At 69.0% G+C, this 113174-nt stretch carries 109 protein-coding genes; 78 read left to right on the top strand and 31 right to left on the bottom strand.

The features are described from left to right. Positions 1-436: 436 nt before the first annotated feature. Positions 437-619, top strand: a complete 183-nt coding sequence (locus HUA74_RS40855) for a hypothetical protein (RefSeq protein WP_141649025.1) — start codon at positions 437-439, stop codon at positions 617-619. Further along, positions 616-1437, top strand: a complete 822-nt coding sequence (locus HUA74_RS40850) for a hypothetical protein (protein ID WP_174458906.1) — start codon at positions 616-618, stop codon at positions 1435-1437. Before HUA74_RS40855 ends, HUA74_RS40850 begins: the two co-directional genes overlap by 4 nt. 180 nt (positions 1438-1617) lie before the next feature. Here the strand turns inward: HUA74_RS40850 and HUA74_RS40845 are convergent, their stop codons facing one another. Both HUA74_RS40845 and HUA74_RS40840 read right to left on the bottom strand, forming a co-directional pair. Then, the gene (locus HUA74_RS40845; protein WP_174458905.1) at positions 1618-1941 is read right to left on the bottom strand and encodes a hypothetical protein; all 324 of its coding nucleotides are present in this window, start codon (positions 1939-1941) and stop codon (positions 1618-1620) included. Between the two features lie 42 nt (positions 1942-1983). Continuing rightward, positions 1984-2304, bottom strand: a complete 321-nt coding sequence (locus HUA74_RS40840; RefSeq protein ID WP_174458904.1) for a hypothetical protein — start codon at positions 2302-2304, stop codon at positions 1984-1986. A gap of 878 nt (positions 2305-3182) precedes the next feature. Here HUA74_RS40840 and HUA74_RS40835 point away from each other — a divergent pair. From HUA74_RS40835 to HUA74_RS40820, 4 genes are all read left to right on the top strand, one after another. Beyond that, positions 3183-3350, top strand: a complete 168-nt coding sequence (locus HUA74_RS40835) for a hypothetical protein (protein WP_174458903.1) — start codon at positions 3183-3185, stop codon at positions 3348-3350. A gap of 127 nt (positions 3351-3477) precedes the next feature. After that, complete coding sequence (locus HUA74_RS40830) at positions 3478-4116, top strand: hypothetical protein (RefSeq protein ID WP_174458902.1); 639 nt, start codon at positions 3478-3480, stop codon at positions 4114-4116. A 475-nt stretch (positions 4117-4591) separates the two neighbouring features. Beyond that, entirely contained in the window at positions 4592-4903 is a 312-nt protein-coding gene (locus HUA74_RS40825; RefSeq protein ID WP_174458901.1) for a hypothetical protein, read from the top strand. A gap of 367 nt (positions 4904-5270) precedes the next feature. Further along, positions 5271-6158 carry a hypothetical protein gene (locus HUA74_RS40820; protein ID WP_174458900.1) on the top strand — a complete coding sequence of 296 codons (888 nt, stop codon included), beginning with the start codon at positions 5271-5273 and terminating at the stop codon, positions 6156-6158. A 72-nt stretch (positions 6159-6230) separates the two neighbouring features. Here the strand turns inward: HUA74_RS40820 and HUA74_RS40815 are convergent, their stop codons facing one another. Continuing rightward, positions 6231-7382, bottom strand: coding sequence for a CARDB domain-containing protein (locus HUA74_RS40815; RefSeq protein ID WP_174458899.1), 1152 nt, complete (start codon positions 7380-7382; stop codon positions 6231-6233). 297 nt (positions 7383-7679) lie between these two features. Beyond that, positions 7680-8102 carry a hypothetical protein gene (locus HUA74_RS40810; protein ID WP_174458898.1) on the bottom strand — a complete coding sequence of 141 codons (423 nt, stop codon included), beginning with the start codon at positions 8100-8102 and terminating at the stop codon, positions 7680-7682. Positions 8103-8149: 47 nt separating this feature from the next. On the opposite strand from HUA74_RS40810, the gene HUA74_RS40805 reads away from it, so the two are divergent. Beyond that, the gene (locus tag HUA74_RS40805; protein ID WP_174458897.1) at positions 8150-8806 is read left to right on the top strand and encodes a MerR family transcriptional regulator; all 657 of its coding nucleotides are present in this window, start codon (positions 8150-8152) and stop codon (positions 8804-8806) included. Between the two features lie 147 nt (positions 8807-8953). Next, positions 8954-10303 carry a hypothetical protein gene (locus HUA74_RS40800; RefSeq protein ID WP_174458896.1) on the top strand — a complete coding sequence of 450 codons (1350 nt, stop codon included), beginning with the start codon at positions 8954-8956 and terminating at the stop codon, positions 10301-10303. Positions 10304-10318: 15 nt separating this feature from the next. Here HUA74_RS40800 and HUA74_RS40795 read toward each other — a convergent pair whose 3' ends face one another. From HUA74_RS40795 to HUA74_RS40745, 11 genes are all read right to left on the bottom strand, one after another. Beyond that, on the bottom strand, positions 10319-11599 hold the full coding sequence (locus HUA74_RS40795) for a hemolysin family protein (RefSeq protein WP_141647371.1): 1281 nt from the start codon (positions 11597-11599) through the stop codon (positions 10319-10321). Between the two features lie 78 nt (positions 11600-11677). Beyond that, a complete protein-coding gene (locus HUA74_RS40790) occupies positions 11678-12061 on the bottom strand; it encodes a response regulator (RefSeq protein ID WP_141647363.1) in 384 nt (127 codons plus the stop codon). A 95-nt stretch (positions 12062-12156) separates the two neighbouring features. Further along, the gene (locus tag HUA74_RS40785) at positions 12157-13008 is read right to left on the bottom strand and encodes a metallophosphoesterase (RefSeq protein WP_174458895.1); all 852 of its coding nucleotides are present in this window, start codon (positions 13006-13008) and stop codon (positions 12157-12159) included. Between the two features lie 63 nt (positions 13009-13071). Next, positions 13072-14280: a ceramide glucosyltransferase gene (locus HUA74_RS40780; RefSeq protein WP_174458894.1), complete on the bottom strand. Its 1209-nt coding sequence runs from the start codon at positions 14278-14280 to the stop codon at positions 13072-13074. A 135-nt stretch (positions 14281-14415) separates the two neighbouring features. Then, on the bottom strand, positions 14416-15102 hold the full coding sequence (gene phoU, locus HUA74_RS40775; RefSeq protein WP_141647373.1) for a phosphate signaling complex protein PhoU: 687 nt from the start codon (positions 15100-15102) through the stop codon (positions 14416-14418). 23 nt (positions 15103-15125) lie between these two features. Next, entirely contained in the window at positions 15126-15869 is a 744-nt protein-coding gene (pstB, locus tag HUA74_RS40770; RefSeq protein WP_217440826.1) for a phosphate ABC transporter ATP-binding protein PstB, read from the bottom strand. 53 nt (positions 15870-15922) lie between these two features. Further along, on the bottom strand, positions 15923-16834 hold the full coding sequence (gene pstA / locus HUA74_RS40765) for a phosphate ABC transporter permease PstA (RefSeq protein WP_174458893.1): 912 nt from the start codon (positions 16832-16834) through the stop codon (positions 15923-15925). Next, a complete protein-coding gene (pstC, locus tag HUA74_RS40760; RefSeq protein WP_246137655.1) occupies positions 16831-17820 on the bottom strand; it encodes a phosphate ABC transporter permease subunit PstC in 990 nt (329 codons plus the stop codon). Before pstC ends, pstA begins: the two co-directional genes overlap by 4 nt. Positions 17821-17878: 58 nt before the next feature. Continuing rightward, positions 17879-18700, bottom strand: a complete 822-nt coding sequence (locus tag HUA74_RS40755) for a phosphate ABC transporter substrate-binding protein (RefSeq protein WP_141647368.1) — start codon at positions 18698-18700, stop codon at positions 17879-17881. 48 nt (positions 18701-18748) lie between these two features. Continuing rightward, positions 18749-20011, bottom strand: coding sequence for a porin (locus HUA74_RS40750; RefSeq protein WP_217443696.1), 1263 nt, complete (start codon positions 20009-20011; stop codon positions 18749-18751). Positions 20012-20101: 90 nt separating this feature from the next. Then, positions 20102-20791 carry a response regulator gene (locus tag HUA74_RS40745; RefSeq protein ID WP_174458909.1) on the bottom strand — a complete coding sequence of 230 codons (690 nt, stop codon included), beginning with the start codon at positions 20789-20791 and terminating at the stop codon, positions 20102-20104. A gap of 229 nt (positions 20792-21020) precedes the next feature. Between HUA74_RS40745 and HUA74_RS40740 the strand changes: the two genes are divergently transcribed. The 8 genes from HUA74_RS40740 to HUA74_RS40705 all read left to right on the top strand — a co-directional run bounded on the left by HUA74_RS40740 (position 21021) and on the right by HUA74_RS40705 (position 30436). After that, positions 21021-21557, top strand: a complete 537-nt coding sequence (locus tag HUA74_RS40740) for a hypothetical protein (protein WP_174458891.1) — start codon at positions 21021-21023, stop codon at positions 21555-21557. Positions 21558-21927: 370 nt separating this feature from the next. Further along, a complete protein-coding gene (locus HUA74_RS40735; protein WP_174458890.1) occupies positions 21928-23322 on the top strand; it encodes a hydroxymethylglutaryl-CoA reductase, degradative in 1395 nt (464 codons plus the stop codon). A 159-nt stretch (positions 23323-23481) separates the two neighbouring features. Then, a complete protein-coding gene (locus HUA74_RS40730; protein WP_174458889.1) occupies positions 23482-25158 on the top strand; it encodes a PAS domain-containing sensor histidine kinase in 1677 nt (558 codons plus the stop codon). After that, complete coding sequence (locus tag HUA74_RS40725; protein WP_174458888.1) at positions 25155-26492, top strand: sigma-54 dependent transcriptional regulator; 1338 nt, start codon at positions 25155-25157, stop codon at positions 26490-26492. Before HUA74_RS40730 ends, HUA74_RS40725 begins: the two co-directional genes overlap by 4 nt. Positions 26493-26731: 239 nt before the next feature. Beyond that, complete coding sequence (locus tag HUA74_RS40720; protein ID WP_174458887.1) at positions 26732-28270, top strand: SulP family inorganic anion transporter; 1539 nt, start codon at positions 26732-26734, stop codon at positions 28268-28270. Then, positions 28267-29028 carry a carbonic anhydrase gene (locus tag HUA74_RS40715; RefSeq protein ID WP_141648863.1) on the top strand — a complete coding sequence of 254 codons (762 nt, stop codon included), beginning with the start codon at positions 28267-28269 and terminating at the stop codon, positions 29026-29028. Before HUA74_RS40720 ends, HUA74_RS40715 begins: the two co-directional genes overlap by 4 nt. Before the next feature lie 107 nt (positions 29029-29135). After that, a complete protein-coding gene (locus HUA74_RS40710; RefSeq protein ID WP_174458886.1) occupies positions 29136-29978 on the top strand; it encodes a sulfite exporter TauE/SafE family protein in 843 nt (280 codons plus the stop codon). Beyond that, positions 29975-30436, top strand: a complete 462-nt coding sequence (locus HUA74_RS40705; protein ID WP_174458885.1) for a DUF1634 domain-containing protein — start codon at positions 29975-29977, stop codon at positions 30434-30436. Before HUA74_RS40710 ends, HUA74_RS40705 begins: the two co-directional genes overlap by 4 nt. Before the next feature lie 5 nt (positions 30437-30441). On the opposite strand, the gene HUA74_RS40700 is transcribed toward HUA74_RS40705, so the two are convergent. From HUA74_RS40700 to HUA74_RS40675, 6 genes are all read right to left on the bottom strand, one after another. Beyond that, positions 30442-30945, bottom strand: a complete 504-nt coding sequence (locus HUA74_RS40700; protein ID WP_174458884.1) for a histidine phosphatase family protein — start codon at positions 30943-30945, stop codon at positions 30442-30444. A 59-nt stretch (positions 30946-31004) separates the two neighbouring features. Beyond that, positions 31005-31949 carry a metallophosphoesterase gene (locus HUA74_RS40695; RefSeq protein ID WP_141644370.1) on the bottom strand — a complete coding sequence of 315 codons (945 nt, stop codon included), beginning with the start codon at positions 31947-31949 and terminating at the stop codon, positions 31005-31007. A 12-nt stretch (positions 31950-31961) separates the two neighbouring features. Continuing rightward, positions 31962-33317 carry a cell wall metabolism sensor histidine kinase WalK gene (locus HUA74_RS40690; RefSeq protein ID WP_174458883.1) on the bottom strand — a complete coding sequence of 452 codons (1356 nt, stop codon included), beginning with the start codon at positions 33315-33317 and terminating at the stop codon, positions 31962-31964. A gap of 12 nt (positions 33318-33329) precedes the next feature. Further along, positions 33330-34010 carry a response regulator gene (locus HUA74_RS40685; protein WP_141644368.1) on the bottom strand — a complete coding sequence of 227 codons (681 nt, stop codon included), beginning with the start codon at positions 34008-34010 and terminating at the stop codon, positions 33330-33332. A gap of 87 nt (positions 34011-34097) precedes the next feature. Further along, the gene (locus tag HUA74_RS40680) at positions 34098-34607 is read right to left on the bottom strand and encodes a hypothetical protein (RefSeq protein WP_174458882.1); all 510 of its coding nucleotides are present in this window, start codon (positions 34605-34607) and stop codon (positions 34098-34100) included. Then, positions 34604-35524 (bottom strand): lipopolysaccharide assembly protein LapB, encoded by a 921-nt coding sequence (locus tag HUA74_RS40675; RefSeq protein WP_141644366.1) that lies wholly within the window; start codon positions 35522-35524, stop codon positions 34604-34606. Before HUA74_RS40675 ends, HUA74_RS40680 begins: the two co-directional genes overlap by 4 nt. Before the next feature lie 163 nt (positions 35525-35687). Between HUA74_RS40675 and HUA74_RS40670 the strand changes: the two genes are divergently transcribed. After that, positions 35688-36290, top strand: coding sequence for a DUF177 domain-containing protein (locus HUA74_RS40670; protein WP_141644365.1), 603 nt, complete (start codon positions 35688-35690; stop codon positions 36288-36290). Positions 36291-36420: 130 nt separating this feature from the next. Here HUA74_RS40670 and rpmF read toward each other — a convergent pair whose 3' ends face one another. After that, positions 36421-36609 carry a 50S ribosomal protein L32 gene (rpmF, locus tag HUA74_RS40665; RefSeq protein ID WP_141644364.1) on the bottom strand — a complete coding sequence of 63 codons (189 nt, stop codon included), beginning with the start codon at positions 36607-36609 and terminating at the stop codon, positions 36421-36423. Positions 36610-37052: 443 nt separating this feature from the next. On the opposite strand from rpmF, the gene plsX reads away from it, so the two are divergent. From plsX to HUA74_RS40535, 26 genes are all read left to right on the top strand, one after another. Beyond that, positions 37053-38114: a phosphate acyltransferase PlsX gene (gene plsX, locus HUA74_RS40660; protein WP_141644363.1), complete on the top strand. Its 1062-nt coding sequence runs from the start codon at positions 37053-37055 to the stop codon at positions 38112-38114. 53 nt (positions 38115-38167) lie between these two features. Beyond that, a complete protein-coding gene (locus HUA74_RS40655) occupies positions 38168-39151 on the top strand; it encodes a beta-ketoacyl-ACP synthase III (protein WP_371817388.1) in 984 nt (327 codons plus the stop codon). A gap of 42 nt (positions 39152-39193) precedes the next feature. Beyond that, positions 39194-40126 carry an ACP S-malonyltransferase gene (gene fabD, locus HUA74_RS40650; protein ID WP_174458880.1) on the top strand — a complete coding sequence of 311 codons (933 nt, stop codon included), beginning with the start codon at positions 39194-39196 and terminating at the stop codon, positions 40124-40126. A gap of 4 nt (positions 40127-40130) precedes the next feature. After that, positions 40131-40877, top strand: coding sequence for a 3-oxoacyl-[acyl-carrier-protein] reductase (gene fabG, locus HUA74_RS40645; protein ID WP_141644360.1), 747 nt, complete (start codon positions 40131-40133; stop codon positions 40875-40877). Between the two features lie 105 nt (positions 40878-40982). Continuing rightward, positions 40983-41225: an acyl carrier protein gene (gene acpP / locus HUA74_RS40640; protein ID WP_141644375.1), complete on the top strand. Its 243-nt coding sequence runs from the start codon at positions 40983-40985 to the stop codon at positions 41223-41225. A gap of 84 nt (positions 41226-41309) precedes the next feature. Further along, entirely contained in the window at positions 41310-42563 is a 1254-nt protein-coding gene (gene fabF / locus HUA74_RS40635; RefSeq protein WP_141644359.1) for a beta-ketoacyl-ACP synthase II, read from the top strand. A 19-nt stretch (positions 42564-42582) separates the two neighbouring features. Next, on the top strand, positions 42583-43026 hold the full coding sequence (gene rpiB, locus HUA74_RS40630) for a ribose 5-phosphate isomerase B (RefSeq protein ID WP_141644358.1): 444 nt from the start codon (positions 42583-42585) through the stop codon (positions 43024-43026). A 38-nt stretch (positions 43027-43064) separates the two neighbouring features. After that, on the top strand, positions 43065-44321 hold the full coding sequence (gene glyA / locus HUA74_RS40625; protein WP_174458879.1) for a serine hydroxymethyltransferase: 1257 nt from the start codon (positions 43065-43067) through the stop codon (positions 44319-44321). A gap of 31 nt (positions 44322-44352) precedes the next feature. Then, on the top strand, positions 44353-44856 hold the full coding sequence (nrdR, locus tag HUA74_RS40620; protein WP_141644356.1) for a transcriptional regulator NrdR: 504 nt from the start codon (positions 44353-44355) through the stop codon (positions 44854-44856). An 11-nt stretch (positions 44857-44867) separates the two neighbouring features. Beyond that, on the top strand, positions 44868-46031 hold the full coding sequence (gene ribD / locus HUA74_RS40615) for a bifunctional diaminohydroxyphosphoribosylaminopyrimidine deaminase/5-amino-6-(5-phosphoribosylamino)uracil reductase RibD (RefSeq protein ID WP_141644355.1): 1164 nt from the start codon (positions 44868-44870) through the stop codon (positions 46029-46031). 128 nt (positions 46032-46159) lie between these two features. Then, a complete protein-coding gene (locus HUA74_RS40610) occupies positions 46160-46822 on the top strand; it encodes a riboflavin synthase (protein ID WP_141644354.1) in 663 nt (220 codons plus the stop codon). 39 nt (positions 46823-46861) lie between these two features. Next, positions 46862-47368 carry a 6,7-dimethyl-8-ribityllumazine synthase gene (gene ribH / locus HUA74_RS40605; RefSeq protein ID WP_141644353.1) on the top strand — a complete coding sequence of 169 codons (507 nt, stop codon included), beginning with the start codon at positions 46862-46864 and terminating at the stop codon, positions 47366-47368. A 2-nt stretch (positions 47369-47370) separates the two neighbouring features. After that, on the top strand, positions 47371-47793 hold the full coding sequence (nusB, locus tag HUA74_RS40600) for a transcription antitermination factor NusB (protein ID WP_141644352.1): 423 nt from the start codon (positions 47371-47373) through the stop codon (positions 47791-47793). A 35-nt stretch (positions 47794-47828) separates the two neighbouring features. Continuing rightward, positions 47829-48320 carry a M17 family peptidase N-terminal domain-containing protein gene (locus HUA74_RS40595; RefSeq protein WP_174458878.1) on the top strand — a complete coding sequence of 164 codons (492 nt, stop codon included), beginning with the start codon at positions 47829-47831 and terminating at the stop codon, positions 48318-48320. A 58-nt stretch (positions 48321-48378) separates the two neighbouring features. Continuing rightward, positions 48379-48753 carry a response regulator gene (locus HUA74_RS40590; RefSeq protein WP_141644350.1) on the top strand — a complete coding sequence of 125 codons (375 nt, stop codon included), beginning with the start codon at positions 48379-48381 and terminating at the stop codon, positions 48751-48753. Beyond that, the gene (locus HUA74_RS40585) at positions 48750-51071 is read left to right on the top strand and encodes a chemotaxis protein CheA (protein ID WP_174458877.1); all 2322 of its coding nucleotides are present in this window, start codon (positions 48750-48752) and stop codon (positions 51069-51071) included. The genes HUA74_RS40590 and HUA74_RS40585 overlap by 4 nt, the downstream gene beginning before the upstream one ends. 34 nt (positions 51072-51105) lie before the next feature. Then, a complete protein-coding gene (locus tag HUA74_RS40580) occupies positions 51106-51672 on the top strand; it encodes a chemotaxis protein CheW (RefSeq protein WP_174458876.1) in 567 nt (188 codons plus the stop codon). Further along, the gene (locus HUA74_RS40575) at positions 51669-52193 is read left to right on the top strand and encodes a chemotaxis protein CheW (RefSeq protein ID WP_141644347.1); all 525 of its coding nucleotides are present in this window, start codon (positions 51669-51671) and stop codon (positions 52191-52193) included. Before HUA74_RS40580 ends, HUA74_RS40575 begins: the two co-directional genes overlap by 4 nt. Before the next feature lie 11 nt (positions 52194-52204). Further along, positions 52205-52594: a hypothetical protein gene (locus HUA74_RS40570; protein WP_141644346.1), complete on the top strand. Its 390-nt coding sequence runs from the start codon at positions 52205-52207 to the stop codon at positions 52592-52594. Beyond that, positions 52591-54567, top strand: coding sequence for a HEAT repeat domain-containing protein (locus tag HUA74_RS40565; protein WP_174458875.1), 1977 nt, complete (start codon positions 52591-52593; stop codon positions 54565-54567). Before HUA74_RS40570 ends, HUA74_RS40565 begins: the two co-directional genes overlap by 4 nt. A 14-nt stretch (positions 54568-54581) precedes the next feature. Then, positions 54582-55463, top strand: a complete 882-nt coding sequence (locus HUA74_RS40560; RefSeq protein WP_246137324.1) for a protein-glutamate O-methyltransferase CheR — start codon at positions 54582-54584, stop codon at positions 55461-55463. Further along, positions 55460-56497 (top strand): chemotaxis-specific protein-glutamate methyltransferase CheB, encoded by a 1038-nt coding sequence (gene cheB, locus HUA74_RS40555; RefSeq protein ID WP_141644344.1) that lies wholly within the window; start codon positions 55460-55462, stop codon positions 56495-56497. The genes HUA74_RS40560 and cheB overlap by 4 nt, the downstream gene beginning before the upstream one ends. A 55-nt stretch (positions 56498-56552) precedes the next feature. Then, positions 56553-56933, top strand: a complete 381-nt coding sequence (locus tag HUA74_RS40550; protein ID WP_141644343.1) for a response regulator — start codon at positions 56553-56555, stop codon at positions 56931-56933. 14 nt (positions 56934-56947) lie between these two features. Further along, complete coding sequence (locus tag HUA74_RS40545; protein ID WP_141644342.1) at positions 56948-57706, top strand: ABC transporter ATP-binding protein; 759 nt, start codon at positions 56948-56950, stop codon at positions 57704-57706. Further along, positions 57703-59433 carry a putative ABC exporter domain-containing protein gene (locus tag HUA74_RS40540; RefSeq protein WP_174458874.1) on the top strand — a complete coding sequence of 577 codons (1731 nt, stop codon included), beginning with the start codon at positions 57703-57705 and terminating at the stop codon, positions 59431-59433. The genes HUA74_RS40545 and HUA74_RS40540 overlap by 4 nt, the downstream gene beginning before the upstream one ends. A gap of 97 nt (positions 59434-59530) precedes the next feature. Beyond that, positions 59531-60421: an NAD(P)-dependent oxidoreductase gene (locus HUA74_RS40535; RefSeq protein ID WP_174458873.1), complete on the top strand. Its 891-nt coding sequence runs from the start codon at positions 59531-59533 to the stop codon at positions 60419-60421. Between the two features lie 104 nt (positions 60422-60525). Here the strand turns inward: HUA74_RS40535 and HUA74_RS40530 are convergent, their stop codons facing one another. Further along, positions 60526-61905, bottom strand: coding sequence for a RagB/SusD family nutrient uptake outer membrane protein (locus HUA74_RS40530; protein ID WP_174458872.1), 1380 nt, complete (start codon positions 61903-61905; stop codon positions 60526-60528). 4 nt (positions 61906-61909) lie between these two features. Continuing rightward, positions 61910-64762: a SusC/RagA family TonB-linked outer membrane protein gene (locus HUA74_RS40525; protein WP_371817387.1), complete on the bottom strand. Its 2853-nt coding sequence runs from the start codon at positions 64760-64762 to the stop codon at positions 61910-61912. Between the two features lie 763 nt (positions 64763-65525). Between HUA74_RS40525 and leuS the strand changes: the two genes are divergently transcribed. The 3 genes from leuS to HUA74_RS40510 all read left to right on the top strand — a co-directional run bounded on the left by leuS (position 65526) and on the right by HUA74_RS40510 (position 69184). Then, complete coding sequence (gene leuS / locus HUA74_RS40520) at positions 65526-68027, top strand: leucine--tRNA ligase (protein ID WP_174458870.1); 2502 nt, start codon at positions 65526-65528, stop codon at positions 68025-68027. A gap of 115 nt (positions 68028-68142) precedes the next feature. After that, a complete protein-coding gene (locus HUA74_RS40515; protein ID WP_371817386.1) occupies positions 68143-68637 on the top strand; it encodes a hypothetical protein in 495 nt (164 codons plus the stop codon). 31 nt (positions 68638-68668) lie between these two features. Next, a complete protein-coding gene (locus tag HUA74_RS40510) occupies positions 68669-69184 on the top strand; it encodes an LptE family protein (protein WP_174458869.1) in 516 nt (171 codons plus the stop codon). 74 nt (positions 69185-69258) lie between these two features. On the opposite strand, the gene rpsT is transcribed toward HUA74_RS40510, so the two are convergent. Both rpsT and mazG read right to left on the bottom strand, forming a co-directional pair. Next, entirely contained in the window at positions 69259-69531 is a 273-nt protein-coding gene (gene rpsT, locus HUA74_RS40505) for a 30S ribosomal protein S20 (RefSeq protein WP_141647340.1), read from the bottom strand. Positions 69532-69667: 136 nt separating this feature from the next. Next, positions 69668-70804, bottom strand: a complete 1137-nt coding sequence (gene mazG / locus HUA74_RS40500; RefSeq protein ID WP_254624218.1) for a nucleoside triphosphate pyrophosphohydrolase — start codon at positions 70802-70804, stop codon at positions 69668-69670. Positions 70805-70990: 186 nt separating this feature from the next. On the opposite strand from mazG, the gene HUA74_RS40495 reads away from it, so the two are divergent. The 20 genes from HUA74_RS40495 (at position 70991) to HUA74_RS40400 (ending at position 95546) form a co-directional block, all read left to right on the top strand. Further along, on the top strand, positions 70991-73171 hold the full coding sequence (locus HUA74_RS40495; RefSeq protein ID WP_174458867.1) for a tetratricopeptide repeat protein: 2181 nt from the start codon (positions 70991-70993) through the stop codon (positions 73169-73171). Between the two features lie 4 nt (positions 73172-73175). Then, a complete protein-coding gene (locus HUA74_RS40490; RefSeq protein WP_174458866.1) occupies positions 73176-74297 on the top strand; it encodes a DUF4388 domain-containing protein in 1122 nt (373 codons plus the stop codon). A gap of 81 nt (positions 74298-74378) precedes the next feature. Next, positions 74379-75473, top strand: coding sequence for a PhoH family protein (locus HUA74_RS40485; RefSeq protein WP_174458865.1), 1095 nt, complete (start codon positions 74379-74381; stop codon positions 75471-75473). A gap of 135 nt (positions 75474-75608) precedes the next feature. Further along, the gene (locus tag HUA74_RS40480; RefSeq protein WP_174458864.1) at positions 75609-78101 is read left to right on the top strand and encodes an HD family phosphohydrolase; all 2493 of its coding nucleotides are present in this window, start codon (positions 75609-75611) and stop codon (positions 78099-78101) included. Between the two features lie 22 nt (positions 78102-78123). Beyond that, the gene (gene ybeY / locus HUA74_RS40475) at positions 78124-78981 is read left to right on the top strand and encodes an rRNA maturation RNase YbeY (protein WP_141647334.1); all 858 of its coding nucleotides are present in this window, start codon (positions 78124-78126) and stop codon (positions 78979-78981) included. A gap of 100 nt (positions 78982-79081) precedes the next feature. Then, complete coding sequence (locus HUA74_RS40470; protein WP_174458863.1) at positions 79082-80410, top strand: DUF4105 domain-containing protein; 1329 nt, start codon at positions 79082-79084, stop codon at positions 80408-80410. 69 nt (positions 80411-80479) lie between these two features. After that, a protein-coding gene (gene prfB / locus HUA74_RS40465; protein WP_246137653.1) for a peptide chain release factor 2 occupies positions 80480-81602 on the top strand; the annotation gives its coding sequence in 2 pieces (ribosomal slippage) (positions 80480-80548 and positions 80550-81602; 1122 coding nt in all). Between the two features lie 125 nt (positions 81603-81727). Next, positions 81728-82354: an RNA polymerase sigma factor gene (locus HUA74_RS40460; protein ID WP_141647331.1), complete on the top strand. Its 627-nt coding sequence runs from the start codon at positions 81728-81730 to the stop codon at positions 82352-82354. Further along, the gene (locus HUA74_RS40455) at positions 82351-82734 is read left to right on the top strand and encodes an anti-sigma factor (protein WP_141647330.1); all 384 of its coding nucleotides are present in this window, start codon (positions 82351-82353) and stop codon (positions 82732-82734) included. The genes HUA74_RS40460 and HUA74_RS40455 overlap by 4 nt, the downstream gene beginning before the upstream one ends. Before the next feature lie 73 nt (positions 82735-82807). Continuing rightward, a complete protein-coding gene (gene lysS / locus HUA74_RS40450) occupies positions 82808-84340 on the top strand; it encodes a lysine--tRNA ligase (RefSeq protein ID WP_174458862.1) in 1533 nt (510 codons plus the stop codon). A 12-nt stretch (positions 84341-84352) separates the two neighbouring features. After that, a complete protein-coding gene (locus HUA74_RS40445; protein ID WP_174458861.1) occupies positions 84353-86746 on the top strand; it encodes an ABC transporter permease in 2394 nt (797 codons plus the stop codon). Between the two features lie 2 nt (positions 86747-86748). Beyond that, positions 86749-87423 (top strand): ABC transporter ATP-binding protein, encoded by a 675-nt coding sequence (locus HUA74_RS40440; protein WP_141647327.1) that lies wholly within the window; start codon positions 86749-86751, stop codon positions 87421-87423. A 298-nt stretch (positions 87424-87721) separates the two neighbouring features. Then, positions 87722-89968: an outer membrane protein assembly factor BamA gene (gene bamA / locus HUA74_RS40435; protein WP_371817389.1), complete on the top strand. Its 2247-nt coding sequence runs from the start codon at positions 87722-87724 to the stop codon at positions 89966-89968. Between the two features lie 103 nt (positions 89969-90071). Continuing rightward, complete coding sequence (locus tag HUA74_RS40430) at positions 90072-90632, top strand: OmpH family outer membrane protein (RefSeq protein ID WP_141648300.1); 561 nt, start codon at positions 90072-90074, stop codon at positions 90630-90632. Positions 90633-90642: 10 nt separating this feature from the next. Next, positions 90643-91707: a UDP-3-O-(3-hydroxymyristoyl)glucosamine N-acyltransferase gene (gene lpxD, locus HUA74_RS40425; RefSeq protein ID WP_141648301.1), complete on the top strand. Its 1065-nt coding sequence runs from the start codon at positions 90643-90645 to the stop codon at positions 91705-91707. Beyond that, positions 91707-92174, top strand: coding sequence for a 3-hydroxyacyl-ACP dehydratase FabZ (gene fabZ / locus HUA74_RS40420; protein WP_141648302.1), 468 nt, complete (start codon positions 91707-91709; stop codon positions 92172-92174). Before lpxD ends, fabZ begins: the two co-directional genes overlap by 1 nt. Positions 92175-92203: 29 nt before the next feature. Beyond that, positions 92204-92980 (top strand): acyl-ACP--UDP-N-acetylglucosamine O-acyltransferase, encoded by a 777-nt coding sequence (gene lpxA / locus HUA74_RS40415; RefSeq protein WP_141648303.1) that lies wholly within the window; start codon positions 92204-92206, stop codon positions 92978-92980. 9 nt (positions 92981-92989) lie between these two features. Next, the gene (locus HUA74_RS40410; protein ID WP_174458859.1) at positions 92990-93817 is read left to right on the top strand and encodes an LpxI family protein; all 828 of its coding nucleotides are present in this window, start codon (positions 92990-92992) and stop codon (positions 93815-93817) included. Positions 93818-94029: 212 nt separating this feature from the next. After that, complete coding sequence (locus HUA74_RS40405) at positions 94030-95055, top strand: OmpA family protein (RefSeq protein ID WP_174458858.1); 1026 nt, start codon at positions 94030-94032, stop codon at positions 95053-95055. Positions 95056-95087: 32 nt separating this feature from the next. Next, complete coding sequence (locus tag HUA74_RS40400) at positions 95088-95546, top strand: hypothetical protein (protein ID WP_174458857.1); 459 nt, start codon at positions 95088-95090, stop codon at positions 95544-95546. Between the two features lies 1 nt (position 95547). Here HUA74_RS40400 and HUA74_RS40395 read toward each other — a convergent pair whose 3' ends face one another. From HUA74_RS40395 to lpxB, 3 genes are read right to left on the bottom strand one after another with little or no spacing between them, the layout of a single operon-like run. After that, a complete protein-coding gene (locus tag HUA74_RS40395; protein WP_141648311.1) occupies positions 95548-96174 on the bottom strand; it encodes a MarC family protein in 627 nt (208 codons plus the stop codon). A 19-nt stretch (positions 96175-96193) separates the two neighbouring features. Continuing rightward, entirely contained in the window at positions 96194-96898 is a 705-nt protein-coding gene (locus HUA74_RS40390; RefSeq protein WP_141648307.1) for a polyprenol monophosphomannose synthase, read from the bottom strand. Between the two features lie 17 nt (positions 96899-96915). Continuing rightward, a complete protein-coding gene (gene lpxB / locus HUA74_RS40385) occupies positions 96916-98067 on the bottom strand; it encodes a lipid-A-disaccharide synthase (protein WP_174458856.1) in 1152 nt (383 codons plus the stop codon). A gap of 60 nt (positions 98068-98127) precedes the next feature. Here lpxB and HUA74_RS40380 point away from each other — a divergent pair, with 60 nt between their 5' ends. The 10 genes from HUA74_RS40380 (at position 98128) to HUA74_RS40335 (ending at position 109536) form a co-directional block, all read left to right on the top strand. Beyond that, positions 98128-100011: a DUF4388 domain-containing protein gene (locus HUA74_RS40380; RefSeq protein ID WP_141648309.1), complete on the top strand. Its 1884-nt coding sequence runs from the start codon at positions 98128-98130 to the stop codon at positions 100009-100011. A 3-nt stretch (positions 100012-100014) separates the two neighbouring features. Next, entirely contained in the window at positions 100015-101799 is a 1785-nt protein-coding gene (locus HUA74_RS40375; protein ID WP_174458855.1) for an ABC transporter ATP-binding protein, read from the top strand. Positions 101800-102012: 213 nt separating this feature from the next. Next, on the top strand, positions 102013-103182 hold the full coding sequence (locus tag HUA74_RS40370; RefSeq protein ID WP_174458854.1) for a PHP domain-containing protein: 1170 nt from the start codon (positions 102013-102015) through the stop codon (positions 103180-103182). Between the two features lie 21 nt (positions 103183-103203). Then, positions 103204-104487 (top strand): 3-deoxy-D-manno-octulosonic acid transferase, encoded by a 1284-nt coding sequence (locus tag HUA74_RS40365; protein ID WP_174458853.1) that lies wholly within the window; start codon positions 103204-103206, stop codon positions 104485-104487. Then, on the top strand, positions 104484-105491 hold the full coding sequence (locus HUA74_RS40360) for a glycosyltransferase family 4 protein (protein WP_174458852.1): 1008 nt from the start codon (positions 104484-104486) through the stop codon (positions 105489-105491). The genes HUA74_RS40365 and HUA74_RS40360 overlap by 4 nt, the downstream gene beginning before the upstream one ends. 4 nt (positions 105492-105495) lie before the next feature. Further along, positions 105496-106530 (top strand): glycosyltransferase, encoded by a 1035-nt coding sequence (locus tag HUA74_RS40355; protein ID WP_141648430.1) that lies wholly within the window; start codon positions 105496-105498, stop codon positions 106528-106530. 123 nt (positions 106531-106653) lie between these two features. Further along, a complete protein-coding gene (lpxK, locus tag HUA74_RS40350) occupies positions 106654-107811 on the top strand; it encodes a tetraacyldisaccharide 4'-kinase (RefSeq protein WP_217443695.1) in 1158 nt (385 codons plus the stop codon). A 31-nt stretch (positions 107812-107842) separates the two neighbouring features. Next, positions 107843-108856: a bifunctional heptose 7-phosphate kinase/heptose 1-phosphate adenyltransferase gene (locus HUA74_RS40345; protein WP_141648432.1), complete on the top strand. Its 1014-nt coding sequence runs from the start codon at positions 107843-107845 to the stop codon at positions 108854-108856. Further along, a complete protein-coding gene (locus HUA74_RS40340; protein WP_141648433.1) occupies positions 108853-109341 on the top strand; it encodes an adenylyltransferase/cytidyltransferase family protein in 489 nt (162 codons plus the stop codon). The genes HUA74_RS40345 and HUA74_RS40340 overlap by 4 nt, the downstream gene beginning before the upstream one ends. Positions 109342-109344: 3 nt before the next feature. Continuing rightward, entirely contained in the window at positions 109345-109536 is a 192-nt protein-coding gene (locus HUA74_RS40335; protein WP_174458849.1) for a Trm112 family protein, read from the top strand. Here the strand turns inward: HUA74_RS40335 and HUA74_RS40330 are convergent. Continuing rightward, positions 109511-110620, bottom strand: a complete 1110-nt coding sequence (locus tag HUA74_RS40330; RefSeq protein ID WP_174458851.1) for a glycosyltransferase family 9 protein — start codon at positions 110618-110620, stop codon at positions 109511-109513. The genes HUA74_RS40335 and HUA74_RS40330 overlap by 26 nt on opposite strands. An 83-nt stretch (positions 110621-110703) precedes the next feature. On the opposite strand from HUA74_RS40330, the gene HUA74_RS40325 reads away from it, so the two are divergent. Next, entirely contained in the window at positions 110704-111582 is an 879-nt protein-coding gene (locus HUA74_RS40325; protein ID WP_174458850.1) for a YicC/YloC family endoribonuclease, read from the top strand. Continuing rightward, entirely contained in the window at positions 111579-112208 is a 630-nt protein-coding gene (gmk, locus tag HUA74_RS40320; RefSeq protein WP_141648437.1) for a guanylate kinase, read from the top strand. The genes HUA74_RS40325 and gmk overlap by 4 nt, the downstream gene beginning before the upstream one ends. A 534-nt stretch (positions 112209-112742) precedes the next feature. On the opposite strand, the gene HUA74_RS45255 is transcribed toward gmk, so the two are convergent. Beyond that, positions 112743-113174 (bottom strand): hypothetical protein (locus HUA74_RS45255; protein ID WP_217443694.1); only part of this gene is annotated, 432 nt, incomplete at its 5' end.

The raw sequence follows: 113174 nt of genomic DNA, 5'->3' as shown, positions 1-113174 counted from the left end.
GGCCACACTCGAGCCTCGGCTACCTCACGCCTCTGGAATTTCGACGGCAGTGCGAAGCAGTGGTACCCAACCCATCCCGGCCGGCACCTCTCTCGTAATCAGTGGTCCGAAGGATCCAGGCAGGTCAGAGTTGGGAGGTCCAGCCTCTTGACGCGGATAGCCAGAATGGAAATCGAAGTGCTTCGGCGCAAGTTGCTGACCAGCAAAGGGAAAATGTGTGTCGTCGATGTTTCCGAGTCCCCTTTGTTCCCTGGCTATGTCCGGACGATTGAGATTCGTGCTGAGTCGGTCGTTGGTGTTGCCTCCGAGCAATGGGGATATGCCGAGGGGGGGCGTGGGGCAGGCGTGCCCCCCTGTCTGGAGTGACTGGGAGTATGTCGACGATGGAACCACCCGGACGCGGCTTTCCCTCCCCGGCAGCGGCGGAGTCCACGAGGTGCTGCTCCGACGAGGGCACGACGTCCCCGCCAGACTCAAGCTGCGGTATGACAACCTGGGCGACCTGGTGGAACAGTTGAACTCCACCACCACGCCCGCGATGCGGTCGACGTCATCCGCGCGCACGCGGGGATGTCTCAACCCCCGTGACTACCAGGAAGGAGTGGTGGACAGCCTGTGAGCCGAGACGACGAGAAGACCGCGCCGGCCGAGCCCCGGCGACAAGGGCCTCAGCGGTTGGCGGACCTGATGCGCAAGGCCATGTCCCAGGCCCGTGAGCAGCCTTCGGCGGGGCTGGTCCAGCTCGAGGCTGACTGGAAGCGGCGGGAGGTGGAGTTGCGGCAGGCCGAGGCGGCGGAAAGGGTTCGGCTCGAGGTCGCCCATGCCGATGCGTGGCCGCTGCACCTGAAGCTGTGTGCCGCCCCGTCGGAGGCAGTGGAAGTCCTCACCGGGGATAAGGTGTTGGAGACGGCCGCCCTCCGCGCGGCGAGGCTCGTGCTACAGGAAGGGCTGCGCACGCTGCTGCTGTCTGGCGGCACCGGAGTGGGGAAGACAGCTGGAGCGTGCCACCTCTTCCGCTCCGCGGTGCGCCACGAGCCACGCAGTGGCCAGCATCTGCCAGTGTGGGACGCGTCCGCCGGGTTCTTCGTGCGCTGGTCGCAGCTGAAGCGCGTCAGCGACGATGAGGCGGAGGACGACCAGCTTCTCCAGCGAGCCACCCGGGTGCGCGTCCTGGTGCTGGACGACGTCGATGGGTTGCCGGGCGAGGAGTTGGGCCGGCGCGACCGGGAACTCCTCGAGGAGTTGGTGGACAGGCGGGACAGGGCCGGCATGGTGACGGCGTACACCACCCACCTCTCGGTGCAGCGGAGGGACGGCGGGCCCTCGGACTTCGCCACATACGTCGGCGCCCGCGTCGTCTCCCGCATGAGCCGCCCGGGGACGTTCCACCTGGCCGACTGCGGAAACCGGGACCTGCGCCGGGGAGCAAAGCCGTAACGCAGTCCCTGTGCGCGCTGGGCAGGGACGATAGCGGCCTTGTCCTCCTGGGTCGCGGCGGCTCTGACCTGTCGCTGGCGCACCAGCGGGGGTTGCGCGAGTACTCGCGGCGTCACGCGAGAGCGTCCAGGAAGTGGGCTGTGCGCGCGGTGCTGGAGGTTCCCTCTGAAGAGACCTTGCTCAATCCCTGTCTGGGAGGAGCGAGCCAGTACGCACGTATTCCCCCTTGTCGGTGTGAATGGCGACGAGCCCGCAGGTCGCACACGTCATTTCGACCTGGGGAGGTGGCTGTGGCATGCCCCGCTTGACCCGACTGGATTCGGGCCCCCAGATGGAGTCAGGGTCGCTCTCGCCGCCGCAGGCAATGCAGCGGAGAGAATCGAGCAGGGCCTTCCTCTCCTTTTCGTAGCCGCGATTCTCGATACCGATGAGGGCGAACAGCAGGAGGATGCCGATGCCGGTGAGCGCGAGCCACAGCGTGAAGGCATACAGGATGTCGTACATGGACACTTCCTGGCTGGCCGGTTCTCTGTGCGGCTTCGCGACTCAGGCTGCGGGAGACGCACGGTACGTGCGCTTCGGCTCCCCCGTCTCAGTGAAGACGGCGGTGAGTCCGCACGCGGCGCACGTCGCCTGGACCAGGGCTGGAGGCTCTGGGATGGACGCGCCGTGTGAAGGAGTCATTCGCGGCGGAGCGGACCGGGCAACCGACGGGGGGGCGAACTCCCCACCGCACTCCGGACATCGAAGCGGTTGGACCCAGCGTTGGAGTCGCAGTTGTTCGCGCCGCTCCGAGAAGATGATGCCCACGAGGACGATGACGGTACCGCTCAAGGTGATGCCCAACCACAGCGGGAATGCATCCATGCCGACCCCCTGACGAACTCACCGTATCAGGGCTTCTACCTGGTCTGCCTGCGGAGGTCGGAATGATGCGCTCCCGCGTCGACACGTGCAGGCGAAGCGCGTTGATGGCAAGGGCCAGGCGATGCAGCATCTCGGCCAGGCGGCATCCGGCACCACGGCATTCGGAGTCAGTGGTGACCAGGTGGAGGTGGAATGACCAGCCCGGAGGTGCCATCCGCGACTTCACGGGTCGGCGGTGTCCGGGCGGGTCGTGCGGTGGATGTGGTGTTCTACGGCGTCCAGCGAACTCGCTTCGGGCCGCCCTGGTCTACGCACCTCCGGTGTGCAAATGTGAGGCAATTGCCACATAGTTGTTGAGAGTCCCACAGGGTGTCGTTGCAGCAGCGGACACCGCAGGTGTACCAGCCCGGAACGCAGGCCTCCACGACCTCAAGTGGGCACGCGAGTTCGGCTCCAGGTACGGCGCTCTCGATGGACATCTCCTCGTGGGCGATGGCATCGGATGACTCTGACGCCTCAGGGAAAGGGCCTCCGCACGCCATCACCCACACGAATCCAACCCACAACGCACAACGACGCAGTCCCACGGTAGCCATGGTTGCCTCCGCTTTGGTTTGCGTCCGCCTATCGACCAGGAGGTCGGACGCAATTCAAGAGCATCACGGCAAGTCCGAGAACTCCATGTGGCGGAATGTGAGTAGTTGCTCCAGTCAACTATTTGTCGCCTGCCGTTGTGCTTCGCCACGTTCGTGTCGGGTGGTCGGCCGCTGCTCCCGTCAGCACGGTGGCACCAGGTGCTGCCTCCGTGGATTGACGGTCGGCGTGGAATCCATGGTGGCGCGGCATGCGCCGCCTGCCGCTGAGAGAATCCAGGCCACGTGCTGCGCCTGCTGTTCCCGGAAGGCAGCATCCCGAAGAAGCTGGACGACGCACGGGTGGTGCCGCGGGCTTTCGATTCAAGCGAAATCCTCTCCTGTGCGCAGGAGGCCGCACATGGAGATAGCGAACCGTGGGCCGTCCGAAAGGCAACATTGTCTTGGGAATGAGGATGAAGACTGTCGTCCCGATCCGGGAGAAAGGAGGCGTTGCGGACGTGTGCGGTTGGGCGTGTTGTGGCCCTGGTTCGGCAGTGTCCCTGTTTGGCTGAGCAGTCATTGCGCAAAGGACCCATCCATGAATCCCCAAGTCATCCGCCTCCCGAGCCTTGTTGTGGCGCTCTTCCTTGTGTCCAGCTCCGCTTGGGCGGGAGAGAGTCGCCTTGCGACGTACTTGCGGCCTGTCACCGTCAAACCCTTTCCGGCGATGGCCTGCACCGACCTTGCGGCGGAGCTGGCGAGCGCCGCGGATGAGCGTGGCATCTCCATCAACAAGGAGCAGATTGTCACCACCACCGCGGAGAATGTCACCTTCGCGGGGACCAGCATCGCGGGCTTCGAGGAGGTTCCCGCGACGGAGTTCCCGAATGGGGTCGATGTCGGCTTTGTCTATGTTGATGCGCCGGAGCTCGATCTCCCCGCGGGCTTCTATGCGTTGAACGCCCATGCGAACGAGGAGGACATCCGCGAGGGCTCCTACGAAGGCACGGTGGGGCTTGTCGACCAGGATGGGCAGGAGGTCGCTCGGGTCGCCGCGACGTTCCAGACCTTCTCGGTCACCGTTCCGAAGCCGCTCCCTTTCGAGCGAACCCAGGTCGAGGCCCGGACGGAGATCGAGGATGTCCAGGGCATGCTCATGCGCCGAAGAATCGTCATCGTCTTCAGGTGCCCGAACGGAACCACCATCATCATCGTCATCAGCTTGGGCCGCAGATGATGCGCGGCCTCAGCGCGGGGCGGACGGTGTTCTTGTCATAGGTCAGCCTCGGGCGCATGCGCTCCCGTGCCGTCGCAATCCCTGTCAAAGGCCCCCGCCGTCACTATCGGCGGGGTGCCTCGGGCGCTTCCTCGCGTCGGCTTCGTTCGCCACCGCGCGCTGCACGCCCTGACGTGCGTGTACCTCCGCCCCATGGGCCCACAGGCCCATGGGGCGGAACGGCCAGCCATGCTGCAGTGCACCCTCTGGCGCTCCCTGTGAGGATGGACGTCTGAACGTCGCCCTCCGCCTGGCGTCCTCCGTGCTCGGAGTGGGAGGGACCGGCGAGTACAATCGCTGACGAAGCGGTGGCAGAGGCTACTGCGTAAGGGCCATGTCGCAGCGCCACTTCCCGATGCAACGGCAGTAGAACTCGTAGCCGTCTGTGCAGCAGGGGACGATACCGCCCTGAGTAGACGAGCAGGCCTGGCGCTCCATGTACGAGCATTGTGGAGCGCTGCACGTCGGCTCAGGGGGATTGGGGGGCGTTGTCGGGCAGGCGATGGCGACGCCGTCACAGGTCACGCCCACGTTGTTCGTCGCGCTACAGGTCGTCGCCGTCGAGGGGCAACTGACGGATCCGTTTGCGCAGGACGCTGTGCAGGTCGACAGCGTCTCCGAGGACACGCTCATCTCCCGCTGCTCATCGGACACCTCGGCCGGCGCCGCTCCACACCCGATGGCGAACACCGCGGCGCAGCTCAACAGCAACAGCTTCAAGCTCTTCATGGTGAGTCCCCTGTCATGAAGGTGTGCGAGCGGAGGACGACCAGGCTGTCGCCATCTTCTGTAGTTTAAGAAGCAATTGCAATTTAAGTGCAGTTTGCGCTGCCCAGCCACGGGGACCTGCGTCACCACTCAACTGCTGTCGCAGGTGGATGACTGACTGGAGCCGGGCCTCTTCTTGCGGACCACAAGAACATGGATGCGGACTCCTTCCGACCTCGTGAGTCTTCCAGGGCGGTAGCCTCGCGTCGGCGCACTGTGCCGGGGCCTGGTTTGAGCGGGACGTGAGTTTGAAGTATCCTGTCGGACGGCGCTGATTGCTCGGGGGACATATGAGCGAAACTGGAGAGACGCCTTCAGAGGAGCAGCTTCGCCTGGAGCGTGAGCGCTTGGAATTGGAGCGCAGGCGGGTGCTGCTCGAGGAAAAGCGGTTCGAGCATGAGCGGACCACGTCGACCTCTCGCCAGGGGCTCCTCAATCGAAATCTGGGGGCCGTGATTTCGGTGGCGACGATCTTGATTTCAGGCGTCCAGGTCTGGGTGGCGGTGGCGTCGAAGGAGAAGGAACTCGCGCTCGCGAAGGAACAGAAGGAACGGGAGCTACAGCTTGCTCAGCTTCAAGCGGAACGTGAGCTGGACAATGGGTGGCGCAAGGACTTCTTCGAGTATCTGAAGCTCAATGACGAGGCCATCTTCGGAGCGGATGCGAAGAAGCGCATCTTGAAGCGCAACGTCCTGGTTGCCGCCTTTCCAGAAAGTCTGGTCGGGCAGATTCGGGTGGCGCTCGCCGAGAGCGCGGGCTCCGCCGGTGAGCTGAGCCTGGTGTCGGCACAGACTGAAATGGTCGAAAGGCCGCCACCGCGTGTGTATCTGGCGGAGGCCATCAAGTCAGGGCCACCGGCCTCGGATGTGCCGGCTGGCGCGCGCAGGCTGGTTGCCGCGGCCCAGGCGGAGCGAACACGGGTGTTCGTCCACTACGCGGACCCGAACGACAGATCGATAGCCACAGCACTTTCCCTGGCGCTGGACGGTGAAGGCTACGGGGTTCCGAGTCCCGAAATCCTCACGGAAGGAGCGTCATCGACAGGTGACGTTCGCTACTTCCACGCCGATGACAAGCAGCTCGCCGACAAGGTGGGAGCGCTTGTTCAGCAGGTGCTCGGTGAGAAGGGCGTGGCGCTCAGGGGAAACGTCCGCGTGATCGGGCTGCAGGGAAAGTACGGGAACATGCCGCGCAGGGTTCTCGAGGTGTGGCTCCCCGCGCTGGGCAAGCACTGAGTGTGTTGGGATTCGTCACCGTCGCACGGGCCCGCCCGGAATCCTCCCAGGCGGGCCCTCACGACGACCTGATTACAGCAGGGAGCAGAGCAGTCCGCGTCCCGTCGTTCCCGAGGGACAACCCACGCCCTGGCAGTACGTCACCCCGGAGTCGACCGCGGGATTGCCCAGCAGCGCGGGGACGCGGACCTGACACGTGCCCGTGGTCTCATTGCCCGTCGCGTCCTTCACACCGTAGGTGAACGTGTAGACGCGTCCGTTGCCCAGCAGCGCCGACTCCGCGCGGACCAGCGCGGACTTGCCATCAGCCGTCAGCTTGATGTCGTCACACGCAAGCAGCCGCAGCAGCGACAGCGCATCGTTCGGCTCGTCGGAGCTGACGCGCAACAGCGTGCCCGCCTGCGCCAGCGGCAGCTCCCCACCACAGTTGTCCACCGCCGGCAGCGCGCAGTCCGCCAGTGACACCAGCACGTAGTCCGAGCCCACCGACGGCGTCAGGACGCGCCCCCGGCTGGCCCCCAGCACCGGCGCCGTGGTGTCGACCACCGTCACCGTCGCCGAGCAGGTGTTCGCACTCGCCCCGTCCGTCACGTCCAGTTGCACAGGCGTCGTCCCCAGCGCGAACGGGCCCGAGGGAAGCTGCGTCACGCTGAAGGGACCCGGAAAGCCGTCCGGGTCATGCGAGCCGTGGTCCACCGAGGCCACGCCCTCGCAGGCCGCGTCCGCCGCCACCGTCACGTTTCGACAGAGCGCCACCGGACCCTGATTCGTCGCACAGGGAATGGAGAAGTCGACCGCGGCGACGTTGTTGGCCTCGTTGTCCTCGTTGAAGACCCCGTCGTCGTCCGCGACGACCACCACCCGCTGGGTGCCCTCCGGCACCGTGAAGGAGAGCTGGAAGGGGAAGCGCTCACCACCCACCAGGAAGGGCACGCTGAGGGTTCCCAGTCGCGTACCGCCCGCGCCGGTGCCGCCCGCGTACACGGCCGCCGTGGAACCGGCGATGCCCGTGGCCCCGTGGTTCTGGATGGCCCCCGAGAGCGTCAACGCCGTGGCCTGGCACGACGCCACCAGGTCCTCGACACTCAAGTCCAGCTCACCCACCGCCCCCTCATGGACGCCCAGTTCACCCACGGGCGCCGTGGCATCTTCGGGGCCTACGCCTTCACAACCGCCCAACAGCAACAACGCCGCGAGCGCGGGAACTCCCAATGCACGTGTCATGTCTGGCTCCGGGGATGGGCCTCGAATCGAGGCATCCAAAGAATACGCGACGAGCCGGTGCCTCGCTCATGGGTCATCCTCGGAATTATGCAATGACTCACGGCGGGTGGGTTCTCACCCAACCTTTGACGTCGGAGCCCTGGGGAGAAGGCCTTTCGAGCAGGGGAGTTTCAGGGTTGATATTCATTTGCTGGGGTGGCTGGCATTGTTTCCAATGCCATTCATTCACCGGCGGCCTCCGTCGAACGGGTCGCGTCAGCCTCGCTCGCGGCATGACCTCATCGTGGCAGCCCCTGCTCACGAGGCTTTGACGCCCGCGACGATGAGTCCCACGCCGGCCGTAAGCAGGCCGAGCGTGAGGCTCCCCGCGCCAATCCACAGCAGGGCCAGCAGTCGGTTGGGCCGCTGGGGGTCCTTGCCGAGCACGGAGAGGAAGAAGCCCGCGGGCATGAGCAGCGCGGCCACCGGGACTCCAAAGCGCGCGACGACGTCGTAGCCGGCCGGCAGATGGGCCGCGTCGAGCACCACCAGGATGACCAGGCTGAGCATCAGCAGCACGGCCGCATGCGCATGACCCGCGCGGAAGAAGTTCTTCTGCAGCGCGTTCGCGGGGATACTGCCCCGCCCGACACGGGTGAGGAACCAGCCGCCTGATTCCACGGTGATGAGCGAGAGAAGCAGGACGCCGAAGAGGATGAGGGTGTGGGGTTGGATAGCCATGGTATCCAATATTAGATACCGAAGGTATCCAATGCAAGGGGCCGTGCATGCGCATCTCTGAACTGGTGGAGCGGACGGGCGTTCCGCTCGCGACGCTCAAGTTCTATCTGCGGGAGGGGCTGTTGCCGGCCGGAGCGGCCACGTCGGCGACGCGGGCCGAGTACGGCGAGGCCCATGTGCGGCGCATCGCCGTGATTCGCGCGCTGACGGAGACGGTGGGCCTGAGTGTGCAGAAGGCGCGGGAGGTGCTCCAACTCATGGACCGCCCAGAGAACGACCTCTTCGAGACGCTGGGCAAGGCGATTGCCGCGCTGCCGCCCAGCGTGACGCCGGAGGCGGCGGAGGATTATCCCCGGGCCCGCGCGGTGCTCGAGAAGCTGGGCCAGGTCTATGACCCCCGGTTCGCCGCGGTCGCCCAGTTGGAGCTCGCGCTGGCGGCGGCGGAGTCGGCGGGCATTCCCTTGGATGACAGGCGGCTCGCCGTCTATGGGCCGCACATCCGCGCCATCGCCGAGTTCGACGTCGGCAGTATTCCCCGGGAGGCCACGGCCGCCGTTGAGTACGCCGTGCTCGGAACGGCGGTCCACGAGCCCGTGCTCATCGCGCTGCGGCGGCTGGCGCATCAAGACGTCGCGGCGCGGCGACTGGGGCAGGGGAGCGCGAAAGCAGGTGCTCCGACGCGGCCCCGGTCCAAGGGGCGCTGAGGGCTGGCTGGGCGTTTCACGCCACGGAGCTTCCGTGCGCAATCGACGCGGGTGAACGACGTACCCGTTGCGGCCGTGGGCGTATCATTCGCCTGCATGCTTCTGGCCTCGAGCGAGGAGCGGTGGGGCCTCTTCAAGGAGCGCTTCATGAGTCAGCGTGGAATCGTGACGAGGTGCGGTATCGCGACGGCGTGTCTCTGGGGCGTCGCTTCGAGCGGCAATGCCCTGGCCGCCCCTGAGTCCGCTGCCGTCGTGCCCGAGGTCATGGCCGTGGGCGAAATCACAGCCGCCTTCGCGGACTTTCGCCGGACCTGTGAAGCCGATGGGCGGCGACTGTGGGGGCACTCGCTGTGCGCTCCGTTGCTCGTCGTACATCCTGAAACGCGGGCCTTCGTGGCAAGCGAGTGGCCCGGGAAGTCCGGAGCGGGCCCCTGGGTGGGCGTCCTGCCCACCGACGTCACCATCGCCAACACGGCGCTCACCTGGGCCGGAGTCTCATGGGTGCAGCTGAGGGCGCCGCTGCCCGAGGCCCCCGCGCGTCGTCGCGCCCTGCTGGCCCATGAGGCCTTCCATCGGCTCGCGAACTCGTTGGGACATCGCGGCCAGGAGGGGGCCAATGCCCACCTCGATGACTTCGAGGGCCGCACGCTATTGCAGCTCGAGTGGCGTGCCCTCGCGTCCGCGCTGCGCTCAAGCACCGCGTCCGCGCGCCGCACCGCCGTCGAGGACGCGCTGGCGTTCCGGAGCGAGCGTCGAGCGCGCTTCGCCTCGGCGACCTCCGAGGAGGGCTCGCTGGAGCGCCATGAAGGGCTCGCGGAGTACACCGGCGTGAGCGCGGCGGCCGGCCAGGCTCGAGAGCGCAGGGCGCTGGCGCTGGAGAACCTGGACGACGGCGCTCGGCGAAACTCCTTCGTGCGGGCCTTCGCCTACGCGTCAGGCCCCGCCTACGGCTTGCTGTTGGATGAAGCGGGCGCCTCCGCCACGGGCTGGCGAAAGCGGGCGCTGGAAGGCGCGGACCTGGGGGACCTGCTCGGGGAGGCCCTCCGGCTGCCCGCGCCAGGGCCCGAGCGGAACGTGGCGCGGCGCGAGACGCGTTATGAGGGCTCCGCCCTGCGCGAGGCCGAGACCACGCGTGCGCGGCTCGCCCGTGAGCGCGCGGAGGCCCTGCGCAAGCGCCTGGTGGAGGGGCCCGTGTTGCGCCTGCCCCTGCTGCGCATGCGCATCCAGTTCAACCCGGGGGAACTCGTCCCGCTGCTCGAGCATGGCACCGTGTATCCGGGAGCCCGCATCGTGGATGAATGGGGCTCGCTCAGCGTGACGTCCGAAGTGCTCGTGGCCCAGGACTGGAAGTCCGCCACCGTCGTCGCGCCACCCGAGCGTGCGCAGGGCTCCCGGTGGCAGGGCGATGGCTGGGTTCTGGAACTTGCTCCAGGCTGGAGCGTGCGCGCCGGAGCACGCCCCGGAGAGCTGGCCCTCCAGGCTCCAGAGTCCCGCTAGCCTGGAGGTGCGTGCTCAGCCCTCCTCGGGCTTGGCCTCCGGAAGGTGGATGCGCACCGAGCGCACGCGCCGGGGCGTCGCCTCCAGGACCTCCAGCTCCAACCCGTCCTTCGTCCGGAGCTTCGTGCCGGGCTCGGGAATCGCGCCGCCCGCCAGCGCGATGGTCAGCCCCGCCACCGTGGAGTAGTCGTCGTCCTCGGTCAGGTCCAGGCCCAGCTCCCGGTTGATGTCCCGGATGGCCGCGCTGCCCTGGACCACCGCCGCCAGGGGGCTTTCGCGCAGCACCAGCTCCTCGGGCGTCTCCGACTCGCTGAGGATGTCGCCCACCAGCTCCTCGACCAGGTCCTCCACCGTCACCAGGCCCACGACGCCGCCGCGCTCGTCCACGATGATGGCCAGCTGCATGCGCCGCCGCTGCAGCTCCTTCAGCGCGTCCATGGCCCGCATCGTCTCCACGAGGAAGAAGGCGGGCCTCACCACGTCCTCCAGGACGATGAGGTGCCCCTCCCAGGCCACCCCGAGCAGGTCCTTGGCGATGACGTAGCCGACGATGTTGTCCATCGTGCCCTCGAACACCGGCATGCGCGAGTGCCCGTGCTCCAGCAGCGTCTGGCGAATCTCCTCCGCGTTCGCGTGGCGGCGCAGCGCGACGATCTGCTCGCGCGTCACCATCAGCTCGCCCACCGTCAGGTCGCCCATCTCGAACGCACGCGCGGCGATCTCCCCGGCGCGCGGGTCCAGGGAGCCCTGCTTCGTGGCCTCCTCCACCAGCGTTTGCAGCTCCTCCGCCGACAGGCGGCTCTCGCTGAAGGTCGTCCGGTCGCCGAACAACCGCAGCACCACGTTGGAGCTGGCGGTGAGGAACCACACCACCGGCCGCATCAGCCACGACAGCCCGTTGAGAGGACGGCCGATGAGCAGCGCGTAGCGCTCCCCGGCCCGCAGCGCGAGCGACTTGGGCACCAGCTCGCCCAGCACCAGCGACAGGTACGACACGACGATGACGACTCCCGCGAGAGCGACTTCGTCCGCGGTCTCCGTCGGAAGCCCGAAGCCCGCGAGCACGGGGGCCAGCCGGTTCGCGATGCTCGCGCCGCCGAAGGCCGCAGCCGTGGCGCCGATCACCGTGATTCCAATCTGCACCGTCGCGAGGAAGCGCTCCGGGTCCTTGCGCAGGGCCTCCACCGCCTTCGCGGAGCCGCTGCCTTGCTCCACCAGTTCCTTCAGCCGCGTGCGGCGCAGGGAGATGACCGCGAGCTCCGCCCCGGCGAACACGCCATTGGCCAGGACGAGCAACAAGATGATGAGCAGCTCCGAAACGATGATGGCCCTCCTCTCAGGAGCCCTCTACCGTAACCCCGGATGCCCGGCCGCTCACTCACCAAGTGACTGCAAGAGGAGAGACAGTTGATCCTGGCTGGCGCCCTTGGGCAGGTAGTAGTGGGGGCCGGACAGCAGGGCGTCGCCCACGTCCTGGGCCGCCGCTGACGTGAGGAACACCACGCGGGGCAGGGGACCGCGCGGAAGCCGCGCCACGACCTCCAGGCCGCTCATCCCCGGCATGTTGAGGTCCAGGAGCATGACCTCGTAGCGCTCACCGCGCCGAAGACTGGCCAGGGCCTCGTGGCCATCGGCCGCTTCGGTGGCTTCATACCCCAGATCCTCCAGGCTGAGCCGAAGGAACTCCCTCCAGTCCGCGTCGTCATCGACGACGAGCACCCGTCTCGCGCTTTCTTCATCCGTGTCCAGTCGCGCCAAGCATCCTCCCCGACACGGGAAGAACCTCCCTGCGCACCCTCGACATTCGCTTCCTCGGGAGAAATGGCCCCTGCCTGGAGAGCAGGGGGGCGGGCTCAGAACAGGGCCATGCCCAGCTGCGTCACCAGGTACTGAAGGGCAGGTCGCACATTATGCCCCGCGGTCCGGGGACGCTCGGGCTGCGTCGAGTGACACCACTGGGGCTCACCGAGCAGGCGGCCGTCCGAGTGTTGGAACAGCCGGAAGCGCCCCAGGTCCGTGGAGCTGCCCGCGTTGAAGACGCGCAGCGGCCGTCCGTGCGCCGTGTCCAGCACCGTCTCGCAGGGCTGGTGACGGTGGCCATGCAGCACCAGGTCGCACCGGCCCTGCACGCGCGTCACCAGCTCCGCGCCCAGCGTCAGCTCGGAGGCGTGGGGCCAGCCCATGCGCGTGGCCAGGCGCTCCGGGAAGCTCTCCTCGGGCAGCGGCAGCACGTGGTGATGCACCAGCACCGCCACCAGCGCGTCGTGCGGCGCGGCGTCGAGCGCGGCCTCCACCCGCTCCACCGTGTCGAGCGACAGCTCTCCATGGCTCGCGAAGTAGTTGCGGTTGTGCTCACCCGTGGAGTCCACGCACACGAAGTACACGCCGGGGCGCTCCACCGTGCGGACCTTGAGTCCGTCCATCCACGCGCCACCCACGTCCTCACCAGGACGGTCATGGTTGCCGGGGATGAAGGTGAGCCGTCCGGTGTCCAACAGCGGCGCGAAGATGTCGACGAACCGACGGTACTCCTCGCGCGAGCCCTGGTGCGTCAGGTCTCCGGTCAGCACCACGTGGTCCGCGCGGCTGGCCTGGACGGCCGAGAGCAGCGCTTGCGCGGAGGCATCACTGTCGGGGCTCAGGTCCAGGTGGAGGTCCGAGAGATGAGCCAACGTCCGAAGGGGCATGCGAAGCAAGGTAGGCATTGCTCGCGGCGCCTTCACGTCCGTGCGGTGAAACCGCCGCAAGCGGGATGAAACAGATGTGCATCACCCGGCGACCCACTCGTCCCCCGGGGGGAGGGTGGTGTTCACCGTGGACACCACCGCGCGCGGCGGCAACAGCCGGGTGCCGGGGCCCACGCGAAGGCGCGTGCCACGCCAGTCCACCGTGCGGAAGAACGCGCCGTGCCACCACGCGACGAAGAGCAGCAGGTCCTTGGTGAGCACCGCTGGCGCGGCGCGCCACGACACCGACTGCGGTCGCAACGCGCGAAACACCGCGAGATCCACCAGCACCTTGCCGAGGACGACCGCCGTCGCCACCTTCACCGCCTCCGGGGTGGGGCTGGCGAGCACGCCCAGCAGGGCCAGCGGAATCGGGTTGAGCAGGGCCTGCGCCAGATAGGTGGGCGGCGCGACGGCCGTCCGGTGGATGACGCTCCAGCGCAGGTAGCGCTGGAAGAAGGCGCGCACGCTCTTGCCCAGCGACACGTTGTAGACCGGGGCGCACGCGACGACGACGCGCCGGCCCAGCTTCCGCGTCACCCACTGGCCGATGACGTAGTCCTCCGCGAGCACGTCGCGCACCGAGTAGAAGCCGCCCAGGGCCTGGACGTCCTCGCGACGCAGCGCCATGGACTTGCCCACGACGATGTCCTGGTCCGCGCAGCGCTTGGCTCCAATCATCCCCGCCGCCGCGCTGGACGTCAGGTAGAGGTTGTCCAGCAGCGAACCGAAGCTCCGCTCGCCGATGCCCGCCACCGGGTGCGTCACGCAGCCCACCGTGGGGTCCGCGAAGCTGGCGGCAATCTCCTCCAGGTAGCCGGGCCCCACGCGCGTGTTGCTGTCGCTGATGACGAACAAATCAAACCGGGCCCGGTCCGCCAGGGTGATGAGCTGATTCACTTTCGGATTCAGCCCCGGCGCGCCTTCCTGAAGCTCCAGCCGCATGACGCCGGGCCAGCGGCGCACCGCCTCGCACGCGACTCCGTAGGCCGAGTCGCGGGTGTCCTTCACCCCCAGCACCACCTCGTACTCGCCGGGGTAGTCCAGGTGGGCGAAGTGCTTCAGGTTGGTCTCCAGGTCGTCATCCGTGCCGCACAGCGGCTTGAGGATGGAGATGCCCGGCCACGCCGCGCCCGGAGGCAGGGCCCGGGGCCGCTCCCGGCGATGGCGGAGCACGAGCACGTACTGGATGACGAGCGCGGTGAGGCCGAAGCCGGCGGCGAAGAGCAGGAGGGCGGAAGCAAGCGACATGCGCGGGCAGTCCCCGAGGAGGCGCGCGGTCATCGCGCGACCTGGGTTCCACGCTAGGGGGCCCGCGCGTCAGGCCCGCGGAGCGCTCGCGGCGCCGGGGCCAATTCGACGTGACAGCGAAGTGAAGCGGGCGGGCTAGTCGCCCAGGTTGCGGCTGCGCGGGTGGCGGATGTCCTTGCCCCGCACCATGTAGACGACCATCTCCGCCACGTTCATCGCGTGGTCGCCGATGCGCTCCAGGTGCTTGGCGATGAACATCAGCGCGGTGGCCCGGCGGATGTTCTTCGAGTCCTCCATCATGTACGCGAGCAGCTCGTTGAAGATCTTGAGGAAGAGCGCATCCAGCAGGTCATCCCCCTGGAGCACCACCTCTGCCTTCGCCACGTCGCCGGAGACGAAGGCATCCAGCGAGCGCTTCACCTGCTGCTGCGCCAGCTCCGCCAGCTTCGGCGTGTCCACGTAGGGCGCCAGCGGGGGGACCTGGTTCAAGTCCATGGAGCGCTCGGCGATGTTCACCGCCAGGTCGCCGATGCGCTCCAGGTCGGTGACGATTTTCAGCGCCGTGGTGATGAGGCGCAAGTCACTGGCGGCCGGCTGGCGCAGCGCGAGGATGCGGCGGCACAGCTCGTCGATCTCCACCTCCAGCCGGTTGACGTCCTTGTCCGCGGCGACGACCTTCTCCGCCAGGGCGCTGTCGCGGTCCGTGAGGGCGCGCATGCTCTGGACGATGAGGCCCTCCACCTTGGCGCCCATCGCGAGGAGCTTCTCGCGCAAGTCCCTCAGGTCCTGCTCGAACGCCTTGTCCGTGTGAGTCAACGCCATCGCCGCCAATCCCTTCTCTTCGCTCACCCGAACTTCCCGGTGACGTAGTCCTCGGTGCGCTTCTCGCGCGGGTTGGTGAAAATCTGTTCGGTGGCGCCGCATTCCACCAGTTCACCCATGTAGAAGAAAGCCGTCCTGTCACTCACCCGCGCGGCCTGCTGCATGTTGTGGGTGACGATGGCGATGGTGTACGTCGCCTTCAGCTCGTGGATGAGCTCCTCGATCTTCGCAGTGGCGATGGGGTCCAGGGCGCTGGCGGGCTCGTCCATCAGCAGGACCTGGGGCTCCACGGCCATTGCCCGGGCGATGCACAGCCGCTGCTGCTGGCCGCCGGACAGGCCCAGGGCGCTCTCGTGCAGCCGGTCCTTCACTTCATCCCAGAGGGCCGCGCCGCGCAGGGACTTCTCCACGCGCTGCTCCAGCGCGGCCTTGTCCTTCATGCCGCCCACGCGCAGGCCGTAGGCCACGTTCTCGAAGATGCTCTTGGGGAACGGGTTGGACTTCTGGAAGACCATGCCCACGCGGCGACGCAGGTCCACCACGTCCACGCTGCGGTCATGGATGTCCATGTCGTCCAGGAGGATGGTGCCCGTGTGGTTGGCGCCCGGAATCAAGTCGTTCATCCGGTTGAGCGCGCGCAGGAAGGTGGACTTGCCGCAGCCGGACGGGCCGATGAGGGCGGTGACGCGCCGGTCCAGGATGGCCAGGGAGACCTTCTGGATGGCCGCCTTCGTGCCGTAGCGCAGGGTCAGCTCGCGCGCCTCCATCTTCGGGCGCGGGGCGTTGGGATTGAGGGACATGGAGGGCGTGTACCGTTGAGTCAGTGGGCGCCCGCGGCCTTGCGGCGCGTGCGGGTCCGGATGATGACCGCGACGAGGTTGAGGGCGAACGTCAACAACAGCAGCACCAGCACCGTCGAGTAGAGCAGCGGGCGCGTGGCCTCCACGTCCGGTGACTGCGTGGCCATCACATACGTGTGGTAACCCAGGTGCATGAACTGGGAGTTGAGGTGGCTGGGCAGGTCCGGGAGGAAGTAGGCCGCGCCCGTGAAGAGGATGGGCGCGACTTCGCCGGCGCCTCGGGAGATGGCCAGCACGGCCCCGGTGAGGATGCCCGGCAGCGCGCCCGGGAGCACCACCCGCCCCAGCGTCTGGGACTGGGTGGCCCCCAAGGCGAGGCTCGCGGTGCGGTGGTCCATGGGGACGGCGCGCAGCGCCTCCTCGGTGGAGACGATGACGACGGGCAGCGTGAGCACCGCCAGCGTCAGCGAGGCCCAGAGGATGCCCGGCTGCGCCCAGTACATCTCTTCGTGGCCGAGCGCGCGGTCCATGCCCTGGCCCACGAAGAGGATGAAGAAGCCCAGGCCGAACAGGCCGAAGACGATGGAGGGCACGCCGGCCAGGTTCACCACCGCCACGCGGACGATGCGGGCGAAGAGCGAGTGGGGCGGGGCGTACTCGTGGAGGTACACGGCCGTCAGCACGCCCACCGGCATCACCGCCACGGTCATCAGCAGGGTGAGCGCGGCGGTGCCGAAGATGGCGGGGAAGATGCCTCCGCCCATCATGCCGTCGGAGGGCGGTTGGGAGAGGAAGGTCCAGGTGACGCCGCTGGCGCCGTTCTCCACGACGTTGAAGAGGATGATGGCCAGCATCGCGATGATGATGAAGGCCGCGAGGCCGGTGAGTGACGTGAGCGCGAAGCCCACGGCGCGGCGGGTCCCCGGCGTCACGCGGCACCTCCCGTCAGCTTGCGGATGACCCTCTTGGTCCACGTGGAGGCCATGAGGTTGAGCACGAAGGTGAAGATGAAGAGCTGCACGCCGATGAAGAACAGGAGCGAGTAGTGGGGGCTGCCCACCACCACCTCGCCCATCTCCGCGGCGATGGTCGCCGACAGCGAGCGCGCCGAATCCCCCAGGCTCCAGGAGATGACGTCCGCGTTGCCGGAGGCCATGAGGACAATCATCGTCTCGCCAATGGCGCGCCCGAAGCCGAGCACACACGCGGCGAGGATGCCGGGCGCGGCCGCCGGGAGGACGACCTTCCACGCGGTCTCCCAGGGGGTCGCCCCCAGGGCCAGGGAGGCCTCGCGGTAGCTGCGCGGCACGGCGGTGAGCGCGTCTTCCGACACGGTGAAGATGACGGGGACGATGGCGAGCGCCAGTCCCAGGCCGGCCACCATCGCGTTGAGCGGCCGGTCAAAGCCGAGGGCCTCCTTCACCACGGTGGACATCACCATGAGGGCGAAGAAGCCCAGGACGACGGAGGGGATGCCCGCGAGTAGCTCGATGACGGGCTTGAGCAATTCGCGCAGGCGGCGGGGCGCGAACTCCGCGGCGAACAGCGCGCCGAACACGCCCAGCGGGACGGCCACCAGCATGGAGACCGCCGTCGTCTTCAGCGTGCCGACGAACAGCGGAATCATGCTGACCTTGGGAATCTTCGACACCGGCTGCCAGCGGAAGGGCGGCTTGCCCGGGGCCACGTCCTGGGCCAGGAACATCTTGGAGAGGCTGGCCTCGTGGCGGGCCTCCGGCTCCGTGAAGAGCGCGAGGGCCTCCTTGGCCACGAAGATGATGATGAGGATGAGCGCCGCGATGCCGGTGAAGGCCATCAGGGTGATGAACCCCGCGATGACCTTCTCCCGGAGCTGACGCCGCCGCGCCGCGGGTGACAGCGCGGGCGCGATGAGAGGCTGCGTGAGACCCTGCTCCATGATGGCATGTCTATCCATAGTGGCTCGGGCCCCTGGTGACATTCGTGTGACGGAAGGCTCACTTCACCGGGAAGTAGCCGACCTTGGTGACAACGGCCTGTCCTTCGGGTGACAGCGCGAAGTCGATGAACGTCTTGGCATCCCCGGAGGGCTTGTTGCGCAGGTAGAAATACAGGTCGCGCGACAGCGGGTACTTGCCCGTCTTGATGTTCTCCGCCGTGGGGGCGATGTCCTCGTTGCCCTTCTTGATCTTCAGCTCCTTGATGCCCTTGGCGTACGCGGCGCCGCCGTAGCCGATGCTGTTCTTCTCCTTGGAGACGGCGTTCACCACCGCGGCGGTGCCGGGCAGCGTCTGGGCGGAGGCCGCGTAGTCCTCGCCGTCCAGGACGTGGTCCTTGACGAAGACGTAGGTGCCCGAGGAGTTCTCGCGGGAGTAGATGATGATGGGCGCGTCGGGGCCGCCCAGCTGCTTCCAGTTGGTGACATCCCCCACGTAGATGCTGCGCAGCTGCTCCACGGTGAGCGCCGTCACGGGGTTGCCCTCGTTGACGTAGAAGGTGACGCCGTCCTTGGCCACGGGGATTTCCACGCCCGTGGAGTTGTAGCGGGCGCGCAGCTTCTGCTTCTCCGCGTCCTTTATTTCACGGCTGGACATGGCGATCTCCGTGGTGCCGTTCTGGAGCGCCGCCAGCCCCACGCCGGAGCCGCCGCCGGTGACTTGCACCTTGGTGGCGGGTGTCTTCTTCATGAACTCCTCGGCCCATCGCTGCCCGAGGATGACCATGGTGTCGGAGCCCTTCACGGTGACGTTGCCCGCATGGGCGGAGAGCGGGAGGGCGAGCATCAGCCCGATGACCAGTGAACCGAAAATTGCCTTCATGGCGGATTCAGCTCCAGCGAAGTGGTGGTGTTGGGAGGAAGGTAGGGCCTAGTAGCGGGCCTGCATCTGGAGGGTGAACAGGTTGTCATGCGGGTCCTTGGCGTCGTCCGGATGGGCCGTCATGGGCATCTCGTACGCCGCGGTGACCTTGAGGTTCTCCCCGAAGTAGTGGAGGACGGCGACGGCCAGGGTGCCCACCGAGTTGGTGCTCGCGGGACGTCCCTCTGACGCGCTGTTCTTGCGGCCATTCTCCGGGTCGAAGAAGTCGTAGCGGATGGCCACCGCGTCCGACACGCCCACGTTCTGGACAATCAGGCCGTACCAGCCGCTGGCGGGAACGCCGGGCTGCTCCACCTTCACGTCACCGGAGCTCTTCCAGTACGACCTGCCGGTGATGTACTCGCCCTTGATGGCCGTGGCGCCCAGGGGGAGGAGGTCCAGGTAGAGCTGCGCGTCCAGCGCCACGCGGTCCCTCGTGTGCGCCTTGCGGAAGGTGTCCGAGGGGCCCTTGGTGATGGTGTGGCCGTACCAACCGGAGACGCCTCCGGACAGCCAGCCCAGGTCGAAGCCCGCGCGGCCGATGACGTCCTTCTCCTTGTCGTTGTCCACGCCGACGGAGCCCTGGTTGAAGATGCCGTCGCCGTCGAAGAGGCCCGCTGCGACGTTGACCTTCCCCTCGAGGAAGGTGCCGGCGAACTTGACGCCGCGGTCCCGCTCGTCGGGCAGGAAGGCGCGCACGACGCGGGTGCGCTCGGGAATCTCGCGGTCGGCGGAGGACTGCACGGCCTCGTAGCCGAAGGGCCACTTCATCTGGCCCAGGGTGAGGCCGGCCTGTTGGTGGGTGCCAGGGATGAAGAGGGTGGCCTCGGCGTCGCGCACGGTGACGAACGGGGCGGTGGGCACCGCGTCGATCTGCAGCATCATCTGCGCCCAGTCCGTGGTGTAGGTCGTCTTGATGCGGCCCCGGCGCACGGCGAAGCGGCTGAAACCGCCCGTGCCGGTGTCGTCCAGGCTCTGCTGGTACTGGTAGCGGCCCTGGACGTAGCCGGAAATCTTCAGCTTCTTGAGGGAGAGCAGGTCGTTCTTCGTCTCGGTGTTCTGCTCCTCCAGGGCGGCGACCTTGCCCTCGGCGGTCGTCATCCGCTCGTCCAGGTCCGCGTCGGCGGGCGCGGCGTCCGCGGGGGGCGCCTCCGGGCTGTCGGACGCGGGGGCCTGGGCGGCGGGCTCTTCGGCGGGCACGGCGGGCGTCTGGGCCACGGCCATGGCCGGGCTCAGGGCGAGGGTGAGGACCGCGGTGGCGAGTTGACGCATCGGGAAGGGTTTCGAGAGGGTCACGAAACTGGCTTCTAGGTAACGCGCGTGGCCGTTTCAGGTCCGTTGTGTGACATCGGTGTCACGAAGTCAGTGGGTCGGGTCGACGATGCGGTAGCCGACCCCGCGCACCGTCTCCAGCAGGGTGCGCGCCGGGCCCAGTTTGTCGCGCAGGCGCATGACGTGGGTGTCGATGGTGCGCGTCTCCAGCGAGGAGGACAGACCCCAGACCTCCTCCAGGAGCTGCTCGCGCGTCTGGACCCGGCCCGTGCGTGTCATGAGGTGCCCCAGCAGGCGGAACTCCAGCGCGGTGAGGGGGACCTCCTTTTCCTCGACGTAGAAGCGGTGCGCGGACAGGTCCAGCTTGAGGGCGCCCAGGGCGAGGGGCGCGGCCTGGGGCTCCTGGGGCGTGCCTCCGCGACGCAGGATGGCCTTGAGGCGCAGCACCAGCTCCCGCACGCTGAAGGGCTTGACGACGTAGTCATCCGCGCCGACCTCGAAGCCGCGGATGCGGTCGGTCTCCTCGCCCTTGGCGGTGAGCATGACGATGAGGATTTCGCGGGACTGGGCTCCGGCGCGCAGCTGCCGGCAGACGTCGATGCCAGACATGTCGGGGAGCATCAGGTCCAGCAGGACGAGCTCGGGCGGACGCTCGCGAGCGGCGATGAGCGCCGTCTCGCCCGTCGCGGCGAGCTGGGTGGAGAAGCCGGCATCGCGCAGGTTGAAGTCGATGAGGTGGGCGAGATCGGGTTCGTCGTCGACGATGAGGACGTGGGCCATGGCGGGCCGGAGTCTGCGCGTCTCGATTTTCATGCACGTGACGCATTTGCAACGATTGTGTGATGACGACCGGTGGGAGGACAGGCGGGCGGCTCACTCGCGCCTCCGGGCATGTCTGGGTGGAAACTGACAGCGGCCCCCCACCGAGGGGCCCCTCGCACGCTCGCGGCGGAGCGTTACCTGTTCATGTCCTTCGGCCTTTTGTCGGAGGTCTTGTCCAGGAGCCCGCATGTCCCTCGACTCACGTCGGTTCATGTCTCGCCTGTGTTTGCTGCTGCTGTCCGTCTGGAGCACCGCCGCGCTGGCGACCGAGGAGTACCTGCAACTGGCCACCTGCCTGGGTCCCCAACAGCAGACCTATTCGCCGGCCCTGAAGCTGTTGCCCCGGCAGACCTATTTCAGCGCGGAGGCCACGCTGAATGTGTGCGTGACGCTGGACCCCGCGCTCAGCTCGGCCCGCTTCCAGGTCGCCGGCGGAGGGGTCGCGAGCTGTACGCTCGCGTCGCTCCAGAGCCGAATCGTGCTCGAGTGGAACACGGGGGAGACGAGCATCATCGACATGTCGTCTCCGCTGGACCTCAAGCCCCTGGGCCAGACGGTGGTGCCCTCCTACGGCACGGTGATATCCGGCAGGTTCGAGGGCGCCCTCGTCGTCTCCGTGCTGGAGCTGACCCCCAATGACCTGGCCCTGCTCAAATGCCTGACGACGGGAGTCACCGAGTCCTCGGGGCTGATCAGCATGACCTTCCTCCAGCTGTTGCCCTGAGGCGTCAGCCCGGCCTCGTGCGAGCCCAGGGGCTTCGTCGTCCCTGCGGGCGAGCCGTGCGTGAGACATCCATGAAAGTCAGACATGGCTTGCGTGCTGCGGGCGCGAGGTGCGGGCTGTTTTCGGGGCGGGGCGGAGGTTCGAGGTGTTTCGATGTCTGGAATGTGAGGCGTCCCCTCGTGAGACTCGCCAGGTCCTCCGGGGCAAAGCCCGTTGTGCCTTGGTGCTAGCTGTCTGTGGGTTGGCCGACCTCGTTTCCCGTGAAGTGTCCACGGGGCAACACAAGCCCCAGGGGGATGAGGATGTGTCATATTGCTCATGGGTTGCTCATGACTCATTTGAGAGGGATTGTGTCGATGTGAGGTGATTGATGGCTGAGAAGCTGGTGGATACCCAAGGCGCCCGTGGGAATGAGTCAAATCAGTCGGTGTTTTCCGGCTTTCAACACCTGTCGTTGGAGGAGCGGCGCGAGCGTCTCGGTGTGGGGCTGGGACTGGACGCGGAGCTCCTGGATGGACTCACCGGAGAGCAGGGGCTGCGGATGGAGGCCGCCCTGGCGATGGTGGAGAACGCGGTGGGGCTCTTCAGTCTGCCCTTGGGGTTGGGGCTCCACCTGAAGGTCAACGGGCGGGACTACACGGTGCCCATGGTGGTGGAGGAGCCGTCGGTCATCGCGGCCGCGTCCTTCGCCGCGAAGCTGGTGGGCGCCGCGGGAGGGTTCGTCGCGGAGGCGGACTCGTCCCTGATGATTGGTCAAATCCAGCTCGCGCGCTTCGGGCCGCCGAGCTTCGCCATGGCGCGCATCCTGGAGGCGCGCACGGAGCTGCTGGCGCTGGCCAACAGCCTGCATCCGCAGTTGGAGCGCCGAGGTGGCGGGGCCCGGGACGTGGAGGTGCGGCTCCTGCCCCCTCCCGAGGGGCCCGGCATGGAGCCGCTGCTGGTGGTGCACGTGCTCGTCGACACGCAGGAGGCGATGGGCGCCAACCTGGTCAACACGATGATGGAGGGCCTGGCCCCGCGCATCGAGCAGCTCACGGGTGGCAAGGTCTACCTGCGCATCCTCTCCAACCTGTCGGACCGGCGGCTGGCCCGGGCGCGCTGCTCCATTCCCGAGCGGGCCCTGGCGGACTTCGGGCTGAGCGGCGGGGAGGTCGCCGAGGGCGTCGTCCAGGCGAGCCGCTTCGCGCTGGCGGACCCGTACCGCGCGGCGACGCACAACAAGGGCATCATGAATGGCATCGACGCGCTGGCGCTCGCCACCGGGCAGGACTGGCGCGCCATCGAGGCGGGGGCACATGCCTTCGCGGCCCGCGGGGGACGGTATGGCCCGCTGTCGGTGTGGCGCAGGGAAGGGGGCCACCTGCTGGGAGAAATCCAGCTGCCGCTGGCGCTGGGCACGGTGGGGGGCTCGATGCTGGCGCATCCCGGAGTCCAGGCCTCGTTCAAGATGCTGGGACAGCCCTCCGCGCGGGAGCTGGCCTGCATCTTCGCCTCGCTGGGGCTCGCGCAGAACCTGGCGGCGATTCGCGCGCTGGGCTCGGTGGGCATCCAACGCGGCCATATGGCGCTGCACGCGCGCACCGTGGCGTCGAGTGTCGGCGCGCCACCGGAGTGGGTGGAGGCCATCGCCGCGCTGCTCGTCCAGGAGGGTGAGGTGAAGGTGGACCGGGCCCGGCAGGTGCTGGACCGGATGCGTGGCGGCGGCGAGTCCGTGACGCTCACGCCCTCCGCGCTGCGCACGGGGCTCCAGGACGAAATCGAATAGGCCCCAGGCTTCACGTCCTCCGCGTCGACGAGCAAGGGGAAGGGCGCGCCGAGTGCGCGGTGTCCTTCCCCTTCTCCCCGCGTGGAGGAACCGGGGCCTGTCGCGTGTTCTGATTCCCACCCGCCCGAGGGCTGTGCAACAACGGCGGGGTGAGCCCCCATGACTCCGCCTGACTCGCACTCCTCGCCGCCCAACACTCCGCCCCTGCGCACCCTGCCGGTGCCCACGCTGACTCCCACGCCGGGCGAGCTGGCGCATGCGCAGAAGCGGGGCGGCCGCTCGGCGCTGCTCGGGTTGGGGCTGGTGGGCGTCGTGGCGCTGACGAGTCCCGTGCTCGGCTACCTGGAGGACGTGGGCAACGCGCGCGAGGAGCTGCTGGGGCACCTGTCGAACCAGGCCCGTGTCCAGGCGGACGCGCTGGGGGTCCACCTGCTGTTGCTGGAGGCGGAGCTCGCGCGCGTCGCCGGGCACCCCACGCTCTTTCCGGAGGATGGGGCGTCCCCCGCGGAGCAGGCCCTGCTCGACAGCGCCTTCTACCACTCGTCGCTGTTCTCGGAGGGCGTGGCCCTGCTCGGTCCCCGAGGCGAGCGTGTGTGGAGCGACCCTCCCGGCATGTCGCTGGGCGCGTCGCCCATCACCGCGCGCCCCTGGTTCCAGCGGATGGTGGAGCGCAAGGCGCCGGCCATCGACCTGTTGGAGGGCGAGGGGGGGCCGCTCGTCGTCGCCGTGCCGATGATCAAGGAGGGCCAGCTCAAGGGCGTGCTGCTCGGTGAGGTGCGCACGGAGGCGCTGCCCACGCGCTCCACGGAGGAGACGGCGCTGTTCCTGATGGATGCGCGCGGACGGCTCCTGCTGCCGTCGTCGCCCTTCTCGCACCAGGAGGACTTCTCTGGAGCGCTGCGCTCGCTGGCGAAGGCGCCAGGGCCGCTGATGTTGGAGGGGAACCGGTTGATGGGCGCGGCGGCGTGGGTGGGACGCAGCGAGCTGTTGCTCGTGGTGCTCGAGGACGAGGAGTCAGCCACGGCCGGACTGCGCTCGCGTTTCCTGCGACAGCTCGCCTTCCATATCGCGCTGCTCACCTGCACCCTCGGCCTGTTCCTCGTCCTGCTGCGGCATTCCTACCGCTCGTTGCTCGCGGCGGAGGAGCGGCTGCGCCGTCAGGAGACGATGGCCGCGCTGGGCACCGCCGCCGCGCTCATCGCCCACGAGGTGAAGAACGCGCTCAACGGCATCCAGGCCGCGCTGTCCGTGCTGCGCACGACGCCCGCGGGCAGCGAATTGCCGGTGCGGGGCCTGCGCTCCCAGGTGGAGCGGCTGGGGCATCTGGCGCGCTCGCTGCTGTCGTTCGGCGCGCCCCGTGCCGCGATGCGGCGAAGCTGCGAGGTGCACCTGTTGGTGGAGGAGGCGCTCCAGGCGGTGCGCATGCTGCCCGAGTCGGAGGAGGTGGAGCTGCGCACGTCGCTGGAGGAGAACCTGACCGTCCAGGGTGACGCGGCGCTCCTGGTGTCGGCCATCGACAACCTGGTGCGCAACGCGGTGGAGGCGGGCGCTGTGGCGAAGGACACGGGCCTGCGCCCCGCGCCCTGGGTGGCGGTGAACCTGTCGCGGGATGGCGATGCGGCGCTGCTGGTGGTGGAGGACAACGCGGGCGGCGTGGACCCCCGGCTCGAGCCCCGGCTTTGGGAGCCGTTCGCCACCGGCCGCGCGAAAGGCGTGGGCCTGGGGTTGCCCATGGCGCGGACGTCCGTGGAGGCGCATGGTGGAAGCCTGACCTATACCCGCCGTCCACAGGGCAGCCTCTTCACGCTGCGGTTGCCGCTGGAGCGCACTTCATGAGCATCCATCTGCTGTTGGTGGACGACGACCGGACCTTCGCCTCGCTGGCGGCCACCGTGCTGCGTCACGAGGGCTTCCGGGTGACGCTGGCGCACTCGCTCCACGACGCGCGCGCCGCGCTCGCCCGGCAGGCGCCCGAGGTCGTCGTGTTGGACCGCCGCCTGCCGGATGGAGACGGCATCCACCTCTTGCCGGAGCTGCGCGCGCAGTTCCCGGACACGGCGGTGATGATGGTGACGGCGCACGGCGACATCGCCAGCGCGGTGGACGCCATCAAGCAGGGCGCGCGCGACTACCTGTCCAAGCCGGTGGAACTCGACGACCTCGTCCTGCGCGCGCGCCGTGCCGCCGCGGACCTCCAGCTCCACGAGCGGCTGCGTCAGGCCGAGAGCGAGCTGGGGGGCCGGCGTCGGCTCTTGCGTCCGCGCGCCCCGGCGATGGTGGCCGCGCTCCAGATGATTGAGCGCATCGCCACCGCGCCCCGAAGTCCGGTGCTCATCACCGGCGAGACGGGCGCGGGCAAGGAGGTGCTCGCGCGGCACCTGCACAACGTGCAGGGCAACCAGGGCCCCTTCGTCCACGTCAACTGCGCCGCGCTGCCCTCCGCGCTGGTGGAGAGCGAGCTGTTCGGCCACGAGCGGGGCGCCTTCACCGACGCGCGCGCTGCCCGGCGCGGGCTGGTGGAGGTGGCCGACGGCGGCATCCTCTTCCTCGACGAGATTGGCGAGCTGCCGCTCAGCCTCCAGGCCAAGTTGCTCACCTTCCTGGACCAGGGCGCCTTCCGGCGGCTGGGTGGGACGACGGAGCTGACGAGCAACGCCCGCGTGGTGACGGCCACCAACCGCGACCTCACGCGCGAGGTGGCGGAGAGCCGCTTCCGAGAGGACCTGTACTTCCGCCTGAGCGTCTTCCGCGTGGAGATTCCCCCGCTGCGCCAGCGCCGCGAGGACGTGCTGCCGCTGGCGGAGTCACTGCTGGTGGAGCTGTGCGCGGAGCTGGGGCGCAGGCCCGTGGACTTCACCAGCGCCGCGAGGGCTCGCCTGGAGCGCTACCCGTTTCCGGGCAACGTGCGCGAGCTGCGCAACGTGCTGGAGCGCGCGCTGGTGCTCGAGCCGGGACCCGCGCTGGAGCTCCAGGCGCTGGAGCCGCGAGGCCCGCTGGGGCCCGCGGCCACGGACCCGGACGCCTTCGTGGTGTCGGGCACGCGCTCGCTCGACGAGGTGGAGCGCCTGTACGTGAAGCATGTCCTCGGCCGCCTGGACGGCCGGCGGATGGAAGCCGCGAAGGCGCTCGGGCTGTCCTACCCCACGTTCCTCCGCAAGCTCGAGGAGTGAGCCCCAGGGCGTCGGGACGGTCCCTCCGACGTGCCAGGCCGGCGCTTCAAGTTCCTTGCTCAAGTTTCTTGAAGTCCGGCGCGGGCACTTGAAGTTCCTTTCATCGCCCGCCTGCTCCCGGGCGCCGCATTCCCTTGTGAAATCGCCCGTTTAGGTCCTGGCACGGGCGTTGCCATGACGCACCGCGAGACTCAGCGTGCGCCACCGTGGGGTGGCGTCTTCTCGTGGAGGTGTGTGGCATGACGACGAGTGATGGGAACGCTGGCTCGGCCTGGAAGAATCTGGCCGCTGACCTGCCCGCTTCCCTGGTGGTTTTCCTGGTGGCGCTGCCCCTGTGCATGGGCATCGCGTTGGCTTCAGGTGCGCCCATCGTCTCGGGCCTCATCGCCGGCGTGGTGGGTGGCGTGGTGGTGGGCCTGTTGGGAGGTGCGCCGCTTCAAGTCAGCGGCCCCGCCGCGGGCCTGGCGGTGATGGTGTTCGGGTTCATCCAGACCATGGGTCTGGCGATGACGTGCGCCGCGGTGGCCGTGGCGGGCGTGGTGCAGATGATTTTCGGTGGGCTCAAGGTGGCGCGCGCGGCGCTGGCCATCTCGCCCGCGGTGATTCACGGGATGCTGGCCGGTATCGGCATCCTCATCGTGCTGGGGCAGGTCCACATCGTCCTGGGTGGCAGCCCCCAGTCGAGCGCCTGGCAGAACATCAAGGAGCTGCCGGAGCAGATCCTCGGCCTGCATGGCCCGGCCGCGGTGCTGGGCCTGGCCACCATCGGGTTGATGGTGGTGTGGCCTCTGTTGGCCAAGGGCAAGCTGAAGCTCGTGCCGGCGCCGCTGGTGGCGGTGGTGGGAGCGACGGCGGCGTCGGTGCTCTGGGGCGCGGACGTGTCGCGCGTGGAGCTGCCGGCCAACGTGTTCAGCAGCATGCAGCTTCCGGCGATTCCCACCGGCAACTGGGGTCAATTCGTAACGGCCGTGCTGTCGCTGGCGCTGGTGGCGAGCGCGGAGTCGCTGTTGTCGGCGGTGGCCACGGACAAGATGCACACGGGGCCCCGGGCCAACCTGGACAAGGAGCTGTTCGCGCAGGGCGTGGCGAACACGGTGTCCGGGCTCGTGGGTGGCCTGCCCATCACCGGCGTCATCGTGCGCAGCGCGGCGAACATCGCGGCGGGCGCGAAGTCACGTTGGTCCGCGGTCATCCACGGCGGGTTGCTGCTGCTCTTCGTCACCACGCTCGGCTCGGTGGCGGGCCTGGTGCCGCTGACGGTGCTGGCGGGTCTGCTCGTCGTCGTCGGCACCAAGCTGGTGAACCTGCACCACATCCGCGAGCTGCAGAAGCGCGGCGAGGTGCTCGTCTACGCGGTGACGGTGGCGGGCGTCGTCGGCATCAACCTGCTGGCGGGCATTGGTCTGGGATTGCTGGTGGCCATGCTGCGGTTGCTGTGGCGGTTGGGCAGCGTGAAGGTGGACGTCAAGCAGGCTCACGGGGAGTTCCTCGTGCAGGTGTCGGGCTCGCTCACCTTCGTGGGTGTGCCCCGCCTCTCCACGGCGCTGGCGCAGGTGCCCGCGGGGTCCAAGGTTCGCGTGGACCTGACCGTGGACACGTTGGACCACTCGGGTTTCGAGGCCATCGAAAGCTGGAGTGACACGCATCGCAAGACGGGCGGCTCGGTGGTCATGGAGTCGCTCGAAGAGGTCTGGGTCCGCAGCGGTACGAGCCGGTCCAGTCCTGTCCTGGGTTCGCAGGTTTCCACCAACACTCTCGCGTCTGAAGGTGCCCCATGAAGAAGCTCATCCGTGGTCTGCTGGACTTCCAGCTCAAGGGTCGGCCCGCCTATCGCGAAGTGTTCGCCCGTCTGGCGCAGGGCCAGTCCCCGGACTGCATCTTCATCTCCTGCTCGGACAGCCGGCTGGTGCCGAACCTGCTTGTGACGACGGACCCGGGCGACCTGTTCGTGGTTCGCAACGTGGGCAACCTGGTGCCGCCGTCGGACGCCCACGGCGTCTCCACGGGAGACCAGTCCGAGCCCGCGGCGCTCGAGTTCGGTCTGAGCAACCTGGAGGTGGAGGACGTGGTCGTCTGCGGCCACTCCAGCTGCGGCGCGATGAAGGCGCTGCTCGCCGGAGGCCAGGTGCCGGGCGCGCCCAACCTCCAGCGCTGGCTGGAGCATGGCCAGCAGGCGCTGCGCACCCTCAAGGAGGGCACCACGGTGGGCGAGGGCCTGCCTGAGTACGACCGGCTCTCGCAGCTCAACGTGCTCCAGCAGCTCCAGCACGTGTCGTCGTACCCGGTGGTGAAGGAGCGCATCGCCGCCGGCAAGCTGCGGCTGCACGGGTGGTGGTTCGACATCGCCAACGCGCAGGTTCACGTCTGGCGCCCGACGCACGGCCGCTTCATCCCCATGACGGAGCTGGTGGGGGAGGCGCTCTTGCGCGAGCTCGGCGGCGATCCGCTCTTCCCGGGCGAGGGTCGGGCGGCGAACCAGGAGGGGCCCGGCGGCGAGGGTGTCGCCCGGATTCTCTCCGTGGCCGCCGGCCACTGAGCCTGGGGCCTCTCGTAGCAGGCAGGCAAGGGGGCATGGCCCACATGGGGCCGTGACTCCTGATTGGAAATCGGACGCTGGAGAGGAAGGATGCGGCCTGGCTCCGCATGACCCCCTTCCTCTTCACGTTCGTCGTCCTGGGCTTCTCGGTGGGCGCGGGACTGCTGGGCTCGTTGCTGGGCATCGGCGGCGGGCTCATCCTCATCCCCGTCCTCACCCTGCTGTTGAAGGTGGACATCCACTACGCGGTGGGTGCGTCCATCGTCTCCGTCATCGCCACGTCGAGCGGCGCGGCGGCCGCGTATGTGCGCGAGCGCATGGCCAACATGCGCGTGGCCATGTTCCTGGAGCTGGCCACCACGGCGGGCGCGCTCACCGGGGCCTTCCTGTCGGGTCGGGTGGGAGGGCGCGGGGTGTACCTCGTCTTCGGCGCCGTCATGGCGTACTCGGCGCTGGTGATGCTGCGGAGGATGCACGCGAGCGAGGAAGCGCCGGTGCCCGAGGACGCGCTGGCGGACCGGCTGGCGCTGCACGGCAGCTACTGGGATGAGTCCACTGGCCGCGAGGTGAGCTACCGCGTCACCCGTCCCCTGGCGGGGCTGGGGTTGATGTATGTGGCGGGCACGGTGAGCGGCATGCTGGGCATCGGCTCGGGCGCGCTGAAGGTGCCCGCCATGGACCTGACCATGCGGCTGCCGCTGAAGGTGTCCACGGCCACCAGCAACTTCATGATTGGCGTGACAGCGGCGGCCAGCGCGGGCGTCTACTTCGCGCGAGGCCACATCGACCCGTTCATCGCGGGCCCCGTCTGCGTGGGCGTCACGCTGGGCGCGTGGCTGGGCTCACGTCACCTGATGGCGAGGGTGAATGCGTCGTGGCTGCGCGCGCTCTTCGTGGGCGTGCTGCTGTGGGTGGCCTTCGAGATGCTGCGCAAGGGGTGGTCGTCATGAACGAAGCGCCGTCATCCGAGCCCGAGCCCCGCCCCTTGCCGCCGTCCAGCGTGGCGCTGCCCGTGGGGCCAGAGGCCGTTCCGCTGGTGCCCGAGCTGCTCATCAGCGACCTGCTGCGCTACGGCGTCCTCGTCAGCATGTCGCTGGTGACGCTGGGCACGCTGGTGACGTTCTTCCGCCACCCCGACTACCTCGTGTCTTCCGAGGCCCTGGAGCGCCTCACCGCGCCGCACCCCGTGCCGCACGGGCTGGCGGACGTGGTGGCGGGCGCCATGGCCGCGCGAGGGCAGTCCTTTGTCATGGCGGGGCTCCTGGTGATGATGGCCGTGCCGGTGATGCGCGTGGCGCTGTCGCTGCTCATCTTCCGGCAGCAGAAGGACCGGCTCTACGTGGCCATCACCACCGTGGTGCTGACGCTGCTGCTGGTGTCCTTTCTCGTGGGCGCCGCGGAGGGCTGAGCGCCTCACCCCCCCGTGTCGTAGCGCTTGAGCGCGCGGCCCGGCGCGGCCCACCAGACGAGCTGGAAGCCCGCGTCGTCCCCGGTGGACTGGAGCGCCACGGCGGTGCCCTTGCGCAGCTTCTCCGGCGCCTGGGTGTCGTCGCCCAGCGCGAGCGCCAGCGCCTGCTCCAGCGAGGGGTTGTGGCCCACCAGCGCGAAGCCCGGCCCCAGCTCCCGCGCCAGCTTCAGGATGCGCCGGGGCGCGCTGTTGCGGGGCACCAGCGCGGGGTGGACCTCCACGCGCGACAGGCCCAGGGCCTCGGCGAGCAGCTCCGCCGTCTGGACGGCGCGCACCAGGGGACTGGTGACGATGCCTTGCAGCGGGGTGAGGCGGGCCAGCTTGCGCGCGTGTTGACGGAAGAGGGCGCGGCCCTCCGGGGTGAGGGCACGGGCCTCATCCCCCAGGATGTGCGTGTCTTCGGCTTCGGCGTGGCGGACGAGCAGCAGCGGCAGTTCGCGAGCGGACATGGTGGCCTGCCTCAACCACCCGCCACCGCTCCGGGCAAGCAACGTCCCGGCGACAAAGCTCAGCCGTCCAGGTCGTTCAACACATCCAGCGGCAGCGGTGTCGCGTCCGTCACGGTGCCATCCAGGTCCGTGGGCAGCGAGGTGGGGTCCACGTCCGGAGGAGCACGTCCCTCCAGGGGCACCGCCGCGTTTCGAATGGGGGCGCCCGGCGGAGGCCGCAGCACGGGGCCCGCGGGTGGCAGGCCGGAGTGGCGGCGCGCGGCCTCCATCAAGGCGTTGTGGTGGCGGTAGCGCGCCTCCACCAGCTTGTGGATGAGCAGCGGACCGCCGGGGACGCGGCGCGCGGTGAGGGCCTGGGTGGCCTTGCGCACCGGGTAGCGCACCCGGCGAATCTGCACGCGCCAGCCCTTGGGCGTGTACGTGAAGACGCCGTAGGCGGGGCGCAGGTCTCCGTCGCGCGGAATCCCCGCACTGGCCACGTCGGCGATGAGCATGCGGCCCACCCGCCGGCGGTAGGGGAAGTGCAGGTGGCCGAAGGCGCACGCCGCCGCGTCCAGGTGCGCGAAGTAGCGGCGCACCGCGACGTCATCCAGCGTGGGGTCCAGCGACTCCTCGAGGTTGCGCGGGTTGGCGTGGCAGACGAAGAGGTCCTGTCCCTTGCGCGGCGTGTAACGCACGGAGAAGGGCAGGGCGCCCAACTGGCGCAGGTGCGCCTCGCCGAGCTGGTCTCTTGTCCAGCGCAAGAGCTCCGTCTTCCAGTGGTCCCTCTCGCGGTACGCACCGCCCAGGTAGTTCCCGGCGAGGTAGCAGTCGGTGTTTCCCATCAGCACCGAGTCGCAGCGGTCGAAGAGCAGGTCCACCGTCTCGCGAGGGTGCGCTCCGCGCAGTGCGAGGTCGCCGGCGGCGACGATGTAGTCGGGCGCAACGGAGCGCGCGATGTCCTCGAGGACGGCCTCGCAGGCGGGGAGGTTGCCGTGAATGTCCGCGAGGATGGCGACCCGCATGGTCGTGCCATCCTACCCCGTCGCAGACCGAGCGGGAGCCGCCTGGGGCAGAAAAATGGTGAAGGTGCTGCCCTCGTTCGGTTGGCTCTCGACCTTGACCTCGCCGTCCATGGCCTGGAGCAGGTGCTTGACGATGGAAAGACCCAACCCGGTGCCTCCCATGTCCCGGCTCCGGCCCTTGTCCACCCGGTAGAAGCGCTCGAAGATGCGCGACAGGTGGCGCGGTTCGATGCCCACCCCGGTGTCCCGGACGCGCACCACGCACCGCCCGTCCTCGCACGCTCCGTCCACGTCCACCCGCCCACCCGCCGGGGTGTACTTCACCGCGTTGTCCAGGAGGTTGAGCAGCACCTGCTCCACCGCGCGCGGGTCTCCCACCGCCACCAGTCCCGCAGGGACATGGAGTGAAACCACCTGGCCCTTGCCCTCGGCCTTGGGGCGCACCGTGTCGGCGGCCCGGGCGGCGGCCTCGGCCAGAAGGACGTCGGTGAGTCTCAGGCTCACCTGTTGCGACTCCAGGCGAGACAGCTCCAGCAGGTCCTCCACCAGCTCGGACAGGCGCTCGGACTGGCGGTGGATGATTTCCACCATGCGTGGAGCCACCTGGGCGTCCCCGAGCGCTCCTCCCTGGAGCGTCTCCGCGTAGCCTCGGATGGCCGTAATCGGCGTGCGCAGCTCGTGGGAGACGTTGGCGACGAAGTCCTTGCGCACCTTCTCCAGCCGGCGCAGCTCGGTGACGTCGTGGAAGACGGCGGCGCTGCCCGGCAAATCCCTTCCCAGCGGCGTCACGCGCACGGACAGGGTGCGGGGAAACAGCCCCTCGAGCGAGAGCTCCAGGTGACTGGAGTTCCCCTCGCGGCAGCCGCGCATGACGGCGTCGTGCAGCTGGTCATCGCGGATGACGGCCAGGGGGCGCTGGCCGACGATGGGCGCGCCCGTCTGGAGGATGTTCCGGAGCGCGTCGTTGTGGCGCACCACGGTGCCCTCCGCGTCCGTCACCCAGATGCCCTCGGCCATGCTGTCCAGGACGGCGGTGAGGGTGCGCGACTCCTGGGTGAGCTCCGTGTTTCGCGCGGACAGGCGGGTGTGCAGCGAGTCGATGGCGCCCTCGAGGCTGGCCACTTCCTCCAGCCGGTCCGGGTCCGGCGTCGGTCCGCCACCCCCCTCGGCGCGGCCCCGCGTGCTGCGCGCCAGCCTGTCCAGCTGTCGTTGCAGCGCGCCACGGCTCAGGCCCAGCGCCATGAGGGAGCCGGCCAGGGTGATGAGCGCCACGGGCACCGCGGCGCCGGGAGTGCCCAGCGCGGCCACGAGCAGGCCCACCAGGGTGGCCGGCATCAACAGGGGCAGGAGCGTGTAGCGCAGGGGCATGGAGCGGACGGCCTAGGGAGGGCTGAGCTTGTAGCCGACGCCGCGCACCGTCTCGATGATGTCGCCCGCGGGGCCCAGCTTCTCCCTGAGGCGCTTGATGTGCGTGTCCACGGTGCGCGTGTGGATCTCCGCCTGGATGCCCCAGACATCGGAGAGGAGGGTTTCGCGCGTCTGCACCCGGTCGCTTCGCTCCAGCAGCGTGCGCAGCAGGCGGAACTCCAGCGCGGTGAGGACGACCTCCACGTCCTTCACGCGCACCTGGTGGCGCGAGGTGTCCAGGAGGATGTCCCCGGCGGCGAGCACCTGCGCGGGCCCTTCGTCGGCGTCGCCCCGGCGCAGCACGGCCTTGACGCGCAGGAGCAGCTCGCGGACGGAGAAGGGCTTCACCACGTAGTCGTCCGCGCCCAGCTCCAGGCCCTGCACGCGGTCCGACTCCTGGCCCTTGGCGCTGACGATGATGACGGACGTCTTTCGCAGCTCCGGGTCCTGCTTGAGCATGCGCAGCACCTCGCCGCCCGCGATGTCCGGCAGCATCAGGTCCAGGAGCAGCAGGTCGGGTGGATGGGCCCGGGCCCGGGCAAGGCCTCCGGCGCCGGTGTTCGCCGACTCCGTCTCGAAGCCCGCGGCCCGGAGGTTGTATTCGACGAGCCCGGCGAGGTCCTGCTCGTCCTCGATGATCAGGATGCGCGTCATGGGGTCCTCTCGGAAGTCCTGTGGAAGCTCGACGGAAAAGGTGTAGCCGCGGGGGGCAGCGAGCGCGGGCGAGGAGCGCCGCCTTGCTCAGGGGCCGATGGAGGGGTCGCAGGACTGCTCGGTCAACACGAGCGGCGCGGCGACCACCGGGGCGTTGTCCCCGGAGTTGACGACCTTGAGGTAGTTGCAGGAGCTGCCGAGGAAGCGCGACGGAGCGCCCACGGCGATGGCCTCGATGACGAGCGCGTAGTCGCGGCCCACCGGTACGTCGATCTCGAGCGCCTGGCTGCCGCCGTTCTGCATGGCCGCCAGGTCCACGGTGAAGCGCAGCGCGCGGCCCTCGTTGCCGCGCGAGTCCTCCAGCACCACCAGCTCCTCGCGCTTCACCTGGGTGTTGAGGCAGGTGCGCTGCAGCTCGGTGCAACTGCGGCGCGAGCCGTCCTCGAGGACGCTGACCTGGAGCGCGTGGACCTCGGCGGCCACGGCGCGCGACATCGTCACGTCCAGGCCGAAGCGGCCGGCGGTGCCGGAGTCCGTGGGACCGCAGGCGCACAGCGCGAAGGCGAGCGGCAGGGACTTCAAGAGTCGGAGGCTCATGGCTGGGAAGGGTCCACGCGGATGGTGATGGGGACTCGGCCGCGGTCCTCGGAGGAGGAGAGGGCCACCACGCCCGCGGTACCGCCGATGGCCACCGCGCCCACGGCCACCCAGAGCCAGGGGCTCTTGTACCAGGGGCGTCCTTCGGAGACCTCGGCGGCGGCTGTCGAGCGCTGTGGTGCCACCTGGAAGAGCATGGGCTGGAAGGAGTCACCGCGTCCGGCGAGCCGGCGCTGCGCGGCGTCCACCACCTCGAAGTAGTACTCCACCTCGTAGGGCTCCGGCTCCACGGGCACGTCGTAGGCGGGGACGACGGCGCGGAAGCGCTCCTTCTCGCCCCGGTCCTTCACGAAGTCCACGGAGTTGTAGGCCTGGTCTCCGGCGCGCCGGTAGAACAGCCGCGCGCGGGCGCCCAGCGCCAGCTCCTGGATGGTGGCCTCCACGACGATGGGCTCGCCGCCCGGTGGATCCGGAATCGGATCCACGTCGAGCGTCACGGGGCGCACGCGCCTGCTGCGGATGTCCTCCTTGATGCGCGCGTAGAGCGAACGCAGCTTGGGCGGCGCCGTGCGGGGCAGCTCGTAGTCGGGACGGGCCTGGAGCAGCTTCTCGTAGGCCTCGCGCGCCTGGTTCTCGTCGCCCAGGTACAGGGCGGTGAGGCCGAGCAGGCGGTAGAGCTCCACGAGCTGGTCGTCGGTGACGTCCGGGGCGTCCAGGCCCGCCTGGAGCGTGCGCCGGGCCTCCTCGAACTCGCCATCGTCAATTTGCTCGCGGGCGCGGGTGATTTCTGGGCTTGCTGGCCCGAGCTGCGAGAGGGCAGGCGCGGGGAAGAGGGGACGGGCAAGCCCCGGTGGAGCCAGGAGGCCCACGACGAGGAAGAGTGCCCCCACGCGCAACGGCAAATCGTGCCTGTGCATCAAACCGACCCTATCAAAGCGTTGTCTGGAGAATCCACGAAGGCCACCCCACCGGTGGTGACGGCGCAGTGACATCTTCGCGGTGCTGTTGAACCCGGGCGTGTTGACGCTAGAGGGGCCGCCCTCTATGTTGCCCGCCCAATTTTACCTGGATGTCGCGTAAATGCTCGTAAAGGTTGAACAAATTCATGAGTCGGGGCTGAAGCTGGACGAGCCCATCTCGCCGGAGCTGCTGGGCGCCGCGCTGGAAGGGACGGCGTCCGGGTTGGACACCGGCTTCCGGGCCACGCAGGCATCCCAGCTCAAGGCCACGTTGCGGCGGGTGAGCGGCGGGGTGCTGCTGAACGGCAATTTCACCGTACACGTCACCAGTCCCTGCAAGCGCTGCCTGAAGGACGTGGAGCTGGCGCTGCCCGTGGTCTTCTCGCTGAACCTGGTGCCCGAGTCGATGGCCCGGGGCGACGACTTCAAGGACGACGACGAGAAGTCCATGGAGAAGAAGGAGCGTCAGCAGGGGGAGACGGGCGGCTCGTTCGAAATCGATGGCGTGGACCAGGAGGTCTTCAATGGGAAGACCATCGACCTGGACCCCATCGTCCGCGAGCAGGTGCTGCTCGCCCTGCCGATGAACCTGGTCTGCAAGGACGACTGCAAGGGCCTGTGCTCGCAGTGCGGCACGAACTTCAACGAGGCCCAGTGCCAGTGTGACACGAAGCAGGTGGACCCCCGCCTGGCGTCGCTGAAGAACATCAAGCTCGGCAACTGAAGTCCGCCGAGGGCGCCGGCCCCGCTGGGATTCGGGGCCGGAAAAGAGCAAGGGCCGCGACCTCCGATTGGGGAGGCGCGGCCCTTCGTGCTGCTCGACGCCCCTCTTCAGGAGCGTCACTGGCAAGGCCTCAGGCCTCGGCTTGGGGCAGCAGCTCGCGCCCCTTGTACTGGCCACACGACGTGCAGGCGCGGTGAGGCATCACCGGCTCCTTGCAGTTGGGGCACTTGGTCACCTGCACGGCGGTGCGCAGGTTGTTGTTGCCAGCGCGACGAGTGTCACGACGCATCTTCGAAGTACGCTTCTTGGGGACGCCCACGGCTCACCTCTGTCTCACGCGCTGTGCCGGGGTCCCCGGCTGCCTGCGCAACATGTCGGTCAACACCGGCCTTGGAGCAGTCGCGACGAGCTCGCGTACTCCTGGTCCGGCTTGAAAGGCGGCGGACCCTAGCGGCTCATCCGGCCCGAGTCAATGCGCGTGTACTGCCCAGTCACACCGCGAAGTGCCTCGGGGCCGCCCGCCCGCCAGATACCTCACGCGCCCCGCCGGGACAACGCTCGTGATGGGCTCATTTCCGCCCGCCCCGCGGATCATCCGGACCCGGCGCCCCCGCTCGACGCGGCGCTGCCCACCTGGACCCACCCCATGCCATGGGGCAAGCGAGTCGTTGCCCCCCTGGGAGGTTCCTGGTGTGCTGCGCGCCGCCCGGCGGGCCGGGTGGGTTTCGAGCTGACACGCACGCAGACACGGAGAGGGCGGGGATGAGGCTGGTCCTGGACGCGATGGGGGGAGATCACGCGCCGGGGGCGCCGGTGGAGGGCGGAGTGCTCTTCGCCCGGGCCCACCCCGAGCACGAGGTCGTCCTCGTGGGAGACACGGCCCGGGTGACGCCCCACCTGGGACGCGGGCTGCCTCCGCCCAACCTCCGCGTGCACCACGCGTCCGAGGTCGTGGAGATGGATGACCACGCCTCCACCGCCTTCCGGCGCAAGCGGGACTCGTCGCTCCGGGTGGGCTTCGAACTGGTGCGCGACGGGCACGGGGATGCGCTCGTGTCCGCGGGCAACTCCGGCGCGGTCATGGCGGGCGGCTTGATGACGCTGGGCCGGCTGCCCGGCGTGGAGCGCCCCGCCATCGCCGCGCTCTTTCCCGCGCTCAAGGGCGGCGGGCGCTGCCTGCTCTTGGACGCGGGCGCCAACGTGGATTGCCGGCCGTCGCATCTGGCGCAGTTCGCCGTGCTGGGCGAGGCCTATGTCCGCCTGCTGCTGGGCGTGGCCCGTCCCCGCGTCGCGGTGCTGTCCAACGGAGAGGAGGCGTCCAAGGGGACGCTCCTGACGCGCGAGGCGAGCGACCTGTTGCGCCAGTCCGACCTGGACTTCGGCGGCTACGTGGAGGGCAAGGACCTCTTCTCCGGCGACGTGCAGGTGGTCGTGACGGACGGATTCACCGGGAATGTCGTCCTCAAGACATCCGAGGGCGTGGGCATGGGCGTCATCGGCATGCTGCGTCAGGCCATCGAGAAGCGGGGTGGGCTGTCGGAGAAGCTGGGGGCGCTGCTGCTCCAGCCCGCGCTGAAGGGCCTGCGGAAGATGGTGGACTACGCCGAGTACGGAGGCGCTCCGCTGCTGGGCCTGCGAGGCGTGGGAATCGTGGCCCACGGGCGCTCCTCTCCTCGAGCCATCCACAACGCCCTGGGCGCCGCGCTGGCCACCGCGCAGGGGGGACTCCAGGAGGAACTGACGCGATGCATCGCCAGGGCCGCCGCCTGGCTCCCTACCCACCCGAGGGGAAAAAGAGGGACAGAAGAAGCCGTTTCCGATTAGAGACCGGCGCCTGGGCGTTGGGTTCGATGAAGCTCCTTTTCGGGAGAACCCTCGTGGCATGCACGCAGATCATCGGCACCGGCTCCTACGCTCCCTCCCGGGTCATCACCAACCAGGAGCTGGAGGCGTGCGTGGACACGTCCGATGCCTGGATTCGTGAGCGCACCGGCATCCACGCGCGAAGGCGCGCCGCGGACGACGAAGCCACCAGCGACCTGGCCGTCGCCGCCTCGCTGAAGGCCCTGGAGATGGCGTGCGTGGCGCCGGAGGAATTGGACCTCATCGTGGTGGGGACCATCACCGCGGACATGCCCATGCCCTCGTGCGCGGCCTTCGTGCAGGCGCGGCTGGGCGCGCGCCGGGCCTTCGCCTTCGACGTGGCCGCCGCGTGCGCGGGCTCGCTGTACGCGATGAGCATCGCGGATCAATTCATGCGCTCCGGACAGGTGAAGCGGGCGCTGGTGGTGGGCGCGGAGCTCCTGACGCGGGTGGTGGACTGGACGGACCGGAACACCTGCGTGCTCTTCGGGGACGGGGCGGGGGCCATGGTGCTGGCGCCCTCGGAGAAGGAGGGGCGGGGCATCCTCTCCACCCATCTGTTCACCGACGGGACGCTCGCGGACGCGCTCACCATTCCAGGCGGCGGCTCGCGCACGCCGATGACGGAGGAGGGGCTGCGGGCCCACCTCCACAAGCTGAAGATGAAGGGCCGGGAGGTGTTCCGCTTCGCGGTGCGCGCGCTCGTGGATTCCACGCGGGGTGCGCTGGCCTCTCACGGGTTGACGGCGCGGGGGGTGGACCACGTCATCGCGCACCAGGCCAATGTCCGCATCCTGGACGCGGCGCTGGAGCGGCTGGAGATTCCCCGCGACAAGTGCTGGCTGAACCTGCACAAGTACGGCAACACGTCGTCCGCGTCCCTGCCCATGACGTTGGACGAGGCCCACCGCGCCGGAAGACTCCGGCCCGGAGACGTCATCGCGATGATGGCGATTGGCGCGGGCATGACGTGGGGCAGCGCGGTGGTGCGCTGGTAGTCGGGCAACGGGACTGGACGTTTCAGGAGGCAGAGACCGCACATGGCGAAGGTCGCATTCGTGTTCCCCGGGCAGGGCAGTCAGGCCGTGGGGATGGGCAAGGACCTCTTCGAGAAGTTCCCCGAGGCCCGCGCCGTCTTCGAGGCCGCGGACGACGCGCTCGGAGAGAAGCTCTCCAAGCTCTGCTTCGAGGGGCCAGAAGATGCGCTGAAGCTCACGGCCAACACGCAGCCGGCCATCCTCACGGTGTCGGTGGCGGCGCACGCCGTCTTCTCGACGCGGGGCCCGGTGGCTTCGTTCGTCGCGGGCCACTCGCTGGGCGAGTACTCCGCGCTGGTGGCCGCGGGCGCCATGTCGCTGGGTGACGCGGCGAGGGCGGTGCGCGCGCGCGGCGGCTTCATGCAGGAGGCGGTGCCCGCGGGCGTGGGCGCCATGGCCGCGATTCTGGGCCTGGAGCCGGCGAAGGTGAAGGCGGCCTGTGAGGCGGCGGCGGAGGGCCAGGTGGTGTCTCCGGCCAACTACAACTCGCCCGAGCAGACGGTGATTGCCGGCGACGCCGCGGCGGTGGAGCGCGCGGGCGTGAAGTGCAAGGAGGCCGGGGCCAAGCGGGTGATGCCGCTGCCGGTGTCCGCGCCCTTCCACTGCGCGCTGATGGAGCCGGTGAAGCCGAAGCTGGCGGCGGTGCTGGGCGGCGTGAGGCTGGTGGCGCCGTCGGTGCCGGTGGTGACGAACGTGGAGGCGCGGCCCAACTCGGACGTGGCCCGCGTGATTCCGCTGCTCCTGGAGCAGGTGAGCGCGCCGGTGCGGTGGATTGAATGCGTGGAGGCGCTGAAGGCCGAGGGCGTCACGCGCGTGGTGGAGCTGGGCCCGGGCAAGGTGCTGTGCGGCCTCATCAAGCGCATCACCAAGGACATCGAACTCTTCAACGTGGAAGACGCCGCGAGCCTCGAGAAGGTCCTCGCGGCGCTGGGGTGAGCGCATGAGCTTCAAGGACAAGGTGGTGTTGGTGACGGGTGGCTCGCGCGGCATCGGCCGGGCGTGCGCGGTGGCCTTCGCGAAGGCGGGCGCCTCCACGGTCATCATCAGCTATGCGGGCAACGAGGCGGCGGCCCAGGAGACGGTGGGCCTGCTCACCGCCGAGGGCGCGAAGGCGGAGTCGCTGCGCTTCGATGTGTCCGACACCGCCGCCTGCACGAGCGCCGTGGAGGGCATCGTCAAGGCCCACGGCCGGCTGGACGTGCTCGTCAACAACGCCGGCATGGCGGTGGACGGCCTGGTCATGCGGGTGAAGGACGAGGACTGGGACAAGCAGCTGGACACCAACCTGCGGGGGCCTTTCGCCCTCATCCGCGCGGCCAGCCGTCCCATGATGAAGCAGCGGGGCGGCGCCATCGTGAACATCACCTCCGTCGTGGGGGATATGGGCAATCCCGGACAGGCGGCCTACTCGGCGGCAAAGGCAGGACTCATCGGTCTGACGAAGACGGTGGCCCGAGAGCTTTCCAGCCGAGGCATCCGCGTCAATGCCGTCTCCCCGGGTTTCATCGGGACGGACATGACGGCCCACCTGAATGACGACCTGCGCCAGAAGATGACGGAGGGCATCCCGCTGGGACGACTGGGCAACCCGGAGGAGGTGGCCCAGGCCGTTCTCTTCCTCTCAGGTGACGCTTCGTCCTACATCACCGGCGAGGTCCTGAAGGTCAACGGCGGCATGTACATGTAACCCAAGGTTGGATTGCCGGCGTGCGTGGGATATACCGCGCCGGCTTTCGACAGGGCTCGGGAAGCCTTCCGGGCCTACATCTGGTTCCTGGAGGGTTCAGCACTTATGTCGACGTCCGCAATTGAGACCAAGGTCAAGGGCATCATCGCCGATCAGCTCGGGGTGGGAGAGGATGAGATCAAGCCCGAGTCTTCCTTCATCGAGGACCTTGGCGCCGACAGCCTCGACATCGTGGAGCTCGTGATGGCGATGGAAGAGGAGTTCGAGGTCGAGATCCCCGACGAGGAGGCCGAGAACATCAAGACCGTCGGCGACGCCATCAACTACATCACCACCCACAAGAAGTAGGCAGCACCACGGCGTGCCGGGGGGCGGGGAGACGCCGCGTCCAGCGCGGCGTCCCCGGCGTCCCAGGCGCCACCGGAGAGGACCGTGTCACACCGTCGAGTCGTCATCACCGGTACCGGGCTCATCTCGGCACTGGGTACAGGAACCGAGAAGAACTGGCAGGCGTTGCTTGCCGGCACTTCAGGCATTTCCCTCGTCACGCGCTTCGACCCCAAGAAGATCGACACGCGAATCGCCGGCGAGGTGAAGGACTTCGAGCCGGAGAAGTTCATCGACAGGCGCGAAGTGCGCCGAATGGACCTCTACGCGCAGTACGCCATGGCCGCGGCGGCGATGGCGGTGGAGGAGTCGGGGCTTCCCGTGGGCCCGGACGTGCCGCATGGCTACACGCCAGAGCGGGTGGGCGTCATCGTGGGTTCGGGCATTGGCGGCATCTCCTCCCTGGAGGAGCAGCACCGCAAGGGCCTGGAGAAGGGGTTTGACCGGCTGTCGCCCTTCTTCATCATCCAGATGATCGTCAACATGGCGCCTGGCCTCATCTCCATGCGCTACAACTGCAAGGGGCCCAACTGGGCTCCGGTGTCCGCTTGTGCCACCAGCGCCCACGCCATTGGCGAGGCCTGGAAGTCCATCAAGCTGGGCGAAACGGACGCGGCCATCGCCGGCGGCGCCGAGGCGGCCATCACCCCACTGGGGCTGGGTGGCTTCTCGGTGATGAAGGCGCTGTCCACGCGCAATGATGACCCGGCCGCGGCCAGCCGCCCGTTCGACAAGGACCGTGACGGCTTCGTCATGGGCGAGGGCGCGGGCATGCTCATCCTCGAGGAGCTGGAGGCCGCGAAGAAGCGCGGTGCCAGGATTCTCGCGGAGCTGGTGGGCTATGGCGCCAACTCGGATGCGTACCACGTGACGCAGCCGGCGCCGGAAGGCGAGGGTGCGGCGCGCTGCATGCGGCTGGCGCTCCAGTCGGCAGGGATGAACCCGGAGCAGGTGGGCTACATCAACGCCCACGGCACCTCCACTCCCTTCAACGACGCGAACGAGACGAAGGCCATCAAGGCCGTGTTCGGGGACCACGCCCGCAAGGTGGCGGTGTCGTCGACCAAGTCCATGACGGGCCACATGCTCGGCGCGGCGGGTGGATACGAGGGCGTGGTCAGCGCGCTGGCGCTGTCGCGCAACATCCTGCCGCCCACCATCAACCAGACGAGCCCGGATCCGGAGTGTGATCTGGACTACGTGCCCAACGCGGCCCGCGAGGCCAAGGTGGACGCGGTGATGAGCAACTCGTTTGGATTCGGTGGCACCAACGCGGTGCTGCTGTTCAAGCGCTTCTAGGTGGCCGAAGGAGACCCGCGTGAAAGTCATTCTTGCTTCGGACCACGCGGGCCTGGAGCTCCGCCAGGAACTGGTGGCGGCGCTCAAGGAGCGCGGCGTGGCCCACGAGGATGTGGGCCCGTTCGCGCGGGACTCTGTGGACTACCCGGACTTCGCGGCCCGGGTGTCCCGGGCGGTGACGTCCGGTGAGGCCACCCTGGGCGTGCTGGTGTGTGGCACCGGCATTGGCATGAGCATCGTCGCCAACAAGCACCGGGGCATCCGAGCGGCCCTGTGCACCACGGAGTTCGAGGCGCGCATGGCGCGGGCCCACAATGACGCCAACGTGCTGTGCCTGGGTCAGCGCGTGGTGGGCTCCGGCGTGGGCCGGGCCATCCTGGAGGCGTTCCTCGGCACCGCGTTCGAGGGCGGTCGCCACGAGCGGCGCGTGCAGATGATTCGCGAGGCCGAGTCCCAGGGCTAGTGGCCGTCGCGGTACCCGTTGTCGAGAGGAAAGCCGCCATGGAGAACACCCGCACTCTGGCCGACGTGGACCCCGAGATTTTCCGGGCCGTCCACGACGAGACGCAGCGCCAGGAAGATGGTCTGGAGCTGATCGCCTCCGAGAATTTCGTCAGCCCCGCTGTCATGGAGGCGGTGGGCTCCGTGCTCACCAACAAGTACGCGGAGGGCTACCCCGGCAAGCGCTACTACGGCGGTTGCGAAGTGGTGGACGTGGTGGAGAACCTCGCCATCGACCGCGCGAAGCAGCTGTTCGGCGCGGACTTCGTCAACGTGCAGGCGCACTCGGGCAGCCAGGCCAACATGGGCGCGTACATGGCGCTGATGAAGCCGGGCGACACCATGCTGTCGCTGGATTTGAACTCCGGCGGCCACCTCACGCACGGCGCCACGTTCAACTTCTCCGGCAAGCTCTACAAGGTCGTCCACTACGGCCTGACGCGCGAGACGGAGACCATCGACTTCGCGCAGGTGCAGTCCCTGGCGCGCGAGCACAAGCCCAAGGTCATCGTCGTGGGCGCCAGCGCCTATCCGCGCACGCTGGACTTCGCGAAGTTCCGCGAGGTCGCCGACGAGGTTGGCGCGGCGATGATGGTGGACATGGCGCACATCGCGGGCCTGGTCGCCGCGGGCGTGCACCCCTCGCCGGTGCCCTTCGCGGACATCGTCACCAGCACCACGCACAAGACGCTGCGCGGTCCTCGCGGGGGCCTGGTCATGGGCCGCGAGCCCTACGCCAAGTCCATCAACAGTCAGATCTTCCCTGGCATCCAGGGCGGTCCGCTGATGCACGTCATCGCCGGCAAGGCGGTGGCCTTCCGCGAGGCGCTGACGCCCGAGTACAAGACGTACCAGCGCCAGATTGTCTCCAACGCGCAGGCGCTGGCGGAGGCGTTGAAGTCCGCTGGGCTGCGGCTGACCTCTGGCGGCACCGACAACCACCTGATGCTGGTGGACCTGCGGCCCAAGAATCTCACGGGCAAGGTTGCCGAGGCGGTGCTCGACAAGGCGGGCATCACCGTGAACAAGAACATGATTCCGTTCGACCCGGAGAAGCCGATGGTGACGTCGGGCGTCCGGGTGGGCACTCCGGCCATCACCACGCGCGGCATGCGCGAGGCGCAGATGGCCACGGTGGGCAAGCTCATTGGCGCCGCGCTGGACTCGGCCCAGGACGACGCGGCGCTGGCCCGCATTCGCGGACAGGTGAAGGAACTCGCGCAGGGCTTCCCCCTGTACGCCTCGCGGCTCAAGTAATCGAAGGGACCAGGAGCCTCGCTCCGTCTCCATGCGCTGCCCGTTCTGCCAGGATGCCGAAAACAAGGTCATCGACTCTCGCGAGTCGCACGAGGGCTCCGTCATCCGGCGGCGCCGCGAGTGTCTGGCCTGCAAGCGCCGCTTCACCACGTATGAGCGGGTGGAGGAGCTCTACCCGCTCATCGTGAAGAAGGACGGCCGGCGCGAGGCGTTCGACCGTGAGAAGATCGTCTCCGGGCTGAAGAAGGCGTGTGAGAAGCGGCCGGTGTCCGTGGATCAGCTCGAGGAGACGGTGGTGGCCATTGAACGGCTGCTGCAGGGCATGGGCGAGAAGGAGATCAACTCGTCCGTCATCGGCGAGGAGGTCATGCGCCGGCTCCAGGAAATGGACGAGGTGGCCTACGTGCGCTTCGCGTCCGTGTACCGGAGCTTCCGGGACATCTCCGAGTTCATGCATGAGCTGAAGGACCTGCTCGAGGACCAGGAGCGCGAGCGCAAGGCGAAGCCGCCCCTCGCGCCGGGCCGGGGGAGCTGAGGGGACACACCATGCGGCTGCTCACGCGGGCCAGGTTGGAAGCCACCAGGGCGCCCCGGGCGAAACGGGCGGCGGACTTCGACCGCGCCGTGGCCGAGTTCTTCATGCGCATCGCCCTGGAGGAAGCCGCCAAGGGCCTGGGCCGCACCAGCCCCAATCCGGTGGTGGGCGCCGTCCTGGTGAAGGGCGGCCGCATCATCGCTCGCGGCTACCACAAGAAGGCGGGCACCGCGCACGCGGAGGTGGTGGCGCTGGAGGCCGCCGGCTCCCGCGCGAGGGGCGCGGACCTCTACTCCACGCTGGAGCCGTGCGACCACTACGGCCGCACGCCGCCGTGCAGCCTGGCCATCATCGAGGCCGGGGTGCGCCGCGTCTTCACCGGCTCCTCGGACCCGAACCCCAAGGTGAGCGGCAAGGGCGTGGCCCGGATGCGCCGCGCCGGGGTGAAGGTCGTCACGGGCGTGCTGCAGGAGGAGGCCGACAAGCTCAACCGGCCCTTCTTCAAGTCCATCCGCACGGGCATGCCCTGGGTGACGCTGAAGGCCGCGGCGACGCTGGACGGCAAGCTGGCCACGGCCACGGGGGACTCGCGCTGGGTGACGGGCGAGAAGGCGCGCGAGTGGGTGCACCGGCTGCGCGACAACGTGGACGTCATCCTCGTGGGCGCGAACACCGTGCGCCACGACGACCCCAAGCTCACCACGCGGCTGCCCGGCGGCAAGGGCAAGGACCCGCTGCGCGTCGTGGTGGACAGCCACCTGCGCCTGTCGCCCGGCTACACCGTCTTCACCCAGAAGAGCCCCGCGCGCACCATCATCGCCACGCTGGAGGACCCGGAGGGGCGCAAGGCGAAGCGCTTCCTGGCCCAGGGCGTGGAGGTGTGGCAGCTGCGCAAGAAGGGCGACCGGGTGGACCTGAAGGCCCTGCTGCGGCGGCTGGGCAAGTCCGGCCTCAACCACGTGCTCGTGGAGGGAGGGGCGGAGATGTACGGCAGCTTCCTGCGCGAGCACCTGGCGGACGAGCTGGCCCTGTTCCTCGCCCCCAAGCTGCTGGGCCGCCAGGGCATGTCCTGGGCGGGCGACCTGGGCGTGAAGGAGATGACCCAGGCCCTCTCCGTCAAGGACCTCACCTTCGAGCAGCACGGGCAGGACATCCTGCTCCAGGCGCTGCTGTAGGCCCCCTCCGAGCCTCCGCCCGAGGCCTCATGCATGAGGCCCGGTAAAGGGGCCGTTGAATGGAGGACACGCCGGGGGCCCCGGTTGTCCGTGGGCGTCGCGACGGCGGGTCCGTTATAAGCCCCGTCATGTTCACCGGGCTCATTCAGGACATCGGCGGGGTGGAGCGCGTCATTCCGGGCGGGATGACGGACTTGTGGATTCGCACGTCGCTGGGCGCGCGGGACTTCGCGCTGGGCGAGTCCATCGCCGTGGATGGCGCCTGCCTCACGGTGGTGGAGCGCACGGGCGAAGCCTTCCGCGTGCAGGCCGCGCCGGAGACGCTGCGGCGCACCACGCTGGACGCCGTGCGGCCGGGAGACCGCGTCAACCTGGAGCGGGCCCTGGCGCTGGGGGACCGGCTGGGCGGGCACCTGGTCTCCGGGCACGTGGACGGCGTCAGCACGGTGCTGGAGACCTACCCGGAGGGCGGCTCGTGGGTGATGGTCTTCGGGCTGCCGGAGGCGCTGGCGCCGTACTTCATCGAAAAGGGCTCGGTGGCCATCGACGGCATCAGTCTCACCGTCAACACCGTGGGCGTGGACCGCTTCAGCGTCCAGCTGATTCCGGAGACGCAGGAGCGCACCACCCTGCGGGCCAAGAAGGTGGGCGCCCGGGTCAACCTGGAGGCGGACCCCATTGGGAAGTACGTGGCGCGCCTGTACCTGCTCCAGAGGGGGCAGGCGGGCGCTCCAGGCCCGGGAGGGGTGTCCGAGGCGGCCGTCCGGGCGGCGGGCTTCGGGACGCCGTAGCAGGCGACGCCGGAGCCTGGGTGGTGTAGGAAGCCCCGCATGCCTCGCTACATCGAAGGTGATTTCCTCCCCCCCAAGGGCCGCTTCGCCATCTGCGTCGCCCGCTTCAACGGCTTCATCACCGAGGAGCTGGCCAAGGGCGCTGTCGACACCCTGGTGCGTCACGGCGTGGCCGACGCGGACGTGGACGTGTACCGCTGCCCCGGCACCTATGAGCTGCCCGGGCTGGTGCGCCGCGTCGCGGAGTCGCGTCAGTACGCGGGAGTCATCGTCCTGGGCGCCGTCATCCGGGGTGGCACGCCTCACTTCGACTACGTCGCGGGCGAGTGCGCCAAGGGCATTGGCGCGGTGGCCTTCAGCGCCGCGGCGGCAAGCCCCCCGGCGGCCGTCACGTTCGGCGTGCTCACGTGTGACACGGTGGAGCAGGCCATCGACCGGGCCGGCGTGAAGGCGGGCAACAAGGGCTCCGAGGCCACGCTGGCGTGCATCGAGATGGTGAACCTGTACGGCAAGCTGGCCACGCTCGACGCGTCGAGGAAGGGGTAGTCATGGGCGCGCGCAGAACGGGACGTGAGCGGGCGTTGCAGGCGCTCTACCAGTTGGAGATGGCGGCGGGCGCGTCCGTGAATGACGCCCTGGAGTCGGCCTGGACGGCGTCGGACGAGGAGAAGCGCGAGCCGGACGCGGTGAAGTTCGCCCGCGAGCTGGTGGAGGGTGTGCAGGCCCACCGCGCGGAAATCGACCGGCTCATCGAGTCACACAGCCACAACTGGCGGCTGGACCGCATGTCGCGCATCGACCGCAACGTCCTGCGCGTGGGCATCTTCGAGCTGAAGTACCGTCCGGACATCCCTCGCAAGGTGACCATCAACGAGGCGGTGGAGCTGGGGAAGAACTTCGGGACGGAGGAGTCCAGCGCCTTCGTCAACGGCCTGTTGGACCGTGTCGCCGTGGCGCTGAACAAGGCCTGAGTTGCCGGAGCCTCGAGCGGAAGAAGGGACGCGCCGTGAGCCAGACGACGACGCACGACATCGGGATGGAAGGGCTGGACTCGCTTGGCGGCGTGGACGCCCTGTGTCTGTTCGTGGCCGAGGATGACCGGCCCCTGCCGGCCACCGCGGGCTACGTGGACTGGCGCCTGTGTGGCGTGCTGTCGCGGGTGCTCAAGGGCGGCTTCTTCTCCGGCGCGAAGGACGACTGGCTCCTGCTGCCCTCGGACGGGAAGCTGGAGGTGCCGCGCATCTTCGTCGTCGGCCTGGGGGCCCGTCGTCAGCTCGACGCGGAGGGCCTCCAGGAGGCGCTTGCCGGGGCGGGCACGGTGCTCAGCCGGGCCAAGGTGGCGTCGGTGGCGCTGGAGATTCCCGCCGGAGGTTCGGTGGATGACGCGGCCCGGGTGGAGGGTTTCCAGAAGGGCTTCGTCCCAGCGTTCAAGGGCGGACGGGTGGCCCTCCTGATGGACAAGGCGCTCGTCCGGCTCCTACCAGGCAGGAAGGGCTGAAGCACAGCGACCGGGCAGGGCTTCTGTTAGCATGGGGGACCGTCCGGGGCGTGCGCACATGCGTGTCAAGGTGCTGATTGTCGAGGACTCCAAGGCGTCGCGCGAGTACATCGCGTCGACCGTGGAGGCCGTGGAGGGCATCGAGGCCGTCGTCACCTCGAGCGGCTTCGAGGCCCTGAAGCTGCTGCCGCGCCACCGCTTCGACCTCATCATCACCGACATCAACATGCCCGACATCAACGGGCTCGAGCTCATCAACTTCGTCAAGAAGAACCCCAACTACCGCGACGTTCCGCTCTTCATCATCACCACCGAGGGGCGCGACCAGGACCGCGACAGGGGCATGGCGTTGGGCGCCGCGGAGTACCTGGTCAAGCCGTTCCAACCGGGGAGCCTGGAAGGGCTTCTGCGCCGGTACCTGAAGCTGCCGTGAGTCCTCCGAGCAAGGCGCTGGCCGAGTTCGTGGCCGAGGCGACCGAGATTCTGGAGGCGCTGGGCAAGGACCTGCTCGTGCTGGACGAGCGGCGCGGCCAGGAGGCTGACCCCGAGCGCGTCAACGGCATCTTCCGCGCGGCGCACTCGCTCAAGGGGCTGGCGGGGCTGTTCGGTCAGGAGCGCATCTCCCGGCTGGCGCATGGCACGGAGGACCTGCTGGACAGGCTGCGGCTGGGCAAGCTGCACTTGAACGACGCGGTGCTCGACACGCTGATTGAAGCGCTGGACGCCTTCCAGGCGCTGCTGGCGGAGACGGCGCGGGGCACGGAGTCGGATGGCCTCACCCGTCGCGCGGATGGCATGGCGGAGCGGCTGGGGCAGCTGGGCGAGGTGTCCGTCGCGCAGGACGAGGACCCGCTGGAGCGGCTGGAGCTGGAGGCGCAGGTGCGCTCCGTCTTCACCGAGTACGAGGAGCACCGGCTCCGGGAGAATGTGCGCCGGGGCGTGGCGCTGTGGCGAGTGCGCGCCGCGTTCGACCTGTCCGACTTCGACAAGGGCCTGGCGGACCTGAACACGCGCCTCAAGCCCCTGGGAGAGGTCATCAGCACGCTGCCCTCGGCCCAGCCGGGCGGCGCGCATGGCATCGCCTTCGACCTCATCTTTGGCGCCCAGGTCTCCAGGACGGAGCTGGAGTCGGGGCTGAAGGGCACGCCCGCGGAGCTGTCACCGCTCGCCGTGCGGCCCGCGGCGCCCAGTGCGACGACCCGCTCCGCCGAGGCGCTGGTTCGTGCCACCGAGTCGCCCGCCATTGTCCTGGGGGCCATCGGCGTCGCCTCCGCGCCCGAGGCCTCCGTCGGGGGCGCGTCTCCCGTGAAGCCTGGCGGGACGAAGCAGGGCGTGCGCGCCGCGATGGAAGACGGAGCGCCGCACTCATTCCCGGACCCGGACCCCGACACGGAGCTGGGGGAGACGGGGGGGAGCGCGGAGGCCGCGGGCACGTCGGGCCCTTCGCTGGTGACGTATCTGCAGGGGCCGGGAGGGCGTGCGCCCGGCCGCGCGGTGACGCCCGTGGCGGCGCCTCCCGTCGCGACGGAGCCGTCGCTGCGCTCGTTGACGCAGACGGTGCGGGTGGACATCGGCAAGCTGGATGGCCTCATCAACATGGTGGGCGAGCTGCTGCTCATCAAGGCCAGCCTCCAGCGGCTCGCGGAGTCGGCGCGGCAGGAGGGCGTGGTGCCCCTGTCGAAGCTGTTCGGCCAGGAGCTGGCGCGCGAGACGCGGGGCCTGGAGCGCAAGCTGGAGGCCTTGCAGGAGGGCCTGCTGGAAGCGCGCATGGTGCCGGTGGGTCAGGTGTTCGACAAGCTGGCCCGGCTGGTGCGCCGCATCACCCGCGAAGCGGGCAAGGAAATCGACTTCGTCATCGGCGGCGGCGAGGTGGAGCTGGACAAGCTCATCGTCGAGGAGCTGAGCGACCCGCTGATGCACCTCATCCGCAACGCCATCGACCATGGCGTCGAGTCTCCGGACATGCGGCTGGCGGCGGGCAAGCCCCGGCGCGCGGTGGTGGCGCTGCGGGCGGAGCAGAAGGGCAACCACGTCGTCATCGAGGTGAGTGACGACGGGGCGGGCATCGACGAGCTGCGCGTGCGCGAGGTGGCGCTGACGCGAGGCCTCATCACCTTCGCCCAGGCGGAGGAGATGGGCCGCCGGGAGCTGCTCAACCTCATCTTCCTGCCCGGCTTCTCCACCGCGCGCAGCGTGTCCGAGCTGTCCGGCCGAGGCGTGGGCCTGGACGTGGTGAAGAACAACCTGGGCAACCTCTCCGGCATCATCGACGTGTGGAGCGAGCGCGGGAAGGGCACGGCCTTCCACCTGACGCTGCCCGTCACGCTCGCCATCATCCGCGCGCTGGTGGTGGGGGTGAGCGCCCGCACGTACGCGGTGCCGTTGAACAGCGTGCTGGAAATCCTCTCCGTCCAGCCCCGGGAAATCCGCACCCTGGAGCGGCGCGAGGTGCTGGACGTGCGCGGGCAGACGCTGCCCTTCGTGCGGCTGTCACGGCTGTTCGGCCTGCCGGAGCGTCCGGTGAGCCGCTACTTCGTGGTGGTGGTGGGGCTGGCGCAGGAGCGGCTGGGCATCGCCGTGGACGAGCTGCACGGCCAGCAGGACATCGTCACCAAGCCCCTGGGCGGCAGGTTGCAGTCCGTCCGGGGCATCTCCGGCGCCACGGACCTGGGCAACCGTCGTCCGGTGCTGGTGCTGGACGTGGCGGACCTGCTGGAAGAGGGACTGGCCCTGGAGCGAAGGCGGGCCTGACGCTCGCCCTGGCCGGCTGCTATCCTCACCCACTGTGTCCCGGTTCGCCGAACTGCTCGACGACTTCTTCTTCCGTCCGGACGAGGACGTCAGCGGCCTGCAGGACTTCGCCGCCGGCAGTGACGGCGTCGCCTCCTCCACGCCCGAGGAAGTCCCGGAGGAGTACCTGTCCTTCCTACTGGAGGGAGAGTCGTACGCGGTGCCCATCCGCCTCGTGCGCGAAATCTCCAAGGTGCCCCCGCTGACGGAGATTCCCAGGGCGGAGCCTCACCTGCTCGGGGTGATGAACCTGCGCGGAGAGCTGCTGCCCGCGTACGACATCAAGGTCCGGTTGGGGCTGACGGAGCGTGCGCCCCTGGTCGCGGGGCCGGATGCGCCCGCGCCGCCCCGGGATGCGCGCGTCCTCGTGTTGCGCACGGAGACGGGGCCGGCGGGGGTGTGGGTGGACAGCGTGTCCGGCGTGGTGAAGCTCAAGCCCTCCATGCTGGAGCCGCCGCCGCCCGGCCTGCGCCTGGGAGACAAGGACTGTGTCGTGGGCATCGGTCGACGCGGGCCCTCGCTGTACATCCTGCTGGACCCTGAACAGGCACTGACGCCATGAAGGACTCGGTCAACCTGTTGGCGCGCCACCCCTCGGGGGCACCGGATGCGCCCGGTGAGCAGTCGGACACCGTGGTTCAGCTGTGCGCCTTCTTCGTGGGTGAAGAGGAGTACGTGCTGGATATCCAGCGAGTGGAAGAAGTGCTGCCGCTCCAGCGCGTGACGCCCATTCCGCATGCCCCTTCGTTCGTGGAGGGCGTGCTCCACCTGCGGGGCGTCATCCTTCCCGTGGTGGACCTGCGCTTCAGGCTCCAGGGGCAACCTTCGGTGCAGTCGCGCAAGGCACGGCTCCTGGTGTGTCGACTGGGCGCGCGGCGGGTGGCGGTGCGTGTGGAGCGGGTGGCCGAGGTGCTGCGGGTTCGCCGGGGTGACATCAAGCCCGCGCCCGCGCTGAGGGTGTCGGGGCGCTCGCCCTTCGTGGTGGGCGTGTGCGGCCCGCCGGACCGCTTGCGGTTGCTGCTCGATTTGAAGGCGTTGCTGCGCATGGAGCTGGAGCGCGAAGCGGTGCGCCCGTCGAAGTGAGGAGGGTGACGATGGACCTGCAGCGCAGTGACTTGGACAACCACCGCCGCATCCTGGGCATCGCGTTCATCGCCATCAACGCGCTGACGGTGCTCGTGGGCGTCGGCCTGGCCGTCTTCTTCGCGTTCGCCGGGGCGATGATGGTGAGCGAGTCGTCGCTGGCCGAGGACCGCGCGAGCTACTGGCTCTTCGGCGGCGGCATCAGCGCGTGCGTCCTGGCCTTCGGCCTGCCGGGCGTCATCGCCGGCATCGGCTTGTTGAAGCGGCGCGGATGGTCGCGGGTGCTCGCGCTGGTGTTGGGAATCGTCGGGCTGTTCAACTTCCCGCTGGGCACCTGCCTGGGCATCTACGCCATCTGGTTCTATGCGCAGGAAGGCTCCGACCGGGTCCTCGCCTCATGAGCCACCTGCCCGTCTTTCCCGCGGAGGAGGAGCGCTACCGCGCGCTCCAGGAGTTGGACCCGCGTGGCGAGGGCATCCTGGACGTGCTCCTCACGGGGCTGCACGACGAGAGCTGGCGCGTGCGCCACGCGGCGGCGGAGGGGCTCCAGCGGTTGGCCGCGCCCGAGGACGTGGCCCTCCGTCTCGTGGGGGTCCTGGGCGAGCGCGGTGAGACGGGGGCTCGCAACGCGGCGGCCGAGGCGCTCGTGGGACTGGGCCTTCCAGCCCTGAGTCCCCTGGTGAAGCTGCTGGGACACGCGGACCCGGACCAGCGCAAGTTCGCGGCGGACATCCTCGGGCAGCTCGGACTTCACGTGGCGGAGGCGCCGCTGGTCCAGGCACTGGAGGACCCGGACCTGAACGTGCGCGTGGCCGTGTCGGAGGCGCTGGGCCGCGTGGGCAGTGAGCACGGCGCTCGCGCGCTGGAGCGACTGCTGGGGGACCCGGAGCCGCTCTTGCGCCTGTCCGCGCTGGAGGGACTGGTGCTGCTGCGCCGTCCGCCGCCGTTGCCGGTGGTCGTGGCGCTGCTGGACGACGCGCGGCTGCGGCGCAGTGCCTTCCGTGCGCTGGGTCTCATTCCGCAGGTGGCGGCCACGGAGCGGCTGTGCCTGGGGCTGGAGTCGGCCACCCGTTCGGTGCGCGAGGCCGCGCTGGCGGCGCTGGGCACGCAGGCGTCGCTCGTGGAGCCCGCGCGGCGCTGCGAGCTGGAGGCCGTCATCCGCGCGGCGCTGCGGCGGTTGCCAGACGCGGTGGCTCGGCTGGCGCAGGCGCTGGAGTCGGAGGATGTGACGGTGCGCGCGGGCGCGCTGCTGGCGGTGGCGGCGCTGGGCGAGGCGTCCCTGGCCGTGCCCGTGGCCGAAGCGGCGCGCGAGGACCGCTTGCTGCGGGACGTGCTGAGCACGCTGGGACGGCTGGGCGCGGAGGGTGGGCGCACGTTGCTCGCGGCGATGTCGGACCTGTCCGCGCCCGCGAGGGCCGCGGCGGCCGAGGCGCTGGTGGACCTGGTGGATGCGACGTCCGTCACGCCGCTGTGCGCGCTGCTGGAGTGGGCGGAGGACGACTTGCGCGGCGTGGTGGTGCGGGCGTTGGGGCGCACGCGCTCAGCGGAGGCCGCGGGCCCCCTGGTCGATTTGCTGAGGGACTCGGTGACGGCGGGCGCGGCGACGCGGGCGCTGGGTGTGCTCGCGGGCAGCTGTCGCGGGGCGGTGCTCGCGGCCCTGGAGGATGCGGTGGCTCGGAGGGCGACGCCGGTGGCGGTGGCCGCGCTGGGCCGGGTGGGTGGCGCCCCCGCGTTGCCTTCGCTGCGCAAGCTGGCGCGGGACGTGGACCCCCGGTGGCGGGCGGCGGCGGTGGAAGTCGCTGGCGAGGTGGACGGCGGGGTGGGACGCGAGCTGGCGCGGGCGGCGCTCGCGGACGAGGCCGCGCCGGTGCGAGCCGCGGGCGCGCGGGCCATGGGAAGACTGGGCGGCACGGAGGCGGGGGCGCTCTTGCGCTCCGCGCTCCAGGACGAGGAGTCCTCCGTGCGACGGGCGGCGGTGGAGGCGGTGGGTGAGAGTGGCGCGATGGACCGTGTCACCGAACTGGAGCCGCTGGTCCGCCATCCCGACGGAGCGCTCGCGGTGGCGGCGGTGCGCGCGTTGTCGCGGCTTGGGCGGGTGGGTGAGCGCGTGTTGAGAGAGGCTTCGGGTCATCCGGACGCGGAGGTGGTGAAGGCGGTGTTGTCGGCGGGAGCGGTGTCTCGGGAGGGCGTGTCGTTGGCGGTGTCGCTGCTGGAGCATCCGCACTGGGACGTTCGCGCGGCGGCGGCGCGGGTGCTGGGAGATTCGGGAGGGCCGGAGTGTCTGGGCCCCACCCAGCGGGCGCTGAAGGCGGAGTCGGACGTCCTGGCCCGACAGGCGCTGTCGGACGCGGTGGAGCGCCTGGCTCGGCGCTGAGAGAGGGACACGGGGTGGCGCGCTTCGACGACAGCCGGCCGGAGATGACGGCGGAGGAGTTCCGGCTCCTGAGGGACCACGTGTACTCGCACTGCGGCATCCTGGTGCACGAGGACATGAAGTTCGTCATGGAGCGGCGGCTGTGGCCTCGGCTGGAGGCGCTGGGCGTGCCGGACTTCAGCGCGTATCACCGCTACCTTCGCTACGACGCGAACCGGCACGCGGAGCTGGAGGCCGCGGTCGAGTCGCTCACCACGCACGAGACGTACTTCTTCCGGGAGCCCTCGCAGCTCAAGGCGTTCCGCGAGGAGCTGTTGCCGCTGTTGGAGAAGCGCAACGGGCGCACGCGTCGGCTGCGGCTGTGGTCCGCGGGGTGCTCGTCCGGCGAGGAGGCGTACACGCTGGCGATGCTCCTCAAGGACGAGCGCCGCTTCGAGGACTGGGACGTGGAGGTGTACGGCAGCGACATCTCCCGGCGCGTGCTGTCGATGGCGCGGCGCGCGGAGTATGGGCCGTCCGCGCTGCGCGCCACGTCGGCGGACCTGCTCGAGCGCTTCTTCGTTCCGGCGGGCAACGCGAAGGTGCGGGTGCGCGACGACGTCCGGGCGATGGTGTCCTTCGGTCACCACAACCTGCTGGACGAGGCGGGCAGTCAGCTGGTGATGAAGATGGACGCGGTCTTCTGCCGCAACGTGATGATCTACTTCGACCAGTCCGCGCGCAGGCGGGTGCTGCGCATCCTGCGAGACCGGCTGGTGCCGGGAGGCTATCTGCTGCTGGGTCACTCGGAGAATCTGCTCAACCTGGGCGCCGACTTCGAGCTGGTCCACCTGCGAGGCGACCTGGTGTACCGGCGGCCGGAGCTGCCAGGGCTGACGGGGGGCGAGGCGCGATGAGCGGGCAGAAGGGCGTCTCCGTGCTCGTCATCGACGACTCCGCGCACAACCGGCACACGCTGACCACGCTGCTGGAGTCCGCGCCGGACGTGAGGGTGTTGGACCGCGCGGCCGATGGTGAGGAGGGGCTGAAGAAGGTCCTGGAGCTGAAGCCCGACGTGGTGACGTTGGACCTGGAGATGCCGAAGCTGGGCGGCTACACGTTCCTCCGGCTGCTGATGCGCACGGCGCCCACGCCGGTCATCGTCATCTCCAGCTATGCGCACCGCTCGGACGTCTTCAAGGCGCTGGAGCTTGGCGCGTTCGACTTCATCGCCAAGCCCGCCAAGGGCACCCCGGCGGAGTTGGAAGTCCTTCGCCAGGAGCTGCTGGAGAAGGTGCGAGCGGCGCTGCATGTGCGGCCGGGGCAGCGTCACGCCTCGCCCGGGGCTCGGGCGCTCGCGGTGGCGGGCGAGCTTCCGCTGGTGGTGGCCATCGGCGCCTCGACGGGGGGACCTCCCGCGGTGCAGCGCGTGCTGGAGGGACTGGCCGCGGAGCCCACGCCATGCGTGCTGGTGAGTCAGCACATGCCCGCGCAGTTCACCCGGGCCTTCGCGGACCGGCTGGACCGCATTGGCCCCTTCACGGTGACGGAGGCGAATGAGGGTGACGTGGTGCAGCCGGGGCACGTGTACATCGCTCCGGGCGGGCGGCACCTCGTGGTGGTGGAGCGCGGCACTCGGCTGGAGCTGCAGACGCCGCCGCTCACGCACCTGGACAAATACGCGCCGAGCGTGGACCGGCTCTTCACCAGCGTGGCGCAGGTGTTGGGCAACCGCGCGCTGGCGGTGGTGCTGACGGGCATGGGCGCGGATGGGGCGGTGGGGGCGCGCGAGGTGCAGCGCGTGGGCGGAGAGGTGTGGGCCGAGTCGGAGGAGACGGCGGTCGTCTTCGGCATGCCAGGCGAGGCCATCGCCTCGGGGGCGGTGAAGCGGGTGCTGCGACTGGGGGAAATCGGACCCGCGCTGGCGGCCATCGCCCGGCGGCGGCGATGAGGGGACGCGGAACAGCGGGCGGTGGAAGAGGCCCGGGTGTTAGTCTGGGCGGGTCATGACGCAGCAGATTCGAGCACTGGTGGTGGACGACTCGCAGGCCATGCGACGCAGCATCATGTACGCGTTGCAACGCATCAGCGGGATGGTCTGCACCGAGGCGCAGGACGGCGCCGAGGGACTGAAGAAGTTGACCCAGGGACGCTTCGACCTGGTGCTCACGGACATCAACATGCCGTTGATGGATGGCCTCAAGCTCATCCACCACATCCGTCAGGCGACGGACCATCGCCATGTGCCCATCGTCGTCATCACGACGGAAGGCGCGGCGGCGGACCGCGAGCGGGCCCTGTCCCTGGGCGCGAGCGCGTACCTGGTGAAGCCCGTGCAGGCCAAGGTGGTGATGGACACCGTCAGGGACTTGCTGAAGCTGGACTGAGGGCGAGCGAGCGAATGGACTTCGTCCTGCGGGTGGCGGGCCTGGAGAAGCGCTACGGCGCGGTGAACGCCGTGCAGGGCCTCACCTTCGCGGTCGCACCCGGCGAGGTGCTGGGGCTGGTGGGCCCCAACGGCGCGGGCAAGACGTCCACGCTTCGATGCCTCGCGGGCATTCTTCCTCCCACGTCGGGCCGGGTGGTGGTGGCGGGCTACGATTTGGCGAAGGACGCGGTGGACGCCAAGCGTGAACTGGCCTTCCTGCCGGACGAGCCGCGCTTCTTCGACTACCTCACGGTGTGGGAGCACCTGAACTTCACCGCGCGCCTCTACGGCGTGGAGGACTGGGAGGAGCGAGGCAAGGCGCTCTTGGAGGAGATGGAGCTGACGGGCAAGGAGAAGGCGCTGCCGGGTGAACTGTCGCGCGGCATGAAGCAGAAGCTGTCCATCGCCTGCGGCTTCCTGCACTCGCCCAAGCTCATCCTCCTGGACGAGCCCCTCACGGGGTTGGACCCGATTGGCATCCGCCGGATGAAGGCGTCGTTGCGGCGGCGCGCGGAGGAGGGCGCGGCGCTGGTGTTGTCCTCGCACCTGCTGCCGCTGGTGGAGGAGCTGTGCCACCGGCTGCTGGTGATTGCCGGAGGGCGGGCCATGGCGCTGGGCAGCCTGGAGGCGATTCGCGCGAGGCTGAGTGGACCGGAGGGCGAGAGCGCGTCGCTGGAGGACCTCTTCGTGCGCATCACCAGCGCGGCGGAGACGGAGAAGCCCCCGCCGTGAGCTTCTCGAGCGCCGTCGTGTTCCTGTGGCTGGCCTCCTCGCGCAACCGCCTGCGGCTCCAGCTCCAGCGATTGCGCAGGCCGCGCTACCTCGTCGGGGCCCTGGTGGGACTGGGCTATGTCTACTCCATCTTCCTGCGACGGCTGGAGTTCGGTGGGACGTTGAGCAACGTGCCTCCCGGGGTGCGGCTGTTCGCGGAGCTGTCACTGGTCGTCTCCGCGCTCGTCACCGTGTTCTCCGCGTGGGCGCTGGGGCCGGACCGTCCCTCGCTGACCTTCACGGAGTCGGAGGTGGTGCAGCTGTTCCCCGCGCCCGTCACCCGGCGCTCGCTGCTGCACTACAAGCTGGCTCGCGGATTGATGGGCGCTGGGGCCGGCGCGTTGTTCGCCTCGCTGTTCGTCGGCCGGTTGGTGAGCCCGGCTCCGGGCTTCTTCTTCCTGGGCGCGTTCCTGTCCCTGGGGACGCTGTATCTGCACTCCACGGCCGCGTCCTTCATGCGCACGCGCTGGGGGGAGTGGGGCACTCGGGGCCTGGTGGCGCGCTGGGTGGCGCTGGGGTGCGTGCTCGCGGCGGTGGGCCTGGCGGTGTACTCCTCGCTGGAGGCGCACCCGTTCCCCAGGACGGTGGGGACACCCGGGGTGCTGCGCAACTGGGTGCAGTCGCTGGTGGAGGCGCCAGGGTTGAGCGCGGTGCTGTGGCCCGCGCGGCTGCTGGTGGCGCCCGCGTTGGCGCGGGACGCGAGCGACTTCCTGAGCGCGCTCCCCCCGGTGCTGGTGCTCGCGCTGGCGCACTACGTCTGGGTGCGGCTGGCGGAGGTCCCCTTCGAGGAGTCCGCGGTGACGCAGGCCGAGACGCGCACGCGCGAGCGGGCCCAGCGGGCCTCGGGAGGGAGCGCCCGGGGCGGAGCGCTCGCCTCGCGCAAGGCCCCCTTCCGGCTGTCGGCGCGAGGGCGTCCGGAGGTGGCGCTCATCTGGAAGAACCTCATCACCCGGAGGCGGATGACGGGGGGCGTGGTGTCGGTGCTGGCCTCGCTGCTGCTGGGGTGCGCCATCGTCGCGATGATGGGCGAGTCGCGCTTCTTCACGGACACGCGCCGGGTGCTGGGGCCGCTGGGCGTGTCGCTCGCGGCGATGATGGCGGTGGTGGGGCCGAGCGTCTTCCGCATGGACCTGCGCATGGACCTGCCGAAGCTGGACCTGCTGCGCGCGTTGCCGCTGGCGGGCTGGCAGGTGGTGGGGGCGGAGCTGGCGGCATCGGCGCTGGTGGTGGGCGCGCTCCAGCTCGGGCTCCTGACGGTGGGTCTGCTGTGTGGCCCGGGCGCCGAGGACCCGTGGCTTGCGACGTGGTGGTGGCCGGGTGGGGTGGCGCTCGCGGTACTGCTGCCCACGGTGTCGTTGGCCGGGCTCTTCGTCCAGAACGCTGCGGTGGTGCTGTTTCCGGCGTGGGTGCCCGCGGACAGGACGGGGAGCGCGCGGGGCATCGAGGCGCTCGGGCAGCGCCTGCTGACGTTGGTGGGCTCGCTGGTGGTGTCGCTGGTGGGCTTGTTGCCGGCGGCGCTGGCGGGCGCGGTGGTGGGCTTCCCCTTGTGGTCCTCGCTGGAGGTGTGGGCGCTGCCTTTGGGGGCGGCGGCCGCGTCGGCCGTGCTGGCGGGGGAGGTGGGCCTGGGCGTGCTCACGCTGGGCCGCGCTTTCGAACACCTGGATGTCTCCGAGGACCGCCCGGAGTAGGCCCGGGCGTTTGTTCCTGGACGCGCGCTGACAGGGTGCTTGCGGCGTCCGGAAGCGGGGCGCAGGGTGGCGCGGACCGAAGGGACGGGAGCGCGACATGAAGCTGGGTTTCGTGGGACTGGGCAACATGGGGCTGCCCATGGCGAAGAGTCTGCTCTCCGCGGGGCACGAGGTGGCGGTGTGGAACCGCACTCCGGCGCGCGGCGAGCCCCTGGTGAAGCAGGGCGCCCGCGTGGTGGCGTCGCCGGCGGAGGCCGCCAGGGGCGCGGAGGTCGTCTTCAGCATGCTCGCGGACGACAGCGCGGCGGAAGCCGTGGCGCTGGGCCCACAGGGCATCGTCACGGGGCTTTCGAAGGGCGCCGTGCATGTCTCGTCGAGCACCATCTCCGTGGCGCTCTCCCAGCGCCTCACGGACGCGCACGCGAGCGCGGACCAGGGCTACGTGGCCGCGCCGGTGTTCGGCCGTCCCGAGGCCGCGGAGTCGAAGCAGCTCTGGGTGGTGGCAGCGGGCACGAAGGCGGACGTGGAGCGCTGCCGGCCGCTCCTGGAGGCGCTGGGGCGGGGGCTCACGGTGCTGGGGGAGCAGGCCTCCATGGCCAACGTGGTGAAGCTCTCCGGCAACTTCCTCATCGCGTCGATGCTGGAGTCGCTCGCGGAGGCGTTCGCCTTCACGCGCAAGTCAGGCATCGAGCCGAAGCAGTTCCTGGAGCTGTTCCAGGCCGTCTTCGCGCGCTCGCCCATCTTCGAGCGGTATGCGCAGGCCATCGCCGAGGAGAAGTACTCGCCGGCGGGCTTCGCCATGCGGCTGGGGCTCAAGGACGTGGGGCTGGTGCTGGAGGCGGCGCGCACGGCGGAGGTGCCCATGCCCCTGGCCAGTCTCGTGAGGGACCAGTACCTCGGTGGCGTGGCCCAGGGGCACGGAGACCTCGACTGGTCCGCGCTGGGGGCGCTCGTGGCGGAGCGCGCCGGGTTGCCGAAGGCCCGTTGATGCATCGGCGCTGACCACGACTCCAGGCGAGCGCAGTGCCGCGCGCCTGGAGCGGGAATGACGAGGGCCTCCAGGAATCAACCCTGGAGGCCCGGTGCGGCGGCCTACTGTCGCGCGTTGATTTCGGCGACGGGGATGGGGTAGCGCTCGTGCGGCCCGTAGCTGGCGTCCAGGTTGCGGGGCAGATCGTTCAGCCGGTTGTAGCGACGCATGTCGATCCACCGGTGCCCGCCCTCGAACAGGAGCGAGTAGCGCTTCTGCACCAGCAGCTCGTCCAGGGCGTTCGCGGCGGTGATGTCCGCGCGAGGCGAGAGCCGGCCGGAGCGGGTGCGGATGTAGTTGAGGTCATCCGCCGCCGGGCCAATCTGGCCCAGGCCGATGTTGGCCTCCGCGCGAAGGAGGATGAGCTCCTCGTTACGGATGATGGGCACCGGCGACTCCGCCGACGGGTACAGCGTGAAGCCCCGGTCCGCCGTCAGCCGGCCACCCGCGGCGCTCGCCGGCTCGTCCAGCTTGGCCGTCTTGCGAGTGACCCGGTCATCCAGCGCGTCGTTCGCCTGGCGCGGCGCATCGGTCTCGATGGAGGGGTGGGCGACGATGGTGAGGCTCAGGAGGTTGTTGTCCACGTCGCCCGAGGCCGCCCGGAACACGTGGTAGACGCCCACGTTGAGCGAAGCGAGCGCCGCCGCCTTCGCGCCGTCTTCAGCGGGCGCGGTGGCGTCGATGAACGACTGGCTCAGCGCCGTCAGCGCATCCTCGTTGCGGCCCATGTACACGGACACGCGCGCCTTGATGGCGCGGTTGAACTTCCGGAACTTCTCCGGCGTGTCGAAGCCCGCGAAGCCGGTGGTCAGCCGGAACGAGAACGAGCCACCCGCGTTGTCCAGGTGAGTGGCCGCCTCGTCGAGCAGCGTCGCGATGCGGGTGAACACCGCGTCCTTGCCGACGATGGGCGCCAGCTGGCCCAGCGGCAGGTCCACGTCGATGGGCGCGCCGTTGGTGTCGTGGGTGTTGATGACCACCAGGAAGTCGAGCGCCTGGATGGTCTTCGTGAAGCCCCGGATGCCCTCCTTCTGCTCGTCCGAGAAGGCCGCGACCTTGTCCAGCGCCGCCAGCACCGTGTTGGCGTTGCGGATGTTGGAGTACGGGGCCGCCCAGAAGTTGCCGCCGAAGGCGCCAGCGCCCGGGTCCAGCGTCGGCCCGAGAATCTCCTCCACAGTGCGAGGATCCGCGGGGTCGAAGACGTACGCCTCGCGGCCGATGGTACCCAACTGCGCGACGTAGCCGTTCTGAATCGCCACGCCCGCGCGGTGTCCGAGCAGCAGGCCCGTGGACGCGCTGTTGACGGCGGAGCTGGTGGGGTTGTTCTTGAACTCGTCCAGGCTGGGGTTGTTCAGGTCACCGATGTCCAGGCTGCCGCAGCCGCCCAGGCCCAGTACGGCGCAGAGCGCCAACACGGTCTTCTTCGTCTGGTAGATATTCATGGCCTTAGAACCCGACGTCGAGCGACGTCCAGAAGCTGCGGCTGGGGGGGAAGGGGGCGACGTCGATGTTGCGAGCGATGGCCTGGTTGCCGAAGTTGCTCACCTCGGGGTCCAGACCCGAGTAGCTGGTGAACATCAGCAAGTTGCGGCCGCTCAGGCTGAGTCGCGCGTTCTGCAGCTTCGGAATCGCGGACACCCAGCCCTTGGGCAGGTTGTAGCTGAGCGTCACTTCGCGCAGCTTCACGAAGGACGCATCCTCCACGTAGATGCCCGCGTTGTTGCGGCGGTCCTGCAGGCGCTGACGACCCGCCGTCTCGTAGTCCACGGACGTGCCGGCGCCGTCATACAGGAAGCGCGTCAGGTTGATGACGTCGCTGCCCTGCTGCCAGTGCCACAGGAAGGACAGGGTGAGGTCCGAGTAGCGCAGGGTGTTGGCCCAGCCGAGCGTGAAGGTCGGCTCGGTGTCGCCAATCTTCTTCACGATGGGGACGTTGTTCTCGTCGCGGCCGACGTTGCCGACAATCTGCGTGGCGGACGAGCCCTCCTCGATGAAGAACGCGCCCAGGGAGTTGCCGAAGCCACCCGCCTGGAACGGCCCCGCCGGCAGGCTCGTCACCTTGCTGCGGTTGAGGGCGAACGTCGCGGAGCTCGTCCACTCGAGCGCCCCGCGCACCGGCGTCACCTGGAGCATGGCCTCGATGCCGCGGTTGCGCAGCGAGCCGCCGTTGACGAACTGGGTGGTGAAGCCCGTGGAGCTGGGCAGGGCGCGCTGCAGCAGCATGTCGCTGATGGCGCGCTGGTACACCGACAGCTCCACCATGACGTCGCCGCCGAACATCAGCGCGTCGACACCGGCCTCGATTTCGCGCTGGCGCTCCGGACGGATGTTCGGGTCACCGGCGACGCCCGTGCCGACGAGGCCCGGGGTGCCCTGCACGTTGCCCAGCGCGCTCATGCCGCTGAACTTCATGCCGTACAGCGGCTGGTTGCCCGTCTCGCCGTAGGCCGCGCGGACCTTGAGCTCGTTGATGACCGGGACGGCCAGGGGGATGCGGTAGGCGGACGCCAGCTTCGGGTAGAAGAACAGCTTGTTCGGATTGCCGTTGGCGCTGCTCTGCTCACCACGGATGGCGCCGACCAGGGTGAGCCGGTCGTCCAACGTGACGATTTCCTCCTGGACGTAGTAGCCGCGGTCCCGGATGTGCGTCGAGGTGTCGCGCACGCCAATCACGGTGCCGTTGTCCACGCCGGGCTGACCGGCGTTGAGATTCTCGGAGACGACGTACGTGGAGTCGATGCGGCGCTCCTCGAACTGCACACCGCCGGACGTCGTGGCGGTGAGGAACTTCGAGGCGGGCTTGTACGAGTGCACCAGGTTGAGGCCACCGTTCAGGTTGCGCACCTGGCTGGTGCCGAACAGCGACGTGCCCGGGAAGGTGTCGTCCGCCGGCTCGAAGTTGAGCTCTGGCGGGAACAGCAGCCGGTTCTCCTGCTGGAAGCGGTCCACACCCGCGTTGGCGAGCACGCGCAGGTGGTTCTCGTCGTTCTTCCACAGGTGGATGGTGGCATCACCGGACCCGATGAAGCGCCACACGTCCTCGTCGTTCTTCACCAGCGCGGACGTCTGCAGCGGGTTGGCGCCGTTTCTCAGGAACGGGTTGACGGGGTACACGCCTTGCGCGTTCGGTTCCATGTCGAGGAACTCGGGCACGTTCGGCAGCACCATGTAGTTGGTGATGGTCTGGTTGTCGTTGTTGGTGAGGCCGCGCCGGCCCAACGTGTGGATGAGGTTGGTGGCGACGTTGATGTCCACCGCATCGCCCAGCGACTGACCCAGGTTCAGGCGGAACGACTGCTTGTCGTAGCCCGTGTTGGCGATGATGCCCTCGTCGCTGCGGAGCATCGCGGAGGCGAAGTACTTCGTACTGCCCGACGCGCCGCTCACGCTGGCGAGCGTCTCCGTGGACAGGTCCCTGCGGCCCGCGAGCTTGGCCTCGTGGTCGTACGTCTTGCCCGTGTAGTACTGGGCCGCGTTCGGGCCGAACTGCTCGACGGCCTCTTCGACGGTCTCGAAGCGGCGGCTGCCGAGCTTGTTGGCCAGCGTGTACATGCCCACGCGCTGGGTGATTTCGAACTTCGGCTCACCGGCGCGACCGCGCTTGGTGTTGATGATGATGACGCCGTTGGCGGCCTTGGAGCCGTAGATGGCGGCCGCGGACGCGCCCTTGAGGACCTCGATGCTCTCGATGTCGTTGGGGTTGATGTCCGCGATGCGGTTGACCTGGTTGTCCTGCGTGGGGTTCGGGTTGGAGCCGCCCACGGAGTCGGTCACCACGTAGACGCCGGAGGCGATGGCCACGTCGCTGACGAGCACGCCGTCGATGACGTAGAGCGGCGCCGTGGAGCCGTTGATGGTGGACACGCCGCGCAGGCGCATCTGGATGCCGCCGCCCGGGGCGCCGGAGTTCTGCTGGATGTTGGCGCCGGCCACCTTGCCCTGGAGGGCCTGGTCGATGGTCTGCGCGGGGGCGCGGTTCATCTCCTCGGCGCTGACGGAGGCGACCGAGTTGGCCAGGTGCTTACGGGCGAGCTCGGAGGCTCGACCCACGACGACCATCTCCTCGGAGAAGATGTTGTCGAGCGCCACCGTCACGTCGCTCTGCGCGGCGCCGACGCGCACTTCCCTCTCGCCGTAGTCCTGGCTGGAGAAGAGCAGCGTCACCGAGCCCGCCGGGACGTTGGGCAGCGAGAAGGTGCCGTCCAGCTCCGTCTCCACACCCTGCGTGGTGCCCTTGATGATGACGCGAACCAGGGGCAGGCCCTCGTTCGTCAGACGGTCCGCGACGCGCCCCTTCACGGTGCGACCCAGAGCGGGCGCGGCGGCCGGCGCGGGAGCCGTTGGAGCGGTGCTGGCCGGAGCCGTGGGCGCCGGTACCGCGGGGGCCTGAGCAGCGGGCGCCTGCGGTTCCGGAGCAGGCGGGCTCGCTTCCTGCGCCATTGTTTCCAACGAGAAGAGTGCGATCACGCACCCCGGAATCAACGCTCTCTTAAGCGTCATTCGGATCTTTCCTCGCAACGAACGGTAGGTACGGCCCCCCCAGCAGGTGCCGTGGGCGCGAATCGTCACCGTCTGAACTGAACCAGTCAATGGCGAGCCTTGTTTTTCAAGAATGTTGGCCAAATCCATCCAAACGGAAATATTCCGATCTCGTACCGAGTCGGCGGTGACGCGGGGCGCGATCCGCCTCACGACAGGGGGAGAGCACGTCCCTACCTGGCTGGAGACATCGTGGATCTCCCCGAGGCCAACCCGTCGGGATGGGTGGTGCCGGGCCCGCGGAAGAGCCCGCACGTCGGCCCGTGGCGGCTCGCGTTGGCGCGAGGGGTCGGGCCCCCAGCGCGCGCGGCGAGCGCGTCGCGTGCAGGCGCGGAGCGGGCGGACGGGGGCTTGGACGGGGACAGAAGTGGCCCCGGTCGCGGGTTTACTCAGGTCAGCCGGAGAAATCCGGCCTCGTCGGCCTGAGGGGAGGGCTCCGTCCCCGCCGAGTGTCGGCGAGCACGAGGGCCCGGCGAGACTTGTTGCCCCCAGGGCCGGCCCTCCCATAAGAGGCGCAGCGGATATGGCGATGAACGAGCGTTACGAGCCGCAGTCGATTGAAGGCAAGTGGCAGGCCCGCTGGGACGAGGCCGGCATCTTCCGGGCAGGCAAGCGCCCGGGCGCACCGAAGAAATACGTGCTCGAGATGCTGCCGTACCCCAGTGGCAAGATGCACATGGGCCATGTGCGCAACTACCTCATCGGGGATGTGTACGCGCGCTACTTCCTGATGCGCGGCTTCGACGTGCTTCATCCCATGGGCTGGGACGCCTTCGGTCTGCCGGCGGAGAACGCGGCCATCAAGGACGGCGTGCACCCGGCCATCCGCACCGCGGAGAACATCGTCTCGTTCAAGCACGAGATGAAGACCCTCGGCTACAGCTACGACTGGGAGCGAGAGGTCAACACCAGCCAGCCCGAGTACTACCGCTGGAACCAGTGGTTCTTCATCAAGATGCTGGAGCGCGGGCTCGTCTATCGCCGCTTCAGCAAGGTGAACTGGTGTACCGGCTGCCACACCGTCATCGCCAACGAGCAGGTGAAGGACGGCGTGTGCGAGCGCTGCTCGTCGCCCGTGGTGGACCGGGAGATGCCCGAGTGGGCGTTCCGAATCACCCGCTTCTCGCAGGACCTGTTGGACGCGCTGGACACGCTCAAGGAGTGGCCGGACCGCATCACCTCGATGCAGCGCAACTGGATTGGCCGCTCGGATGGCGCGGAGGCGGACTTCCGCATCCAGGGCCATGACGCCTCCTTGCGCGTCTTCACCACGCGCATCGACACCATTTACGGCTGCACCTACGTGGTGCTCGCGCCGGACCACAAGCTGGTGGCGCAGGTGACGACGCCCGAGCGCCGCGTGGACGTGGACGCCTTCGTCAAGCGCATGGCGGCCCAGTCCAAGACGGAGCGGACGGGAGAGGACACGGAGAAGGAGGGCATCTTCACGGGCGCCCATGCCGTCAATCCCTTCACGGGCCAGCAGGTGCCCATCTGGATCGCCAACTTCGTGTTGAGCGACTACGGCACGGGCGCGGTGATGAGCGTGCCCGCGCACGACGAGCGCGACTTCGCCTTCGCGCGCAAGTACGCGTTGCTGGTGAAGGTCGTCATCCAGCCGGCCACGGGCGACAAGCTCCCGGCGGGCGACGCGCTGGAGGCCGCCTTTACCGACTACGGCGTGCTGGTGGACTCGGGTGAATACACCGGGATGACGTCCGAGGCGGCGCGCACGGCGATGGCCGCGAAGCTGGAGAAGGACGGCCAGGGCCGCGCCACGGTGACGTACCGCCAGAAGGACTGGGGTTTCAGCCGCCAGCGCTACTGGGGCACGCCCATCCCCATCGTCTACTGCGAGAAGTGCGACCCGGAGCGCCACGGCATCCCCGTGCCCGTGGAGCAGCTCCCGGTGAAGCTGCCGGAAATCGACGTTCAGGAGGTGCTCACCGGCAAGGGCGAGCCCCCGCTGGCGAAGGTCGCCTCGTGGGTGAACACCACGTGCCCGAAGTGCGGTGGCCCCGCTCGGCGCGAGGCGGAGACGATGGACACCTTCGTCGACTCCTGCTGGTACTTCGCGCGCTACCTGTCGCCGCACTACGACGCCGCGCCGTTCGACCCGAAGCAGGCCCAGCGCTTCCTGCCCGTGGACATCTACGTGGGCGGGCCCGAGCACGCGGTCATGCACCTGCTCTACTTCCGGTTCTGGACCCGGGTGATGAAGCTGCTGGACTTGAGCCCGGTGGACGAGCCCGTCAAGCGTCTGATTACGCAGGGCATCGTCAACGGTCCGGATGGCCGGAAGATGTCCAAGCGCTGGGGCAATGTCGTCGCCCCGGCCTCCATCATCCAAGAGTACGGCGCGGACACCGCGCGCGCGTACGTCATGTTCGCTGGCCCGCCGGAGCGCGACTTCGACTGGTCCGACGATCAGGTGGAGGGCGTGTTCCGCTTCCTCAAGCGAGTCTGGGTGCTGGCCTCCACCCACCACGCCTCCGTGGCGGGTGCCACGCATGACGGCCCCTTCGAGGGCAAGGCGCTGGAGATCCGCCGCGCGGCGCACAAGTGCCTGAAGCGGGTGGGGGAGGCCATCGAGCGGCTGTCCTTCAACACGGCCATCGCCGGCATCATGGAGGGGCTCAACGCGCTGTCCGCGACGGGGACGCCGGAGACGCCCGCGGAGAAGGCTGCCATGGCGGAGGCGGTGCGCCTGCTCGCGGTGGTGCTCACGCCCTTCGCGCCGCACATCGCGGACGAAATCGCAGAAGCCTACGGGAGCAAGGAGTTCACCGTCGCGCAGCCGTGGCCCGACTTCGACCCGGCGCTGGTGGTGGACGACGTCATCCCCTACGCCGTGCAGGTGAACGGCAAGCTGCGCGCGGAGATTCGCGTGGCGGCGGACGCGGGAGAGGCGGCCGTGCGCGCGGCGGCCGAGGCGGATGAGCGGGTGCAGTCCGCCATCACCGGCAAGACGCTGCGCAAGTTCGTCTTCGTGCCCAAGCGGCTGGTGAACTTCGTCGTCGGCTGAGCGGGGACCCTGGGTGCCCGCCGAGGTCCTCGTCATGTGCACCGCGTGCGGCCAGCCCCAACCGGCGGGCGGTGCGCGGTGCATCTCCTGCGGCGCCCCGCTCCCGGAGGCGCCCGTGCCAACACCGCTCGGGCCCTTCCTTTCGGCGGACCTGGGGGGAGGGCGCTCCCTCGTCGGAGAGGGCGGGCGCCTCACCTACCGCGCGGCCGACGCCGTCCCCCCGCTCATCGTGGAACTCATCCAGCTCCGGGCGCTGACGCTGGAGTCGCGTCCCTTCTTCGAGGCCCTGGTGCTGTGCGGCTTCGCGGTGGTGGGGTTCGTGGCCGTGGGGCTCCCGCTGAAGCTCGTGATGTTCGGCCTGGCGGCGCTGGGTGGCCTGCTGGCGGCGGTGTGTCGGGTGCACGCGCTGGTGCTGGAGACGTCCACCGGAGGGCGGCTGCGCTGGCCCCTGGGGCTGGCGCGGCGGGGCTCTGAGCGGGACGAGCGACTGCTGGGTGCCTGGAGCACGCTGGCGGGCGCGGTGAAGGCCCGAGGCGTCGTGGTGAGGGATGCGGGCGGGGCCGTGCTCACCGCGCCCTCATCGGAGCCGCCCGAGGGCCCTCGCGCTTGACGGAGTGCTTCGGGCGGGTAGGGTGCCGGCCATGTCGCTTCCCTTCAGAAGTGCCTCACGGCGTCTCCACCTGGCCGTGTTGCTGACGGGTTGCTCGGCGTTGTTTTCAGGGTGTGGCTATCGCCTGACGCCGCGCGGCTCGGGCCTGCCCGCGGGCGTCAATACCGTGTGCGCGCCCATCTTCGGCAACGACACGGCGGAGCCCGCGCTCGAGACGCTCTTCACGCGCTACTTCCGTCAGGAGCTGACGCGGGTGGGGCGGCTGGGGAGCGGGGGGGCGTGCGACGCGCGCGTCGAGGGGACGGTGCTCGTGCTGTGGAGCTCGCCGACCATCCTCGAGGGGTTCTTCCGCGTCTCCGCCACGGTGCGGCTGCGGTTGGTGCGCGATGGTCAGCAGCCCCAGGAGACGGTCATCTCAGGGACCGAGGACTATCGGCCGGGGAGTGGAGACATTCTCGAGGCGGAGTCCAACCGTCAGGCGGCCATGGACCGGCTGGCGGAAGTGCTCATGCACGACGGGTTTGATCGGCTGGCCAGCACCTGGTGAGGAGGCGGATGCCTCCTCCCGGGGAGCCTGCTTCCGAAACTGCGCAGGGGACTCCGAGGAGTCCCCTTGGTGCATCAGGCCTGACGCGCGCTCTTGGTGGCGGCCTTGGCGAGGCGGGAGATACGGCGGGACGCGGTACGCTTGTGCAGGACGCCCTTGGTCGCGGCCTTGCTCAGCGCCTTGGAAGCCGCCTTGAGCGCATCCGTCTTCTTGGCGCCATCCTTGGTGCCAATGGCCTCCCGGGCGGACTTCACCGCGGTCTTCACGTCCGAACGGACGGTGACGTTGCGGGCGCGGCGCTTCTGGGACTGACGGTGACGCTTCTCTGCGGACTTGGTGTTGGCCAAGAGAAATCTCCAGCGAAAGGCAGGCTAAAAAGAGGGGCCGTCCTTACTGCGACGCCTCGCAGGCGTCAAGGCGGGCGTGCGCGTCCAGCCGGGTTTTCCGGACTCTGGACGCGGATCAGCGGGTACGCGGGGGGAATCATCCGGAGAAGGGGGTGTATTCCCACACCAACCCGGCCGGATCCCGGAAGGTCAGATTTCCGGCTGAGAAGATCAGGACTCCGTCCGGGAGGGCCTGCTCCACCTCCTGCCGCAGTCGCTCCACGGCGCGGGCGGAGGGGGCCTCCAGGGTGAAGCGGGTGCCCACGGCGGAGGAGGTGGAGGCGCGCTGGAAGATGAGTCGCAGCGAGCCGTCCTCGTAGCGAGCCTCGTCCGGCCCGGGGCGGCTGGTGATCCAGCCCAGCGTGGGGGCCAGCGAGTCCCAGAAGGCGCGCTGGGCGTCCAGGTCCGCCACGCCCAGGCGCAGCGTGGAGACCGGAGCGCGGGGCAGCGACATGGGAGGAGGGAGGGACTTCTCCTTCGCCTTGGCGGCCTGCCAGTGGCGCTCCATGTGCTCCAGGGTGGCGCCGCCAAAGGGGACACCCTCGGAGTTCAGGGCGGACTCGATGTGCTGGAAGCGGGAGGTGAATCGGAGGATGGCCATGCGCAGGGCATCCTCGGCGGGTGTCTTCACGAAGCGCGCGAGGTTGGCCAGGGAGAAGAGGACATCTCCCAGCTCGTGCGCGATGGCGTCGCGCTCTCCGGAGGCGATGGCCTCGTCCAGCTCCACCAGCTCCTCGGCCAGCTTGCCACGCACGCCGGCCAGGTCGGGCCAGTCGAAGCCGATGCGGCTGGCCTTCTCGGTCAGTCGCTCGGCGCGCAGGAGGGCGGGCGCGGCGGTGGGCACCCCGTCCAGGACGGAGCCCGCGTTGCCCGTCTTGCTCTTGCGCTCATCGGCCTTGAGCTTGGCCCAGTTGGCCAGGACCTGCTCGGAGCCGTCCACGCCGCGCAGGTCGCCGAAGACGTGGGGGTGTCGGCGGGTGAGCTTGTCGCTGATGGCCTTGCTGACGTCGGCCATGGTGAACTCGCCCAGTTCGGCGGCGAGCTGGGCGTGGAAGACAATCTGGAAGAGCAGGTCGCCCAGCTCCTCGCACAGGGGGGACCAGGGCCCGCCCGAGGCGACGCGGTCCATCTCGTCCAGGACCTCGAACGCTTCCTCGACGAGGTAGGGCCGGAGCGAGCCCAGGTCCTGCTCCCTGTCCCAGGGGCAGCCGTCCTTGGCGCGCAGCCTCTTCATGATGGCCACCAGACGTTCCAGCTCCGTCCCGGGGGTGCTCGCTTCGCTCACGGTCGCCTCCTGGCGGGGACAGTCCCGCGACGTGCGTCCCTCTAACACGCGGGCCGTGGGCCTCATCCGGAAAGGCGGGAGCGGTGGCGTTCCGTTTCGTGGTTCGGCCGGGCTCGCCTATCATCCGAGCCCTGGATGATCCGCCTCCCGCTTTCCTCCCTGATCCTCTGGGGCCTGCTGCTCCTGACTCCGGCGTTGGCATCCGCTCAACTCGAGGCGCCCACGCGGCTCCAGGAGGTGGACCCCGGTCCGCTCGAGCCCGACCTCCAGGACGAGTCCTACGACACGACCGAGCCGGCCGACGAGGGTGCCGTCGACGACGGTGAGTCCGAGTCCGACCCGGACGACGTCCCCCGGAAGTCCCCGAGGGGCGCGAAGGGGAAGGCCCCGGCCGTCCCGGTTCCCTCGAAGACCGCCGTGACGCCTGCTCCGGTCGAGCCGCCTCCCGTCGTCATCGCGCCCAGGCCGGTGCTCAGTCCCATTTTGGCGCCTCGCGTGTCGGACGACGAGGTGCTGGCGGTGTGGGACCGGTGGCGGCAGGCGCGTGCGACGAATGACTCCGCCACGGCGGAGAAGGCGCAGCAGGAGCTGGTGACGCTGAAGCGCGAGCTGCTCGCGGCGGACCTGGAGCCCATCAGCATCGGCTTCCTGCGCGAGTCGGAGGTGCGCAGGCGGGCGGGTGACATGGGGGGGGCGCTTCGGCTGGCGGAGCTGGCGGTGGAGCTGTCGCCCCGGTTGCCGCTCACGCGCTTCGGGCTGGCGGAACTCTACGCGCTGTCGTCCCCGGCGGAGCCGGGCCGCTACCTGGGGGAGCTGCGAGCGGCCTTCGTGTCGATGGCGTTGGACCCTCGCTATCGCGGACCGGCGCTCGCGGACCTCGGCTCGCTGATGCTGCTGGCGTGGTCGGCCACGGCGGTGGCGCTGGTGGGGCTGCTGTTCCTTCGGCGGGTGCGCTACGCGTTGCACGACTTCCACCACCTGCTGCCGCGCGCGGTGGCCCGGTGGCAGTCCGCGCTGCTGGGGGTGTTGCTCCTGGGCCTGCCTCTGACACTGGGAATGGGTCTGGTGCCCCGGTTGCTCGTGTTGCTGGCGGTGGTGGTGCCCTACCTCACCCGGCAGGAGCGGGTGGTGGCGGCGGTGCTGATGGCGGGACTGGGGCTGACGCCGCTGGCCGCGGGACAGCTCACCCGGGTGACGGCCTTCGCGGGCACGCCCGCCGAGGACGTATATCTGCTGGAGCGCGGCGGCCTGTCCGCCGAGGGCGCCATGGCTCGGGTGAAGGCCCGGCACGAAGCGCGCGCGGCCACCTTCCCGGAGCTGGCGGCGCTGGGGCAGTACGAGTCACGTCGAGGGCTGCTGGAGGATGCCCGGCTGCACTTCAAGGCGGCCTCGGCCGTGCGCAACGGGGATGCCCGGCTGTTGACCCGTTTTGGCAACGCGCTGGTGGGGCTGGGGGACGTGGATGGGGCGGCTCAGCTCTACGTGCAGGCGTCGCAGGCGGATCCGCAGATGGCGGCCCCGCACTACAACATCGCGCAGGTCTACCGCCGACAGGCCAAGACGCTGCCGGACGAGCAGGTGGGCAAGGCGATGGAGCGGGTGACCACCGCCACGGCCTCCGCGCAGGCGCTGGACGGCGCGCTGCTCCGGCGCGAGCCACCCCCGGAGGACCGGCTGCTGTTGAACCTGCTGATGCTGGCGCCGGCGCTGCCGGAGTCGGAGTGGTTGTCGCTCGCGGATGGAACAGAAGCGGGGCGGCGGGTGGAAGCGCAGTTGGAGCGCTGGCTGCTGCCGGGCGTGGAGCCAGGGCCGGTGGCCTGGGCGCTGCCGGCCGTGGCGGCGGTGCTGCTGGTCTTCTGGGGCCTCCTGGCACAGAGGCTGAGGGCCGCGAAGGTGTGCGAGCGCTGTGGCCGCCCGGTCTGCGTGCGGTGTGATCCGGAGCTGGGCATCGGCAGCGCTCAGTGCGGTCAGTGCGTGAACGTCTTCTCCCGCCGGGGGTTGGTGCCGCAGCAACTGCGGCAGCGCAAGGCGGATCAGGTGCAGCGTCATCAGGCGTGGGCGGGCCGGGTGACGTATGCGGTGGGCGCGGTGCTGTCGGGCGCCGGGCATGTGTTCTCTGGAGGCGCGGTGCGCGGCGCGCTGTATGCCTTCCTCTTCCTCTTCGCGCTGGCCGCGACGCTGCTGCACCACGGACTGGTGCGAGCGCCCCATGGGGACGCGCCGCTGTATCTCAAGCTGGTGCCGGCGGTGTTGCTGCTGGTGAGCGTCCACCTGCTGTCGCTGCGCGGCCTGCACCGGCTGCGGCAAGGGGAGTGAGACCATGTCCCTGAAGGGAACGCTCAAGGACTTCGGCATCGGCGACATCCTGCAGCTCATCGGGCAGCAGCAGAAGACGGGCTCGCTCCAACTGGACAACAAGGACCAGGAAGTCCGCATCGGCTTTCGCGACGGCCACATCATCAAGGTCGAAAGCGTCACCCGGAAGCGCAAGGACCTCATCGGCGCGATGTTGGTGCGCGCCGAACTCATCACCGAGACGCAGCTGGAGGCCGCGCTGGAGACGCAGCGGCGCACCCTCAAGCGACTGGGCGATGTGCTCGTCTCCAGTCAGGCCCTCACCGCGGACCGCTTCCAGTCGATGATGCAGTTGCAGGCCACGGAGACGCTCTACCGCCTCTTCACGTGGAAGGCCGGCACTTACGAGTTCATCCAGGAGCCGGTGGAGCCTGACGCCGAGGCCATCCGCCCCCTGCGCGCCGAGACGGTGCTCATGGAGGGCTTCCGGATGGTGGACGAGTGGCCCGTCATCCGGAAGTCCATCCACCGCGACGACCTCTCCTTCGAGCGCATCAAGGCGCTGCCCCCTCCGCGCGAAGGCGAGGAGGGTGGGGAGCTGGGCGTCATCGCCACCACCGAGCGGCGCGTGTATGACGAAATCGCGCTGGGCCGCGACCTGCGAAAGCTGGTGGACGTCTGCTGCCTGGGCGAGTTCGAGACCTGCAAGGCCCTGCACAACCTCGTGCGAGGCGAGTACGTGCGTGTCATCCACCCCGAGGGGGCTCGGGCTCCCGCGCCAGGGGACGAGCGCCTGCTCTCCCGCCTGGGGGGCGCGGTGGGACGCGTCATCGCCACCATGGGCGTGCTGGCGGTGCTGGCGGTGGTGGTGTCGAGGGTGGCGCTGGCGGATCCGGAGCGCACTCGCGCGGCCACCGCGTTCGCCGACGCCGCGGCGCAGCGTCATGTTTCCGATGCCCAACGCGTCCGAATCGAGGCCGCGCTGGAAGTGTTCCGTCTGGAACGCGGTGAGCTGCCAGAGCGATTGGATGCTTTGGTGCAAGCTGGTTTGTTGAGTTCGGAGGAACTCAGATACCCCTGGCGGGAGGAGTACTACTACCGGCGGCTGGCCGCTCGGCGGTTCGTCCTCCTGCCACCCTTGCGCTAGCCTTCACCCAAAGTCGTCTTTCGGAGCCTGGGGGGCGGCGTTACGTTGAAGACAGCGGTACCGACCGAGGAACGACACGCATTGCGAAATCCCGCCACGTTGGAAGCGACCGCAGCCGTCTCGACCACCTCCGCCAAGGTGGACGTTCGGGACAATGAGACGGCCATGGCGCTGTGCGGCAACCAGAACGAAAACCTCAAGCTGATGGAGCGGCGCCTCGGGGTCCGGGTGGGACAACGGGGCACGGAGTTCCATCTGTCCGGCCCCGCTGACGCCGTGGCCTTCTCCGTGCGCCTCCTGGAGAACCTGGAGGGGATGATTCGCGCGGGCCGCCCCCTGTACCGCGAGGACGTGGAGCAGGGCATCAAGGTGCTCGGCCGGGGCGCGGAGTCGCTCCAGGAGGTCATGCTCGGTCCGGTGCTCAAGAGCTCCGGCAACCGGCAGATTGCTCCGAAGAGCATCGCCCAGAAGCGCTACGTGGACGCCATCCGCGCCCACGACATCGTCTTCGGGGTGGGCCCCGCGGGTACGGGCAAGACGTACCTGGCCATGGCGATGGCCGTGGCCTTCCTCCAGGAGCGCAAGGTCAAGCGCATCATCCTCGCGCGTCCCGCCGTCGAGGCGGGTGAGAAGCTGGGCTTCCTGCCTGGCGACATGCAGGAGAAGGTGAATCCCTACCTGCGTCCGCTCTACGACGCGCTGCACGACATGATGGCCGCCGAGCGCGCGGCGACCCTGGTGGAAGAGGGCGTCGTGGAAGTGGCGCCGCTGGCCTTCATGCGTGGCCGCACCCTCAACGATGCCTTCGTCATCCTCGACGAGGCGCAGAACACCACCGTGGAGCAGATGAAGATGTTCCTGACGCGCCTGGGCTACAACAGCAAGGCCGTCATCACCGGCGACGTGACGCAGGTGGACCTTCCCACCGGGAAGATGTCCGGCCTGAATCACGCGCGGACGGTGCTCAAGAACATCGAAGGCATCCACTTTGCGGAGTTCTCCGACGTGGACGTCGTCCGGCACCCGCTGGTCCAGGAGGTCATCCGCGCCTACGACAAGGCGGAGCTGGCGCAGAAGGAGGCCCAGCACGCTCGCGCGGCCGCCCACTCCGCTTCGACCCTGGACAAGGGGGCCGCGCCCCTGGCTCCCGTGACTCCCGAGGCCGCTGTCGGCTGAACTTCGGGCTCTGGCCTACCTATGCCCACCCGCCCGTACCCTGGCGGGCGGGCATTCGTATTTCCGCCCCCGTGAATTTTCCGGGGCGCTGCGGCCTTGATGGAGCCACGGCCCCTATCTAGGGTGAGGACCTCCATGGACGAACCGGAACCGCAGTCCCCCGCGCCCAGTCCGTTGGACGCGCTCGCAGCACGCCTTGGGTTGGGAAAAGGCGTCTGGGGGCGGCGTGCGGTCCAGGTGTTCCTCCTGCTGGCCGTCTCGGTGGGGGCGGGCTTCGTCATCTCCCCGGGCCTCTACAGCCAGCAGATTCCCGCGCTCGCGGAGGAGAACCTCGGCAAGCCCTTCCGGGCCAGCTCTCCCGCGGGCTTCAAGGCCGCGCGCGACTACGAGGTCGTCCACCGGGCCATGACGACCCAGCGGCGCCAGGACGCCCGGGCCGCCGTCAAACCCGTCTATGACCTGAACCCCGCGGTGGTGGGACATCTGCGCACCGTGGTCCGAGCCTCCTTCGCGACAATGCGGGAGCGGCTCACGGAGCTGACGGACGCCCAGCCGGCCGTCGAGCCGGAGGACGGCAAGAAGCCGCGCCGCCACCCCGCGCCGACCCCCGAACAGGTGGAGCGCGAGCGCCGAGGCCGCGAGTCGATGCAGGCGGAGCTCCAGGAGTTGCTCTTCGGCCAGCGTGACGCGGGGCTGGAGGCGGAGGACTTCCAGGCGCTCTACGGGAAGGGGTTCTCGGAAGAGGTGGAGGCCGCCACGCTGGTGCTTCTGGAGCGGGCCTACCGTTCGGAGCAGGGGCCCGTGCACGTCGCGGGCTCCCGGGAGGAGCTGGCGCGAGAGGCGCCCCAGGGGCTCACCGTCCGGGACGTGGTGAACAAGGGCGAGGACACGCTGCCCAACGGCGCGCCACAGGTGGTGGACATTCGCGAGGCGCACCAGGAGCTGGACCGCTTCGCCTCCATCCCCGGCAACCTCCTCCCGGACGCGCCAGGTGTGCAGCGCCGCGCCGTGCTGCGGCTGGCCAAGCGGCTGGTGCGGCCCAACCTCACCATCAACATCGCGGAGACGGACGCGCGACGTCACCAGGCCGCGCAGGCGGTGAAGGACGCGGTCATCTCCATCAAGAAGGGCCAGCGTGTCATCGGTGATGGCGAGCTGGTGAACGAAGGGCACCTCGTCGTGCTGCGCGGGATGCGCGCGGAGACGGACCGGTTGGACCTGGTGCAGGTGCAACTGGGGGGCACGGGGCTGGTGGCGCTGCTGGTGGTCGCCTCGTACTTCTTCTGCATCAGCGCGTTCCGACGCTTCCGGCCCACCCGCAAGGACGGGTTGCTGCTGGGAATCCTGCTCGTGGGGACGCTGGCCCTGTTGCAGCTGTGGGTGTCCATCGCGGACGCCATCCAGGACCGGTACACGGCGCTGCCCATCGAGGCGCTCTACTACGTGTTCCCGGTGGCGGCCGGCGCCATGCTGGTGCGCTTCATCCTCACGCAGGAGCTGGCGCTCTTCTTCGCCATGGTCTTCGCCTGTCTGGCGGGCGTGATGCTGGGCAACTCGCTGGCGTTTGGCATCTACACGCTGGTGGGCTCGCTGGTGGCGGCCGACCGCATCGTCAAGGCGAAGGACCGCGTGGGCATCTTCCGGGCGGGACTCGTCACGGGCGCGGCCAACACGGTGGCGGTGCTCTTCCTGTTCCTGGTGGAGGGCAAGGGGCTGTCGGCGGACACGGCCATCACCGCGGTGAGCGCGTTCATCGGCTCGTCACTCGCGGTGCCCGTCATGGTGATGGCGCTCACGCCGCTCATCGAGATGACGTTCGGCTACGCGTCCGACATCAAGCTGTTGGAGCTGGCGAACCTCAACCACCCGGCGCTCAAGGAACTCATCGTCCAGGCGCCCGGCACGTACCACCACTCCATCATCATCGGCACGTTGGTGGAGAACGCCGCGGAGACCATCAGCGCCAATCCGCTGCTGGCGCGCTCGTGCGCGTACTACCACGACATCGGCAAGGGTCGGAACCCGCTGTACTTCGGGGAGAACCAGAAGGGCGAGAACCGGCATGACGCGCTCGCGCCCGCGATGAGCGCCGTCATCATCAAGCGCCACGTGACGGAGGGGCTGGAGATGGCGCGGCAGTACCGGCTTCCCAAGCTGGTGGCGGATGCGATTCCGCAGCACCACGGCACGCGCACGGTGGGGTATTTCTACCACAAGGCCCTGAAGGAGCAGGAGGGCAAGGAAGGCGCGCCGCCCATCGACGAGAGCATCTACCGCTATCCGGGACCGAAGCCGCAGTTCCGCGAGGCGGCGCTGGTGATGATCGCCGACGCGGTGGAAGCGTCGACGCGGTCCATGACGGACCCGACCAGCACGAAGCTGCATGCGCAGGTGCAGAAGATCATCAACCTTATCTTCTCCGAGGGGCAGCTGGACGAGTGCGACCTGACGCTGAAGGACCTGAACCTCATCTCCCAGTCCTTCCTGCACACGCTGGAGGGCATCTACCACACGCGTCCCGTCTATCCGGCCGGTGCGGTGGGGGGCGGCAAGGCGCCGCCGCTGGTGGTGGCGGGTGGGAAGGCCGTGGAGGCGAAGGACAAGCCTCGCTCGGCGGGGGCGTTGTGAGTGGGATGCGGGGAGTGACGGCGTGAGACTTCGCAAGGGCAAGGTCATCCCGAGGGATGACGGCAAGCGCATCGAGGAGTTCGTGGGCGCGGCGACGACGGGGACGGATGCTGCGTCCGTGGCGCGGATGCTGGCGCCTCCGGGCTGGGCCGAGCCGGCTCAGCGACCCGAGTTCGACGAGGTGGTCATCGTCCTCAAGGGGGAGCTGACGCTCGTGGTGGAGGGGCGCCGCGAGCGCATCCCCGCGGGCGAGGTGGGCATGGTGCCGCGCGGCAAGCGCGTGGTGTACCGCAACGACGGCAAGGGCGCGTGTGACTACTGGTCCGTCTGCGCGCCGGCCTTCCGTCCGGAGCGCGCGCACATGGAAGCGCCGGCGCCCCGGGAGAAGGAGAACGTGGTGACGGTGCAGGTCGCGCACGGGCAGGGCAAGGAGTTCGGCCGGCTCCTGACGACGTGGGCCCGGGACTACCTGAAGCGCCTGTCGCTGGCCCACTGCGAGCTGTCGCTGTCGCTGGTGGATGACCGCGCCATCCGTCGGCTCAACCGCACCTGGCGGGACAAGGACAAGGCGACGGACGTCCTGAGCTTCCCCGCGGGCGAGCAGCCCCGGGGGACGCCGGGCCCGCGCCCGCTGGGCGACGTGGTCATCTCCCTGGACACGGCGAAGCGACAGGCGAAGGAGTATGGCCGCACGCTGGAGTCGGAGATGGCGCGCTACCTGGCGCACGGGCTGCTGCACCTCCTGGGACACGACCACGAGCGCCCGCGTGATGCGAAGCGGATGGCGGCGCTGGAGGAAGAGCTTCTGGGGGAGCGCGGCATGGTGGCGGACTCGCTCCAGGTGGACGCGAAGGCCCGCCGGGCCCGCAGCCTGATGTAGGGGCCTCGCACGGCCCCCTGGCGGACAATCCGGCATCCTGTCGATTGAGTCGGACGGCGTGCATGATAGGTAGGCCGCCTCCCGCGTGTTGGACAAAGCCATGCCTCGCTTGTCGCTCATCGCTCTCTGCCTGCTCGGCCTGTTGCTCGCGGCTCCCGCGCGCGCGGCTGCTTCGGACCTGGTGCCTCCCTGGGGAACGGGGGAGAGCCAGGGCGAGGACCTCGTCATCTCGCTGGCCACCTTCAGCCCGGGCGACGACGTGCCCTCGTGGTGGGGACATGGCTCGCTGGTGGTGGAGGACCGCCGGCTCGGCGTGGCGCGCCTCTACAACTACGGGATGTTCTCCTTCGACGACGCGATGCTCGCCCGCTTCGCGATGGGACGGCTGGAGTTCTGGGTCGGGCAGGCGCGCGTCGACAGGACCTATGGTTTCTACCGAGCCGAGGACCGCGACGTCCGCATCCAGGAGCTGAACCTCACTCCGGAGCAGCGACAGCAGGTCGCAAAGCGACTGGCCGACAATGTCCTGCCGGAGAATCGCGAATATCTGTATCACCACTACAACGACAACTGTGTCACGCGTCTGCGGGACATGATTGACGGGGCCACGGGTGGACAGCTCCGCGAGGCGGACCGGGCCCCGGGCCGGATGACGCTGCGCGAGCACACGCGGCGCTACACGTCGGTGAATGCGCCGATGAGCGTGCTGCTCGACTTCATGATGAACGATGAGATCGACCACCCCATCACCCGCTGGGAGGAAGCCTTCCTCCCGGACGAGTTGGAGACGCAGGTGGCGGCGCTCCAGCTGAAGGGCGCGGATGGTCAGTCCCGGCCGTTGGTGGCCAGGAGCTGGAACTACTACGCGTCGCCCGACCGCGCGCGTCCCCCCGCCGAGCCGCCCGCCTGGGGCCCCTGGCTTCTCGCGCTGGGCCTGATGTTGGGCGGCGGGGCGCTGGGACTGGCTGCCTGGGAGCGCAAGCGGGGGAGCCGGCTGGCGCGGGTGCTGCTCGGTCTGGAGAACGCGCTGCTGGGACTGGTGCTGGGCATTCCAGGCACGGCGCTCTTCGTCATGTGGCTGGTGACGGACCACACGGTGGTCTACCGGAACGAGAACCTGTTCCTGGCAAACCCGCTGACGCTGCTGGCGGTGCCCTTTGGTGTGTCGCTGATGCGGGGCAACCCGAAGGCGCGAGCCCGGCTCTTCACGGTCTGGGGCGTGCTCACGGTGACGGCGGTGCTGGGAATCCTGCTCAAGCTCTTCCCGCCGTTCGACCAGGACAACGGGCGGCTCATCGCGCTCATCCTGCCCATCTCCATCGGGATGGCGGGGGCCTTCAGCCTGGACCGTGTCCTCGCGCGCTTCACCGGGACCCACCGCGCGTCAGCGGACCGTGGCGACACCGTCGCTCCGCTCAAGACGCCCTGACGCTTTCGTTTTCAAACTACTTCCACGCGGTGGCCGCTGACGGCACCGCGCGCCCGCGGAGAACAAGACATGGCGAACGATTCGATGGAGAAGATCAACGGCCTTCGGGAGCGCGTGTTGGCGCTCCGGGGGCATCTTTGACCTGGACCGCAAGCGGTCCCGCATCGCGTTGATTGAGCGTGAGAGCACGCTGCCCACCTTCTGGGACGACAACACCAAGGCGCAGTCGATGTTGAAGGAGAAGTCCGCGCTGGAGGCGGGCGTGGCCTCCTACGACAGGGTGATGCGCGGGCTGGACGACGCGCAGACGCTGCTGGAGCTGGCGGCGGAGATGAGCGACGAGGACACGGCCCGGGAGGCGGAGGGCTCGCTCGCGGGGCTGGACGGCGACGTCGCGAAGCTGGAGCTGGCGCGCATGCTGTCCGGCGAGCAGGACCGCAGCAGCTGCTTCATGGACATCAACGCCGGCGCCGGTGGCACCGACTCGATGGACTGGGCGGCCATGCTGTTGCGCATGTACACGCGCTACTGCGAGACGAAGGGCTGGAAGGTGGAGATCAGCGACGAGGTGCCGGGCGAGGAGGCGGGCTTCAAGAACGTCTCGCTGCGCATCGAAGGCGACTTCGCCTACGGCTACCTCAAGGCCGAGGTGGGCGTGCACCGGCTGGTGCGCATCTCCCCGTTCGACGCCAACGCGCGGCGGCAGACGGCCTTCGCGTCGGTGGACGTCTACCCGGAGGTGGATGACGCCATCCAGATCGACCTCCCCGAGAAGGACATCGAGCTGAAGTTCATCCGAGGCAGCGGCGCGGGTGGACAGAAGGTGAACAAGACGTCCTCCACCGCTCAGCTGCGCCACCTTCCCACGGGCATCATCGTCACCACCCAGACGGAGCGCTCGCAGTCGGCCAACAAGGAAATGGCCTTCAAGATTCTGCGAGGCCGCCTGTACGAGCTGGAGATGAAGAAGCGCGAGGCCGCGCGCGACGCCGCCGAGGCCGCGAAGAAGGACATCTCCTTCGGCTCGCAGATCCGCTCCTACGTGCTGGCCCCCTACCGCATGGTGAAGGACCTGCGCACCGGTGTGGAGACGGGCAACGTGGACGCAGTGCTGGACGGCGACCTGGAGGAGTTCATTACCGCGCAGTTGTTGGGGGTGAAGAACCCCAACCGCAACGCGGCGATGGATTAGCCCCCGACACCCGGGAACCTTTTTCCGCGCCTTGTTGTCGGAGGCGCGGTGGGGCAGGGGAACGGGATAGGCTTGAAGGGGCAGTGGCCCTTCCTCCTCGGAGGGGCTGTCGCGGGAGGACACTGGTGTCGCCGGGCGGCGTGCTCGAAATCGGACAGGACGGGCCGGCCGCGGATGCGACCGCGTCACGGCGCGAGGACGCGGTCCTGCTGGCCCGGCTGCGCCAGGGCGAACCCGAGGCCTTCGAGCAACTGGTGCGCACGCATCAGGACCGGCTCTACGACTTCTGTGTCCGCATGGTGGGGGACCGCGAGGAAGCCCACGACCTGGTGCAGGAAATCTTCGTCAGCGTGCACCAGAACGTCCGCCGCTTCCGCGAGGACGCGAAGCTGTCCACCTGGCTGTTCCGCATCACCAAGAACCACTGCATCAACCGGCTGAAGTACCTGAAGCGTCGAGGCAGGGGCCGCTCGGAGGAGTACGACGAGACGAGCACCCTGTGGGTGGACGGGCCTGGAGCTCCGCCCGCACCGGATGCCGCGCTGGAGTCCGCGCGTGAGCGGGCCCGGGTGCAGTGGGCCATCTCCCAGCTCGAGCCCGACGCACGCATGCTGGTGGCCCTGCGAGACATCGAAGGGCTGAGCTACGACGAAATCGTCGACATTACCGAACTGCCCGAGGGCACGGTGAAGAGCCGGCTCCACCGGGCGCGCGAAAAGCTGGCGAACCTCCTGGGGCGGCTTGAGCCATGAGTGGATTCCATCGCAGACTCCCGGACGTGGACCCGCACCTGAACCACCGCGAGGCCAAGGCCCTCTTCTTCGCGCTCGCCGACGACGAGCTGCCCGCCCCCCAGGCGCAGGCGGTGCGTACGCACCTGGACGGCTGCGACGAGTGCCGCCAGGGGTGGGAGGGATATTCGCGCACCGTACGACGTCTCCAGGGCGTGGAGCGCGAGAAGGCCCCGCCCGCGCTGGCGTCGCTGGTGATGACTCGAGTGCGCCGCCAGCGTCGTTTCGGGCTGAAGGGCCTGCACATGGCGCACATGCAGCACCGCTTTCCAGTGGAGATTCTCATTCCCCTGCTGCTGGCCGCGGCGGTCGCTGCCTTCCTGTTGATGGCGGCCCCCTGAAGCTTCCCGATGTGTTGCGTTGCGTCCTGAGGGAGCCTTGGCTACGGTGCCGCGCCTCTTGGAAGGGCGCGCGATGGCTGACGACCAGAACAACGAACTGGGCTCGAAGGAGCAGGAAATCTACGACCAGCGGCTGGAGAAGGCCGCGAAATGGCGTGAGGCCGGCTTCAACCCTTACGGCAATGGCCACCGCCCCCAGCACCTCGCGGCCGACATCCTCGCGAAACACGCTGATGACACCCCCGAAGCACTGGAGCAGACCCCCGTCTCCTACGACGTCGCGGGTCGGCTCGTGGCGATGCGCTCGTTTGGCAAGGCCGCCTTCATCAAGCTGAGAGATCGCTCCGGCGAAATCCAGGTCCACATGAAGAAGGACGCGCTCGCGGAAGGCTACGAGGTCTTCAAGCTGTGTGACTTGGGCGACTTCCTGGGCGTCACCGGCACGCTGTTCCGCTCGAAGACGGGCGAGCTGACGCTGGCGGCGACGAAGTTCGCGCCGCTCACCAAGTCCCTGCGGCCCCTGCCGGAGAAGTGGCACGGCCTGACGGACGTGGAGATCCGCTACCGCCAGCGCTACCTGGACCTCGTGTCCAACCCGGACGTGAAGCAGACCTTCCTCCGGCGCAACAAGCTCGTCCGCTTCATCCGCTCCTTCCTCGACGGCCGTGACTTCATCGAGGTGGAGACGCCCATGATGCACCCGCTGGTGTCGGGTGCCGCGGCGCGGCCGTTCTCCACGCACCACAACGCGCTCGACATCGACCTGTACATGCGCATCGCTCCAGAGCTGTACCTGAAGCGACTGGTGGTGGGCGGCCTGGAGCGCGTCTACGAGGTGAACCGGAACTTCCGCAACGAGGGCGTCAGCACCCGGCACAACCCCGAGTTCACCATGCTCGAGTTCTATCAGGCGTACGCCACGTACGAGGACCTGATGGACCTGAGCGAGGAGATGATCTCCGAGGCGGCCAAGGCCGTCACCGGCGACACCAAGGTGAAGTACGGCGAGCATGTGCTGGACTTCGGCAAGGGCTGGAAGCGCATCTCCATGGTGGAGGCCATCCGCGAGGCCGTGGGCGGCGGGACGCTCTCCGACAAGGACATGGCGGACGCCGACAAGCTGCGCCACGAGCTGCTCAAGACGTCGCATGGCGAGTCCGAGCGGCGCGCGATTGATACGATGAACCACGGGGAGCTGGTGGGCGCCCTCTTCGAGGCCCACGTCGAGCACACCCTGATTCATCCCACCTTCATCACCCATTTCCCCACCGCCGTCTCCCCGCTGGCCCGCAGGAACGACCAGAATCCGGAAATCGCGGACCGGTTCGAGCTGTATGTGGCGGGGCGGGAAATCGCGAACGCCTTCTCCGAGCTGAACGACCCGCTGGACCAGAAGGGCCGCTTCCAGGCCCAGCTCGACGCCAAGCAGCGCGGACAGCAGGAGACGATGGACTACGACGAGGACTACATCCGGGCACTCGAGCACGGCATGCCTCCCACGGCGGGCGAAGGCATCGGGATTGATCGTCTCGCGATGCTGTTCACGGACTCTCAGAGCATCCGCGACGTCATCCTGTTCCCCCTCCTCAAGCCACTGGCGAAGTAGCCAGGAGGCCAAGTGCACTCGGCAGAACGGCAGACCGTCCACCGCTGGATTCTCCTCTGGGCCGGGGCCCTCGTGGCCCTGGTCGGATTCATCCTGCTCGGGTGGTCCATCTCCGCGTCCGGCGCCTGGGCGGAGGTGAGCTCCGCGCTGGGGTTGTCCCTCTTCGGCTGGGGCGGGGTGCTCCAGGCCATCAACGGGGCCTCCCTCCTGCCGGTGCATGCCGCGGTGAAGGACTCGCTGCCGCCCGCCGGGTCCTGGTCGCTCGTCTCCGGCACGCTCATCTGGTTGCTGGGCTGGGGACTGGTCGCGCTGGGGACCCAGCGCGCGCCGGCGACGACGGAGGGCCCGAGCCTCGCGGCCGGGGCTCCGCTGTACCCGCGTCTGGCGCGCTACCGGGACTTCTACTGGAGCACGCTGGGGGCCTACGGCGGCGGCATCCTGCTCGCGGAGCTGGTCCTCGTCCTCCTCCAGACGGTGCTGTCCAGTGGCGTGCCCTCCTCGGACCTGAGCGCGGCGAAGGACTCGGGCGGAGGGCTGTCGCTGCCTCCCACCGGGGCGTTCGCCATCTCCCTGGTGATTGCCGCCGCGGTGGCCTTCATCTCCGGCTTCGTGGGGGCGTCTCGCGCGCAGCGGCTGTCGCTGCCGGAAGCCACCATCGGCGTCCTCTACCTGGGGCTGCCCGTCCCCCTCCTGCTCACCTTGATGGAGCGGATTCCGTGGCTCCAGCTCCAACTGGGCTACCGGCTGCGCGAGGTGACGTACGTGGCGAGCCTGCTCGGCCGCCCCGAGCTGGCGTACTGGCTGACCTTCACCGGCCTGGTGCTGGCGTTGGTGCTGGGCATCAACACGGGCTTCGTCGCCGCCGGCAGTGGGCGCGTGGACCTGAAGCTGGGCTTCGAGCTGTTCGTCGCCCGCCGCCACGTGGCCGTCTTCCGCCCGTCGCTGCTGCTGGGGACGCTGGCGGTGCTGATGTTCGGCATCATCCCGCCCTTGCTCGTGTACTTCATCATCCGCGCCGCCGAGGCCGCGGTGGAGCGCACCCGCATCCGCGCGCTGGGCCTGTCGGACCCGTTGGCCGCGTCGGAGGCGCTGCACTCGCTGAAGCTGCGCGAGCAGTCGCCCACCATGATGATGACCGCGCTGTCGGTGGGCGGCGTGGGCGTGGGCGTCATGGCCCTCATCATCGTCCTGTCGGTGATGAGCGGCTTCGAGGCGGACCTCCAGAAGAAGATTCTGGGCACCAACGCGCACGCGGTGGTGACGCGGTATGCCGGCGACCTTCCTGAGTACTCCAAGGTGATGGAGTCCATCCGCAAGGTGCCCGGCATCGCTGGGCAGACGCCGTTCATCATCAACCAGGTGATGATTGCCTCCGAGGGCAACGTCGACGGCGTCATCATCAAGGGCATCGACCCGGCCACGGTGGGCGAGGTCACGGACCTGCCCCGCAACATCCTCGGCAACGGCTCGCTCGACATCCTCTACACGCCGGAGAAGATCCTCTCGCGCGGACTGGACGAGGAAGAGTCGGAGACGCCCGAGGGGGGCGGGGCAGGGGAGGAGGGCGGAGACGACATCATCCGCCGTTCCGGCAAGCCGACGAAGCCGCCCGTGCTGCCCGGCATCGTCATCGGCCGCGAACTGGCCGCGTCCCTGCGCGTGGTCGTGGGCGACCGGGTGAACGTGGTGTCGCCCCTGGGCACGGAGCTGGGACCCACGGGGCCCATCCCCAAGAACCGGGCCTTCCGCGTGGCGGCCGTCTTCTACTCGGGGATGTACGAGTACGACTCCAAGTTCGTCTACATCCTGCTCAAGGAAGCGCAGGACTTCTTCAACATCCAGGGCGCGTCCGGCATCGAGCTGAAGGTGCTCGACATCGACGATGCCCGGCGTATCTCCGGCCAGGTGGTGAAGCTGCTCGGTGGGTACCCCTACCGCGCCCGCGACTGGGGCGAGATGAACAAGAACCTCTTCTCCGCGCTGCGCCTGGAGAAGCTGGTGATGGGCATCATCCTCTCCATCATCATCATCGTCGCCGCGGGCCTCATCGTCGCCACGGTCATCATGCTGGTGCTGGAGAAGCGCAAGGAGATCTCCGTCCTCAAGGCGCTCGGTGTCCCCGATGGCGGCATCGTGAAGATCTTCCTCGCGGAAGGGCTCCAGATTGGCGTCGCCGGAGGCCTGCTGGGCCTGTTCTCCGGCCTTGCCTGGTGTCTCTTCATCGAGAAGGTCGGCATCAAGCTGGACCCGGAGGTCTATTACATTCCCGCGCTGCCGGTGCGCATCGAACCTTTGCAGACCGCGCTGGCTGTCGTCATCGCGGTGCTCGTCACCTACCTGGCGTCCATCTACCCGGCCCTCAAGGCGAGCAGCGTGGAACCGGTGGAAGGGCTCAAGGCGGAGTAGCCATGACGCTGTTGTCCATCCGCAACGTCTTCAAGAGCTACTTCCTGCACGGCAAGCGCATTGACGTGCTGCGTGCGGTGTCGCTCGATATCGGCAAGGGGGAGCTCGTCTCGCTGGTGGGAGCCTCCGGCGCGGGGAAGAGCACATTCCTTCACGTGCTGGGCACCCTGGACGCCCCCGCCGCCGGCGAGGTCTTCTTCGATGGCCGCTCCGTGTTCGACATGAACGACGCGGAGATCGCCGAGTTCCGCAACCGCACCATGGGCTTCGTCTTCCAGAGTCACTACCTGCTGCCGGAGTTCACCGCCCTGGAGAACGTGGCCATGCCGGCCCTCATCCAGCGCCGGGAGCGCTCCGGGGCCTACGGTTATGCCCGGGAACTCCTGGAGCGGGTGGGATTGGGTCAGCGGGTGGACCACAGGCCAGGGGAACTGTCCGGTGGTGAAGCCCAGCGGGTGGCCCTGGCCCGCGCCCTGGTTCTCAAACCCGCGGTCCTGCTCGCCGACGAGCCGACCGGAAACCTGGACCCGGCGACGGGCGAGGGCATCCACCAGCTCCTGAGAGACGTCAATCGGGAGTTGGGCATCACCGCCGTGGTCGTCACCCACAATGAGACGCTCGCCCGTTCCATGCCCCGCCGCCTGCGGCTGGCTGGCGGGCAGGTGTCGGAGGCTTGATGGCTCCGCGCTTTTGGATTGAGGGCGTCGCGCCCCTTCCCGTACATTGCCCCGCCTTTCTCTGGCCGGTCTCCCCTTGAGGCACCCCGTTCTGTCCCGCAAGTCACTGCTCCCGCTGCTAGCGGTCGTCCTGTGGTCGCTCGTGCCTGGCTCCGTCCAGGCGCAGGTGAACGGGGGTGCGCCTTCCGCGGCCCCGGTTCCGAGCACCCCTGCCCCCGCCTCTGAACGTCCTCAGGACGCCCCTGTCGACGCCGCCCCCGCCGACGCCGCCCCCGCGTCCGAGGATGACCTCAACCGGGTGGTGGAGGTTCGCGTCGAAGGAAACAAGCGCGTGGAGGCCGAGGCCATCCGCCGCGCGTTGCGCACCAAGGTCGGCCAGTCCCTGGCGTCCGCCCGCAGCGCCGAGGACCTCCGGGCCGTGTGGGCCCTGGGGTACTTCCAGAACGTGGAGCTGCTCGTGCAGCGGCTTCCGCGCGGCGTCGCCTACGTCGTCCGCGTCGAGGAGCGGCCCATCGTCCGCCTGGTGACGCTCAAGGGCAACGAGGAGCTCAGCCGGGACGACCTGAAGGAGGAAATCGAGGTCAAGCCCAACACCATCCTGGAGCTGGAGACCGTGCGCAGCACGGTGAAGAAGATCCAGGCCAAGTACGTGGAGAAGGGCTTCTTCCTCGCGGAGGTGACGTACCAGATCAAGCCCAACGAGGGCGGCGCTAACAACAGCGTGGACGTCATCATCATCATCAACGAGCACGCCAAGGTGATGGTGAAGCAGATCACCTTGATTGGCGCGGAGAAGGTCCCCGCGTCGGTGCTCAAGGAGACGATGATCACCCGCGAGGGAGGCTTCTTGTCCTTCTTCACGGGCGAGGGCACCTACCGCGAAGAGGCCTTCCAGCGCGACCTGGCCGTCATCCAGATCGCCTACTACGACCGCGGTTTCATCAACGTCAAGATCGACAAGCCCACCGTCCAGCTGTCCGCGGACAAGCGCTACATCTACATCACCCTGCGCATCGTCGAGGGTGAGCCCTACGACATCGGGAAGATCGACTTCTCTGGCGACCTGCTCTCCGACGTGTCGAAGGAGAAGATGGCCGAGCTGATGAAGTCGACGCCGGGCCAGCGCTTCAACCGCTCGCAGTTGTCGCAGGACATCGTCGGCGTGTCGGACATCTACTTCGACCGGGGCTACGCGTACGCGAACATCAACCCCGTCACCAGCGTCAACGCGGACAACCGCACGGTGGACCTGACCTTCGACGTGCAGAAGGGCCCCCAGGTCACCATCGAGCGCATCGACGTCGTCGGCAACAGCAAGACGCGCGACAAGGTCATCCGCCGCGAGCTGCGTGTGTACGAAGGCGAACTCTACAGCGGCACCGGTGTGCGCCGCAGCAAGGAGCGCGTCACCGCGCTGGGCTTCTTCGAGACGGTGGAAATCACTCAGAGCGCGGGCAGCACGGACGACACCATCGTCCTGCACGTGGAGGTGAAGGAGAAGGCCACCGGTACCTTCCAGGTCGGCCTCGGCTTCTCCAACGTGGAGAACTTCATCTTCACGGCGCAGATCTCCCAGAACAACTTCCTGGGCTGGGGCCAGAGCGTCTCCGCGTCCGCGCAGATCTCCGGCCTGCGCTCCCTGGTGCAGCTGTCGTTCTATGACCCGTACTTCCTGGACACCAACTACCTGCTGTCCGCGGAGTTCTTCCGAGTCCAGGCCGACTACGACGGCTTCATCCGCAACTCCACCGGTGGCACCATCTCCATCGGCTACCAGTTCATCGACGACCTGCTCGGCACGGTCGGCTACACCCGTGAGTGGGTGAACGTGGAGGCGGGCTCGAACCTGGGCGCCGTGCTCCTGGCCAACCAGTTCCTCTCCGGCACCACCAGCGCGGCCCGGCTCTCGCTGTCGTTCGACCGCCGAGACAACCGCCTGTTCCCCTCGCGCGGCTTCATCCACTACGGCTCGGTGGAGCTGGCGCCGGACTTCATGGGCGGCACGTTCCTCTTCAACCGGTACACGGCCTACTCGCGCCTGTACTTCCCGATGCCGCTGGGCTTCGTGTTCAAGACGAACGCCACCATCGGCTACATCCAGCAGCTGGATTCGAACAGTCCGCTGCCCATCTCCGAGCTGTACTACGTGGGTGGCATCAACAGCGTCCGCGGCTACTACCTGCGCAGCATCAGCCCCTCGGTGAAGGTGCCCCGCTCCAGCAACCCGGACGCCACCGTCACGGACTTCCTCGTCGGCGGCAACAAGCAGCTCGTCTTCAACTTCGAACTCGAGTTCCCCATCTTCGAGAAGGCCGGCCTGCGCGGCGTGCTCTTCTATGACGCGGGCAATGCTTTCGCCTCGAACGAACGGTTCTTCCAGGACCGACAGGACAAGCTGCCGCTCGGCCTCTTCCACTCCGCGGGCTTTGGCTTCCGCTGGTTCAGCCCGATTGGTCCCCTGCGCTTCGAGTGGGGCATCCCGCTGACCAGGCGGCCGGAAGACGACCGGATTCTGTTCGAGTTCACTATCGGCAACTTCTTCTGATAAGCCATCGTCCGTCGTCCCGGCCCCGCCCTGGCGGGAAGGGTTGAACAAGCCCGGGCGTCTGACGTCGGACCCTGTACCCTTCCCTGAGGAGCTGTTGAACATGTCGCTTCGCACCACTGTCGCGGCCATGGCCGCCGTCCTGTCGCTTGCCCTGCCGGTGGCCGCCTCGGCCGCCGACCTGAAGGTCGCCTACGTGGACCTCCAGCGCGTCCTGCTCGAGGTGGATGACGGCAAGGCCGCCAAGGCCCGCCTCCAGAAGTGGCTGGAGGAGAAGCAGAAGGAAATCGACAAGGAGCAGACCGCTCTGCGCACGGAGAAGGAGACGCTGGACAAGCAGTCCAGCGCGATGACTCCCGACGTCCGCGCCCAGAAGGAAGCGGACCTGCAGCGCAAGGTGATGGTGCTCGCCCAGAAGTGGGAGAAGAGCCGCGGCGAGGCCGCCACCAAGGAGCGCCAGGAGATGGAGCCCATCATCAACAAGATCGACCAGGTGGTGGCGTCCATCGCCCAGCGGGACGACCTGGGCATGGTGTTGGACAAGCGTGACTCGGGCATCGTCTTCGCCAAGGCCCAGTACGACATCTCCAACGAAGTGATTCGCGCCTACAACGGCTCGAAGACGACGAAGACGACGGCGGCGAAGGACGCCCCGACGAAGTAATCGGCTCCACGTGAAGACCTCCCCCGCACCCCGACGGCTCGGGGAGCTCGCCGCCCATGTCGGGGGAGAGCTTCTCGGTGACCCTGAGCAGCTCATCCACGGACTCAACGGGCTTGAAGAAGCCGGCCCGGGAGACGTGTCCTTCTACGGAAACACGCGCTACCGCCGCCAGTTCGAGGCCTCCAAGGCTTCGGCCGTGCTGGTCGGCGGTGACGCCCCGCCCCGCGAGGGTCTTTCGCTGGTGCGTGTGTCCAACCCGCACCTCGCCTACGCGAAGCTGCTGCGATTGTTCCATCCGGCCACCCGCCCCGCGCCCGGCATCCGTCCTGGCGCGTGGGTCCATCCGGAGGCCACCGTCCATCCGGAGGCCACGGTGTTGGCGGGCGCGTGCGTGGAAGCGGGCGCCCGGGTGGGCGCGCGCAGCGTGCTGTATCCCGGTGCCTATCTGGGGGAGCACGCCACGGTGGGAGAGGACAGCGTCCTGCATCCCAACGTCACGGTGCGCGAGCGCTGTGTCATCGGCTCCCGCGTCATCCTCCATGCGGCGAGCGTGGTGGGCGCGGACGGCTTTGGCTTCGCCTTCAATCCCGAGGGCGAAGAGGGGCCCGAGCACTTCAAGATTCCCCAGGTCGGCAACGTCCGCATCGAGGACGACGTCGAAGTGGGCGCCTGCACCTGCATCGACCGCGCGACGGTGGGCGAGACGGTGGTGGGGCGAGGCAGCAAGCTCGACAACCTGGTGCAGATCGCCCACAACGTGCGCGTGGGGCCCATGTCGCTCATCTGCGCGCAGGCGGGCGTGTCTGGCTCGGCGGAGATTGGCACCGGCGTGGTGCTGGCCGGGCAGGTGGGCGTGGTGGGCCATATCCGCGTGGGTGACCTGGCCAAGGTCGGCGCCCAGTCCGGCGTGGCCCATGACGTCCCGGATGGTCAGGTGGTGAGTGGCAGTCCGGCGATTGCCCACCGCGAGTGGCTGCGTGCCAGCGCGGCGTCGGGGCAGGTCGCGGACTTGCTCAAGGAAATGCGGGCCCTGCGCCGCAGGGTGGAGCAGCTCGAGAAGGCGAAGGGGGAGTGATGGACATCGGAGAAATCCAGAACCTGCTGCCGCATCGGTATCCGTTCCTCCTGATTGACCGGGTGGTGGAGATTGTTCCGGGCCAGAAGATCACGGCCTACAAGAACGTCACCATCAACGAGCCCTTCTTCAACGGTCACTTCCCGGGGCACCCGGTGATGCCGGGTGTGCTCATCCTGGAGGCGCTCGCCCAGGCTTCGGCCATCCTTGCGTATAAGAGCGAGAACATGGACCCGACCCAGAAGGTGACCTACCTGATGGGCGTGGACGGGGCGCGCTTCCGCAAGCCGGTGGTGCCGGGAGACAGGCTGCAGCTCCTCATCGAGGTGCTGCGACACAAGGGCGCCGTGTGGAAGACGAAGGGCACGGCGACCGTGGATGGAGTGAAGGTCGCCGAAGGCGAGTTCCTGGCCACCGTGGTGGACAAGAACAAGGACGCTGGAGCGGCAGAGGGCGCGGCGTCCTGACCGCGAGCTGGCGAGGCAGAGGAAACGACATGGCTCAGGTTCATCCCTCCGCGGTGGTTCATCCCGATGCGCGTCTGCACGACACGGTCGAGGTGGGACCCTTCTCGGTCATTGGTCCCCAGGTGACGATTGGCGAGGGCTCCCGCGTGGGGCCCCACGTCGTCATCGAGGGCCGCACCACGCTCGGCGCGCGCAACCGCATCTTCCAGTTCTCCTCGGTGGGAGCGGACCCGCAGGACTTGAAGTACGCGGGTGAGGACACCGAGCTCACGCTCGGCGACGACAACACGATTCGCGAGTTCGTCACCCTGCACAAGGGCACGGCGGGCGGCGGCGGCGCGACGCGGGTCGGCAACGGCAACCTCTTCATGGCCAACAGCCATGTGGCCCACGACTGCATCGTGGGAGACGGCTGTCGCATCGGCAACGGGTCCGCGCTCGCGGGCCACGTGACGATGGAGGACCACGTCATCATCAGCGGCCTGGCGGCGGTGCACCAGTTCACCCGCCTGGGCAGGTTCGCCTTCATCTCCGGCGGCGCCATGGTGACCATGGACATTCCCCCGTATGCCACGGCGCAGGGGGACCGGGCGGAGCTGGTGGGCCTGAACACCGTGGGCCTGGAGCGCGGCGGCTTCTCCAAGGAGCAGATCGAGCGCATCAAGGAAGCCCACCGCATCCTGTTCCGCTCCAAGCTGGGGCTCCAGGAAGCGCTGGCGCGGCTGCGCACGGAGCTGGCGGGCCACCCCGAGGTCGACCACCTCGTGGACTTCATCGCGCAGAGCAAGCGCGGGCTGACGCGCTAGTCCGTGGACATGGAGCGCGAGCCTCCCGTCGTCGACAAGATTGGTCTCATCGCGGGCAACGGCCAGCTTCCGCTCCTCTTCGCGCGCGCGGCGCGGGCTCGGGGCCTGGAGGTGGTGGCCGTGGCGCACCGGGGAGAGACAGACCCGGCGCTGGCCTCCGAGGTCGCCTCGCTCACCTGGGTGCGCGTGGGGCAGGTGAACCGCATCCAGAAGGCCTTCCAGGCCGCGGCCGTGAAGCAGGCGGCCATGGCGGGTGGCATCGGCCGGGTGAAGGCGCTGAAGGACGCGCGTCCGGACCTGGGCGCCATGCGCATCATCTCCCGCCTGCGCAGCTTCCGGGATGACGCGCTCCTGCGCGCGGTGGCCGCGGACTTCGAGTCGCGCGGCATCACCATCATCGCCCCCACGGACTTCCTGGGAGAGGTGCTGTGCCCAGCGGGACACCTGGCGGGACCGCCCCTGAGTGCGACGCAGGAGCAGGACGTCGCGCTCGGGCGCGAGGTCGCCGTGCTGCTGGGGCAGGCGGACGTTGGCCAGACGGTGGTGGTGCACCAGGGCCATGTCCTGGCGCTGGAGGCCGTGGAAGGCACCGACGAGGCCATCCGTCGCGGAGGTCGTCTGCTGGGTGGTGCGGGCGCGGTGGTGGTGAAGCGCTGCAAGCCGCAGCAGGACCTGCGCTTTGATTTGCCCGCCGCCGGGCCCCGCACGCTGGAAGTGATGAAGGAAGTGGGCGCGAAGGTGCTGGCGCTGGAGGCGGGGCGCACCGTCCTGCTGGACGCGCCGGAGCTCTTCGCGGGCGCGCGGGCCGCGGGCATCACCCTCGTCGGCGTGCCCTGAGCCGGGCTCCGGAGAGCGGGTAGGAAGCTGGAGCATGCCTCCCCGGCTGCCGGCGTCCATGGCGCGCGCGGGTGAATTCCGTCGCGCTGTTCGCGTCTGGCTCGCGAAGCATTTGCTCGCAGGGAGCATCCGCCTACCCTGTCGCGGAGGAATCCACCCATCCGGGCCGCTGTTGCAGCGCGGCCCGTGACGCCGGAGGTCGACGCCGCGCCATGAATGCCCGCCTGCTGCTAGTGCTCAGTCTTGTCGCCGCAACCCCGTTGCCCGCGTTCGCGGACGCCATCCGGGTGTCCCTGGAGGGTCGGGCCGCGGTGGGCGAGAAGCTCCCGGCATTGCTCGTGCACATCGAAGAGCCCATCGCGGGCTTCGAGGTGAAGCTGAAGCGCGGCGACGGGAAGGTGGTCGAGGTGAAGGGCGGGGGGAAGCCGGGTGTCACCCGGCGCATCGAGCTGGAGCAACCCGAGGGCCGCTTTCATTACGAAGGCGAGCTGGTGGTGCGCTTCCCCAACGGCGAGTCGGGCAGCATGCCGCTGTCCCTCGACACGGAGCTCAACGGGCCGCTGCGGTTGGACGTGCGGCCGGAGGACGTGGACGTTGCGGGGCGCAAGCTTCGCTTCCAGCTCTCGCGTCCCGCGGGCCACGTGGAGCTGACGGTGCTGATGGACACCGGAAAGAAGGCCTTCGAGGGCGAGGTGCCCTTCAAGGGCGAGGTGGCGGGCACGCCGCTTTCGTTGAGCTGGCCGCCCGCCGAGGGCCGGGTGATGAAGATTTCCCTCCGAGCCTTCGACACATCGGACTTCTACACGGGCGTGGACCTCTTTCCCTGGCGCGTGGACATTCCACACGAAGAGGTGAGCTTCGCCTCGGGCCGCGCGGACATTCCCGCCGCGGAGCGCGGCAAGCTGGACAGGAGCCATGCGTTGATCGCGGAGGCGCTGGCGAAATACGGCCGCTTCGCGGCGGTTCGTCTGTACGTCCTGGGGCACACGGACACGGTGGGCGCCACGGCGGACAACCGGGAGCTGTCGCTCAAGCGGGCGCGGAGCATCGCCGCGGCCTTCCGTCAGCGCGGGCTGAAGGTTCCGATTTTCTACGAGGGATTCGGGGAGGAGTCGCCAGCGGTGCGGACTCCGGACGAGACGGCGGAGGCGGGCAACCGCCGGGCCGAATACATCATCGCGGTGGAGGACCCGACGCTGGACGGGGCGCCCTTCTCGCCGCGGTGGCGGAAGCTGTAGCGGACGCGACGACGCAACGAGGAGGCGACGGGATGGAGCGATTCCAACGGTGGGCCTGGGGCGTGGTGGGTGTCACGCTCCTGGCGGGGGCGGGCTGCGCGCATCAGGCGCCGCTCGCCGTGAGGCGGGAGGTGGAGGCGGAGAAGTGCTCGTTGATTCAATCCGTGCTGAAGGAACCGACCCCGTCGCGCGTGGTGGAGGAGATCGCCGCCCAGGGCCGGCAGGAGCCCACCCCGGTGCGGGTGTACGTGCGGCGCCCCGAGCAGTCCATGCTGGAGCGCTTCTTCGAAGGTGATGAGCCCCGCTGCGGCGACGCCACCTTCAAGGTCGTCCAGGAGAGCGTCCTCGACGCGGTGGTGGTGTACCTGCAGGAAGTGCGAGAGGGCTACGCGTACGACGCGCGCCGCTCCGGTCCGGACGAACTCACGCTGGAAGGCACGCCCCAGGGCACGCTGAAGCGCGCGGGCCCTCAGTGGGTCGCGGGCAAGTGAGCTACTTCATCAACTCCTTGGCGCCATCCGCGATGAACTGCACGGCGATGGCGGCGAGGATGAGCCCCATGACGCGCTCGACGATGGCGACCCCGGACTGACGCAGCACCCGCTGCACCAGGCCGGAGGCGCGCAGGATGAAGTAGCTGGCCACGAAGGTGAGGATGATGGCCGCCAGCACGGGCAGGGTGGCGGTCATGGAGTTGCCTCGGGCCATCAGCACCATGGCGGTGGCGATGGCGCCGGGGCCGGACAAGAGCGGAATGGCCAGCGGGACGATGGCCACGTCTTCCTTCACCGCGCCTTCCTGCTCCTCCGTGGGCGTGGTGCGAGTCGCGGAAGGCCGGGCGCGGAGCATGTCCAACGCGGTGATGAGCAGGAGGATGCCGCCCGCGACGCGGAAGGCCCCCAGCGACACGCCGAACACCTTGAAGATGATGGTGCCGAACAGGGCGAAGAACGTCATCAGCCCGCACGCCACCAGACACGCGCGCATCGCCGTGCGGCGAATCTTCTCCTTCGTGTCGCCGGACGTCATCGCCAGGAACAGCGGCACCACGCCGATGGGGTCCACGACGAAGAAGATCGCCGGAAGGGCGACGAGGAATTGCGCCAGGTATGCCTTCATCACCGCACGCCCTTCTTCGCTACACCGTGAGACGCAGCTTCCACACCATGGTGAGCGCTTCGGCGAAGATCTTCTTGTTCATCTTCGAGTGTCCCACACGCCGGTCCTCGAAGATGATGGGGATCTCTCGCACGGTGAAGCCGTTCTTCAGCGTGCGGTAGGTGAGTTCAATCTGGAACGCATAGCCGGTGCTGTGCACGGCATCCAGGTCGATGGCCTCCAGCACCCGGCGGTGGAAGCACTTGAAGCCGCCCGTCAAATCCGAGACGCCCACGCCCAGAATCGTTCGGGCGTAGAGGCTGCCGCCGCGGCTGATGACCTGCCGGCCAACGCCCCAGTTCACCGTGCCGCCCCCGGTGACATAGCGCGAGCCCAGCACCAGGTCGGAGCCCGCCTCGGCGGCATCCAGCAGGCCGGGCAGGTAGCGCGGGTCATGGCTGAAGTCCGCGTCCATCTCCAGGATGTACGTGTAGCCCTCGGCCAGCGCCCAGCGGAAGGCGGCGAGGTACGCGCGACCCAGGCCCTCCTTCTTTTCGCGGTGCAGGACGCGAACCCGGGGCTCCTTCGCCGCGAGCTGGTCGGCGATCTGCCCCGTGCCGTCGGGGGAGTTGTCGTCGACGACGAGAATATCGACGCGGGGGTCGGCCTTGAGCACCGCCAGGGTGATGGCCTCGATGTTTTCCCGCTCGTTGTACGTGGGGATGCAGACCAGCGCAGGGTTCATGGCCGGGCCGACATACCCTAAATGGCGCGCGGGGGCAGTAGCTCCATCACCGACTCAGCCGCCCGGGTGGCCGCTCCTGCCTCGCCCAGGCGCCCCCGCACCTCCGCCAGCCCCTTCAACATCTCCTCCCGTGGCGCACCGGGGGTCCACACCCGGCGCACCTCGTCCGCGATTCGCTCGGGCGTCATCTCGCCCTGGAGCAGCTCTGGCACCACGCGCCGGCCGGCCAGCAGGTTGATGAGGGACACGAAGGCCACCTTCAGCATCAGCCGGCCCACCCAGTACGTAATGAGCGACACCCGATAGATGACGACCAGGGGGCGCTGCATCAGTCCTGCTTCCAACACGGCTGTACCGGAGGCCACCACCGCCGCGTCGCTGGCGCCCACGACTTCCGGGGCACGCCCATCCACCAGCACGGGCTTCAGGCCACTGCCCTCGAAATGGGAGAGCACTTCCTGGCGGGGGATGGTGGGGGCCACGGGGACGACGATTTGGAGCCCGGGGCGCTCGGCGGACAGGCGCTTCGCCGCGGCCACCATCGCCGGCAGGAGCCTGCGAATCTCACTCATCCGGCTGCCCGGTAGCAGCGCGAGCGTGGGGGCGTCCTTGTCCAGGCCCAGCCGCTCGCGAAAGGCGACGGCGGTGTCGGGGGCGGGGACCTGCTCGACGACGGGGCTGCCCACGTAACGGGCACTCACTCCGGCCTCGCGATAGAAGTCCTCCTCGAACGGGAGGATGCACAGCATCCGGTCCACCAGCCGCTTGATGGTGCGGACCCGGCCCCGGCGCCACGCCCAGATCATCGGCGAGATGTAATAGGCGACGGGGATGCCCTGGGCCTTGAGCTTCTCGGCCAGCCGCAGGTTGAAGTCCGGGATGTCCACGAGGATGGCGACGTCGGGGCGTCGCTCCGTGGCGGCGTTCGCCAGCCCCTTGAGGATTTGGAGGATGCGGGGAATGCGGGGAAGGACCTCGGTGATGCCCATGACGGACACCTCTCGAGCGTCGAAGAGCAGCTCCACCCCCCGAGCGGCCAGGCGCGAGCCTCCCATGCCAAAGAAGGTGAGGTCAGGGCGGCGGGCCTGGAGGGCGGCGACGAGTTCGGCGGCGTGTGCGTCGCCGGAGGCCTCGCCTGCCACGACGAGGATTCGGGGTGGGGGCGTCATGTGAGGGGGGCGCATCGTACCCTGATGCAAGCCAGGGTGAAGGTGTAGACTGCGCTACCCTTGAAGACGCTTCTGCTCGCCGAGAGCCATCCCCCCACGCTCGAACACCTGACGGGTCTGCTCTCCCAGGCCGGGTATTCCGTGCGCGCGGTGAATGACCCTATCGCGGTGCTGGAGCATTTCGCGGCGGACAACCCGGATGTGATGGTGTTGTCGGTGGACCTTCCCCGAGTGGAAGGCTCGCACGTGGTGCACCTCATCCGAGGGCACAGCCAGGGCGGGCGCGTGCCGATTGTCGCCATCGACAAGGGCCACCTGGGCCGGGCGCGGGGTGTGGCCTCGGTGCTGGACCTCAAGGTGAACGCGTACGTGGCGGACCCGCTCAAGCCGGGCGAGCTGGTGCCTCGGCTGGAGTCGCTGGTGCGCGCGGCGCAGGCGGTGCCGCTGACGGGGCTTTCGGCCACGCTGTCGCGTCCGGCGGTGAACAGCGGTGACTTGAAGGGCTATCCACTGCCCTCGCTCCTGCACTCCATCCACCGGCTGCGCCGGGATGGTGTGCTGGTGGCGGCGCACCGAGGCCTGAGTCGGCGGGTGTACTTCCTGCGCGGTGGGCCGGTGAGCTTCGACTCGTCGGCGAAGGAGGACTCACTTCCGCGCTACCTCGTCGCGCGCACGCTGGCGACGGCCGCGCAGGCGGAGCGGGTGGTGGAGGCGCTGGCGTCCGGGCTGCGCATCGGCGCGGCGCTGGCGGACGCGGGGGTGGAGGCGGCGGGCGAGGAGCTGTCGCAGCTGCTGCGCGACTACACGCGCGACAACCTCGCGCGGGTGCTGGGCATGCGCGAGGGCCGGTATGCCTTCTACTCGGGCGACGAGTTCACGACGGAGGTCGCCTCGGTGGACCTGCCGCCGCTGGCGCAGGTGCTCGAGGGGGCGAGGCGCTGCTTTCCGTTGAAGGTGATGGCGGCGTCGCTGCGGGCGAACCTGGGGGAGTACCCGGTGCGCTCGTCCGACTTTGGCCGGGACCTGCAGGCCATGGCGCTGGACACGGACGACATCAAGATCGCCATGCAGGTCAATGGCCGCATCGTCCTGAAGGAGCTGCTCGCGCATGGCCGGGGCGAGCTGCGCGCGGCGTACTCGCTCCTGTGGTTCCTGAAGCTGACGGGGGGAGTGACCTTCTCGCCCACGCCGGTGGCGACGGGGGCGGACGTGCTGTCGGCGGTGGTGGTGCCGGACCGGATAGGGCCTCGCAAGCGCAAGTCGTTGCCGGTGGCGACGGGTGCGTCGCTGCGTGAGGAGGCGGTGCGCATCATCACCCGCAGCTACTTTGGCAGCCTGGGGTTGGACATCGCGGCGGACGCGGAGGCGGTGGAGCGCGCGTACCACGAGACGGCGATGCGCTTTCATCCGGACACGTATGCCGAGTTCGACATCTCCGACCTGAAGGACCTGCTGGACTCGGTGCAGGAGAAGCTGTCCGCGTCGTACCGGGTGCTGAGCGTGGAGGAGAAGCGCAAGGCGTATCTCCAGTACCTGTTCAGCAAGCTGGACGTGGGGCGGAACACGGCGGTGGTGGTGGACGCGGAGATTGCGCTGCGCCGGGGCGAGTCCGCGCTGAAGCGTCGCGACTTCCTCTCGGCGATGCATGCATTCGAGGAAGCGGTGTCGCTCAACCCGCGCGAGCCGGAGTACTACTCCTTCCTTGCCTGGGCGACGTACCAGGCGGCGGGCGGTCCCCTGGTCCAGCGGGCGCAGAAGGCGCAGAAGGTCTTGAAGAAGGCGCTGTCATTGGGGCCGTATGTGGAGCGGCTGCACATCATCGCGGCCATCATCGACACGGACCTCGGGGACGCGCCGCTGGCGCGAAAGAAGCTGCTGAAGGTGCTGGAGTACAACCCGTACTCGCAGCTGGCCAAGGCGGCGTTGCGCAAGGTGGGACGGTAGGGAATGCGGCGGACACTGTTGCGACTGTTGCGCTACGCGCGCCCGCATGTGGCGGTGCTCGTGGTGGCGTTCGTGTGCATGGCGCTGGTGGGGGTGACGACGGGGGCGTACGCGTACCTCACGGGGCCCGCGCTGCGCTTCTTGTTGTCGGGGGGCGAGGACGGCTTCTCCGGGGCGAACAGCGTGCCGTGGCTGTCGAGCCTGCCGCGCGACGCGGCGCTGTGGGGCTTCCCGCTGCTGATGGTGGTGGTGGGGGTGGTGAAGGGCGTGGGGTACCTGGGCCAGTTCTATTTCATGGGCCTGTTCGCGCAGCGGGTGGTGAGGGATGTGCGGCGCGAGCTCTTCATGAAGCTCACGTCGTTGTCTCCCGCGCAGCTCGCGCGACAGCGGCAGGGTGACCTGCTCAGCCGGTTCACCTCGGACGTCACGGCGGTGGAGGCGGCGGCGATGTACACGGTGGGCTCGTACCTGCGCGACAGTCTTCAGGTCATCATCCTGGCGGGCGTGGCGCTGTCGATGAGTCCGTTGTTGGGTGGGCTGATGCTGGTGGTGATTCCACTGGCGGCGCTGCCCGCGTCCAAGCTGACGCGCAAGGTGCTGAAGGGCACGCGCGAGGGGCAGACGCAGTTGGGGCATCTGGCGGGTCAACTCCACGAGGGGCTGGGCGGGCTGCGGACGATTCAGGCCTTCAACGGGCAGTCGGCGGAGCTGGCGCGTTTCGCGTCGCACGCGAAGGCGCACGAGGACGCGGTGGTGGGCGCGGCGTGGGCGCGAGGCGCGGTGCCGGGGGTGATGGAGGTCCTGGCGGCAGCGGCGCTGGCGGGCGCGTTGGCCTACGCGGCGGGTGCTCGACTGATGGAGCCGGAGGCCCTGCTCTCGCTGCTGACGGCGGTCATCCTGGTGTACCAGCCCGTGAAGGACCTGGGCCGGGTGACGCAGTTCGCGATGCAGGCGGGGGCCGCGGGTGAGCGGTTGTTCGCGCTGCTGGATTTGAAGCACCCGGTGCTGGACGCGCCGGACGCGGTGCCGGCGCCGCCCCTGTCGGAGTCCATTCGCCTGGAAGACGTGCGCTTTTCCTACGGTGACCGCCCCGCGCTGGATGGGGTGACACTGGAGCTGAAGGCGGGCCAGGTGACCGCGTTGGTGGGGGGCAGTGGGGGCGGCAAGAGCACGGTGACGACGCTGCTGCTGCGCTTCGAGCGACCCCAAGCGGGGCGCCTGTTGCTGGATGGCGTGGACATGGACCGGTACACGGCGGCGAGTCTTCGCGAGCAGCTCGCGCTGGTGACGCAGGAGCCGCTGTTGTTCCAGGGCTCGGTGTTGGAGAACCTGCGTTATGCGAGGCCGGATGCCACGCGCGAAGACGTGGAGGCAGCGGCGAGGGTCGCGAACGCGGACGGTTTCATCCGGGCCTTGCCTCAGGGCTACGACACGCGAATCGGTGAGCGGGGCGTGACGCTGAGCGGTGGGCAACGGCAGCGACTGTGTATCGCGCGAGCGGTGTTGGCGCGTGCGCGGGTACTGGTGCTGGACGAGGCCACGAGCAGTCTGGACCCGGAGAGCGAGCGTGAAGTGCAGGCCGCGCTGGCGGCGGTGCTTCCGGGACGCACGGCCCTGGTCATCGCGCACCGGTTGTCGACGGTGGTGAACGCGGACGTGCTCCACGTCATGGAAGCGGGCCGCGCGGTGGAGAGTGGCACGCACGCGGAGCTGCTCCAGAAGGGTGGGCGCTACGCGGCACTGTGGCGGATGCAGACGGAGGGACCTGTCGAGCGAGGCGCCGCGTGAGCGGGACGCGGGTCGTAAGCGGCGTCACGTGTCCCGGGCTCGGTCGGTGGCGAGGATGAACCCGCGCCGTAGGCGTCCCGCGCAGGGCCAGGCGAGTGCCGGGCAGTACTCCGTCCTGTGGCACGCTCGGACCGAGGCGGAAACGAGCCAGCCTCGCGAGGCAGCGGGGATGGTCATGTGGGCACGGGACGAAGTGCTCGGGCGGTACCGAGGATGAGGCGACTTCGCAAGGGCGCGGGCAAGGCCGTCCAGGCACTGGCGGGCCTGATCTTGTTGGTGCTGGGGCTCTGCGGCTTCTTCGCGTTGCCCGCCTCGTACGCGACGTACCCGGTGGTTCCGCCAAAGGAGGGCGCGCCGAGGTGGGTCCGAGGCGCGTTCCACGTGCACACCACGCGCTCGGACGGACGGGGCAGTCCCCTGGCGGTGGCGCGCGCGGCGAAGGCGGCCGGTCTCGACTTCGTGCTGCTCACGGACCACAACGACTTCACCCCGCCGGCGCCCACGTGGGTGGACGGAGTGTTGCTGGTCCCAGGCGTGGAGATCTCCACGTCGGCGGGACACCTGATCGCCTTTGGCATGGAGCGACCGTTGGAAGGCATGCAGCGGTGGATGCCCTCGGGCGAGGCTGTGCGCGCCGTGCACGCGGCGGGAGGGACGACGGTGCTCGCGCACCCGGTGCAGCGTCACAACCCATGGACCGACGCGGAGAGCGCGAGTCAGGCGAAGGGCTTCGAGCTGTACTCCGCGGACACCTTCTTCCGGCACGCGATGCGCAATCCGATGAGCCGGTTGCTCCCAGCGGTGGGCGCCTATCTGGCGAACCCGATGCACGGGGTGATGGTGCTCGTGGCGCCGGAGCCCGAGCCCGGGGAGCGCTTCATGGAACTCGCGCGCGAGCAGCCCCAGCTCGCGTTCTGCGCGCACGATGCCCACGGCCTGCCGTCCTACGAGTCCGTGTTTCGCTCCCTCGCGATGTACCTGCCGCCAGCGCAGGTCCCCGCGCCCCTGCCCTCGGATGCGAAGGCGGCGGCGGCGCTGGTGACGGGGGCGCTGCGAGGTGGGGGGGCCCTGTGTTCCTTCCGCGCCCTGGGGGAACCCGAGGGCTTCGCGCTGGAAGGGGTGGACCCGGAGCGCAGGGATGCTCGGGTGGGGGACGTGCTGAGCGTGCGCCTGCCTGGCATTCCGGACGTGGACACGGTCCGGGTCGAGGTGTGGGGAGAAGGCCGCCTGGGGCAGGACGGGACCTCGGTGGAGCTGACGGGGCCGGGCGTGGTGCGGGTGGAGGTGTGGGTGAAGGGGCCTGGGCGCTTCTTTGGCTCCGAGTGGCGACCGTGGATTGTCCCGAGCCCCGTGCGTGTACTGCCTCGGGGGCCTGGCATCTGATAGAGGGCCGGGGAGCCGTCCATGCGACTCCTGTACATCCTCGCTACGTATCTTCTCTTCCCGCTGCTCTTCCCGGTGCTCTGCGTGCACCGGAAGACGCGTCATGGCCTGTGGCAGCGGCTGGGGTTCTACGGGCGAGGCTCGCTGCCCCCGCGAGGTGACGGGCCCGTGGTGTGGTTGCACGGTGCGAGCGCGGGAGACCTGCTGGCGCTGTCCCCCATGTTTGGTCCCTTGCGGGCTCGCTTCCCGGGCTGCCAGCTCATCCTGTCGACGATGACGGACAGTGGCCATGCGATGGCGACGGGCCGGCTCGCCAAGGACATCGATGGGGTGGTGTACGCGCCCTATGACTTGTGGGGCGCGACGCGCCGGGCGGTGAAGGCGCTCCGGCCGGACGTGTTGGTGCTGGAGTACACGGAGGTGTGGCCCAACCTCATTCGCGCGGCGAAGCGCGGTGGGGCGCGCGTGGTGATGACCAACGGCCGTTTTTCTCCGGCGAACGTGGAGCGCTACCGCTGGTTGTTCCGGCTCATCGGCAATCCGCTGAAGGACTTCGACCTGATGTTGATGCGCCAGGAGGATGAGGCGCAGCGGGCGCGGAGTCTCGGCGCGCGGCCGGACTGGGTGCGGGTGACGGGGAACACGAAGTTCGACTCACTGGCTTCGGGGCCGGCGGCGGAAGACGGCGTGTTGCGCGAGGCGCTCGGGCTTCCGGTGGACGCGCGGGTGTGGATTGCCGGCAGCACTCACGAGGGCGAGGAGGACGTGCTGCTCGGCGTCTATCGGCGGCTGCTCGCGCGGTGGCCGGACCTGCGGCTGGTGATTGCGCCCAGGTATGTGGACCGGGCTGGGCGCGTCGTGGCTCTGGCGCGGGAGGCGGGACTGGGTGTCGGCCTTCGCTCCCAGGGGAATCCCGAGCGAGCGCAGGTGGTGGTGCTGGACACCATTGGCGAGCTGTCGCGGGCGTACCGGCTGGCGACGGTGGTCTTCGTGGGCGGCTCGTTCACGAAGCGGGGCGGGCAGAACATCCTGGAGCCGGCGGGGCAGGGGAAGCCGGTGTTGTTCGGTCCGCACATGGACAACTTCAAGGACAGCGTGGCGGTGCTCGCGGGGCAGGGAGGCATCCTGGTGGCGGACGCGGAGGCGCTGTACGCGAGGCTCGCGGAGTTGCTGGAAGAGCCGGGTCGAGTCGAGGAGCTGGGTGCGCGGGCCTTGGAGACGGTGGGGCGGATTTCCGGCGCGAGTGAGCGCAACGCCGAGGCGATGACGACGCTCTTTCCCCATGGGAGGGCCGGGCCGCGATGACGCTCATCGTCCACCCGCATTTCCACAATCGGTACACGGGCGTCACGCGCCACGTCGAGTCGGTGGTCCCCGCGTTGGTGAAGGACACGGGCTCGGAGACGCGAGTCATCGGCTCTGGGCTGAGCGACGGGCTGCCGCGAATCACCTGGCCGGAGCTGTTGCGTCGGGCGCGCTCCGAGCCGGTGGTGTGGCATGCCCACCGGAACAACGAGCTGCTCGCGGGGATGTTGCTGAAGCTGGTGGGTCGGCAGGTGCGGCTGGTCTTCACGCGGCACACGTCGGTGGCGCCCAGCGGCTTCACGCGCTTCATCGCGCGAGGCGCGGATGCGCTGGTGTCGTTGACGCGGCAGGTGGCGGAGGTCATCGCGCTCCCGTCGACCGTCATTTCGCATGGCATCGACCTGACGCGCTTCCATCCACCGGAGGACCGGGCGGCGGCGTGGGAGAAGCTGGGGCAGGGCGGACGGTTCGGGGTGGGCGTCATTGGCCGCATCCGCAAGGAGAAGGGGCAGGGCGACTTCCTCGAGGCGGTGCGCCCGTTGCTGCCCGAGCACCCCGAGTGGCAGGCGGTGCTGGTGGGGTTGGCGAAGGGCGCGGACCTGGACTGGGTGAACGGCTTGCGTGGGGGCATCGAGCCCCGCGTGTCGTTGGCCGGAGAGCAGTCGGTCATCGAGCCCTGGTATCGAGGGCTGACAGTGCTGGTGCACCCGTCCTATGCGGAGGGGTACTCGCTGGTGCACGTGGAGGCGATGGCGTCCGGTTGTTGCGTGGTGGCGTCGAAGTTGCCGTATCTGGACACGCTCATCGAGCATGGCCGGACGGGCTTCTTCTTCGAGCCAGGGGACGTGAAGGCGTTGCGCGAGCTGCTGGACATGCTGATGCGAGAGCCCGAGCGGGCGCGCGAAGTGGGGCGCAACGCGGCCGAGGAGGCACGTCGTCGGTGCGGCGTGGAGCACGAGGCGCACGCGCTGGAAGCGCTGTATCGCACGCTGGTCGGGCGGTAGTCGGATGCGAATCCTCCACCTGTTGGCGAGCCCCTTCTTCAGTGGTCCGGCGGAGAACGTCGCGTTGCTCGCGCTGGCGCAGCGGGAGGCCGGGCACGAGGTGACGGTGGCGGTCGACCGTCGGCGCAAGGAGATGCCGGCGGAGGAGCCCGCGGTGCCTCGGCTGCGAGCGCTGGGCCTGCTGGATGACGAGGGGCTCGAGTTGTCGGTGAAGTCTCCGCCCTGGCGGGTGTGGAGTGATTTGCGCCGGCTGCGTGCGCGGCGAGTGGACGTGGTGCACTCGCACTTCAGCCATGACCACTTCCTGGCGAGATGGGGACGGCCCCAGGGGGCGGTGTTGGTTCGTTCGCTCCATGCACCGCGCTCCATCCGCTCCTCGTTGCCCGCGGCGGATGCGTACACGGTGCCGGCGAGTTCGCTCTTGCCTCGCTTGTTGGAGCGAGGAAGGACGGCTCGGGTGCTTCCCGCGTTGGTGGACCCGCGCTTTCGCCCTGAGTCGGACCGCGAGGCGTCTAGGCGCGAGTTGGGACTGAAGGGCGCGCCCCTGGTGGGGATGGTCTCCACGTTCCAGCCGTCGCGACGGCACGCCGTTGGGGTGGAGGCCTTCGCGCTCTACCGCGAGCAGCGGCCGGATGCGCGGTTCGTCCTGGTGGGGGATGGCGCGTTGCTGGAGGCGACGCGGAGTCAGGTGGCGTCGCTGGGGCTGACGGATGCGGTGGTGTTCACGGGCTACCAGCAAGGAGAAGACTTCGCGCGGTGGTTGAGGGCCTTGGACGAGGTCTGGCTCCTGGGGCTCGGGAACGACTGGAGTGCGAGAGCGGCGGCTCAAGCCCGGGCGTGTGGTGTGCGAGTCGTGGCGGTGGAAGAGGGCGCGCTGCCTGAGCTGGCGGATGCACGTGTCGTCGAGCCGACGCCCGAGGCGGTGGTGGCCGCGTCACTGTCGGGGCAACGGGCCCCCGTGGCGCATCCGACGAATGCGAGCATCGCCGCCGATGTCCTCGCGTTGTATGCACAGGTGGCGAGCACGCGCGCTCGGTGAGCCCGCGCTGACGTGTCGGGTCGTACGTGATGGCTCGGGCTGATAGCGTAGCGGGCGCATGCTGACCCTCGAAGATGCCCGGCGATTCGTGTCGGGACACGCCTTGTGCGGAGCCTCCAGGTCTTGAGCGCTCAGGCTCCCGAGTCTCCCACCGCCATCGAGCGGGTGTTCTATCCGCCGTCGCCCGAGCACTGGGGACGACGAGCCTTGCTGTCCCCTCTCACCGCGTTGTCATGGACCTATGCCGCGGCGGTGCGCTTGCGAGGCGCGCTGTATGACCTGGGCATGCTTCGCGCCGAGCGAGTGGAGGGCCTCCGCGTCATCTCCGTGGGCAACCTCAACGTGGGAGGCACGGGGAAGACGCCCGCGGTGCTTCACCTCGCGGAGTTGCTGGTGCGCGAGGGCCGCAAGGTGGGCATCCTCACGCGAGGTTATGGGCGTCGCTCACAAGAGCCCTTTACCTTCACGGGGGCGGAGTCATTGCCTCCGGTGGAGGACGCGGGGGACGAGCCGTTGCTGCTCGCGAGCCGCTGCCCGAGTGTGAGGATCTTCGTGAACGCGGACCGTGTCTCCAGCGCTTGGCGCGCGAGAGACGACTACGGCCTGGACACGGTGCTGCTCGACGACGGCTTCCAACACCGGCGGCTCGCCCGGGACGAGAACCTCGTCGTGGTGGACGAAGCCGTGGGACTCGGCAATGGCCACATGTTGCCAAGGGGGCCGCTGCGAGAGCCGGCTTCTTCTCTCCGGCGCGCCACGTTGCTCTGGGTCCGCACGTCGACGCCCCCATGTGCCACGGCGTCCCCCATTGTCTCGCGTGCAGGTGAGGCACCCCGAGCACCGTTCGACGCACGGGCCCTGGGGTTGCCTGCGGAGGGAGAAGGAATCCCCCGCGTCCGCGCACGCTATGGACCTTCGGCCTGGGTGGACCCTTCTGGAGGGCTCCATCCGACAGCTGCACTGAGTGGCCAGGGGGTGCTGGCGCTGGCGGGGCTCGGTCGGCCGGGGGGCTTCCTGAAGACCCTGAGGTCCCTCGGCGTGGAGGTCCTGGATGCGGCCCTTTTTCCGGACCACCACCGCTTCACCGCGGACGAGCTTCGTGGCGTGGAAGCTCGAGCCGCGAAGCTGGGAGCGGTGAAGGTTGTGACGACGGAGAAGGACGCGGTGCGTCTGCCCGTGGGGTTCTCGGCCTGGAAGGTGCGGCTGGGGGTGGACGTGCTGGAGGGCGAGTCCCATCTGCGTCGAGCGCTTGGCTTGTCGGGTGCATCTGCCGACTTGTGAGACGAGGAGGGCTGTGGGACAAACCGCCGCCATGGCCGCAGTCTCGCCCGTTCGCTCGTCGCCTCCGCCCTCTCGCCTGCCGCACGCGTTCGCGCGCCGCAGGGTGTTGCTGGTGGGGGACCTGGTCGCAGACCATTACATCTACGGGCAGACGGACCGGGTGAGCCGCGAGGCCCCGGTGCTCATCGTCCGCTACGAGTCCGCCGAGGTGAAGCTGGGCGGCGGGGCGAACGTGGCGGCCAATGTCCGTGCGTTGACGGGGCAGGTGACGGCCGTCGGAATGTTGGGCGCGGATGAGATGGGGCGCGAGCTGCGTCGCCTGTTCTCCGAGTCAGGGGTGCGCCTGCACGCGGTGGGTGGACGCGGTCTGGCGACGGAGACGAAGACCCGCATCCTCGCGGGCGGCGTGAGCACGACGCGCCAGCAGATGCTGCGCCTGGACCGTGGCCAGCGCTCCTCGCTCCCTCCGAGCGTGCGCAAGGCCCTGGCGAAGCACGTGGCGGAGGCCGCGAAGGACGCGGACGCGGTGGTCGTTTCGGACTACGGCGCGGGAGTGCTGAGCGACGAGGTGCGCGCCGTGCTGCGGAAGCTGGCGGCGGATGGGCTGCCGGTGTGCGTGGACAGTCGCTATGCGCTGTCGTCGTTCTCGGGGCTGACGGTGTGCAAGCCGAACGAGCCGGAGCTGGAGGCGTTGGCGGGGCGTCCCGTGCGCTCGCAGGAGGACTTGCTGGCGGCGGGGCATGAGGCGGTGCGCAGGCTGGGGTGTCGTGCGCTGCTGGTGACTCGGGGGCGGCACGGCATGGCGCTCTTCGACGCGGACGGTGGGGTGGACCTCATCCCGGTGCATGGCGCGAAGGCGGCGGTGGACGTGACGGGGGCGGGCGACACGGTGATTGCGACATTCTCGCTGGCACTGGCGGCCGGAGCCTCGTTCGGGGAAGCGGCGCGACTGGCGAACGTGGCCGGTTCCATGGTGGTGCAGAAGTCGGGCACCGCGACGGTGTCCCGGGACGAACTGCTGGCGGAGCTGCGGAGCACGCGATGAGCACCTTGGAGAAGATTCAGTCGCTCGAGCAGGTGGTGGAGGCGAGGGCGCGCTGGAAGGCCGAGGGCCGCACGGTGGCGCTCGCCAACGGCGTGTTCGACCTCTTGCATGTGGGCCACGTGCGCTATCTGGAAGGCGCCCGCGAGCTGGCGGATGTGCTGGTGGTGGCGGTGAACTCGGACGCCTCGACGCGGGCGTACAAGGGGCCTGGACGGCCACACATTCCCGAGGGCGAGCGTGCGGAGCTGGTCGCCGCGCTCGCCTGTACGGACCGGGTCATCGTCTTCGACGAGCCGAACGTGCGCGTCATCATTCGAGCGCTGAAGCCGGATGTGCATGTGAAGGGGACGGACTACACGCCGGACAGCATCCCCGAGGGCGACGAAGTGCGTGCCTACGGTGGGCGTACGGCGGTGTCGGGAGACCCGAAGGACCACAGCACCACGGAGCTGGCGCGCCGGCTCGGCCGTGAGAGCGCGAAGTAGGACATGCCCGCGCTGGATGAGGGGTTGATGGCGCTGCTGGGCTGTCCCCAGTGCAAGGGGCCTCTCACGGTGCTCTCGTACGAAGAGCAGGTGAAGGCCCGCTGTCCCCGGTGTCGGTGCGAGTGGCCCGTGGAAGAGGGAGTGCCCCACCTCCTCCAGGAGCGGATGTCTAGGTGGGACGCGCCTGACGAGTGAGCTGTGCCGCGAAGGTGCGGGCCTCTTCGGCTGCACGAGCCTCGAGCCCCTCGCCTCCCGCGCCATCGACGAGACTGGTGAGGTCGACCATCCGGTGCGGGGCATACGCATGGCCCCACCGCTCCATGTCCATGCGGAGGAAGTACGCCAGCGTCGGAGCGCCCACGGACACCGACAGGTGCATGGGCCCGGTGTTGTTGCAGATGGTGAGTCCGGCGGCTCGCATGAGCGCGGCGAGCTCATCCAGGTTGGTGGCGGGTGCGAGCCGCGAGCCGGGCGCGGCCGCCACCACGGCGCGGGCAAGCTCCTCTTCGCCAGGTCCCCACGTGACGATGGGAACGCGGCCGATTTCGAGGAGCGCGCGAGCCGCGGCGGCGAAGGCCTCGGGAGGAATGCGCCGAGGGCCCAGGCGGCCACCCGGGTTGATGACAGCGCGGGGCGTGGTGGCGTCCGTTTCCAGGAACGCACGGAACGGGGCGCTGATGGTGGGTTCGCGGAAGGAGAGTCCCCGCGACAGGGTTCCGCCCGTGACAGGGGTCAGCAGGTGGGTTCGCTGAAGCGCCTCGCTTCTGCTGTCGTCGCGGGCCGGGACGGACAGGGAGTGGAGGCGAGTCACGGGCCAGACGCTCGGCCCGATGACCACGGCGCGCGGGCCGGCGAGGCGTGCCACGAGGGCGCTCGTCACGGAGGGGGCTTCCCAGTTGGCGCAGTCGACCACCAGGTCATAGCCCGCGCGGCGCAGGGCTCGGATGCCCGGGGCCAGGGGGCCCATCCAGAGTCGCCGGCGGTCGAACGCGATGACCTGGTCCGCGTCGGGGTGCCGCGCCAGGACGCGGGCCACCTTGGCATGAACCAGCACGTGCACCTCGGGGACCGGGTGCACATGGGCCTTGAGGGTGCGCATGAGGGGGGTGGTGAGGAGCGCCTCGCCCACGCGGTTGTCGGGCCGCACGAGCAGCACCTTCCGGGGGACGGGGAGGGAACTTCCGGGACGGAGCCGGCGGCCGGGGCGCCAGAACAACACGGACGCCACGAGCGCCAGCGCCAGCTTCGCCCACAACTCGAGCCGCTTGTGCCAGGCCATCGCGGCGCGGACCCTACACAGAACTGAAAGGCGTGCAAGCACGCTGCTTGACCTGCGGACGGAAAGCCCCTAGCAACCGCCCAATGCTGAAGAGCATGACCGGGTTTGGCGCGGGCCGTGCGCGCGTGGGGGACGAAGAAGTCTCCGTGGAGTTGCGCTCCCTCAATCACAAGTTCTGCGAGGTGAAGGCGAGGCTTCCTCGAGAGCTCACCTCGCTGGAGCCGAGCGTCACGAAGCAGGTGAAGGACCGGCTGGCACGTGGCTCGGTGGAGCTGCTGGTGAAGCGGCAGTCCTCCACGACGACGGGAACAGTGCCCACGGTGGACCTGAACCTGGCGCGCGAGTACCTGCGCACCTTCCGGGAGCTGGCCAAGGAGCTGGGTCTCCCGGCGGACGTGGCCTGGTCCCAGGTGGCCAACCAGCAGGGCGTCGTGCGCCTGGAGGAGAAGGGCGTGAATTTGGAGTCGGCGACGCCCGCGGTGACGGAGGCGCTGGAGCAGGCGCTCGGAGCCCTGGAGAAGATGAGGCTCGTCGAGGGCGAGGCGATCTACGTCGACCTGGATGCGCGACTGAAGTTGATTGAGGGCTGGAGCCGCGAAGTGGCCCACCTCGCTCCCCGCGCGGTGCACGACTACCAGCAGCGACTCACGGAGCGCGTGGCGGAACTCGCGCGGGGCGTCGCGGTGGACCCGCAGAGGTTGGCGCAGGAAGTGGCGCTCTTCGCCGAGCGCACGGACATCGCCGAGGAAGTCACGCGCCTGGCGAGTCACCTCGAGCAGTTCCGCGCCCTCATGGCGAGCACCGAGCCCGCTGGCCGTCGCATGGATTTTCTTGTGCAGGAGATGCACCGCGAGGTGAACACGACCGGTTCCAAGAGCCAGCACACGGAGATCTCCGCGCGCGTGGTCTCGATGAAGGCCGAGGTCGAGCGCATCCGCGAACAGGTGCAGAACGTCGAATGAGCGAACCCACCATCCTTCAGCCCGGTCTACTGCTCGTCCTCTCCGCGCCCTCTGGGGCCGGGAAGACCACCCTTGCCCATCGGCTCCTCAAGGAGACGCCGCAGGCGAACTTCTCCATCAGCGTCACGACGCGCCGCCCTCGAGGCAAGGAGCAGGAAGGGGTGGACTACCACTTCGTGGACGTGGCCACCTTCCAGGAGAAGATCGAACGGGGCGAGTTCGTGGAGTGGGCGGAGGTCCACAACCACTTCTACGGCAGCCCCCAGTCGACGGTGGATGTCGCGCGCGCCCGTCGGGGCGTGGCCATCTTCGACATCGACGTCCAGGGCGGGCAGGCCATCAAGCGCAAGCACCCCGACGCGGTCACCATCTTCGTGCTCCCGCCCTCCATGGATGAGCTGGAGCGCCGGCTGCGGGACAGGCAGACGGACTCCGATGAGACGATTCGCCGCCGGATGCTGGCGGCTCGCTCGGAGATGGAGCGGGGAATCGCCTCCTACGACTACATCGTCGTGAACGATGACTTCGAGCGCGCGTACAGCGAGCTGCGCGCGGTGGTGGTGGCCGAGGGGTGTCGTCGTGGCCGGGTGGACGTCTCGAGGTTGAAGCTGGGCGTAGGGAGCTGAGCGCAGGGGGCAGGGAAGGGTGCTGAAGTGACAATCAGCAAACTTCTTGCGCCGTCCCTTCGCTTGGTGGATAAGCCGCCCACCTCACGGCGAGGCGCGGGCGGCCAAAAGCCCTCCGCGACGAGCAGGCAGCCGTGGATTCCGTCAGCAACAGTCTCGGAATCAGCGCGCATGGCGCTGGGGTTCTCTGAACCACGCAGAATAGGACCGTGGGTCCCTGAAGGATTCCCTGGATGGGGCCTTCGTGGGATTTCGAGTGTCCGGAGCGGCTCGTGACCACGAGTTGACATTCTCCGGAGCGCTCCATAGATGGTCAGCCAGCAGGAAGTGGTCCGGTGGGCGTCGCGGTGGTGGGGTTGGAGGTCGTCTCGTGCGAGACGGCACTGGAGCTGGGGCTGACGGTGGGGTGGGGCTCGGAAACGGTTTGACTCTGGATGCGGCGGTGGTAGAAGCCGCGCCCCTCATGACGAAGCCCGCGCACTGGCGCGAAGCACTTCGGCGTGTGGATTCAGAACGACATTGGAAATACGGCGGTCAGCGAGGCGAGTTGACAGAAGATGCGGCGGTGGTAGAAGCCGCGACCCCGACGAAGAAGCCCGGAAGCAGCAGGGCGGAGGCGGCGAGGGAGTCAACGAAGCAACGGTTGACACGGGATGCGGCGGAGAGATAGAAGCCGCGCCCCTCGCGAAGAAAACAGCGGAAGCCACTGGGCGGCGCTGAAGACTTCGGAGGACGCCGAAAGGGACGCAAAGCGAAGTTGACAGCTGACGCGGACCTGAATAAAAGATGCGACCCGCCGGCAGGAAGCGGCGAGCAGCAGACGGAAACAAAGTAGCAAAAAGTCGCGGATGAAACAAGCGGCTCGGTCTTTGAAAACCAAATAGCAAGCCCAAGAAGAAGAGAAGGATTGCGGAAACCGCAGTCAATCTTTGAGAAGGCACCAGCAAGGGAGCGCTGAGAAGCGCA

It is taken from the genome of Myxococcus sp. CA051A (assembly GCF_013336705.1).
In the GTDB taxonomy this organism is placed as follows: Bacteria; Myxococcota; Myxococcia; order Myxococcales; family Myxococcaceae; genus Myxococcus; species Myxococcus llanfairpwllgwyngyllgogerychwyrndrobwllllantysiliogogogochensis.
The sequence above is the reverse complement of the archived record's forward strand: the minus strand, read 5'-3'. Positions and strand labels throughout refer to the sequence as shown.

Excerpts from the sequence above, each read along its gene's own strand:
- HUA74_RS40845 (WP_174458905.1), bottom strand. The coding sequence starts at position 1,941 with ATGTACGACATCCTGTATGCCTTCACGCTGTGGCTCGCGCTCACCGGC.
- HUA74_RS40840 (WP_174458904.1), bottom strand. The coding sequence starts at position 2,304 with ATGGATGCATTCCCGCTGTGGTTGGGCATCACCTTGAGCGGTACCGTC.
- HUA74_RS40830 (WP_174458902.1), top strand. The coding sequence starts at position 3,478 with ATGAATCCCCAAGTCATCCGCCTCCCGAGCCTTGTTGTGGCGCTCTTC.
- HUA74_RS40825 (WP_174458901.1), top strand. The coding sequence starts at position 4,592 with ATGTACGAGCATTGTGGAGCGCTGCACGTCGGCTCAGGGGGATTGGGG.
- HUA74_RS40815 (WP_174458899.1), bottom strand. The coding sequence starts at position 7,382 with ATGACACGTGCATTGGGAGTTCCCGCGCTCGCGGCGTTGTTGCTGTTG.
- HUA74_RS40810 (WP_174458898.1), bottom strand. The coding sequence starts at position 8,102 with ATGGCTATCCAACCCCACACCCTCATCCTCTTCGGCGTCCTGCTTCTC.
- HUA74_RS40805 (WP_174458897.1), top strand. The coding sequence starts at position 8,150 with ATGCGCATCTCTGAACTGGTGGAGCGGACGGGCGTTCCGCTCGCGACG.
- HUA74_RS40800 (WP_174458896.1), top strand. The coding sequence starts at position 8,954 with ATGAGTCAGCGTGGAATCGTGACGAGGTGCGGTATCGCGACGGCGTGT.
- HUA74_RS40785 (WP_174458895.1), bottom strand. The coding sequence starts at position 13,008 with ATGCCTACCTTGCTTCGCATGCCCCTTCGGACGTTGGCTCATCTCTCG.
- HUA74_RS40780 (WP_174458894.1), bottom strand. The coding sequence starts at position 14,280 with ATGTCGCTTGCTTCCGCCCTCCTGCTCTTCGCCGCCGGCTTCGGCCTC.
- phoU (WP_141647373.1), bottom strand. The coding sequence starts at position 15,102 with ATGGCGTTGACTCACACGGACAAGGCGTTCGAGCAGGACCTGAGGGAC.
- pstB (WP_217440826.1), bottom strand. The coding sequence starts at position 15,869 with ATGGAGGCGCGCGAGCTGACCCTGCGCTACGGCACGAAGGCGGCCATC.
- pstC (WP_246137655.1), bottom strand. The coding sequence starts at position 17,820 with ATGGAGCAGGGTCTCACGCAGCCTCTCATCGCGCCCGCGCTGTCACCC.
- HUA74_RS40755 (WP_141647368.1), bottom strand. The coding sequence starts at position 18,700 with ATGAAGGCAATTTTCGGTTCACTGGTCATCGGGCTGATGCTCGCCCTC.
- HUA74_RS40750 (WP_217443696.1), bottom strand. The coding sequence starts at position 20,011 with ATGCGTCAACTCGCCACCGCGGTCCTCACCCTCGCCCTGAGCCCGGCC.
- HUA74_RS40745 (WP_174458909.1), bottom strand. The coding sequence starts at position 20,791 with ATGGCCCACGTCCTCATCGTCGACGACGAACCCGATCTCGCCCACCTC.
- HUA74_RS40740 (WP_174458891.1), top strand. The coding sequence starts at position 21,021 with ATGTCCCTCGACTCACGTCGGTTCATGTCTCGCCTGTGTTTGCTGCTG.
- HUA74_RS40735 (WP_174458890.1), top strand. The coding sequence starts at position 21,928 with ATGGCTGAGAAGCTGGTGGATACCCAAGGCGCCCGTGGGAATGAGTCA.
- HUA74_RS40730 (WP_174458889.1), top strand. The coding sequence starts at position 23,482 with ATGACTCCGCCTGACTCGCACTCCTCGCCGCCCAACACTCCGCCCCTG.
- HUA74_RS40725 (WP_174458888.1), top strand. The coding sequence starts at position 25,155 with ATGAGCATCCATCTGCTGTTGGTGGACGACGACCGGACCTTCGCCTCG.
- HUA74_RS40720 (WP_174458887.1), top strand. The coding sequence starts at position 26,732 with ATGACGACGAGTGATGGGAACGCTGGCTCGGCCTGGAAGAATCTGGCC.
- HUA74_RS40715 (WP_141648863.1), top strand. The coding sequence starts at position 28,267 with ATGAAGAAGCTCATCCGTGGTCTGCTGGACTTCCAGCTCAAGGGTCGG.
- HUA74_RS40710 (WP_174458886.1), top strand. The coding sequence starts at position 29,136 with ATGACCCCCTTCCTCTTCACGTTCGTCGTCCTGGGCTTCTCGGTGGGC.
- HUA74_RS40705 (WP_174458885.1), top strand. The coding sequence starts at position 29,975 with ATGAACGAAGCGCCGTCATCCGAGCCCGAGCCCCGCCCCTTGCCGCCG.
- HUA74_RS40700 (WP_174458884.1), bottom strand. The coding sequence starts at position 30,945 with ATGTCCGCTCGCGAACTGCCGCTGCTGCTCGTCCGCCACGCCGAAGCC.
- HUA74_RS40695 (WP_141644370.1), bottom strand. The coding sequence starts at position 31,949 with ATGCGGGTCGCCATCCTCGCGGACATTCACGGCAACCTCCCCGCCTGC.
- HUA74_RS40690 (WP_174458883.1), bottom strand. The coding sequence starts at position 33,317 with ATGCCCCTGCGCTACACGCTCCTGCCCCTGTTGATGCCGGCCACCCTG.
- HUA74_RS40685 (WP_141644368.1), bottom strand. The coding sequence starts at position 34,010 with ATGACGCGCATCCTGATCATCGAGGACGAGCAGGACCTCGCCGGGCTC.
- HUA74_RS40680 (WP_174458882.1), bottom strand. The coding sequence starts at position 34,607 with ATGAGCCTCCGACTCTTGAAGTCCCTGCCGCTCGCCTTCGCGCTGTGC.
- HUA74_RS40675 (WP_141644366.1), bottom strand. The coding sequence starts at position 35,524 with ATGCACAGGCACGATTTGCCGTTGCGCGTGGGGGCACTCTTCCTCGTC.
- HUA74_RS40670 (WP_141644365.1), top strand. The coding sequence starts at position 35,688 with ATGCTCGTAAAGGTTGAACAAATTCATGAGTCGGGGCTGAAGCTGGAC.
- plsX (WP_141644363.1), top strand. The coding sequence starts at position 37,053 with ATGAGGCTGGTCCTGGACGCGATGGGGGGAGATCACGCGCCGGGGGCG.
- fabD (WP_174458880.1), top strand. The coding sequence starts at position 39,194 with ATGGCGAAGGTCGCATTCGTGTTCCCCGGGCAGGGCAGTCAGGCCGTG.
- fabG (WP_141644360.1), top strand. The coding sequence starts at position 40,131 with ATGAGCTTCAAGGACAAGGTGGTGTTGGTGACGGGTGGCTCGCGCGGC.
- acpP (WP_141644375.1), top strand. The coding sequence starts at position 40,983 with ATGTCGACGTCCGCAATTGAGACCAAGGTCAAGGGCATCATCGCCGAT.
- glyA (WP_174458879.1), top strand. The coding sequence starts at position 43,065 with ATGGAGAACACCCGCACTCTGGCCGACGTGGACCCCGAGATTTTCCGG.
- nrdR (WP_141644356.1), top strand. The coding sequence starts at position 44,353 with ATGCGCTGCCCGTTCTGCCAGGATGCCGAAAACAAGGTCATCGACTCT.
- ribD (WP_141644355.1), top strand. The coding sequence starts at position 44,868 with ATGCGGCTGCTCACGCGGGCCAGGTTGGAAGCCACCAGGGCGCCCCGG.
- HUA74_RS40610 (WP_141644354.1), top strand. The coding sequence starts at position 46,160 with ATGTTCACCGGGCTCATTCAGGACATCGGCGGGGTGGAGCGCGTCATT.
- ribH (WP_141644353.1), top strand. The coding sequence starts at position 46,862 with ATGCCTCGCTACATCGAAGGTGATTTCCTCCCCCCCAAGGGCCGCTTC.
- nusB (WP_141644352.1), top strand. The coding sequence starts at position 47,371 with ATGGGCGCGCGCAGAACGGGACGTGAGCGGGCGTTGCAGGCGCTCTAC.
- HUA74_RS40590 (WP_141644350.1), top strand. The coding sequence starts at position 48,379 with ATGCGTGTCAAGGTGCTGATTGTCGAGGACTCCAAGGCGTCGCGCGAG.
- HUA74_RS40575 (WP_141644347.1), top strand. The coding sequence starts at position 51,669 with ATGAAGGACTCGGTCAACCTGTTGGCGCGCCACCCCTCGGGGGCACCG.
- HUA74_RS40570 (WP_141644346.1), top strand. The coding sequence starts at position 52,205 with ATGGACCTGCAGCGCAGTGACTTGGACAACCACCGCCGCATCCTGGGC.
- HUA74_RS40565 (WP_174458875.1), top strand. The coding sequence starts at position 52,591 with ATGAGCCACCTGCCCGTCTTTCCCGCGGAGGAGGAGCGCTACCGCGCG.
- cheB (WP_141644344.1), top strand. The coding sequence starts at position 55,460 with ATGAGCGGGCAGAAGGGCGTCTCCGTGCTCGTCATCGACGACTCCGCG.
- HUA74_RS40550 (WP_141644343.1), top strand. The coding sequence starts at position 56,553 with ATGACGCAGCAGATTCGAGCACTGGTGGTGGACGACTCGCAGGCCATG.
- HUA74_RS40545 (WP_141644342.1), top strand. The coding sequence starts at position 56,948 with ATGGACTTCGTCCTGCGGGTGGCGGGCCTGGAGAAGCGCTACGGCGCG.
- HUA74_RS40535 (WP_174458873.1), top strand. The coding sequence starts at position 59,531 with ATGAAGCTGGGTTTCGTGGGACTGGGCAACATGGGGCTGCCCATGGCG.
- HUA74_RS40530 (WP_174458872.1), bottom strand. The coding sequence starts at position 61,905 with ATGAATATCTACCAGACGAAGAAGACCGTGTTGGCGCTCTGCGCCGTA.
- leuS (WP_174458870.1), top strand. The coding sequence starts at position 65,526 with ATGGCGATGAACGAGCGTTACGAGCCGCAGTCGATTGAAGGCAAGTGG.
- HUA74_RS40510 (WP_174458869.1), top strand. The coding sequence starts at position 68,669 with ATGTCGCTTCCCTTCAGAAGTGCCTCACGGCGTCTCCACCTGGCCGTG.
- mazG (WP_254624218.1), bottom strand. The coding sequence starts at position 70,804 with ATGAAGAGGCTGCGCGCCAAGGACGGCTGCCCCTGGGACAGGGAGCAG.
- HUA74_RS40495 (WP_174458867.1), top strand. The coding sequence starts at position 70,991 with ATGATCCGCCTCCCGCTTTCCTCCCTGATCCTCTGGGGCCTGCTGCTC.
- HUA74_RS40490 (WP_174458866.1), top strand. The coding sequence starts at position 73,176 with ATGTCCCTGAAGGGAACGCTCAAGGACTTCGGCATCGGCGACATCCTG.
- HUA74_RS40480 (WP_174458864.1), top strand. The coding sequence starts at position 75,609 with ATGGACGAACCGGAACCGCAGTCCCCCGCGCCCAGTCCGTTGGACGCG.
- HUA74_RS40470 (WP_174458863.1), top strand. The coding sequence starts at position 79,082 with ATGCCTCGCTTGTCGCTCATCGCTCTCTGCCTGCTCGGCCTGTTGCTC.
- HUA74_RS40455 (WP_141647330.1), top strand. The coding sequence starts at position 82,351 with ATGAGTGGATTCCATCGCAGACTCCCGGACGTGGACCCGCACCTGAAC.
- lysS (WP_174458862.1), top strand. The coding sequence starts at position 82,808 with ATGGCTGACGACCAGAACAACGAACTGGGCTCGAAGGAGCAGGAAATC.
- HUA74_RS40440 (WP_141647327.1), top strand. The coding sequence starts at position 86,749 with ATGACGCTGTTGTCCATCCGCAACGTCTTCAAGAGCTACTTCCTGCAC.
- HUA74_RS40430 (WP_141648300.1), top strand. The coding sequence starts at position 90,072 with ATGTCGCTTCGCACCACTGTCGCGGCCATGGCCGCCGTCCTGTCGCTT.
- fabZ (WP_141648302.1), top strand. The coding sequence starts at position 91,707 with ATGGACATCGGAGAAATCCAGAACCTGCTGCCGCATCGGTATCCGTTC.
- lpxA (WP_141648303.1), top strand. The coding sequence starts at position 92,204 with ATGGCTCAGGTTCATCCCTCCGCGGTGGTTCATCCCGATGCGCGTCTG.
- HUA74_RS40410 (WP_174458859.1), top strand. The coding sequence starts at position 92,990 with ATGGAGCGCGAGCCTCCCGTCGTCGACAAGATTGGTCTCATCGCGGGC.
- HUA74_RS40405 (WP_174458858.1), top strand. The coding sequence starts at position 94,030 with ATGAATGCCCGCCTGCTGCTAGTGCTCAGTCTTGTCGCCGCAACCCCG.
- HUA74_RS40400 (WP_174458857.1), top strand. The coding sequence starts at position 95,088 with ATGGAGCGATTCCAACGGTGGGCCTGGGGCGTGGTGGGTGTCACGCTC.
- HUA74_RS40395 (WP_141648311.1), bottom strand. The coding sequence starts at position 96,174 with ATGAAGGCATACCTGGCGCAATTCCTCGTCGCCCTTCCGGCGATCTTC.
- HUA74_RS40390 (WP_141648307.1), bottom strand. The coding sequence starts at position 96,898 with ATGAACCCTGCGCTGGTCTGCATCCCCACGTACAACGAGCGGGAAAAC.
- lpxB (WP_174458856.1), bottom strand. The coding sequence starts at position 98,067 with ATGACGCCCCCACCCCGAATCCTCGTCGTGGCAGGCGAGGCCTCCGGC.
- HUA74_RS40375 (WP_174458855.1), top strand. The coding sequence starts at position 100,015 with ATGCGGCGGACACTGTTGCGACTGTTGCGCTACGCGCGCCCGCATGTG.
- HUA74_RS40370 (WP_174458854.1), top strand. The coding sequence starts at position 102,013 with ATGAGGCGACTTCGCAAGGGCGCGGGCAAGGCCGTCCAGGCACTGGCG.
- HUA74_RS40365 (WP_174458853.1), top strand. The coding sequence starts at position 103,204 with ATGCGACTCCTGTACATCCTCGCTACGTATCTTCTCTTCCCGCTGCTC.
- HUA74_RS40360 (WP_174458852.1), top strand. The coding sequence starts at position 104,484 with ATGACGCTCATCGTCCACCCGCATTTCCACAATCGGTACACGGGCGTC.
- HUA74_RS40355 (WP_141648430.1), top strand. The coding sequence starts at position 105,496 with ATGCGAATCCTCCACCTGTTGGCGAGCCCCTTCTTCAGTGGTCCGGCG.
- HUA74_RS40345 (WP_141648432.1), top strand. The coding sequence starts at position 107,843 with ATGGCCGCAGTCTCGCCCGTTCGCTCGTCGCCTCCGCCCTCTCGCCTG.
- HUA74_RS40340 (WP_141648433.1), top strand. The coding sequence starts at position 108,853 with ATGAGCACCTTGGAGAAGATTCAGTCGCTCGAGCAGGTGGTGGAGGCG.
- HUA74_RS40335 (WP_174458849.1), top strand. The coding sequence starts at position 109,345 with ATGCCCGCGCTGGATGAGGGGTTGATGGCGCTGCTGGGCTGTCCCCAG.
- HUA74_RS40330 (WP_174458851.1), bottom strand. The coding sequence starts at position 110,620 with ATGGCCTGGCACAAGCGGCTCGAGTTGTGGGCGAAGCTGGCGCTGGCG.
- HUA74_RS40325 (WP_174458850.1), top strand. The coding sequence starts at position 110,704 with ATGCTGAAGAGCATGACCGGGTTTGGCGCGGGCCGTGCGCGCGTGGGG.
- gmk (WP_141648437.1), top strand. The coding sequence starts at position 111,579 with ATGAGCGAACCCACCATCCTTCAGCCCGGTCTACTGCTCGTCCTCTCC.